This is a genomic window from Imperialibacter sp., from assembly GCF_048007035.1.
Lineage (GTDB): Bacteria > Bacteroidota > Bacteroidia > Cytophagales > Cyclobacteriaceae > Imperialibacter.
This window is the reverse complement of sequence record NZ_CP180355.1, coordinates 6189437-6304779: the sequence shown is the minus strand read 5'-3', so window position 1 is coordinate 6304779 and position 115343 is coordinate 6189437. Positions and strand designations below refer to the sequence as shown.

Genomic DNA, 115343 nt, shown 5'->3' with positions numbered 1-115343 from the left:
GGGATCGGCAAAGACGGCTTTCCCAAAATGAATAGACACACCGCTTAGGTTTTCGTAGCCAGGTTTGTTCTCAAAAAACTCCGAGATCGCCGAGGTTCTGATACTATTGTGTCCCGACAGGTAACCCTTCGGACTGGACAGTGGATTGTCTTTGTAAATCGTTGGCAGTGGCTGGATGGTTGGTGTTGATGTTCCAAAATTGTCGAGCGAACTGCAAACTCCCTCGCTGGAAACGACAATGTAGTTTTCTCTTGTCAAAGTGTCGGCAACGCCATATTCGTTGGACACCACTAGCTTCACAGAATAGCTACCCTCGGCGGTGTATTTGATAAATGGGTTTTTCTCGCTCGACAGGGTAGGAGTGCCGCCTTCAAAAATCCATGACCATTTTGTTGGGAAGTTGGAGGACAGGTCCGTAAACCGGATGCTGCCGTCACGGAGCGAAAGCTGCTTGTCTGCCGTGAAGTCAGGAACAGGGGCTTCCGCTACCAGCTCGCCACAGACCTGCGAGTTTATCAGCGACTTTCGCCGTGGGCTAAGTTCCATCACCGCAAGAATTCTAGACTTCTGCCCCTTGGTAAAGATATTCATACAGGCATCGTCGGAATAGTCCATATAGTTTTGCACCATATCCACAGAACCACAAGAAGTTTTGCCTGCCGGGCACCCTCTGGTAGGCTCGGCAGCTTCGGGAGTGTCTGTCACAAAATCGTCGGATCCGCATGGCCCGTCGCCCCAAATGTGGCGCAGACCAAGCCAGTGACCGACCTCGTGTGTTAATGTCCGGCCTTTGTTGTAGGGAGGTGACATCACTGAAAAACTCCCTTTTTCTGAAGACCCAAAGCTGGAATATCTCACCACCACACCATCAGTGGAAGCTGATCCGCCGCTTGTTGGAAGGCCTGTAAGTGCTGATTCACTAGGGAACTGCGCATATCCCAGCAGTAGCTCACTTTCCCCTTCAAAGTCAACCGTCCAAATATTGAGATAGTCGTTGGGATTCCAGATGGTATTCGGCTTGAGGAAACCCTCGATGTCGGTGCGAGTCCAGGCGGCTTTGTTGCCATTGTATCGGTGAATACCTGCATCAGACAGCTCAACACCGTTGGGGCCAAGCGACGCCAGGCAAAATTCAATTTCGATATCGGCACCTACCGGATTATTATTGAAACCATTGGTGCCGGTCGCCCTTCTGAAATCTTCGTTCAGAACCTCAAGTTGAGAGGCCACTTGCGCTGCACTAATATTCCGGCCCTGCCCAACTTGCTCTCCATTGTGGACAACATGTACCACAACGGGAAGCGTAATAATACCTGCAAAGCCCCTGCCACTGGCTTGTTGCAGCTCTATTTCTTTCGTCTTTTGCTGAATCCTTGTTTCAAAGTCAAGCCTGTTGCGCATGTCAGCATATTTGAGCTGATTCAGGCTGTCCTGCTCCATCGTTTCGCAGGTCCGCATGGGAGGGTTGGGCTCAGTTTCTTGCTGAACCTGGTACACATTGTCGGAAAACCCGGTTAGCAACAAGGCTATGCAAGCGACGATAGATATTGAAAACCTCATTTTGTCTTAGTCTTGGGTTTTTACTGCCTGAAGTACGAAACGATAGCTGCCGCCATCAAAGAAAATTTCCATTGAAAGCCGGTCGTCTTTGAGGCTTTTTACAATGAAGGGAAGCCGGGTGTCGATTGAAAGGATGGGTAATATCATTTCCAGGGTAGCGTTGGCATTGGAAAATGCCCAAATGTCAGTCACTACTATATCTCCCTCCGATTCATCACATTTGGTAGCACCATTCTGTACCTCGAATTTTTTTTCTTCATTGGCATAAAAGACATATCTGTCGTCAAAAGCGCAGTCATTATCTTGTACAGGAATATTTTGCGTGGGTGCACCATCCTCGAGAATGGAAATACCTGTCAATCTCCACGTTTTGGACACCTTGCCCGTCAGGAGCTGCGAGTAGGTGAAAGGTTCCGGCTCAAATTGCTCCCTGCACGAAGAGAAAGCAAGCAGAAACAAGCAGGTGATATATGCAGATAGTCGAATTCTTTTCATCGCCTATTGTCGTTTAAATGTTACCGTTTGAGGCTCAATGTCCTCTACATCCACAAATTCTATGGTGAGGGTGATCTCACCTGTCAACGGATTAACAATGCCTGACCCACGTATTGTTGCCTGGTCTTCTACCAGCGTTTGTTCTTCCTGTTCCGGTATAGTGAGGGTATTGTCGAAGTTGTCGTTGAAAATGAGGTCTCTTTCGGTGCTGGAATTGAAAATCGGGAGGTTGATGTCCCAGTTAGAAAGAAAATACTCGTTGCAATCGGCACTGGTAATGCGAATGTCTTCGATAGGAACAGTGTTCGATGGGCCATATCCTGTGTAGTAACCTCCGAGAATACAGTCATCAAAAATGGTAAATGTCAATGTTCTGCCAATTTCACTGTCACCTTGTCCGATGGCTAAATCGACCGGAGAAACACCCTCCAGGGTAAATATGATGTCCTGCGATTCCAGGATGTTGTTGGCGTTATTGATCAGACGAATGGTGATATAACCAAAACTTTCGTTGGCTGGAATTTCCACGATGCCCTTTTCGCTCAAGACCTCGTAGTCAATGCCCTCCCTGGCATCGCCGGCAATTGAATAGCTCATCTGTATTTTTTCGCTTCGTTGCGGGCCTACCAGGTGCACCGAGAGCGCTATTTCCTCGCTGTAGCTTTCCAGCTCTGAAGCAGTTTCCTCAGTGAACCGAACATGATACGGCCCCTTGAAAATTAACCTCTCCGGCTCACACCCTGCCAAACACCACATAAAAGCGGCCGCTATCACCCATCTGTATGTTTTCAATTTGCTCATAGGTATCAGTAGCCTGGGTTTTGTGCGCCCTGCAGCGCTGGGTTATACTGAATTTCTCTTAGTGGAATGGGCCACAATTCAAACTTGTCCTGCCAGTTGGTGTTGAATGCTGTCATTACCACTTTTGCCCTTCCTGTTCTTACAAGGTCGTACCAGCGGTGACCTTCGTAGGCCAACTCGTACAGTCTTTCTCTCTCAATTACCTGAAGTACCTGCTCTTTTGAATTGGCCACCGCCGGAGCGCCATTGGCCCGGCTTCTCAGTACATTAACATCTTCCAGCGCACTACCACTCCCGAAAAGCTTGTTTTGTTGCGCCCTTGCTTCAGCCCTTATCAGGTACATTTCACCCAGACGGAATATGATGATGTTGTTATTATCTTCATCGGCTGTGCCGTATTTGGCAACAGACCAGCCGTTGTCAACGCCGCCCAGTTCGGAAAGATCAAATGAAATATTACGAAACCGGTCACCGGCCTCGTCATTGTTCAGTGCAACCACCGTTTGATTGCTTGGTATGATTTCTCTCCTTCCTCTGAAGAGGTCGTTAAGCCCATAGTTGGCGTCTGTGCCTGGGTCGTCGTTCACCGTGTAGCCAACTTCAAGTATTGCCTCATCGGTAAAGTCGCTGAGCACAATGTCGCTGTAGTCGTCAGCAAGCGTGTAGGTCTCGCTGTCGATGATTTGAGAAGTCAGCGCTTCAGCTTCGGCCCAGTTTTGCTGATAAAGGGCAAGCCTGGCTCTCGCTGCCACCACGGCACTTTGGCTAACAAAGCCTGCATTTACCGGGCTTTCAGGAAGAGCTTCACCGGAGGCAGCTGCATAGTCTGCTTCGATGAACGCAAGCAAATCCTCAACGCTTGACCTGGGCACATTTCTGTTTGATTCCAGATCAGAAGTTGTCGTGATGGGCATTGCGCCAAAAGTATACACCCCAACGAAATAGGCGTAGCCTCTCAGGAAACGGGCGGTGGCTGTGACTTCGTTTCGCTCGGCTTCAGTAACTCCCGGCACTCCCGGCAGCTTTTCGAGAATGAAATTGGCGACATAGATGGTGCGGTAGATGCTTCCCCACAGCGCAGCGGCTGAAGCATTAGTTGACGTAATCTGCTTGTTGGAGAACTCCCGGTACTGATTGAATGTGCCAATATGAATCAGCATGTCGGCAGTCATATCGCCGGCAATAACTTTGGGCGCTGCAATGCCTCTGAAGGCGCCGTAAAGCCCAATTTCGACAGAAGGTACATCTTTGGCCTCATTGAGCGCCAGGTCGTCTATCAAAAGAGCGACGGGCTCAGGATCAAGAAAATTGGTACAGCCAAAGCCTGTAACCAGGAACAATATGATCAATGCTGCTTTTTTCATTTTCTTAGCTCCTAAAATTTCACGTTTATACCCAGCATCATAGTTTTTACCTGCGGCAAAGTAAAGAAGTCGATTCCCTGCGCTGTGGTAGAGCCGTCAAGTGTGCTCACCTCAGGATCGTTACCCGTATAATTTGTCCATGTAAACACGTTGGTGGCCGAGCCGTAGATCCTTACGCTCTGCGCCTTAATTTTTTCTACGTAGCGTGTAGGAAGATTATAACCAAGCGAAACGTTCTTCACCCTTAGAAAGGAACCATCTTCAAGAAACCTGTTGCTGTGCCAGTTGTTCTGAGTGTTTCCCAGTTCGTAGCGGGGAACGTCGGTGATGTCGCCGGGCTTTTGCCATCTGTCGAGGGCCTTTCGAACCTGGTTGTTATTGATGTCTTCACCGGAGTTCAGCAGGGTCGAGTTGCTGAAGTTGAGTAGCTCGTTTCCATAACTAAACTGAATGAAAACACTCAAATCGAATCCCCGGTAGGAGAGGTTGTTGGTGATTCCTCCAACGAAAGCGGGCTGTGCTGTGCCTATCACCTTGCCGTCATCCGGGCTGATTTGTCCATCTCCGTTGATGTCCTCATAAATGGCATCGCCGGTAGCCGGGTCAACGCCAAGAAAGTTGAGTCCCCAAAATGTACCAAGAGGATACCCTGGTTTTACAATATTGGTATTGCCAGCTCCATTGGCAGTGTAACCACGAAACAGGGGCAAGGTGTCGGCCAGAGATTTTACGAGGTTATCGTTTTTGGCAATATTGAGGTTGGTCGACCAGCGAAAGTCGCCATCAAAGTTGATGCTGTTAACCGATAGCTCCACTCCGAGGTTCGACACTTCTCCAATGTTTCCCTGAATGCTTCCAAAGCCTGTCGTCAGTGGTATTGGCTGGCTGAACAGTAGTTTGCTGGTCAGGTTGCTGTAGCCATCCACGCTTGTTTGCAGGCGGCCGCTAAAAAGGGAGAGGTCAATGCCAACGTTGGCTTCTCGGGTCACTTCCCACTGGAGGTCGGGGTTTTCCAGGTTGGCGGGAGCCGTTCCTGTCACCCCATTGTAAGTGGTGGAGGCGAAGGTGCCCAAGAAGGCAAAGTCGCCTATTCTTTCGTTGCCGGTAAAGCCATAGCTACCACGGATTTTCAGGTCATCAACAATGGTGTTTTTAGGAAAAAAGGCTTCGTTGGTGATCCGGTACCCAGCCGAAACCGAAGGGAAGAGACCAAAACGGTTGTTGGTGCCGAACCTTGAGGAACCATCATATCGAGTCGTGACGCTGGCGAAATATTTCTCTTTGTAGTCGTAGCGGGCTTCCGCAAAATAGGAGTTGAGTCCACTGTTCACCTTGTTTGAGCTTCCGGCGTCCACTATACCCGCTGAGGTGATGTACGTAAAGTCATCACTGGGAAAGAGGCGACCCTGCACAAAATTGGAGGTCTCGGTTCGCTGTAGAAACTCAGTTCCGGCCGTTGCGTTAACAACATGGTCGCCAAAGGTCTGGTTGTAGGAAACAGTGTTGGTGTTGATATAGGTAACGTAGGTGCCGGTAGAGTTAACACCATAGCCCAGCCCGCCCACTGATGCCAGAAAACCGCCGATAGCTGTGCTGGAGGGCTCAAATTGATCTTCGGCTACGTCATTGTAGTCTACACTGAATTTAGCCCTGGCCCTAAAATGCTCGTTGAGCTGATACTCACTGAATACACCAACAAGCACCTTGAGGGTATTCGTTTGAAATCGGGGTAGCACTGCCTGTCCTACGGGGTTGAAGTTGGGGAAGCCGGCATAGTTAGAGTTGCCGGGCCCAATAATATTGCCTTTTTCGTCAAACGGAAAGTAGTAGGGAAGGCTCTTTACTGCACCTGAATAAACACCATCAAGGAAATTATCACCCTTGATTCGATCGTTTCTGGTTTTTGATATGGTGAGGTTGTTGCCAAACTTGAGTTTGTCGGTCACCTTGTGGTCGATGTTAAGTGTCCGGCAAACCTTAGAAACTGGTTGTTCAAAATGACGCCTTCTTCTCCCCGGTAGTTGAAACTTGAATAGAAGCTAGTCTGCTCATCGCCACCACTGATACTCATTTGGTACTGCTCCATGATCGCCTGGCGAGTCACCTGGTCAATCCAGTCTGTGTTCACGGCATCCGTTACACCTTTAATAATCCCAGACTCGTCAGGGTTCTGCCCAGCATTGGTGATGGCTTCCCGCTGAAGGGTCACCAGCTCTTCTGATGAGAGTAAGTCGAGCTTGTTGGTGAGGTCGATAACACCTCTTTGCACATCAAAGGTCACGGAGGTCTTGGCACCTTTGCTACCTCTTTTTGTGGTAATTAGCACGACGCCGTTGGCTGCTCTGCTTCCATAGATGGCTTTGGCCGATGCATCCTTTAATACTTGAAATGACTCTATGTCGTTAGGGTTCAGCGTAGAGAGAGCATTGTCGTTCTGCCCTCCGAAACTTCTCAGGGCCAGGGCACCGTCTTCTACCGGCACGCCATCAATAATAAACAACGGCCTGTTCGAAGCGGAAATGGAGGTGTTTCCTCTCACCCGCACTGTGATGCCGCCGCCCGGCGTTCCCGATGACTGTGTCACCTGCACCCCGGCTGCTTTGCCCTGAAGGGCCTGATCTAAACTCACCACCGGTATGTTTTTGATGTCTTCGGCGGAAACAGACGCTATGGCTCCAATAATATCTCTTTTCTTTACATAGGAATAGCCTGTAACAATGACCTCGTTGAGCTGACGGGCGTCTTCCTCAAGCTTTACATCAATTGTGGCTGCGGCAGTCACGGGCATTTCCTTTGTCAGGTAGCCTATGTATGAAAACACAAGCACGTCATTAGTGCCACCCACTTCAAGCCTGTAATTTCCTTCAATGTCGGTGATGGTTCCCGTGGTGGTTCCTTTGATGTAGATGTTTACCCCCGGAAGTGAGAAATTGTCGATGTCAGTTACCTGGCCGGTAATGACTCTTGATTGGGCTTGTGAGCTGGTTGGGGCAACAAAAAGCAGTGTCAAACCAGAGAAAACCAAAAGTAGTAGATGCTTCATTCAATGCTTAACAGGTGTAAAACCAGGACCAAAGTACAAACCCCTCGAAATTAAATAAGTTTTAGAGTTTCCTCTATAATGGCATAAAACATTCTTGGATATTCAAACCCTCATTCAATAAACTCAATTTTACCTTTGATAATCAAGCAAAGCACTTGAAATAATGTGTATTTGATTTGATAGTAAACCCAATTACATTGCCTGCATCACCGTTGGCGCTCCGGCGGAATGGGAATTCGCACACTGTATATTGAAAAGGTTACTGGCCATATTTCTTCTTCTTTGTATTTCAGCTCCCTTTTGGCTGAACTATTCAATTTTTTATTGGAGCAGGATGAATATTCAGGCCGATGTGATCGGGAGAATTTTTGAGGGACTGGGCGAGTCAGAACAAACTGTGCTTAGGTTATCCAAACAAGAGGCTGAAAAGGAGCTTGTTTGGGAGCACAGCAAAGAGTTTCGCTACAAAGGGCAATTCTATGATATTATCTCCGTGCAGGAGTTGCCTGATTCGGTTTACTACACCTGCTATTGGGACAAAGAAGAAACTTTTATTACCGACGTCTTTGAGGGGATACTGTTTGAAGAATTGACACACGATTTTCAGGATGACAATGCTGCCAGTCACCTTGTTCAGGTGATTAAAACGCCCTACAGACTGGATCAATTTAGCTGGTCAGCACTTGGCCAGCTGCGCCAACCCCGAAAACACGAGCCAATCTATCTATTTTATAGCTCAAATTACGCCAGCCCTCCGAGCCCACCACCCAAATCAGTTTGATTTCTGCATTTTAATCAAGGCCTGGCCTCTTCTGAAGAATTGGTGCCAGCGCTTATTTGTATTTCGATTAAACTGACTGTCATAAGATGAGAAGATTGATACTGTCATGCCTGCTCACAAGCCTGGTGCTGGTGAGCTATGCGCAGATTTTAACAATAAAAGACAAAGAGAATAATGAACCTTTAGAGCTGGTGACACTCTACAGTGAAGCGCCAAGGGCTACTGCCATGACCAATTCGTCAGGAATGGTCGATATTTCTGAATTTGAAGGCGCTGATAGAATAGAAGTCAGGCTGGTGGGCTACAATCGTATTGTTAGCTCTTATGCTGAGCTGGCGGCTGGTGATCGGGTTTTGGTGATGGAGCCTTCCAATATTTCGTTGGATCAGGTTGTGGTTTCTGCCAGCAAATGGAGCCAGTCGACAAGGGATGTGCCTGTGCACATTGCTACCATTACGCCCAAGGATGCTGCCCTGCTCAATCCGCAAACTGCAGCTGATTTGCTTGGCGCTTCCGGCCAGGTTTTTATCCAAAAAAGCCAGCAGGGTGGAGGAAGCCCTATGATCCGGGGTTTTGCCACCAACCGACTTCTGCTCACTGTGGACGGCGTGCGCATGAATACCGCCATTTTCAGAGGTGGAAACTTGCAAAATGTCATTTCATTGGATCCCTTCGCTACTGAAAATACAGAAGTATTCTTTGGCCCAGGGTCAGTGATATATGGAAGTGACGCCATTGGTGGTGTGATGAGTTTCACAACGCTTACCCCGCACTTGAGCCTCACCGACGAAACGCTGACGAAAGGAAGTGCTGCCACCAGGTTTTCGTCTGCCAATAGTGAAAAAACCGCTCATTTGGATTTCAATGTGGGATGGAAGAAGTGGTCGTCGGTGACCAGCTTTTCTTACAATGACTACGGCGACTTGCGAATGGGCACCAAGGGGCCCGACGACTACCTAAGGCCTTTTTACGTGCAGCGGATTGACAGTGTCGATAGAGTTGTGACCAACGATAATCCACTCGTGCAGCGCCCCAGCGGCTACCAGCAAACCAACATGATGCAGAAGGTGCGTTTTGTGCCGAATAAGCGTTGGGATATCGTTTATGCATTTCACTATTCGGAAACTTCTGACTACGCCCGTTACGACAGGCATATTCGCTATAAAAATGGCTTGCCCAGGTACGGCGAATGGTCGTACGGCCCGCAGAAGTGGATGATGAACAACCTGACTACCTCCTATACCGCCAACACGGGGTTATTTGACCAGGTCACACTTCGGTTGGCGCATCAGTTTTTTGAGGAGAGTCGGATTGACCGGGACATTAATGGCTCAACCCGTGCCATCCGCATTGAAAAGGTAAATGCCTATTCTGCCAATCTTGACTTCTCCAAGTCGCTTGTAGCAGGGCAGAAGCTCTACTATGGGCTGGAGATGATCTACGATAAAGTGGACTCCGAAGGAATCAACGAGGATATTTCCACAGGAGAGAAAGTCGTTGGCCCTGCCAGGTATCCGCAGTCCGATTGGTCGTCGTATGCGGCTTATGCTACTTACCAGAACAGATTGAGTGACCTGCTGTTGGTGCAGGCTGGGGGCCGCTACAATAGCTTTGGACTGAATGCTACGTTCGATAATTCATTTTACCCATTCCCGTTTTCAACCGCTGACCTGAACAATGGCGCCTTGACTGGAAGTGCCGGTGTAGTGCTGACACCAGGGGAGAAGCTGTCAATCAGTGCCAACCTTTCCACAGGCTTTCGTTCACCCAATGTGGACGACGTGGGTAAGGTGTTTGATTCAGAGCCTGGGGCGGTGGTAGTGCCCAATCCTGACCTTGAAGCAGAGTATGCTTACAATGCTGAGGTGGGTATGGCAAAGGTATTTGGCGACTTCCTCAAGTTGGATGCCACGGCCTTCTACACAGTGCTTTCGAATGCCCTCGTGCGCCGGGACTTTACGCTAAATGGCCTCGACAGCATCGTATATGACGGCGAGCTGAGCCAGGTGCAAGCCATTCAAAATGCTGCCAGAGCCACCGTTTATGGTTTTCAGGCGGGCCTTGAAGTTAAATTGCCTGAGGGTTTCACTGTGTCGTCCCGCTACAATGTGCAAGTTGGAGAAGAGGAGTTGGATGATGGATCGAAAAGCCCCTCCAGGCATGCTGCGCCAGCTTTTGGCGTCAGCCATTTTATGTATGGTGTGAAAAACCTGAAACTGGACTTTTACGCTCAATACAGTGGGGGTGTAGGCTTTGCCGACATGCCTGAGGAGGAAAAAGGAAAGACGGAGATTTATGCGGCAGATAAGGAAGGAAACACTTATTCACCATCGTGGTATACACTTAACTTTAAAGTGAGCCAGAAAATATCCGATGATATTATCATTTCCGGTGGTATCGAAAACCTGACCGACCAACGCTATAAGCCCTATTCGTCAGGAATGGCTGGTGCAGGGAGGAATTTTATTATTTCACTCAGGACAAGTTTTTAAGTCCTCCAGTGGTTCGCCTGAAGCTGTCTTGTGCAGGCAGTCGCCAAACGGCTTCAGGCTTTTCTTTTTCTATAGCATCTTAGTCAGCGCAAATTACCTTGGTTGCAGAATATTGCTTTAATTTGCAGCTTTTAAAACACAGGTTGGGCTCATGGCTGAAAACACGGAAGAAAAGAAAGAATCGATCAACTTTATTCATCAAATCATTGAGGATGATAACAAAACGGGAAAGTTTGCCAGCAAGGTACACACTCGTTTTCCTCCGGAGCCCAATGGTTACCTGCATATTGGTCATGCCAAGTCTATTTGCCTCAATTTTGGAACTGCCAAAAAATACAATGGGCTTTGTAACCTAAGGTTTGATGATACCAACCCGACCAAGGAAAGCGACGAATATGTGAACTCCATCATGGAGGACGTAAAGTGGCTTGGGTTTGACTGGGAAGACAGGCGTTATCATGCTTCCGACTATTTCGATCAACTATACGAATACGCCCAACAGCTGATAAAAAAAGGCAAGGCTTATGTGGATAGCCTTTCTTCTGAAGATTTTGCTAAAAACTATAAAGGCACACCCACAAAAGCTGGCAAGAACAGTCCATTCAGAGACAGGTCGGTAGAAGAAAACCTGGACTTGTTCGACAGAATGCGCAAGGGGGAGTTTCCCGACGGTGCGCATGTAGTTAGGGCAAAAATAGACATGGCGCATCCGAACATGCACATGCGTGACCCGTCGATGTATCGCATCAAGCATGCTCACCACCACCGCACGGGCGACAAATGGCATATCTACCCCATGTACGACTTTGCACATGGCCTTTCGGATAGTATTGAGGGCATCACGCATTCCCTGTGTACACTTGAGTTTGAGGTGCACAGGCCATTGTACGACTGGTTCATTGACGAGCTGGGCGTTTACCACCCTCAGCAAATAGAATTTGCCAGGCTTAACCTCAATTATACGGTGATGAGCAAGCGTAAGCTGCTTGAACTGGTGGAGGAGGGGTACGTAGACGGGTGGAACGATCCACGGCTTCCAACGATATCGGGCTTGAGAAGAAGAGGATATACGCCTTCATCTATTCGCACCTTTGCTGACAGGATTGGCGTGGCCAAAAGGGATAATATCATTGACGTAGGCCTGCTAGAATGGAGCGTGCGGGAAGACCTTAACAAAATCGCTCCGAGGAAAATGGGCGTTCTTCGCCCTTTGAAAGTCATCATTACTAACTACCCGGAGGACAAAGAGGAGATGATGGATGCCACCAACAATCCCGAGGATTCGGATGGCGGAACGAGAAAGGTGCCGTTTTCAAGAGAGATATACATTGAACAGTCGGACTTTATGGAAGATCCTCCGAAGAAGTTTTTCAGGATGGGGCCAGGCCGGGAAGTGAGGCTGAAGTATGCGTATATCATCGAGTGTATAGATTTCAAGAAAGACCCTGCCACCGGAGAGATTCTCGAAGTTTATTGTACCTACGATCCACTAACCAAAAGTGGCGAAGACCAAACTGGTAAGAAGGTAAAAAGTACCCTCAGCTGGGTTTCTGCCAGGCATGCCTACAAAACAGAGGTGCGGCTTTACGACCGATTGTTCAATGTGGAAGACCCTTCGGACGTAGAAGAAGGGGAGGACTGGAAGAAGAACATTAACCCGAGCTCTCTTGAGATCATTGAGGCGGCTGCACTGGAGCCATCGCTCGCTGAGGCTGAAGCAGGTGTTGGTTACCAATTTGAGAGACAAGGATATTTTACCGTCGACACAAAATACTCAACTGCTGATAAATTGGTGTTCAATCGAACCGTGACGCTCAAAGACGATTGGGCCAAGATTCAGCAGGCAGGTAATTAGGAGTACAAACGAAACAATGGTAACAGAGCCCTTTTCGAAAGATGAGGGCTTTTTTGTTGAGTGCGTTTTTTTGATGTAACTAAAACGGATTTTTTTGAAGCCTGCAGCCTCGGATTGATATATCGAGGAAATTATTGTCATTGTCAATAAAGACATTTTGTCACTATCTCACTAAAAATCACCTAAAACCAAGACATTATGTCTTGATTTTATTCGTTTTCCCCCTTTTTCTGCGTTGGCATTTCTCTTGTATAGTTGGTGTCATAGATGTTCAACTAAAAACTTAAAACAGATATGAAACTAATTAGAAGAAACCCCAATTTGTTCCCAGAGTTTCCAAGCGTGTTTGACAGCTTCTTAGGAAGGGATTTGTTCGATTTTGAAAATGGACTGGTAAATTCTCCAGGTGCAAGTGTACCTGCCGTGAATGTGAAGGAAACCGAAGAAGGTTTTGATGTGGAAGTGGCTGCGCCGGGCTTCAACAAGAAAGATTTTCATGTTGAGGTTAACAACAACCTGTTGACGATTTCATCTGAAAAAGAGACAAAAAATGAGCAAAAGGACGAAAACGGTCGCTACACAAGAAGGGAATTCGGCTACAGCTCATTCAAAAGAAGCTTCACGCTTCCTGAAAATGTGGTAAATGCAGAAAAAATTGGAGCAACTTACGAAAATGGCATACTTCATGTTAGTATACCTAAGCGTGAGGAGGCTAAACCAAAGCCAGTAAGGCAAATTGCGATTGCTTAATATTGAATTGACATAATTGACTAAAAAGCGAACTGTCGGTGACGGTTCGCTTTTTTGTTGGTGTAGCCAGCAGCTATCCCGCTTTGGCACTATTCAATTTGCAACGGCCACTTTTCCACCATGCCTTTTCCGTTGGGTGTCACAACTTCCAACATTAGCCAATAGTCGCCAGGCACACTGGTTAACCGAATAGGCAACTGCACCACTCCCTTGTCGTCGGGGTTTATATTAGTAACCCAAAAACCCACGGGCGAAAGGTAAGGACTGTTGGCTTCTCCTGTTGGGCCAATGGCGATGGGGTTCGAAGCATTAACGCCCGTGTACTTGAATTTGTGAAGCCCTTTGATTTCTTTTTGGTTCAGGTAGTCGACATTGGTCACTATGTGAACAAGCCCCAGGTATACTTCGTGACCAAGAGTGAAGAGACCGTGATACAATTCATACTTGGTGACAAGGGCAGGATTGATACTTAATACTTCAGCTTGATTGAAAATGGGTACTCCGTCAACAATGACCAGCGCAGGAACGTCCATTAATCCGGTAACAACTGCATTTGAAGGTAGCTGAATAGTGTTGTGCACCATCCGTATCAGCGGTTTCCCTTTCTTGAACCGTAAATAGGCACTGGGCAAAATCTCTTTGAAAACATCCTTCATTTCGTTGAAGGGCACATACACTAGAGGATCGATTACTTCCGTTGGTTCGAGGAAGAAGCCGGCAATTTTGCTAATGAAATTATTCTCCTGGAAAACTTTAACGACATCGGATGTGCCCGTGTACACGCTGTCGATAATGCTTCTCTCCAGGGCTTCGTTTAGCAAAGCCGTTTTGTTACGTGAAGCGATCTTGGGGGGACTTGCAACTGACCTTTTAAACTGGGGAAACACGGGCTGGTCAATGACGATGTCCACGTCATGGTCGTAGTATCTCTGGAGAGCCAGAAAGAGCTCGTTTTCACCCTCGAACGTAAGGTTTTCAAACTTGAAGAACCCGTCTTTCGTCGTTTTGGCAAACCGGAATAGCGAAAAGTCGCTGGTGTTAGCCAGGGCCAGGGGACAGTATTGTAAAGGCTCTCCGGTTTCTTTAAAAGTTATTCTGCCCGTTATTCTAAAACCTTTCTGGAATGGGTCAGGAGCCAGCTGTATCGAATCTGCCACCAGAACCGGAGGTTTGATGGTGACCTTGCTGCGGTTGGTCTGAACCCAGGCCTCTTTTTGATTGGCAGCCAAGTGATCAAACGCCAGCGGAACGTCGTCCGAAAATATCCCAGCTCGCTTTAGCTGATAGCTGGCATAGGTTTGTCCGGCAGTTTTCAGGTTGTTGCCGTTTAGCGTAGGAAGCCTTTCATCCACCAGTTTGACTGAAAGATAGGCCTCCGAAAAATCGATACTATCCACATTGACCACAAACAGCAGGTTAGGGGTGCTTCCTGATGGCAGCTTACTCCGCTGGTTGATCCATTTTAGTTGCTGCTCAATTGGATCCTCAACAAAGACGAACCTTTCGAGTAGCAATTTCTTTGCCTCGTCCCGAACAATGATTGAATAAGCTGCCGTTCTCTCCGAAGCACTGGCAGGCACAAGCATTGTCATTATGGGCTGGTTAATACTCACTATTCTTTTGAAAGCGAGCAGGTCGCCCTGCCTGATTTCCAATTCAACTTTCTTGGATAGGTCGAAGGTGCTGTAGATTTTTAGCTCAAGATTTTTAGCACTGTCGGTTGCCACCTCAAGGGTGATACCAGGGGTTTCGTCTGGTTGTATAGTTGTGGAAGCAACCACCGTTGCATTGTCCCACAATTGCAAGGTAATGGGCTTGTTATTAGTTGGATGGACGATGAAATCCCCCATCAATTCGCCACCAGTAGAGACGGTGTCTTTGGAGCCGTTGTCCCTTTCAACAGTAAGCTTATACGCTATCCCTGGTTCTGGATTCGTCACTCTGAAAAAGACCTGGTTGGGGAGATGAGAGTATATTCTTCCGTTGTCAGGAGAAATAACCAAACCGGGCTCCTCTTTTGTAGCCAATTGGGCTATTGAGTTTTCTTCAATGGCCGACGAGGGTATTTGATAAGTGCTGATGGGGATAGAGGCTTCCACCCATTCGGTATTGTTAAGAAGGGAAGGAGTAAACACATGGAGGTAGTGTATCGCTTGTTCATCGAATAGGAGAGGCAGCCGAAATTCTCCGCTGGCAACGCCATTTACCCACAAGAACCTGGCCGATCCTATCGTTTCTCCCCTGGGGTTCAATAGTTCCGAATAAATGACGTCATTTCTTTTTACCACCTTGAACGTTTTGTTGCTCAATGCAACAGCCTGAAAAATCAGTCTTTCTTCTTCGAAATAGAAAGGCTTGTCCGTTGTCAGGTGAATGAATTCGGGAACAAGCTTTTCCGGTGAATCGTCTTGTGCACTGGCTTTAACCAGACCAAGAACGCATAACGGAAGTAGCAGTAGGTATTTCATAGTTATTCAAAGTAATAGGGCCTTGGACTCGCTCCCTCTTCGGCATAGCAGCTAAAGCAAAAGGATTCTATATTGTTGATCCTCGCTCCTGCATAGCAAATGTCGAGGTAGGTAAGGAACTCGTTTTTAATGTTGCTCTTATAAATAGTAATTGGAATCTCTGATAGCCGTCCTACCTCAAACAAGCCGTACACATTTATGTGTTCCTTCTCTTCCACGTACAGGTTGCCCTTGATAATTGCCGGTGGTGGATCGAAGATGCTGCCGTTCAGGTTTCTTTGCTGATCAATAGACTGATAGAAATGAAAAGCATTCCTTGTAATGGCAGTCTGACGAACCAGCATGGTAAGCCGGAAGCTGAATCTCTTATCAAGAGGTAGAAACGTAATGAGGTGATCTTTAATCGATTTACCTTCCGATTCCGTGGCACTGGTAATGTTCAGGAACTCGTCTGAACCTGAGATAATATAGCAGTTGAGGCAATCACACCTTGGGTCTCTAAAGGGTGCTTCATTGATATGGGCGGTTTCGAAGTCGTATCTCAGAAAGGTGTTTGGAGACTGAAAAGTACCCGTATTGACTTTGAAGTTAATTCCATTTCTTTTTATCGTCACACCATTGTCGTTCACAAACTCGAAGGTGTGCGATTCCCAGTAGCCTCCTTCAAGTGCTATAGCATCTGGTACCTCTTCCCAGTCTGACACAATTTTTGTCTCTTCATCAGTATCGATCACCAAACGATACTTGTCTCCTCTGGCAAGTGGCACAAACACTAATGGGGAGTATAGTCCTTCGCCTCTCGGTTCAAGTGCTATTTCCATATCGTCGTTGTCTGATTGCAGAACGACCCTTGCATCGTCGAATGGTTCCGACTTTCCGTCGAGGTTGATTTTTGAAAGCACCACCTTCTGAAACCTTGCATCGTCAAGTAGAATGGCCTCCACTACATAGTTCTGAGTAGACCTTGGTATGTCGAGCTCAAATTTCTCCACACACGAGGGAACAGCAAGCAGCAGCAGCGCCAGTATTCTTACGGTATATCGATATGAGGTTAGTCGTTTCATCTAGAACCAGTGGGGGCGTTCATTTGTAGCACCTTCTTTCACACGGCAGTCGGCGCACTGCGGATTGGTGTATAAGTTATAGGGGGTGCATATTTCATCAAATGTGCGCACTGCAAAAGGCGCACTATTGCCATTGGTACTTACCGAAGCTTCATCAACGCTGTTAACTTCAAAGAAGCCGTAGATGACTCTTTCAGGGTTCCTTACATCTTTTAGGTTGGTTTTCGCAATAGCCGGAGGTGGATCGAATATGGTGCCTTTCAGGTTTTTTTGCTGCTCAATGGTAGCGTAATACTCGTATGTGTCTTCGTTAATGGAGTGTTGAAATATCCGGAGGGTTTTTTTGATGGAATACTCGTAGGAGGAGTTGATGAATGCAATCTGAAAGTTTAAAAGTCGCTTTCTGCTACCGTTCTCCACAAATGCGGTTTTTATGAAGTCCTTTGCATTGCTGACAATGTAACAGCCAGTGCAATCCGAACAAAGGGAGCTCCGCAGTGGCGACTCCATAATGTAGGCCGACTGGTAGGAATAGCGGACAAAGGTGCTTGTCGGATTGGTATAATCAGAGGTGACGTAGTAGGAAAAGCCGTAATAGGGTGTTAAGTATCCATTGTCATTGACAGATTGCTCAATAGTTGGCGACACATATGCCGTCTCTATTTTGAGCGGCGGCGGAACACTTTGCCAGTTTGACACTATTTGCACGGAATCTCCCAGGTCAACGAGCAGCCGGTACTTCTCTCCATTGGTGATTTCAATGGGAGTGATGGGGTAATAGGTGCCTGCTGCGACTTCTGAAAAAGAAAATTTTATGCCGTTCGAATTTTCAACCTTTACTATCGCTCCTTCTAATTCAATAAAACCAAGAGGGTCGTTTGGTGTTTGACGAAGCTTTACCGATTGTAGCTCGGGATGGTTGGAGAGAATTCCTTCCACGATTATCTGGTTGGAAACACGCTCAATGTCAAGAGAAAACGGTTCAATACACCCGGCAAGCAACAAGAGCGTGAATAAAGGGCCATATGATAGTTTCCTGTTAATCATAAGATCAAAAGTAGCCGGGCCTGACTTTGGTGGCGCCTTCCCTTGCCCGGCAGTCGAAACAGTCAGCCCCAGGGTTTGGAACCAAACAATTTTCATAAAACGAGGGTATCAGAAAGTCGATGTCGGATTTCGTTATTCTGGCTGAAGCTTCGCTGTATTTTCCCACCTCAAAAAAGCCGTAAACTGTTTCGGTGGGCCTGAGGTTGTTGCTGACATTTCCTCTTAGCACTGCCGGTGGCGGATCAAAAATGCTGCCTCTTGCTTCATTGAGTTGATTGATGGATTTGTAGTATTCGTAGGCTGCTTTTGTAATGGTAAGTTGCTTGACCAATACGGCGAACCTGATCCCAAACCGTTCGTCGAATTCAATAAACTCAATTGACTTGCCGGAAAGAACTTTCCCCTTGCTACTCAACACTTCTGCCAGTTCGATAAAGTTCTCCACTTCCTCCTTTATGTAGCAGTATTGACACTCGCTGCAAAGGTCTGATGCCATGGGTGCATCATAGGCGTAGGTGTCTTCGTAAGTCCAGCGCAAGTAAGTGTTTTCTGAAGCAACTGGCTTTGTTGCTACAAAAATTTCGATTCCTTTCGAAGTTGTCTCAATCCCTCTGTTGTTAACGACGGACCGGTATTTCGCCTCCATGAAAGCGGTATCAATTGCCGATGGCTCAGGAACTTTTTCCCAGGTTGAAACGGCTCTAATCGAATCTCCGATAGCAATCTCCAGTTGGAATTCGTCCCCAGCCGCCACCTCAATGCTGCCAGAAAGGGGGACGTATGATCCGTCGTAGGTGACGACCAGCGGCCAGGAGTCTCCCGCTTTATTTGAAATGCTGACTATGGCATTGTAGATGAGCTCCCGAGGCCCGTCCTGATGTTGGAAATACAACCTGGTTTGTTGATAGTCAGGATGATCCAGCAACATACTTTCTACAATAAGGATATTGTCTTGTTTGGGTACGTCAACTTCATATGGTTCAATACAGCTAACACATGCCAATAGCAGCACGAATGCGCAGGACAGCTTCGATGCCATTCTTTTGCGAACTCCTTCCGGCGCTGTTTTCAATCGGTGCATTAGGTCTGTGAACCGCATCTGCTCTACAAAAATTTAAGATTGAAGGTGACTGAAGGGAACGGAATCCCAAGCACGGCAAGTTTGTAGGGAGTTACAGGCGGGTCAGAGTTTCGTTGGCTAAAAAAGACCGAATAGGCGTTTTTGCGACCGTAAACATTGTATAGCGAAAACGTCCACGAGGTTTCCACCTTGGCTTTTCGCTTGTTGGTGCCGTCAACTGAAAATGCGATATCGAGCCGGTGATAGTCTGGCACCCTGAACTGGTTACGCTCCGAAAACTGAGCCACCACAATTCCATTGAATACATATTTATCAATTGGGTAGGAGGTAGGGCGCCCCGTACTGTAGGTGAAATTGCCCGAAAACCTCCAGAGCCGTGATAGCTTATAGGTGGAGACAATGTTTAGCGTATGAGGTTTGTCAAAGTCGGCAGCGTATTCTTTGCCCCTGTTGATCTTTTGTTCTTCCAGCTCTCCGTTTATTGTTCTCAGGCTTCGGGAGTAGGTATAGCTGACCCATCCTGTAAGCAACCCGGCATCTTTTTGAACGAGAAATTCGGCGCCATAAGACCGGCCAAAACCCTGAAGTAACTCTGTTTCAATATTGTCTTTTAGGAAGAGGTCAGCATTATTCTTGTACTCGGTCACATTTTGCACTTCCTTATAAAACAGCTCAACCGATGTTTGCAGCTTATTTTTTGTGAAGTTCCGGAAATATCCGATGCCATACTGGTCTCCGATAACAGGCTTGAAATGAGTGCCGCTGGTTGTCCAGATATCGAAAGGGGTGACGGCCGCTGTGTTTGAAACAATATTAATGTACTGCCTCATCCGGTTGTATCCAATCTTAATCGACTGCTCTTCGGCTATTTTGATGCTTGCAGAGCCTCGTGGCTCAAAACCTGAGTAGGTATTGATTACATCACCTTTGGCATAGCTGGTAGAGTCTATGATGGCGTCGTCATCCCTGGCCAGCGCCGGATCATAGGAATAAATTTTCAATGGCCCTTTTTGATCGAAGGTTGTATACCTGCTGCCGGCCGACAACGTAAGCCATGAAGCAGGCTTCCACTCGAGAGATCCGTATACGGCCTTTTCGATTCCGTTCATGTCCTGAAGACTTCGGGCTGCCTCCAGTGAAGAGATGGTAGTTGGCTCCAATTCACCTCGCTCAATATTGTACTTACCGGCCAACACCCCCACTTCTGCCTGAAAGCCGTTTCCGGGGTCGTAAGTGAGGTCTGCTTTTACATCCTTGTAATGAATACCGCTTTGCATGATGTATTCACGCAATGTTTCGGTGTTCTCCACTTCAAAATCGTAATCGCTGGAGGCACCATTTACTTTGAGATAAATGTTCTGCGGAAAGGAGTGTGTCCATGAAACTGAGTAGATGTTGTTCTGATAGCTGTAAATAGCGTCCTGAGCAAATGAGAATCTATCGCCGCTCATATAGCCGGAGAGCCTTACCTTGTCTTTGTCGGTAACAAATGCGTCGATGGTGCCCTGAAAATCGATATACCTCGCTCCGCTTTCCCGAAGTTCAATACTTCTTGTTCGCTTCAAAATCCAGTCGGCGCTGGCCACCCGAACACCAAGGGCAAGCGACGCTTTGTTTTTTATCAGTGGCCCTTCTGCAAAGGCCTTGCTGGTGATAGGCCCTAGCCCCACATTGCCATTCCACCGTTTCTTGTCGCCTTCTTTGAGCCGGATGTCCAGCACCGAGCTTATCCGGCCACCGTATTTGGCTGGCACTCCGCCCCGGTAGAGCGTAAGGTTGTCCACCATTTCTGAATTGATGAGGGAGAAGAAACCAAGCATGTGCGACGGATAGAACACAGGGGCACCATCCATGAGGATGAGGTTTTGGTCAAAATTTCCTCCTCTCACATTAAAACCGGAAGAACCCTCGCCCACGGAACTCACCCCGGGTAGAAATGTCAGGCTTTTTATCACATCAGCCTCCCCGAGAAATGAAGGTAATCGCCTGATAGAGGCCACATCTATCGAATTGATACCCATTTTGGCATCTGTCACATTGTTTTCAAACGCTCTCTCCCGGATAGTAATCTCTTCAAGCTCGTAAGTGGTGTCAAATAGTTCGGTGCTTAGCTGCCCATCGCCGACAATTGCAACGGGCTTTCTTTCTTCAATGTAGCCTACAGTTGTAATGAGCAGGTCGTACAGGCCAACAGGTACCTGGAAGGAGTACTCGCCTTTTTCGTTGGTGCTGGTCGATCTATTGGTGCCTACAAGCATCACGTTCGCACCGACCAATGGGTCACCACTGTTTGCGTCGATGATACGCCCCCGAATAGTGGCATTCCTTTGAGTTCCGAACGATTTTAGGTCGCCTATGATGGTGACTCCCTCCGGAATTTTTAGTTGAGATCCATAATCTTCCGAGCTGGAAGCAAATTTTCTCGCAGTTGAATCGGGTAGTAACACAACCAGCTTTTTCCGGTAGGTGATATATGAAAGGCTGAGAGGTGCGAGAAAGGCCTGCAACGCCTGATCCCTCGGAAGAGAAGTGTCGGGGATAGTCACCTTGGAAGCGTCAACCCATTCATTCCGATAGTATATGTCTATACCAAATGCCTTTTCCAGCTGCTCTATCTTCGTTTTCCAATCGGGAGTACCTTGCGCATTTCCGTCAAATACAAACAATAGTAACAGAACAAAGCAGTAGTAGTTTTTTTTCATAGGCATTGTTTGGTATCATAAGCTACAACAGGCTTTCTATTCGAAACCACTATTGCATTTTGCTCGTCATTCGATTATTTCAACCGAATTACATATTCTTCTTCAGGAGAGAGGTAGCCAAATGGCTGTAACTGCATTCTTTCAATTTTCAGAAAATCCTCAAAAGCTGAAACCTCATTTTCATCAACGGCAATAAGCAATCCGCCGCTTGTTTGTGGATCTGCCAGAATGCACCGCTGATAGTCGGAAATATCACCGATTTTGTGACCATAACTTTCCCAGTTTCTAACGGTGCCTCCGGGAATACTTTTCTGATTCAGATAAAGGTCGAGGAAATCAAATTTTGGCACCTTGTCGAAGTCGATGGTGGCAGATACGCCACTGCTTTCGCACACCTCAGCCAAATGCCCCAGCAAGCCAAAGCCGGTTACGTCCGTCACTGCCGACACGTAGGGGAGGTTCCCCAACTTTGCTCCCAGCTTATTCAGCGTGAGCATGCTCTTTTTTGCAGCTGCCAGGTGCTCTTCGGTTACAATGCCTCTTTTTTGCGCCGTGGTGATGATACCAATGCCCAGGGGCTTGGTCAGGTACAGGTAAGACCCCGCCGTTGCCGTCGAGTTTTTCTTCACGTTGGTCACTGGTACGGTGCCTGTTACTGCCAATCCAAAAATAGGCTCGGGGGCGTCAATGCTGTGACCGCCAGCCAAAGGAATGCCCGCCTCTTCGCATGCCTTGCGGCTTCCGTTCAGTACCTGATTGGCTACCTCAGGCGCCAGTTTGTCGATAGGCCAGCCCAGTATGGCGATGGCCATGATAGGAGTGCCTCCCATAGCGTAAACATCACTGATAGCGTTTACCGAAGCGATGCCGCCAAAGTCGAATGGGTCATCCACGATGGGCATAAAAAAGTCGGTGGTGCTAATGATGGCGGTGCCATTTCCTAAATCATACACAGCGGCATCGTCGTTGGTATGATTGCCCACCAGCAGGGAAGGGAAGAAAGTCTTGTCGGTTGACTTGCTCAGGATGGTTTCCAATACCTTGGGCGAAATTTTGCAACCACACCCTGCGCCGTGACTGTATTGGGTAAGCTTTATTGGTTCAGACATATTGTGTTTTCGTTTTTTCTATAACTAATTCAGCCCATTTGGCAAAGTCTTCGTGATCGGCTTCTATTTCCAGCAACAAGTCATTTTTGTGTCTAATCAAGGCGTTTTTGTAGGCTCTGTCATAGTAGACCAGCAGCACGTCAGCCACACCTGCAAAGTCTCCCGATCTAAGCAGTTCCAGAGCGCTTTTTGCATGCTGTCCACCCAGTTTCTTTTCGAGCACGTTGATTTTTTCGTCCAAAACCTTCTCCGGGAAGCTGGCATATTCCGACACCAGGCGTTTGATTCTGATATTTCTATCCATTTTGAAATGCACACGGGGGCTTTTGCCCATTTGGCGCCAGAAGGCTTCAGGGATCATCACTTTGCCAATGCCTATCGACTCGTCTTCAAGCCAGATGGGTTGAGAAAAATCAAAGTCCTTGATGGCCCAGAAAAGTTCGTTTTGGAAATGCTCTGAGGAAGGCTGCACCTCCTGGCCCAACTCCCCGAAAACAGATCCCTTGTGATGGGCCAGGCCTTCCAAATCTACCACCTGCTGACCATTGGCTGCCAGGGCTTTGATTAAGTCGGTTTTGCCGGAACCCGTAGGGCCTGTAATGACCATAAGCTCCATCTTATCAGCAAATTTGTCCAACACATAATTCCTGAACCGTTTGTAACCGCCTTTGAGTGTAATCACTGGCAATCCATAGGTTTGCAGCAGCCAGGCTACGCTGCCCGACCTCATGCCGCCCCGCCAGCAATGCACTAAAATATGGTCTTTGGAGGTGAGCCGCTCGGCAAATTCAACCATCGGCCGCATTTTGGGGCCCACTATTTCCAGCCCACGTTTCACGGCCACCTCCTTTCCTTGCTGCTTGTAGAGCGTGCCAATTTCTGCTCTTTCGTCATCCTCAAAGAGTGGCAGGTTCACTGCCCCTGGAATTCTTCCGTAAGTGTACTCTGATGGTGACCTCACGTCTACCACCGGATTTTGCCTGCTAAGCTCCAGAAACTCTTCAATATCAACGCTTTTGACCATTTTTCCTTGGGCTCTCCTGTCGGCTGTTCCTATTCAATCCAAAAATTAGCGATTATTAACCTACTTTCATGAAACTTATCCGTTAAATAACAGTAGGTAAACAAAGGGGCATTCCATACGACGGTATTTGTCGGTTCGGGAGGCTGTTGATGCAACTTTTTTTTGGCTATATTGTCTATTGATTATTGATAACAAAAATTATAAGTAATGAGTATTACTAATCTTCTCTGGTTCCTCGTCCCCGTTCTTGTGTTGCAAATCGTGATGTTTGTTGTGATTCGGCAGAGGAAAAAGAAGATGAAGAAAAACGATGTCCTCGCCAAATATGGCATATCGAATCGCAGCGACCTGTTCCGCATGCTGCAAAATCCCCACTTAACGGATGAGGACAGAAACAAGCTGCAAAACATTTACGAAAGCAGGGTATTGGGCTAATGTCGGCTGCCTAACCAATCTCCGGGAATAGCTGGCGCTATGGAAACTATTGGGCTTGGTTTGTGTTATTTGGTAGCGCATGAGTGCAAGTAGCAAACCATTTCAAAAAGGAGATAACATTGGAAAAGGCAACGTTCGGTTCTGGGTGCTTTTGGTGCACCGAAGCAATCTTTCAAAATATCAAAGGAGTTATAAAAGTGGAGTCGGGCTACTCTGGCGGCAAGGAGAAGAATCCAAGCTACAGAGAGGTGTGTGGCGGAAGAACGGGCCATGCCGAGGTGGTGCAAATCACCTTTGACCCAAAACTGGTTTCATTCGACGAGCTATTGGAAATTTTTTGGAATACGCATGATCCCACCACTCTCAACCGGCAGGGTAACGACGTAGGGCCGCAATACAGGTCAGTCGTATTTTACCACAATCAGGAGCAAATGGAGCTCGCCGTCAGGTACAAAGAGCAACTAGACAAGAGCGGTGTTTTTGCCTCGCCAATAGTTACTGAAATAAGTCCGTACAGTGAATTTTACGTAGCGGAGGACTATCATCAGCACTATTTTGAGCTCAACGGGTCTCAACCGTATTGTTCATTTGTTATCCGCCCCAAGGTGGAGAAACTCAAAAAGAAATTCGGGGATAAACTTAAGCTGAGCCAGGTCTGAGCCATGGGCAGGGCCACTTGATTTTAGGGCTTAAAATTCATTAAACAAGTTGATTTTATTGCACGAGGTAATACCTTGCGGCTTCGTAGCTTTTGCTTAGGTGTTGGTGTGTGAAAAAGAGACTATCTATGAATTTTAAGCCCTTTCTTTTAATTGCAATGGTGTTTGGTATTTCTTGTAGCCCGGGAAAGGCGGGTGAGGATTATCAGAAAGCTTTTGAGGCCCATGAGGAATTGCTGGCCACCGAAGCCGAAACAAGATCTATTTTTGAATCGATGGAGCAAATTCTGGCCAGAGACACGACGCTGGTTATTTTTTCGGAGGAATTGAAAACGCTGAGCGCAAAACTGGAAGCCTGGGAGGAGAAGGTGGTGGCCGTTGGAGAAGAAACAGACCACAGAGACCATCATCACCCGCACAGCCACCAAACTTCTCAGTCTCTCACCGACACAGAGATGTCGCTGTTGCAGAACAAGCTGAAAACCGAACTGGATGAAATTACCAGCGAAGTGTCGGCACTGGTTGAAAAGATGATGGATCGATAAGCGTGCGGCCCAAATGCACAGGAGGACTAGTCAGGTAAATTGCTGATCTCTATCCAGTCGGAACCCCAGTAAACCGTACTGTCAGTGCCGATCCCTTTCAATCGTACATTGAACCGACCATTTCTGGGGTACTTAAGTGTCGGTGCTGGCGTGTTAGTGGTAGCCTCAATGCCGTTATCGTTGTTGTAGCCAAGGTACCACGTAAACTCAAGCATGCCACTTGAATAGTTGTTGAAACGCACACTGCCCGGGCTGATGGTGCTCACCCTCAGCCGGAATGCCAGGTTTGGTAAGCCGTCCGCAAAGGTCTGAGGTTGCCAATCGGGTGCCGGAGCCTCAAGCGGATCGAGGCAGGAGGAGAGGAGCAGCAGGCATATGACTACGGTAATTCGGCCCATGGCAGCTGTTTTATTCGAAATACAATATACATAATCGCCAAATCAAAGTGAACAATGCGCTTCCAATTATCAACTTCGTCGGTGGTAAGCAATAAAATAATGACTTGATACCGTATGGAAAACGCTAAGCAGTTTGTTGATGAATTGTCTGGTGTACGTTTTTATATAGTTTTTTCGACACCCCTGTCTTGCTGCCACGCTGATTGCTTTGATCTATATTTTTTTCGTAAGTGGGCTTTTTTAGACCAGGGCTGTAAGCTTGTGATCGGATCAAATTATTGAAGCCTGCGAAATATGCCGAATATTGGGAGATTTCTCCAAACGCTTTTTCATTTACAAGCGAATCATTTTCGTCATCTCATAAAATGATTTCGTCAAAATTATTTGAGGCAGGCGAAGACTTCTTATTCATTTGCCAAGAAAAAACTCATGGAACGACGACACGACATCGACTGGCTAAGGATCATTGCCATACTGCTGGTACTATATTTTCACACAGCCATGCTTTTTGCTGCCGAATCTGGCTGGCACATCAAAAATGCTGAGCAAAGCAACCTGTGGCTGGAGTTCAATTTTTGGCTTTCGAGGTTTCGTATGCCTTTACTGTTCTTTGTTTCCGGCTATGGCACATTTCTGGCTTTGAGGAAAAGGAGTCCATGGCAGTATGTGAAAGAGAGGAACAACAGGCTCATGGTTCCGCTACTGTTTGCCATGTTTGTGATAGTGCCGCCTCAGATTTATTTCGAAAGGCAGTTCAATGGTGCCAACTACTCGTCATTCTTCTCTTTCTACCCAAAAGTTTTGGAGCTGGTTCCATATCCGGAAGGTAATTTCTCCTGGCACCACATGTGGTTTGTGCTGTACCTGTTTGTTTACTCTGTGGTATGCCTGCCGCTGTTTCTTTACATCAGGTCGGAGAAGGGTAAAGCACTAGCCACCAGGATAGTTACCTCCATGGGCAATTTCAAGATTGCCGTTATAATGCTCCCAACAGTGATCATCGGTGGCTTTTGGGCCTTTTGGAATCCCGATACTCACGATTTAGTTAATGACCTACCCTGGCATTTCTACTGGTGTTCTTTCTTTGTGGCAGGCTACCTTGTGGGGGCCGTTCCCAGTTTGTGGGACACCGTGGAGCTTCATCGCCGAAAACTGCTCGGTTTGGCCATTTTGTGCATTGTCGTTATTAACTTCTTCAGGTGGAACAAGCTTGAACCCTGGGATATAGAGGGCATCAATCCGGCATGGGAATACGTGGCAACTTGTATCCTTGCGGTAGATGCCTGGTTGTGGCTGCTGGCGGCATCTGGCTACGCCAAACGATATTTGAACAAGCATCATCCCATCATAGACTACGCCAACCGGGCTATCTATCCGTTTTATATACTCCACCAAACAGTGATCATCGCCATTGGCTACTATGTGATCCAGGTGCAGGAGTCTATCCTGGCGAAGTACTTGTTTGTGAGCACGCTGTCGTTGATTGGCTCTTTGGTTATTTATGAATACCTGATCCGACCCTTTCGTATTGCCAGGTTTTTGTTTGGGGTAAAGGAATTGAAAGTGGAGAAAACAAAGCCTCAAACCTGACTTGAAAAGGGTAGTTGCTTATATTGATGCTTCGATGGAGAAGGAACCTTTGAACGACAAAAAGAGCAAAATGACACGCATACAGCCGCTCATTTTCGGGCTGGTTGTATATGTGTCCATCCGCCTGATCGATAACCCAAATCAGGGCGGATTCCCCAGCAGCAGGCCGCTAAGCATCTATTTACTGGAGTTGCTTATGGCTATTTCGGTAGGCTATATTTTCGAATGGTGCTTTGTTCTTTTGGAGAGAAGGTTTAACAAAAACTTTCAGCCATCATCAAAGGCAATTGTCAGAGAGATGGTGATCTCATACCTGGTTTTTGCGGCTGCCGTCAACTTGACCATCACCCTATTCGTCGCCTTTACTGACGACGGGCTCTCTCTGCGTGACTTTGTGCAAATCAATATCATCCCCATCCTGTATCTGCTGCTCATATTTACGATCAGGCGAGGCCGATACTACCTCAGAAGCCTGATGCAGCAGGCGCAGCGGCTCGAGCAGATAGAAAAGGACAGCGTGGAAACGGAGCTTGCCTTACTTAAGAGTCAGTACCATCCACACTTCCTTTTCAATAGCCTGAACACTATCTACTTTCAAATGGATGAAAGCGTAGGCGATGCGAAGAAAACGGTGGAAAAACTGGCGGAACTCCTGCGCTACCAGCTTTATGAAGAAAAGGATAAAAAAGCCACCCTGGCAAAGGAGCTGGATCATATCAATGCCTTTATCGACCTGCAGAAGGTAAGGCACGGGTCTAACCTACAGGTGGACATCAACCTCGATGCCGGCATCGTGAACAAAAAAGTGTATCCGTTGCTTTTCATCCCTTTGGTGGAGAATGCCTTTAAATACGTAGGCGGCAAGAAGTTGATCAGCCTGAAGATGTCGGATGCCGGCAACGATGGGATAGAATTTTGCATTACCAACACCACGGAGCCCATAGCCTCTCATAGTGCACTGATAGAGGAGCCGGGAAGGGGTGGGCTTGGGCTTGCCAATCTGAAAAGACGGCTTGAATTGCTTTATCCTGGCAAACATGCACTGACGACAGAGCAAGGTGAAGATGTTTTTACCGCAAAGCTTAAACTGACACTGGATGAAGATTAAGTGCATCATAACCGACGATGAGCCTTTCGCTGTAAAAGGAATAAAAAGCTATGTGGAAAAAGTTGACTACCTGGAGCTTATTGGCACCAGCGAAAATGCCTTGCAGCTCGATGCTATGCTGAAGTTGGAGACGCCAGACTTGCTGTTTCTGGACATAGAGATGCCCCACATCACAGGTCTCGACTACCTGGCGTCGCTCAAAAACCCACCGCTGGTGATTATTACTTCCGCCTATGAAAAGTATGCCTTGAAGGGCTATGAGCTCAGTGTGATCGACTACCTGCTGAAGCCCATCTCATTGGATCGGTTTCTAAAGGCGGTGCAAAAGGCCTTTGATTACCTGCAAGCCAATACACAAAACGAGGGCAAGGCCGATTACTTCTTTATAAAAACTGGTCAGAAAATTGAACGAATCAGGCTGGCGGAATTGGTGTATGTAGAAAGTATGCAGAACTATGTGAAGGTACAGACGCTGACAGAAACGCATATTGCACATTTGACCCTGAAAAAGGTAATGGAGCTGTTACCGTCGAATCAGTTTGTTCAAACGCACAAATCGTATGTATTGAACATTGATAAGGTGAAGTCTATCGAAGGAAATGAGATCGCCACTGAAAAGGGAACCGTGCCCATTAGCAAACTTTGGAGAGAGGCTGTGCTGGAGAAGATCTTGCAACACAAGCTTTGGAGCAGGGAGTAGGGTCGGCTATTGCTGAAGCTTTTTTAGGATTTTGCTTCCACGGCTCTTAAAGCCAGCTGAGCCGTAAGGCATCTGGTCTTCGATAATGATCCTCAGCTCATTTTTCAGCTCAGGCAGCTTTTCGCAAAGGTTGGCCAGCACGGTCATGCCAAATACTTTCACGGCTATAGGCTCTTTCTTCGACTGAAGCAGCTCGAAGCAGTACTGCACAGCTTTGTCCCAATGCTCTTCAGGAACGTCGATAAACTGCATGGTACGAAGGATATTCCTTTTCAACGAATCATGCACGTCCTCATCCAGCAGGTCAATCATTTTGCCCAAATAGGGGAGGATCAGGTGAGGATGGAGGTCGCAGCATTTCCCCAGCAGGTGGGCCGAGAAATGAGTGACCCGATATGGCCCGCTGAAGAAGATAGCCATCACTTCCGCAAATTTCTCCTCATCGGCACCGATTTCCTGTGCCAGCCTTTCTATGTTCCGCTTCGACCGGTCTGTCATCAGCCGGCTTTTCAAGTCACCTTCCATCGAGCTATTTGTTGCTGATGATAAAACTAATGAGTGAAGAATCAATTATCAACACAGTGTTGACTGAGTGGGCTGCTTACAACCTCCTGCGTGACAGGCAGGCATTCTAACCGTTGCTGTTTTTGTTTGTGTCTTCACAAGCTCCCAGCTCCCAGTTGTGTCCTCACACAAGAAACGGATCAATCTGTATTCCTGGGGGGTAATGTTGGGTGTGTGGTTAAATAAAAAAGCGAAACTGGTTCAATGCGTGCCGCCCGGCCGGGTTAGGCTTGGACCTTTTGCTTTTTTATGGCAGCTCAGGGGATTGCCGTTGAAGTTTAGTCCCCACAGGTTTTACGCTTGATCCCAAGAAACCCCTTGAAAACAAAAAAGCCTTAGATTTCTCTAAGGCTCCTTGCGGAATGGACGGGACTCGAACCCGCGACCTCCTGCGTGACAGGCAGGCATTCTAACCAGCTGAACTACCACTCCTTTCGTTGTGTCTCGACTACCGTTTGTAAATCGAGATGCAAAAGTATGTGTTTGTTCCGCTTTTGCAAAAGGGAAAACCAAAATTTTGATAATATTTTTTCAGGTGAACAGGTGGCATTCCTGGTAGGTGTGGCAATTACTTGTAATTCAAAATGTTACACTTAGTCAATTTTTTACCGGAGAGAGTAAACAAACTGCCAATAACTATGTTAATATTTGATGTATATACATTTAATGTAGCTATTTCATTAGCTTTGTACCTCAAACCAATTACAACTATGAACTTGACAAGCACAAAAACATTATTTGCCTCATTGATCGCAGCGGGCTTTCTTACAGCCTGTGGTGGTGGAAACGCTACAACTGAATCATCGGCAGAAACTGCCACTACTGAAGAAACAGCTGCTGTAACTTACACTGTAGACCCTACCAGCTCTGTAGTAGCCTGGAAAGGCGAAGTAGCTGGTGTGTATGGCCACAATGGCGTGATTGAAGTCGCCAACGGATCAGTAACAGCAGAAGGCACACAAGTCACTGGTGGTAACATCACCATCGACATGACGTCTATCGTTCCTTTGGATTCTGCGTCTTTCAAAGACGAAGAGGGTAGAAGAGCAAGCGACCTGGTGGGGCACCTATCAACCGGCGATTTCTTCCTTGTTGAAGAATTTCCAACGGCCACTTTCACTATCAAATCTCAGGAAGGCACTAAAGTCACTGGCGACCTCACTATCAGAGGCAAGACAAAAGAAGAAACCATCGAGCTTTCTTCAATGGAAGTAGCTAACGGAGCCTTGACTGCTGAAGGAGTATTGGTGTTTAACAGACAAGACTACGACGTGAAGTGGGTACATTTCATGAAAGACATGGTGCTGTCTGACAACATCGAAATCAAAGTAAGCATCAAAGCGGCAAAGTCTTAAGCAAGGCATTGCTTCAAAAAGTAGAAAGGCCAATCCGAAGGGGTTGGTCTTTTTTTGTGCTCATTGGTGTGCTTTTGTTCAAACCTGTTAATGGATTGAGGGTGAAGTAGAGATGTTTCGGTAAAGTGAAGGAAGTGAGCCGACCCGTTGCAGACGACAAAAGTTTGTAGCCCCACCTTCCAGCGAATTCGATACCAGGCTGCCGCCTCATAGGGCCAGCCATTATCTGCCGAAACTTTTGTAGTCTCTTTCGGTGAACGAACTTGTCGCCCCTCAGTATGTATCCCGATCCAGTCAGTGGCATTCACAAAACTTTTTAAAGGCTTCGTGAAGGATAACGGGTCACCGACAAAAGCAAGCCATTGATTGCCAGCATTTTTTCTTTCTTAGTGGTTTTTAAACTAATCCACTACCACTATGAAAACTTTAAGAGCCCTTCTTTTAAGTTTACTTTTTTTAGCCGTTGCCTGCCAGCAGCAAAGCGAAGCGCCGGAGCCTCTCGACTACGGATACCTTTCCCTCAACCTGTCACTCACCATCACCTCCGAATCAACCAGCGGCAGAACCCTGGCAGTGAGCACCGATGATTTTCGGGTGACCATTTTCGCTGCCGATGGCACTGAAGTAATGGTCTTCGATCCCTTTTCGTCGGCGCCTGCGGAAGTATCGCTGCCGACCGGTGAATACTACGTGGAAGCCCACAGCAACAACCTGGTGGACGCCGCTTTCGAAAATCCCTACTACTTCGGACGATCCGACAACTTCACCATCGACAAGGAAGAACTCAAATCCATCGATATCGACGCTGAGCTGGCCAATACCAAAGTGGCTATTAATTACTCTACCAATGTGGTCAATACCTTCCACAGCTACACCGGCACGGTAACAGTGTTAAGCAGCGGAGCCAGCCTTTTTTACGATCAAGGCGAAACGAGAGAAGGCTATTTTTTAACCTCTCCGCTTGGTGTGGAAGTGAACCTGAGCTACACCAAGCTGGACGGCACCACCATCGACCGCACGTTCACAGCGTCCATTGCCGATCCACAGCCTAAGACCCTGTACAATATCAACGTGGACGCAACGCTGGAAGATGGTAAGGTGGTCTTTAATATTACTGTTGACGAGGGGTTTGATACCGTAGAAGTTGAATTAGGGGAAAGTGCTGCTAGCGGCGCCGAACCATCATTTTTCGTTTCTTTTCCAAACATGGGTGCTACCAAAGTGATCGAAACAATCGATGGAGGTTATTTGTTGCTGCTCGCTGATAACTCTGCCCAGTCGTACGGAAGCTGGGATGCCCGCCTGGTAAAGACCGATGTCAACGGAAACATTTTGTGGCAACAGCATTATGGTGGCACAGGGCATGACGTCGGGTCAGACCTCATCGAGGATTCCAATGGGAATATTTACATCGTTGGAAATGCCAATTCTACAGACCTCGATTTGGCGGGAGATAATATAGATCAAAGTGATGGTTGGGTTATTAAAACTGATAATATGGGGAACCTGATTTGGGACTTAACGGTGGGTACCACATCGAACGATCGTTTAGCTGAGCTAGACCTGTTGTCAAATGGAAACATAGTCACGACCGGCTCAGTTGCCAGCTTCGGCGATATCTTTGTTGCTGAAATCACTCCGTCTGGAACCTTGGTCTCATCAAGGACTATTGCTATGTTGTCCGTAGACGAAGGTTATTCAATCTCCGCTACTGATGATGGAGGCTATATTCTGCTTGCTTTATCCCGATCAAATCCGGCAAGGTTGGGAAACTATGATGGCTACCTCGAGAAAGTATCTCCAAATGGAGTTGTTGCCTGGAACACCTTTCTTGGTGGTTCTGGCGTGGAGATACCATCAAAAGTTCTGGCTGCGAGCGACGGTTATTATGTGGCTGGAATTTCCGATTCCTCAGATGGCGATTTGACGGGGAATGTGCATGCTGGCAACAATGGCTGGATTTGTAAGGTAAACCTTAGTGGGGGTGTCGTCTTTTCTAATACCTACGGAGGTGATGAAATCGACGGATTTAGTGACGCTGTTTTTGACATTAACGGCGACCTATTGATCATTGGAGCAACCTATTCCGCAAATGGTGACCTGACTGCCGACCCCTCCGATGGAAACGCCGATCTTTGGGTTTTGAGAGTAGACCCGTCTTCATCGGGGAACATCATCCACTCCAACACCATCTGGGGGTTAAACGGGGACTTCTTCTCTCCTAGTTCGATAGCCGAAACATCAAGTAGCAATGTGCTTGCACTTGGGCAGAGAGGTGGCTACGCTTTCGCAGACCTTCTTAAGCTTCAACCCAACTTACAGCAATAGCTGAAATGAGCCTCACCAAAACTTACTGTTCAAACTTAAAATAGTCAATATGATCTTGTCAGAGAAAAATATTATTCCCGTACTGCTCGGACTTTTTATTCTTACATCTTGTCAAAAATTTGAGGGCACGATGCCGGAGCCTCTCGACTACGGCTACCTGTCGCTGAATCTTTCCCTCACCATCACCTCCGAACCAGCCAATGGCCGAATCCTGGCGGTGAATACCGACGACTTCCGTGTGACCATTTTCGCCGCTGACGGCACGGAAGTAATGGCCTTTGATCCATTTTCTACAGCACCAGCGGAAGTGCAGCTACCCACCGGCGAATATTATGTGGAAGCCCACAGCAACAACCTGGTAGACGCCGCCTTCGAAAATCCCTACTACTTCGGGCGGTCTGATAATTTCACCATAGACAAGGAAGAACTGAAATCTATCGACATCGAAGCTGAACTAGCCAATACTAAAGTTGCCATTAACTACTCCACCAACGTGGTGAACACCTTCCACAGCTACACCGGCACGGTAACAGTGGTAAGCAGCGGAGCCAGCCTTTTTTACGCCCAGGGCGAAACGAGAGAAGGCTATTTTTTAACCTCTCCGCTTGATGTGGAAGTAAACCTGAGCTACACCAAGCTGGACGGCACCACCATCGACCGCACGTTCACAGCGTCCATTGCCGATCCACAGCCTAGAACGCTGTACAATATCAACGTGGACGCCACGCTGGAAGACGGCAAGGTGGTGTTCAACATCACAGTTGATGAGGGTTTTGAAACGGTAGAGATAAACCTGGGTAGTGTGGCCAATTTTGATGGCTGTGCACTTAGCCAGTTTCGGGTGATAGAAGATGACGATATAGAAACATGGGATTTTACCCTGAACCCGGACGGGAAGGCAGACCAAATCGACTTTACCGGCAATAATGCATCAGAGACCTCAAGTTATGTCCTCACATTTGATGGCGATGGGAATTTGGTGACCGCTGAGAGTCCTGAGGCGTTCGGAAAGAGGGAAGTATTTACTTATGATGGCGATGGCTTCTTAGTGAAAAGAGAGGAGTACACCGAAAATGCGGGAAGTTTCCAGCTGTACCGTGTCAATGATTTTACCTACAATGTCAACGGGCAGCTTAGTGAACGTGAAGAATATTATATCAACACCGATGGATCAAGGGGTAGCCTGGAGTTTTTGAAGAAGTACTTTTATCCCGATGCCGGGACAAAAAATCCAACCAGAGTAGAAAAGCATGGGGATTCGGGGCTCGATAACGTGGAGCATTATACGTATGACACCCACCCAAACCCCATACTGGAAGCCGGCATCTGGGGTTGCGACGACTGCGTCGACAGCGAGCTTTTTGCTTTTGCCGACAACAACATAACCTCCGTGGCCAGATACAACGCCGATGAGTCTGTATTGATGTGGACCTTGCAGATAACCTACACCTACAATGCAGAGGACTATCCAACAAGGTCAGATTATTTATACGTAGGAGGGGAAGATGACGGCTATGGTTACTCTCAGACGTTTGACTACCAGTGTAATTGAACGGAGAATTACTTAAAGCAACCGATATGAAAACTATAAAGGCGATACTTTTAAGCCTGCTATTCCTTGCTGTCGCCTGCCAGCAGCAAAGCGAAACACCGGAGCCCCTCGATTACGGCTATCTGTTGCTGAACCTATCACTCACCATCACCTCCGAACCAGCCAATGGCCGAACCCTGGCAGTAAATACCGACGACTTCCGGGTCACGATCTTTGCTGCTGACGGCACCGAAGTGATGGTGTTCGATCCGTTTTCTACAGCGCCTGCAGAAGTATCGCTGCCTACCGGCGAATACTACGTGGAAGCCCACAGCAACAACCTGGTAGACGCCGCCTTCGAAAACCCCTACTATTTTGGCCGGTCCGACAATTTCACCATCGACAAAGAAGAACTGAAATCTATCGACATCGAAGCTGAACTAGCCAATACTAAAGTTGCCATTAACTACTCAGCCAATGTGGTGAACACCTTCCACAGCTACACCGGCACGGTAACAGTGGTAAGCAGCGGAGCCAGCCTTTTCTACGCTCAGGGCGAAACTAGAGAAGGCTATTTTGTCACCTCTCCGCTTGATATTGAAGTAAACCTGAGTTATACAAAGCTGGACGGCACCACCATCGACCGCACGTTCACAGCTTCCATTGCCGATCCACAACCTAAGACCCTGTACAATATCAACGTGGACGCTTCGCTGGAAGACGGCAAGGTAGTGTTCAATATCACTGTGGATGAGGGCTTTGATACGGTAGATATTGATTTGGGAGATGCGACAGGCAGCCCAAATGCAAATTGGTCACCGGGAGAGGAATGGATTGATGAGAGGGATAACGAAGTATACGGAACTGTGCAAATAGGTGATCAAGTTTGGATGAGTGAAAACCTGCGGGCAGTCGCCTATCCTGACGGTGAGCCCATACCAGAAGTGCAGGATGATGTTACCTGGTGGTCCAATAGTACGCCGGCATATAGCTGGCTATTTAATGATCAAGCGACTTACGAAAGGCCGTATGGTTCTTACTATAACTACTACGTGATTGAGCACAAGGAGCTTTGCCCGGCCGGATGGCACATGCCAACCATGCAGGATTGGGAAGAGTTGGAGAGTTTTGTCGTCAACGATGGTTACCCGGGCTCGGTGGGAGAAGCGCTGAAAACAACCTATAGCTGGGCCAACGATAACAACGGAACAAATGCCTACGGATTCTCGGCTGTTGCCGCCGGTGTCCGATCATCCGTTTTTGGCCACGTAGGAGAGCTCGCATATTGGTGGATAGCGCCGGACACTTACTATACCGGCCCTTTTTCGTCCGGCATTACCGCTAATTTCTTCCCCTGGGGCGACTATACATACAGGGTTGGCCTTAACGTTCGCTGTATCAAAGAGTAGGTGCTGCAAGGAACGCTGAGTCTTCAACAGACGTGGCTTCAAAGCGATTATTTGTGGTAGGACCGACGATCTCAGACTACAAAAGTTTGCAGCCCCACTTTCCTGCGAGTATCATACCAGGCTGCTGACCCGTCTGTGGTGTCGTATCAGCCGAAACTTTTGTAGTCTCTATTTACCCTCAGCGCCTCCTGAAGGGCACGCTGAGTTTTACACTTATGCCATATTGAGCACCCTTTCAACCACCAAAATGGCCTGATTTTCGTATATGTATAGATACAGGAACCGCTGCATCTTATTTTTCACTCCGTTTCCACTCAGCCCTTAGCGAACCTGTTTGCTGCGGACCGAAGAGACCAGGGCTTCCTGCTCAGCGTTTACCCGGCACCCGCTTATCTCGTATTGATACGCCCCGGACTTCGGGGCCTTGCCAGGACTGCCATAGGCCACTATTTCAAAATCCTCTGCAACTGCCTGGCCGACTTAAAGCCACACTGAGCGGCTATGTAGTCGACGGTATAGTCAGGGTTGTGCAGCAGCGTCTTGGCGTTCTCTCTTCTCAGTCGTGTAAGGTACTCCACAATGGTGGTTCCGGTGGCTTCCTTAAATACCCGGGTGAGGTTTCTCGGGCTCATGGCCACCATGGAGGCCAGCGTTTCTATGGCATTCTCTCCGGCGATGTGATCTACAAGATAATCCTGAACGGCATGGATTTTTGGGTTGATGTGATTTCTGAAATCGAGGTAAACACTTTGCTGGCTTTGGTTTTCACTTCGCCTGTGGTACACCACCAGTCCACGGGCCACTTGATGCACAAAACGAGGGCCTTTTAAGTCTTCCAGAATGCTCAGTGCCAGGTCGATGCCAGCGCTAATTCCTGCACTGGTATACACATTGCCGCTCTTTACAAACAGAATATCGGAAATGACCCGGGCCCTGGGAAAACGAGCCTGCAATGCCTCCATTCGCCTCCAGTGTGTGGTGCATTCCCGCCCGTCGAGCAGCCCCGCCTCGCCCAAAACAAAGGCTGCGTCGCAAACGGAGCAGACATTGACCATTTTGCCAACGCAGGCAGCCAACCACTCAAAAAATTCCTTTTCAGCTCTGAACGACTCACTCTCAATGTATTCGAACTTCATTCCTGGAATGATAACAAAATCACCTGGCAGCAGCCTGGCCTCTTTGAAGTACTTAATTTTGCCAAACTCAAGCCCCGCCGTGCTTGTTACTGCCGCCGTGTAAGAATAGAAGTCAATGCCTATGTCATAGCCAATGAATTTGGCCTCTGTGAAAACCTGCACCGGCCCCGCCAGGTCCAGCAACTCCACGTTGGGAGGAACAATAAATGCTATATTCATAGTACCCGGTCACCTGAATGGACATATTCAGGTGAATACAAGGTAGCGATAACGGCGAGTCGTTGATGATTCACCAGAAGTAATATTTAACGAGCCCGCCTTTTAAGCACCAGCAGCCAGCTCCAGGCGTAGCTGCGTCAGGTAGTTGACAAGGGTAATCCCAGTGGCAGCCTCAAAAGCATTCCTGAGGGTTCCCTGACTCATACCAGCCACGGCAGCCAGCTTGGCCATGGAAGTGTCTCCCACCATGTTGTCAATCAGGTAGTCTTGCAGGTCGTGAATGTTGGCATTGATATGGTTTCTAAACCGGAGATAGAAGCCTTCCTGCTGGTTGGCGTCACTTTTTCTGTGGTAAACTACCAACCCCCTGGCGACCTTTTGGGTAAACAGGGCTCCTGCCAGGTCCTCCAGTATCGACAGCGACAGGTCGATGCCGGCAGAAATGCCAGCGCTCGTGCAAACATGGCGATGCTTTACATATAGCCTGTCGGCGAGCACTTTTGCCTGTGGAAACTGTGCCTGCAGCGCCTCTACTCTGCGCCAGTGTGTGGTGCATTCAAGACCGTTCAGCAAGCCCGCATGCCCCAAAGCAAAGGCCCCGTTGCACACCGAGCAAACGGTAATTCCTTTGTTCACGCATTCTTTTAACCACCTGAAAAACGCAGTTTCCGAGCCAAACGAATCGCTCACCACATAATTTTGATCCATTCCGGGCATGAAGACGTAGTCACCTTCTGCTAGTTGGGCCTCCGAGTAGTGAGCCACTTTTCCAAACCCCAGCCCGGAAGTACACACCGGGTCATGCTGATAAATAAAGAACTCCAAGTCCAGAGCAAAGCCATAAAACTTAGCCTCGGTGAAAACCTGCACAGGGCCTGCCAAATCCAGTAGTTCGACGGTGGGTGGAATAATGAATGCTATTTTGTTCATGATTTAAAGCCTTAGTTTATTTCTTAATCTTGTTTCCCTCAGAGTCTCCTGCAAGGGACTGGGTCGTGCTCAACGCTAACGTCAAAGCGACCATTGGCACTTCGTTTCCCTCAGCGTTCCTTCCTTAGGTCAGGAGACACTGAGGGAAAGTCGACCTCTACCCGCTATGTTTATCCCTCAGTCGATACTGAACAGCCACCAGGTAAAATCCCATCACAAAGTCAATAGAGATACAAAAAGCATCGTACTGCGGGGGTAGTAAACTTGACGACAGAAAGTAGGGGTAAGCCATGTCCCACAGGCCGTGAAGGAAATACCCAATGCCAAGCACGTACAGGTTCGTTTTCAAACCATAGTAGGTAAACAAAACAAAGAATATCACCTGAAGCCCGCTTGTGACACCGGCTGTTAAGTCTGTCCAGGTGAACCCCACATACAGGAAAGCGATGCCAGACAGTATCAGCCCGTAAAAGGCCGACTTGTCCAGACTTTTGATAAATGCCGTTGATAAAATGATCAATAGCCCTAAGGAAATTCCAATTATTGCACCAGTCATAGAGTTTGTATTTAATGTAAAAAGTTAGTTGCGGATGTAAGCAGCGCCTGAGCGCCCTCACAAATTGTTAGCTGTCTGTCCGCCGGTCGCATTCGCCGGCAGTCCTTGATTATTGCAGCAGCACGGCCTCTGATTTTCGTAGCAATCGCAGGCTGCCTCTTTCTTCATGGCCTTACTGGCACACCGCCAGCACGGGCGCACTGCCGTAGCGCTGATGGGCACCTGAATCAGCTCGGCACCGGCCTGGGTTCTTTCATCCACGAACCCGGCCTGTAGCACCACTTCATTTTTGTAGTCGAACATGAGGTCGCCAACAGGCTGGAACCCGGCCTTCATGATGCCATTGTAGGAGCTTTGGTTCTCCGGTGCCGAAATAATCCACATCCGGTGGCTGATGGCTGCCTCGGCCTCCACCATCGTGCGCAGCAGCTGCACGTAGTAGCCCCTGCCACGGTAAGCCTCCAGCGTTCTGAAATTCCACAGGTAGGCATTGCCTTCGGGAACGTCAATCTCTTTCGACAGCTCCCCAATTCGCACCCTGCCACGCCCAAGCCAGCCAAACGAAACAGGCTCGCCTTCCAGCCTCACCACCCAGGCTACATTTCCCTCCTGAAACCTCCGGGCAATTGCCTGTGGCTCCAGCTTCATCAGAGGGGCCAGGGTGGCTGCATCCAGCTCCTTTTGTATCGAGAGGTTGTTCATTGTGACTGGAGCTGCCAGGGCGTCGCCACGCCAAAATGTGAATAGTGCCATGTCTGAAAATTTGATTTGACTGCCCGACTATTTGATTTTTATGCCAATCCCTGCCTCTAAAGCGATATTATTTGAGTTTCCATCGATATAGGTGATGTTGGAGCCCTTCGTGGGCCACGGAAACAACGGCACGTACATTCGACCCGTGAAAAAGTACTTCTTCCAGCCCCGCTTCAGGCTGTACATCAATCCGTAGTCGGGACTTAGCGACTTGATGGAAGCAGTAGCAGTAGCCAGGTCAGGGTTGCGCAGCGTTTCCTGATAGGTGGTGTATTTCACGCCAGCCATCAGCAGGAAGGTGTGGGAAGTTTTGCGGCCATTAACGGTAGTGCCTACCCCAAATTTCTGATTGATGGAGTAGTTGTAGTCAGTAGTGATGTAGTTGAAGCTCCTGGCTGTCACATTGTTGATGTTGAACGACGAGTGGGAGGCCAGGCTCAGGCGCTGGATTGGATTCCACTGCACCAGCGTGGTCATGAGAACGTCCGTGCCGAAATTGGTGTGGATGCCGATGCCAGGCTCAATGGTTAATAGTCTCAGGGCGACGATGCTGGAGGCTTTGGTGGACAAATCATCCTGAGCGGAGCCATAAGTGCTGGCAATCAGGAAGAAGAAGAGTAATAAATATTGATTTTTCATGATGGTGAATTTTAAGTGGAGGAGGTAGAGAATAGCCGTGAGGTGTGTCAGAGCTGCCTGTTTTGAAAGTAGTAGTTGAGCCCTTTCACGATGTTCGGCTGCCTGGAACCGACATGATCGAGGTGCTTCTCACGGTTCTTGGCCAGGCTGATGTCAGTATAGTTGTCACGCAGCACTTCATAAAACGCCTCAAAGGGAGCCTGCATTCTGCCGGCATTCTCCAACTCACCTATGCCCAGGAATACCAGCTGATGCTGGTCTTTGTTGGCGGCACGGTACGCCTTTTCAAGCTGTAGCGACGCTTCATTGTCGAACCAAATAGAGGGGCTCAGCAGCAGGTAGTTGCCAAACAGCTGGTTGTTTACAGCCAGCACGCAGGCACCGAACAGCCCGCCGTAGGAATGACCCAGCAGTACCCGGCCATTGCGGGTAGTATCCACACGGAAGCGCTCCTCCATTTGGGGAATCAGCTCGGTTTCGATGAAAGCCAGGAACTGCGTGCCACCGCCCGTCATCTCACTGGTTTTGGTAGGGGTGTAGTCGATGCTGCGGTCCTGGCCATAGCCAATGCTCACCACCACCACGTTTTGCGTTGCCAGGCGCTTCGAAATTTCCCGGCAACGATTGGCCACGAAACCGAAGTTCTCCTCGCCATCCAGCACATAAATGGTTGCATACCTTTCGCCGGAGGTATAGTAATCGGTGGGTAAGGCCACCCTGATGGGGTAAGTGGCACCATTGGCCGCCGATTGAACGTCGAACGTCTGGGTAAGGCTGGGGTTAAAGTCCTCGTCCTGGCACGACCCCAGCAGCGTCATCAGCAGGTAGGCGCCAATGATTACGCCAGGATACAGCATGCTTGCTTTGTGTCTTTTCATGATCTTTTGTCTAATGGCTGTTTTTTGATGCGACAAAGATCTGGCGCATTCACCTTCCGGCCTAGGCCATCAAAGCGTCATAAAAGGACAAGAATGGGAGGGGGGCTGGGCAACGACAGCGGTTAGGGGTCGGAACGGCGGGGAGGGCGATAACGATGGCAGCCGTCAGGTAGCAACCCGGCAGGATCCCGAAAAGCGACACACTCTCTCTCCAAAACTGGCTTGATTTTCGTATATTTATACACACAGGAGCCATATCACCTTATTTTTCGCTCCGTTTCCACTCAGCCCTTAGCGAACCCGTTTGCTGCGCACCACTCACTACCTCTGTTGCGCACCGCAGCCTCCTGTTAAGCCGTTATTAGACCTCCCATAAGCGCTTAACCGGAACGAAATAACGCCTTTACTACCTATGTCATAAGGGCTTAACAGGTACCGGGATAAGGGCTCAACACCTGCCCAGACAAGCGCTTCACTGGTAGTGAGACAAGGTTTCCTGCTCAGAGTAGTTGGCCAGGGCTGACAGACTACAAAAGTTTAGTAGCACAGCCAATGCAGGTTTTTTTGGCCCCGCTGCCAGCCAGTAGGTCTTTCGGTCAACAGACAAAACTTTTGTAGTCTTTGCTGCTGCCCTCCGCAGTCCCTAGCCTGACGGGCTTTTTAAAATCGAGCACACTTTTTCAGATCGGGGTACCTATGCCGTGCATTTGAGATGAGATGGCGATTACCTGTTTGCCAATGTGGAAGTGTGGAAGAAGGGGCCTGGATTAGACGATCAGAGATCGAAAGTTATTCCCGGTTTAACATCCACAGGCTGACATATCGAACAGTAGGAAGGTTTTGTACTCAAATTAGTTGGCCACAAATGGACAGATTTTTGTCCTTAAATGGACGATACTTTATTAACTTTGCGAATGCAGTCTATGGTTGAAACTCAAATTTTTTCTAAACCACTCTTACTCAGTTTGTTCTGCGGGATCGGCGGATTAGATATCGGATTTGAGAGAAGTAAATATGAGGTTGGTCTTGCATTCGATATTCGCCAATCAAGTATTGACTCATATAACAGGAACAGAACAGCCAAGAACGGACATGTTATTGATGTTAGGGATATCACAATAGAAAAACTTGATAATCTTTTTGGTAGTGAGTTTAGACCTATTGGGATTATTGGTGGACCACCTTGCCAGGGTTTTAGCGTGTCAAATGTTCATCAAGACATAAATGATGAACGTAATTCACTGTCTTTTTCTTATGCCAATTTACTTAAGAAGCTAAATGATCGAAGCCCAGTCCATTTTTTTGTGTTTGAAAATGTTAAAGGACTAATTGGATCGAAGCACTCATCAACTTTCGAAAAAATTAAAAGTGGTTTTCGAGAGGCCGGTTTCAATTTGTTTCCGTTCGTTCTTAATTCCAAAAACTTTGGGATTCCTCAGAGCCGTGAGAGATTAATCATGATAGGTCTTAACAGAAAGCTATATAGAAATGTCGATATCTCGCTGCCTCTAAAACTGGATGGCTATGAGAAGGAGCCAATAACTGTCAAAATGGCAATCGGTGGTTTACCAGAGCCTGTACACTTTGCTGATGTCAGTTCGAACAAAGCGGCTATCAGTTATCACCCAAATCATTGGTGCATGACTCCAAAATCGGCAAAATTTCGCAATGAGGGAACTTTGGTGCCGGGGGGAGGATTCGGAAGAAGCTTTCGTACTCTTATTTGGGACAAGCCAAGCCCAACAGTTGCATATGGGAATAGGGAAGTTCATGTACATCCTTCTGGTAAGAGAAGACTAAGCGTGTATGAGGCGATGGTTCTTCAAGGGTTTGGAAGGGACTACGTTCTGGAAGGGAATCTATCGCAGCAGTTTACCCAAGTTAGCGAGGCTGTGCCTCCTCCTTTATCTGAGGTAATAGCGAGATCCATAACAGCTAAGCTACACCTTGGATAGAAGTAAATTTTGAATTTGCCCATTTCAGATAATCTTCCTCGGAATATCCAAACTTTGTTAGAAACTTTCCTGCTCGGGTTATGATTTTATTTCTGGTTTCTGGGCTGGCACCTAGAAGGTCGTCAACATTGACTATCGACTTGGATTTTTCAAGCATTTTTTGAGCGAGGACACTCTCAGTAACCATATGGTTTTCTATTTCCTGTTGCTTAGTTATACCATAATCATCCTTGATTGGTTGCTTGACTTTAACAAACTTGAAAGCTAAGGATAACATATTATCCTTTTCTGAATCGCCGATTGAATAGCAGCAAATGTCTTCCAAAAACACATCCCAGTAAGGAGTTGTAGGTTTCATTAGGTGCAACAGCCACTTCCCAATCCCCACCCCAAAAACTTTGTTGAGGACATCTTGAGAGACTTCTTCTCCTTTTTGAATTTTGGCAAGCAATATCTCGGCTCTTTCCTTTATCATTTCTTCAAAGACTCCTCTAAATTCTCGGCTTCGGAGATTCGAACTGTATACGTCGGTGATTCGACTTAAAGCTTCCTTTTCAATATCCGATGGATGAGTTCTTGTAGCAATTAATAACAAGAAGGGCTGCGCCATGTGGTCTCTCTGAATTTCCAAAAGTTCCACAAGAGCCTGGAAGTAGCTGTTGCTCGATCCAGGTGCTGTATCGGCAATTGATCCGCACAAGTCTAGATTAATGACATTGTACGGGCCGTGATTTCTTACTAGTTGATAGGATTTTGATTTTTTGTTTGCAATCGCTTGAACAAGTTCATTTTCTATTCTGGAGCCGTTATGTATTCTGACACTGTCATTAACAATACTTTTGGCTAATTCAAGAGCAGCTCTTTTTTTTGGGTTGTTTCCAAAGCCATTAAAGCCAATATATTTCAATTTCAGATATTCATCGTTTGTAGAATTAAATATGCCCTCTACAGCGTGCACATCAAGAATTTCCTCTGATCCACCTGTAATAGTTCCTTCCAAAGATTGAATGTCAATAAGCTCTTCTCCTGGTAGGGTAAGGTAAGTAAATACGTTGTTAGGAAAGTGAGACTCTCTGACCAATGCTCTGGCTAGTTTACAAAGTTGGTTTATTCTAACCCAGTGTTTCCTTGGATGATGCCATGGCTTAAATTCTCGCACAGAATCTAGAGAGTGGGCCGGGACTTCACCATAGATCTCGTCAAGCAAGTCTTTACCTTCGTTTTCCTCGCTACTGCTATTCATCTTCTCCTAGAAATAAGTCAGCGATGGAGTGAATCAATTTTTCTTGTCGTTCGAACGGCATATCATCTAGCAAACCAAAGGCGTCAAGAACAGTAACAAGTGCTTGTATTTTTTGCTCTCTCAACTCTCTGTTTTGTCCCTTTGATTTAAGGACGTATTCAGGGATAACTTTTTCAATTACATAAGCTTTCTTCCCTTTTGCTCGTTGCTCATCTACTTCACTTTTTGCTACAAACTCAACCGCCGGTGTTTCTTCATCATTCTTTTTTTGTGTAAGCCATTGTGTTTCAGCTATTGACGCCACTCTAGACTTTTGAACTTCAATTTGGTCAGATCTCTTTTGGTTTCTAATTTCGCTACCTATCGCCTTGTGCTTATTGGTAAATTGCCTTAACGCTCTGTGTAACCATTTTGTAATAAATTGGTAATGAGGGTGTGCAAAATTGAATGATTCTCTATCAATGTTTAGGGCGGCATCCAGGCCCTCCTTAACGAATATTTCAGCGGTTATTTGTCGTAGGCGAGTTTGTTCCGAAACCTGATATTTTAAAAAAGTTTCATCAAAAAGCGCACCAGATGCGTTGTGAACTCTCAATAGAACTCCTCTATGTTCTACCGGCACAATCTTAGAATTCCAAAAAAGATATGCCTCAAAGGATAAATTGCCACCCCTTATATTCTCCGGGATACTGCTGAGATCTGGAGAGCACTTTCCGATGAAAATTAGAGGCCGCTTTATTGCGTGATCGCTTTGAGGTAAGTATTTAAATAGGATTGGCCTTTTTAGTTCAATATCATCAAATACCACCTTAAAATCATTGCCAGCAGGAGTCCCTGCTTCTAAAGCTATGGCCTCACGAATTGCCTTTCCATTTTTTAGGTCTATTTCTTTTACTTGGCCTTTTTGCGCATTTGAGAGTAGAAACGCTCTAATGTCATCACGTTTAGTGATATCGAACGGATGTATTTCAACATAAGGAAGAGGGGCTGACAAAGCTAGCGTCCATATGGTGTTAAAATAATTGTCGAAAATATCTTCAAGTTTTGGATTAGATGAGTTGAGCAAACCTTGACTGACAACGGATTTTACCAATTCTTCAAATCTTCTGCCAGAATTGTTATCAAGAAAATTCCAAGGTAATTTTGCATCCTTTTCAATGGTAGTACCATCTGATAGATTGATCTTTCCGATATGGAATGTCGGCTCATGGGCTGGCTCCTCTTCATTTTCGTTATCGGGCGATAATACTCGCTCCCATAGATCCCTGCTTCGCAGCAAATCCTTGGAATGGCTTTTTAGTTGTAAAAGAACAATATCAGTCCCGTGTGAATCTAAATTTGGGTCGATAACTGTTTTTACTAATGCCTTACCGGTCTCGAATTTTTGCGGTTCTTTACTTGACCTATTTTTTATATCCGTTAAGTTGTCCTCTGTATAAGTTTTGAGTATAATATCAGCAAAAAGCCTGTAGTCATCGCCTTTTCGCTTGGTGATTATCTGAAAGTGATGCGTGAGCTGGGACACAGCAAAAAGGCCGATTCCTATTTTCCCGATTAGTTTTCTTTTGAACCTTGGGCTTAAAGTTGGGTCGTCCTTGTCAACAACTCCAAACCCATTTTCGACTCCTGTTCTCTTTATGCTACCTCCAATATTGTGAATTAGGTTAGCGAGTGCCTCACGAGTCATACCATTACCGTTATCTCTAACAGTAATGGTCTCAAATTTAGGTGCGTCTGTTTGAATAACTACTTCAGTTGCATCTGCGTCATACGCATTTGAAATCAGCTCTCGAAGTGCAGAGGACGGCTGCCTATATATACCATCAGTGATTCTTGCCAGAACTCTATCGCTGGTTGCCAACGTTGCTTCTGATATCTCGCCAGTTTCCTTTTTTCGCTTTAATTGGTCTGCGAAATCTGCAGTGATATTTTGATTGTCCATTAAGTTTTATGGCATTGGAGTTGTAAGATATCAACTTTTGGAAATATTGGAGCAATATTATTACTACATATCAATTATTATATACGTAAGTCCGATTTGGATAAGTAGTGTTCAAAAGCAGTAAGCGTGCAATTTTCCGATGTTTTTGACGTAGGTGATAGGTATATGCCTTGATTATCTAGTTACCAGCTATACCCACAATAATTATATGGCTGAGTGTAGGACAAATCATCACTGCCACCCCACCCACAACAACATTTCACTTTCACTTCCACCTAAATAACGCTATCTTTAACATTATCCCTCTAACTAAACTACCGATGGCAATTTTCAAACTAACGATTAACGGACAACAAAAGCAGGTGGATGTAGACCCCGCTACGCCCATGCTGTGGGTGCTGCGGGACAATCTCGACCTGGTAGGCACCAAGTTCGGCTGCGGCATTGCCCAGTGCGGCGCTTGCACCATCCACGTGAATGGCGCCGCCACCCGCTCGTGCCAGCTGCCTGTGTCGGCCGTAGGCGACAACAAAATCACCACCATTGAAGGCCTTTCCGAAAACGGAGACCATCCGGTGCAGCAAGCATGGCTGCAGCACGACGTGCCCCAATGCGGCTACTGCCAGGCGGGCCAGATCATGACAGCCTCAGCGCTGCTGGCTTCCAACCCGAAGCCCACCGATGAAGAAATTGAATCGGCCATGAATGGCAACATCTGCCGCTGCGGCACCTATGTTCGGATCAAAGCCGCCGTGAAAACTGCCTCAACACTCTAAAACCATCAGCTTATGACTTTAATAAGGACGAAATTTGGCAGAAGATCATTTCTGAAGACCTCGGCAGCCGCCGGTGGTGGACTGATGATCGGTTTTAGTTGGCTCACCCGGTGCTCGCCGGTGTCGGAGCCCCTTGTGGCCGTGCCCAACGAGTGGTTCAAAATCAACGGCTACATCAAAATAGGCGATACAGGCCTGGTGACCATTTTCAACCCCAATCCGGAGATAGGCCAGAACGTGATGACCTCCATGCCCATGATAGTGGCGGAGGAGCTGGACGTAGCCTGGGACCATGTGGTGGTGGAGCAAGGCATGCTCGATGAGGATGCTTTTAAAAATCCACAGTTTGCGGGAGGAAGCCTTTCCATTATGCTGGGCTGGGATGCCCTGCGCATGGCCGGAGCCACTGGCCGCAGGATGCTGCTGGAAGCCGCCGCCAAAGAGTGGGGCGTAAAGGTGGAAGACCTGACCGCCAGCAATGGAATCATCAAAGAAATCAAGGGAACGAGAACGATAGGATACGGCGAAATCGCTTCAAAGGCGGTGGGCATTGAAGTGCCCGAAGAAATAGCGCTGAAGGAACCCAAGGACTACAAGCTGCTGGGCACCGCCCAGAAGAACGTGGAAGGCCCCAAGATAGTGACGGGCAAACCGCTGTTCGGCATCGACTTCAAAAAAGAAGGCATGCTGCTGGCCATGATCGAGCACCCTCCTGCATTTGGTATGAAGGTGAAAGACTTCAACATGGACGAAATCAAGGCGATGGATGGCGTGAGGGACGCTTTCATCATCGACACCACCATACCGGAGCCAGCCTGGTCGGATGTGAATGCCTTCAATAACCTGATTGCCATTGTGGGCGACTCCACCTGGCAGCTGATGAAGGCCAAGAAGGCGCTCAAAGCCAACTGGGAAACAGTGACGGAGCCAGAAAACACGGCCATGCATGTGCAGCGCCTGAAGGACACGCTGAAAGACGGCGAAGTAGGCGGCAACAGAAAAGACGGTGACACGGAGGCTGCCTTTGCCTCGGCTGCCAAAGTGATCGAGCGAACGTATACGTCGCCCTTCCTTGCTCATGCTACCATGGAGCCCATGAACTTCTACGCCAACGTGACGGCCGATGGAGCGGAGCTGGCAGGGCCTACCCAAACGCCGAAGGCGCTGGAAGACTCAGTGGCCAAGCTGCTGGGCATGCCTGCAGAGAAGATCTCAGTGCAAATGACCCGCATAGGCGGTGGCTTTGGCCGCAGGCTGTATGTGCACTTTGGGGTGGAAGCGGCAGCGATCTCCAAGAAAATGGGAGTGCCGATCAAGATGATTTATACCCGGGAAGACGACATGACCCAGGGCACGTATCGACCAGCCTACCGGTCGACGTATAAAGCAGGCCTCGACGAAAACAACAACCTGATTGCCTTTTCGGTGAGAGGGGCGGGGCTGCCAGAAGGCCCGGTTTTCCCCAACAGGTTCCCTGCGGGCTCAGTGCCGAATTACACCGCTGAAAGCATTGGCTCATCGACGAACATTTCTACGGGAGCCTGGCGGGCGCCGAGGTCGCATTTTACAGCAGGGGCGGAGCAGTCCTTCCTCGACGAGGTGGCTGAGCTGGCAGGTAAGGATCCGATTGACTTCCGGTTGGAACTGTTTGACAAGGCCATTGCCAATCCGGTAGGAGAAAAATACGAATACGATGCCGAGCGCTATGCTGGTGTGCTGAAGCTTGTGAAAGAAAAGGCCAACTGGGGTGTGGAAACGCCCGGCGTGTTCCGTGGAGTGGCTGCCTACTTCTGCCACAACTCCTACGTGGCCCAGGTCATGGACGTGGTGATGGAGAACAACCAGCCCAAGGTGAAAAAGGTGTGGTGCGCTGTGGATTGCGGTATTTTGATCAACAAAGAGGGCGCCGTCAATATCATTCAGGGAGGCGTGGTCGATGGCATTGGCCATGCGCTCTACAGCGAGCTGACGTTCGAGAACGGGGCGTCGGTGCACAAGAACTTCAATACCTACCAGCTGATCAGGCACAGCCAGGCGCCGGAGGAGATTGAGGTGTTCTTTGTGGAGAACGAGATCAAGCCGACGGGACTGGGCGAGCCAGGTTTGCCTCCAGCAATAGGGGCGTTGGCCAGCGCTCTTTACAAAGCGACAGGTAAGCGTTACTACCACACGCCTTTCAGCACGGCCGATCAAACGCCGGAGAAGATAGAGGTGATGTAGGGGTAAATGACGCTAACACTTCCTTGACCGTCATTGCGAGGAACTGCTGGCTTTCACATTATGTGCACCACATCCAAAGTGACGAAGCAATCTTGCTCATTTCGGAGCGCCATTTCTAACGACCAAGATTGCTTCGTCGCTACACAATTCTTGCACACAATCAATGAATTGACGAGCTTCTCGCAATGACGTAAAAATGATGTTTATTGCTCCGACATAATAAACGCTAACACTTACTTGACCGTCATTGCGAGGAACGAGTATTGGTTTACATTGTGCGCACCACATACAAAGTGACGAAGCAATCTTTGCTGAATCGGAGCGTGGTTCTAATGGCAAAGATTGCCGCATTCGCATAACGATTGTTCATATAGAGAGCCATTGTCCTGCTCTCTCCCGCCAGCAGTCGGACAGGCGCAATGACGTGCGGGGGGTGTTTGTTGTTTCGGACTACCAGCTGTTTAACTCATCGCTCAAATCTTTCCAACCGGGATTGAAGTTGTTAATCAATTCCTCTTTCTTCATTCTCGACCCGCCTTTGAGCTGCTTCTCTCTGGCAATTGCCTCTTCTATTGAATGAAAGAGCTCATAGTAAACGAGAAATTCCAGTTTATACCTTGCTGTGAAGCTATTGGGATGCTTCATCATTTTGTGCTCTGCTAGTCTTGAAATCAGGTCGGAGGTTACACCAACATAGAGAGTGGTTTTGTTTTTATTGGTCAAGATATAAATAGCTCCGCCTCTCTGCATTTGAGCAAAATAACAAAAAAGTGGCGTAATATGGCCAAGATTCCTTCGTCCCTAATAACCCGGGTTCCCAATTTGACCGTTGTTGAGGGAGCTAAGTAATTGTCAATTGTGATTAGCGGACTCCAACGACTGAAACAATCTGCCTGTTACGCAGCAGTAATTCTAACGAGCAGATTGCCACGTCACTGAAGGGGTCACACAATCAGGAGAGGAGTTCCTCCCGCCGAAAGTCGGGCAGGCAGCAATAACCGGCAGGGGACGTTGGTGCTCCGCAACTGTATTGGCTAACACCAAATTAATGAGGTCACCATCTGCTTTGTGGCAGAGTGACCTCATTAATCGTTTTGACTGACTGATGTGATGATCGGACTTACCTCATTCGAAATTCGATTTGAAAGCAAAAAATTGTTTATTTGTAAAAAGACATGGTTATGGCAACTGCAACAGTCAGGGAATCACTTCATCATCTAATTGACAGTATCGAGGATGAAGAATTGCTTCACGCTTACCTGAAAATCATTGAAAAGGCACTTCCAGTGGCTAGTGATCCCATCGTAGGGTATACAACAAAAGGGGAAGCAATTACTAAGTCAAAACTTGTTCAACGGGCACGGGAGGCTTCCAAACGGGTAAAGTCTGGAGAATACACTTCCCAGGAAGACTTGGAAAAAGAATCGGAAAATTGGTAAAGAAAAACCGTCTGCCTGTTAGGTGGGATAGTCAAGCAGTTGACTCGTTACGGGATATTTATGAATACATAAAAGAAGATTCTACGTCAGCCGCTCATAAGGTTAGAAAGGCATTGCTGTCACTTGCCAAAAGTTTAGGAACCTTTCCAGAAAAATATGCAAGAGAGCGAAACCTGATCAACGAACCTGAAAATTATAGATCGGCTAGCAAGTGGAGTTACAAGCTCATTTATGAGGTGACGGAAACGGAGGTGATCATTGTTATGGTGTTCCATACAAGCCAGCATCCTGGAAAAATAAAGAGGAAAATTAAGTAATCTTAATTTGCAGAGTTGCCTTGTTGTGACTGAAAGAGGTTAGCCTAATTTACCACCCCAACCCCCTCCAAAGTTTATTACCTTCACACCTTGCTATGAAAAGACGAGAGTGGGCGAATTTTCCATTTCATCCCGGGAAGTGGCCCTTTTTTTACGGATGGATGGTACTCATCTGGGGGTCGCTGGGCATCATCATGAGCATCCCTGGTCAAACCATGGGCGTGTCGGTATTTACCGACTCGCTGCTGGGCAGCCTCCATATCAGCCGGGATGAGCTGAGCTTCGCTTACATGCTGGGCACCATAGGCAGTTCCTTTATGCTGCCCTGGGCAGGTCGGCTGTACGACCGCCTCGGCGTGCGCCCTACAGCAGTGGCTGCCGCAGTTGGGTTGGGGTTAATTCTTATTTGGCTGAGTAATATCGACAGCCTGCTGTCGGGCTGGATAGCTGCACAGGCCACTACCGCCATCGTCATCACGTTGTTTGCCACCTTTCTGCTGCTCCGCTTTTTCGGGCAGGGAGTCCTCACCATCGTGTCCCGCAATATGATGATCCAGTGGTTCGATCAGCGCCGTGGATTTGCCACCGGGTTTAGTAGCGTCTTTGTGTCGCTGGCCTTTTCAATCTCTCCGCTGTTCCTCTTCACCCTTATCGAAGCCTACACCTGGGAAGGTGCCTGGATGGTGATGGCGTTGCTGGTCGGCTTGCTGTTCCCCGTCGTGATCATTGTGTTTTTCAGGAACCGTCCTGAAGACAGCGGCCTGCTACCTGACGGCCGCTCGCCGGGGGAGGAGGTTGCCACTTCTGCCAAAAAGAAAAAGATCCTTTTCCCGGTGATCAAAGAGTTTAACGCCGCTGAAGCCATCCGCAATTTTCCTTTCTGGGTCTTTGCCCTCATGATGGCCATGCAGGCTTTGTATTTTACGGGCTTCACTTTTCATGTCATGTCCGTTTTTGCCGAGGCCGGGCTGCCCGACACCATGGCCATCACCATCTTCCAGCCGGTGGCCATCATCGCCGTGGTCGTTACGCTGGTGGCGAGCAGCGTCAGCGACCATATTCCGCTCAAATACCTGCTGTACTTCAAAGGAGGGGGAGCCTGCCTGGGCATCCTTGGGGTGATCTTCCTGGGTACTACCAGCTGGGGCTACTACCTGATCATTATCGGCAATGGGTTCATGACTGGTCTCTACGCCGTATTGGCCACTGTCACCTGGCCACGGTATTATGGGCGAGCTCATCTGGGGGCTATCAGCGGGCAGGCCATGATGATGATTGTTTTCGGTAGTGCCCTGGGGCCAATGCTGTTCAGCCGGTCGTTGTCGTACTTCGGTACATACAATGTGAGCGGCTGGCTGTGCTTTGCGGTGTACTTCACCCTGACCATCATGGCCTTTTGGGCGGATAATCCGCAGAAGGTGCTGGCGGAGAGGCGGGGTTGAGAAGGGGAGTGGTTCACGCTCCGAGTTTATATACGCTAACCCAAACTCACCGGTAATTGAGGAAGCCAGGTTATATCGAATGTTAATAACTCATTCCAGCGACTGAAGCAATCTGCCTGTTCCGAAGCCAAATCGTGGATTTGCGTACTATGGGTGCCTTGCTCCAGAACGGGCTAGAACGGCGACTAGGATAGATTTTCTCTCAAGGTTTCTGCACATTTCTTAATATCTGTTCCACTAAAGGTTGGCTTTTGCCCTCAAGCCGGGCTGGCTGTTACCGCATCGGCGGACCGTTTTTCTTGCCGTTCCCGGATGGGACAAAAAGTAAACCGCTTCGGCGGCGGTTCGCCGAGCGACCGAAAAGTCAACGAAAAATTAACGCACAAGCCAAGAGCCCGCACCCAGCCACCATTTTTCGCCCACCCGCCTGGTAGGGCGTTGCTTCTTATTAAGATTTCGTAAGAGATGGAGTTTAGTGTAGGAAAACAGGCAATAATGTGCGGGCTCCCCAATAATCGGCAGAGGGTGTTTATTGCTCCGAATTAATAGACGCCAACCCAAACTGACCGGTCATTGCCACTCTTCCAGTTTTCAATCCCATTACTCACCTTTTCGATAGTGCTATACCAAAGTATAGTATTGTAAATAATCCGGCCAACCTGCGTTAATGATTGTAGTACACCAGGGAGACAATAATTAACTAAAAATTCAAATGATGAGCTTACATAGAAAACTAGGAAAAACCTACACACCTGCCGACCAGCAGGGATTTCTCGGGCCAGGTCACATTGCAAGGGCTGTGATACAAGTTCCTTATCCGGATAGCGATCCATTTATCATGCTAATGGACGATATGCTTGACAAAAAGGACAATATTCCCGTTGGCGGGCCACATCCACATGCCGGTTTTGAAACGGTGACACTTATGCTGGAAGGAGAAATGGGTGATGAGAAGCACTTCATGAAAGCTGGTGACCTGCAAATTATGACGGCAGGAAGTGGCATTGTGCATACCGAAACCATTGACAAGGAAGCCAAAATGAGGATCCTGCAATTGTGGCTTAACCTTCCTAAGAAAGACAGGCAGGCCTTGCCGAGGGTACAAGATATTGCCCTGGAGCATGTGCCGACCAAAAGCGAAGAGGGGCTGGTACTTAGGCTTTACAGCGGATCGTTGGCCGGTTTAACATCTCCGATCAAAAATTATACGCCATTCATTTTGGCAGGCATCACCCTGCAACCAGGTGCTACCACCGTGCAAGACATTCCAGCCTCTTACACGGCCTTTCTGTATGTTATTGATGGAAATGTGCTTGTAGGAAATGAAGCCAGGCAGCTTAAAACGAATCAAGTAGGGTGGTTAGACAGGCTTTCAGAAGAGGGAACCAGCCAGCTTCGGTTGGAGGCAGGTGAAACGGGTGCCCGTGCAATTTTGTATGCCGGGCAGCCGCAAAACGATGAAATTGTTTCTCATGGCCCATTCATTGCCGACACTGAGGAAGACATCAGGCGGCTGTACAGGGAATACCGAAACGGTGAAATGAATCACATTTCCATGGTGGAGGAAGAGCAAAAAATGGCATGGTGATCAACTACCATCGTGTAGCTGGGAAACACATAGAAGAGCGGCAGGTCATGCCGCTTTTTTTATGGCTGTTGCGCCTTTTGTGTGGCTGGTTTAGCGTTGGTTTTTGGTGTTTATCGAACATTTCATCTATTTAATAGAACAAATTAAAATAGCTCCCGTATATTTGTTCTATTAAATAGATAAAATATGTCAAAAGAGCATTTGGGCGAATTGGAGGAGTTGATACTACTGGTCATTCTTAAGCTTGAGAAAGACGCCTATGGTTTGGCTATCCGGCAGGAGATCATCAAACAGGCGCAGCGCTCAGTCACTATCGGCGCTGTGCATGGCACTGTTAACCGGCTGGAGGACAAGGGCCTGATAGAGTCGGAGTATGGAGGTGCTACTGAGGAGAGGGGCGGACGGCGCAAGCGGATACTGACCGTGACAGCGGCTGGACTGAAGGCCCTGGAGAGGAGCAAGGATGTGAAAATGAACTTATGGCAGCAGATTCCTGTGCTGGCCGTCAACAAATCATAAAAGGCATGAAACGAAGACAACCACCCAGATTGCCCGAATGGTTGCTTAGCACGTTGTGTCGGGAAGAGCTTGTGGAAGAGATCATGGGCGACATGTACGAATACTATGAGCTGCTCAGCCATCAACCAGCCTGGAAGCGCCACCTGCTTTACTGGTTCCACAGCTTTCAATTTCTCAGGCCCAGAATGATCAAAAAACTACCCATGGGACAAAACAGCAGTTTCTTCGGACTTTTCAGAGCAAATCTTCGAATGGCCTTTCGCAGTTATTCAAAAAATAAGCTGGTGTCGGGCTTGAGTCTGGCCACGCTGGTATTTGGGGTCGTCTGCTTCCAACTGGTGTATGCCTGGATAAGGAATGAGCAATCCATGGACGATTTTCATTCGAAAGGAGATCGGATTCATCTGGTGGTGGGCAAACTGAACCCTGATACTGATTGGAATGCCTTCGATGTGCAGCGTATGTTTAATATCAACTACGCCGAAATTGCTCATGTGGAGAAAAGCATGGTAGTACACAGCTACCGGCCCGATGAAATCAAACTTGTGAGCAAGGGTATGGATCATCGGGGCAAAGCACTGATTGTAGACAGCACGTTCTTCGACTTTTTCGATTTTGAGCTCACCAGGGGTGAACGTGACGTGCTGAATGATCCGCAGAGTATCGTGATCACCAAAGCCTTCGCCAGCAGGGTATTTGGCAAAGAAGACCCGATGGGGCAGGTCGTCGATATTAAATGCGACCAAACAGGCACCTATAAAGTCGCAGGCCTGGTGGAAAAGATTCCATCCAATAGTTCCATTTCCTTCGACTTTCTGGTGCCCCGCCAATCGAGCCGGTTTTGGAGGCGCATGCCGCAAAACCTTATCCTCAGCGATGCCTTTTTTGACCAGGCCACTTTCGACGACGATATGGCCGTGGCGAAAGCCGAAAGCACCCGGTTTCCCGAGAGTGTGTTGTCGTCTTTTCCGCTGAAATCCATTTACCTCGACCGGTCGGTGGAAATTCCGCCGTTCGCCAAATATGGCAACCGAACCAATAACCAAACCATGGAAGGTGTAGCGCTTGTGCTGCTGCTGATTACCCTGGTTAGTTTTGTCAACCTGCAAACAAGCCTTCAGCTTACTTTGGTACAAAAAATAGGGGTCAAGTACATCATTGGTGCCTCCCGTTTCGATGTCGGGCTGGAAATTGCAGTCAGCCGGTTCATCTACCTCATTGCTGGTGGCGGGTTTGCCTTTTTGCTGTATCAGTGGCTGTTTCCTTACTATGTGGGCTTGCTGGAGCTCGATCTTGACAGCACCCCATCATTTGATATGGTGAGCATGTTCACAGTAATGGGCGGTATTGTGTTGGTATCGTGGCTGGTGTCGTTTGTGCAGGTGTATCGGCTTAAAACGTCGCAGGCCATCGCCGGCAAACTCAGCCTGAAGATTCCTCGCCTGCAGCGGATACTTACTACACTACAATATGCCATCACTATCTTGCTGCTGGTAGCCACTACCGTAGTGTTTTTACAATTGGGCTACATGCTCAACAAAGACACCGGGCTGTATCAGCACAATATTGTTCAAACAGATTTCTTCGAAATGATGCCCAATCAGGCACAGGACAGCGTGGCGATGGAACGAATGATGCGGCAGCATGACTATGTGCTCCATCAGTTGAATAACCACCCCGGCATTCGTACCGTGTCGCAGGGTACGATTCCTATCGACATGGCGTTTGAAAGCTCGTGGAAAATTGCCAGCGATGGCAATGAATATACGCCTGTGTATACCATGCCCGCCGATCCACACTACGACGACGTGTTTGGGATGGAGCTGGTAGAGGGCCGGTTTTTTTCTGATACGCTCGACAACAACAATGACAACAAGCTGGTCATTAATGAAGCCGCCAAAGCGTACTGGGGTATTGACGATATCAGTCACGTAAAGCTGACCACCAACACCAGGTCGTCCAATCAAGTGGATTACACCATCATAGGTGTGGTGAAGGACTACCACTACCAGCACCTTTCTCACAAGATCAGGCCGTTGATTCTTTCTTATTCCATTTACCAGGACATGGATGTGCTTGTAAGGGTAGAGGAGGGGCACATGGACGAAGTCGTTACTTTTTTAGGTGATCTTTACAGGGAAGTGAACCCAGGTGGCATCTTCACCTTCGAAACGATGGAAAATAAAATAGATGCTCAGTATGCTGCCGAAAAGCGCCTGAGCAGCATTTACCTGACCTTCAGTGTGGTGGCTTTGGTGCTGTCGTCCATTGGCTTGTTTACTTTTGCTTTTCACGAGACCAGGCGAAGAACCAAAGAAGTAGGCATACGAAAAGTAAGCGGTGCGGGCTTCGAGCAGGTGTTTTGGCTGCTGAACCTTTCCTTTTTGAAATCGGTGGCTGTGGCCTTTGTGCTGGCGACTCCTTTTGTGTGGTACCTGATGAGCATGTGGCTGGACAACTTTGCGTACAGAGTGGAGCTAAGCTGGTGGATATTTGCCGGTGTGGCGGTGGTGGTTTTAACGGTTGCTATGGCCACCGTGCTTTGGCAAACCATCAGGCTATCGAAAGCCAGTCCGGTGGAGAGCCTGCGGTATGAATAGGTGACCGCTGGTGTTTCGCTTTGCCTGGAAGGGCTTTTTTTGTACCTTTTCTATACAAACCTCCTGAGAAACCAGGTGAAGCATGTGGTGTAACAACAGTGTAAAATTGCAAACTCATGAAAAAGCATAGCCGACTTTCTACAGGGATAGCCCTGGGTATAGCCATTGGCACTGCAATAGGTGTGGTTACTGACAAAGTGGGTTTATGGCTTGCGTTGGGTATTGCCATGGGTGCCGCACTTGGTCAGGCAAGCGCCAAAAAGGAAAACGAAGAAAATTCCGACAGCTAGCACCGGCGTTGGCAATCGCCCCACTCGGGAGTGCCTGGCCAGGTTTGTCCCGGTTCCTTTGCTCAGCACCCCTGCAAATGAGGCGTCAAACTAACAGACCACCACTCATCAAAACAGGCTTCTTCCAGGTTGAAAATCCGATACTTTAGCACCTCATTAATCCTGGTTTCAACCGATTACCATTCAACTTATGAAGAAGATATTCCAGCTGGCATTTCTGCTATCCATTTTAGTGGCCCGGGTGGCCGTTGCACAAGATGATGCCATCGTAGATAAAATCGTGGCTGAGGGCACCGACAATTCTCAACTCGAAGTGTTGGGCCATCAGTTGATGGACGTAATAGGGCCACGCCTGGTGGGCACACCACAAATGAAAGCCGCTAACGACTGGGCTGTAAAAACCTATGCTGGCTGGGGCATTAGTGCCGAAAATGAGGAGTGGGGCAAATGGAAAGGCTGGGAGAGAGGCATTACACATATCGATATGGTATCGCCAAGGGTGGCGACGCTGCACGGCACGCAGCTGGCCTGGAGTCCGGCCACACCCAAGAAAGGGACTACTGCAGGGCTCGTGACCTTGCCAGAAGTGGCAGATGCCGAGGCTTTCACGAAATGGCTGCCCGGTGTGAAAGGCAAATTTGTCATGGTGTCGATGCTCGAACCCACAGGTCGCCCCGATTATAACTGGGAAGAGTTTGCTACTGAAGAGTCATTCGAGAAAATGAAGAAGGAGCGGGAAGCGCAGACAGACAAGTGGAATCAAAACATGAAAAATACTGGCTACACTACCCGCAACATCAATGAAGCCTTAGAGGCTGCTGGCGCTGTGGGCATTGTGCAGTCGAGGTGGTCGAAAGGCTTTGGCGCCAACAAAATTTTTGGCGCCAACACCAAGGCCATTCCGGTAGTGGATTTGTCGCTCGAAGACTACGGCATGCTCTACCGCATGGTTGAAAATGGCGATTCGCCTGTAATCAAAGTGGTGGCCGAATCTAAAGACCTGGGCACCGTACCTACATTCAATACCATCGCCACCATACCCGGCACTGAGCTTCCCAACGAATATGTGATGCTTTCTGCCCACTTCGACTCGTGGGACGGCGGCACAGGTGCCACCGACAATGGCACGGGCACCCTCACCATGATGGAAGCTGCCCGCATCCTTAAAAAAGTGTATCCTAATCCTAAGCGTACCATCATTATCGGTCACTGGGGCAGCGAAGAGCAGGGATTGAACGGCTCAAGGGCATTTGTAGAAGATCATCCCGATATCGTTGAAAACCTGCAGGCCCTTTTCAACCAGGACAATGGTACTGGCAGAGTTGTAAATATTTCCGGACAAGGCTTCCTCCATTCGTATGACTACGTCACCCGCTGGTTAGAGGCTGTGCCTAAGCAGTTTAAGAGTGAGATTGAAACTACCTTTCCGGGCACTCCCGGCGGTGGCGGTTCCGATTACGCTTCTTTTGTAGCAGCAGGTGCTCCGGGCTTTTCGCTCAGCTCCCTGAGCTGGAGCTATGGCAACTATACATGGCACACGAATCTGGACACCTACGACAAGATCGTGTTTGACGATGTGCGCAATAACGCCATCCTGACGGCAATTCTGGCCTATAAAGCCAGTGAAGATCCAGAAAGAACATCCAGGGAGAAGGCAGTGCTTCACCTCAGTCCCCGGTCAGGCGAGCCGATGACATGGCCTGAGCCACGGTCGCCTAACAGAGACGGGGGGAATTGAAACATATTGAATCTACATCTTTTATGGGGATTGCTTTCCGAAACATTATTAGGGTAAGTCGATCAGTTTAAGTGCAATTAAATAATGTTTATGTAAAAGCACCGTTGAATTGTTTTATATGCTTAGCATGTTTTTAATTGCTGTAAAATTGCTGCTAACACATATTTTGGTCATTGAATGTTGTTTTTCTCTTCAAAAGAAAGAATTGATACAGGAATAGGAAGTATATATCACGCTTTGTATCTTGACGGACGATGAAGAAAGTGGGAGAGTTATGCAATGACCGGTGACAATATCCAGTTTGGCCTCTACCGAAGCAGCATTACTTTTTAGTCAGGTTATGAATGAAGCCAGAATATTGATTTGCGAAGACAATGAGGCAGTCTCAACGCTGACAAAGTTCAAGCTAGCCAGGGCGGGATACACATCATGTGATATTGCTGCGGATGGGAAGGTGGCACGGAAAATGATTATTGAAACGCCCTACGACCTTATTATTACGGACATTCAGATGCCCTTTTTTTCGGGGCTGGAGCTCATCACCTACATTCGAAATGACCTGGGCCGACGCACACCCGTCATTATCTTGTCGTCGAATACTGACGAGAATACTGTACTGGAAGGGTTTGATCGTGAAATTACTGAGTTTTTGGCCAAGCCAATTGTCCCCAAGGAGTTGGTGCGAAGGGTTAAGAAATTACTGAGACGCAAGTAGAGTCACATCCTTCATAGCTAATTGCCTCGCTATCATTCAGTTCCAAACAACGCACTTGTTTCGATATATTGTCGTTAATTAGGTTTATCATACAGTTGCGAGTAGTTAAGAATTTAATCCTAAATTTGTAGCATAAAACCACTAGGCGATGCATTTAGAATTTGAAAAACCCATAGTAGATTTAGAGGCGAAGCTGAACGAAATGAAGAGGTTGGCTTCTGACAATGGGGTTGATGTGACGGACGCAGTTCACAAGCTCGAAGACAAGATCATTAAATTGAAAGAAGAGACGTTTACCAATTTGACCAGGTGGCAAAGAGTTCAGCTGTCGAGACATCCTGACCGTCCCTACACACTTGACTATATCTACGAAATAACGAATGAATTTATAGAATTGCACGGAGACAGAGCCGTGAGCGATGACAAAGCCATGATAGGTGGTCTGGGCGAAATGGATGGGCAATCGGTCATGTTCATAGGTCAGCAAAAAGGCCGCAATACCAAGCAGCGCCAGATGAGAAACTTCGGTATGGCCAATCCTGATGGCTACCGCAAGGCACTCAGGCTGATGAAGACGGCGGAAAAATTCAACGTACCCATCATTACCTTTATCGATACCCCCGGTGCCTTTCCTGGCCTGGAAGCTGAAGAGAGAGGACAGGGAGAAGCCATTGCCAGGAACCTGAAAGAAATGATGACGCTAAAAGTGCCTGTTATCTGCATTGTGATTGGTGAGGGAGCCTCTGGCGGAGCGCTGGGCATTGGTATCGGGGACAAAGTACTGATGCTGGAAAACTCGTGGTATTCCGTGATTTCGCCGGAAAACTGCTCTGCTATTCTCTGGCGCACATGGGACTATAAAGAGCAAGCCGCTGATGCATTGAAACTAACGGCAAAAGACATGATGTCGGTAAAACTAGTGGATGGCATTATCAAAGAGCCCCTTGGCGGTGCGCATACCGACATGAAGGCGACGGCAGCTGAAATCAAGAAAGTGATTTTTGCGGAGCTGAAAAAGCTTCAAAAGATGTCTGCTGAAGAAAGAATTAGCTCCCGCATCGACAAATTCTGTGCAATGGGTGTGGTATCGGAGTAGGGATCAGCAATCTCGTTAAAACTATACCGGCCTAGTGCCGGTTTTTTGTTAAAGGAGGTGTCATGAAATAGCCATGAGGAGTACCAAGCCCGACGAAACCGGCGTGGAACGATGACTATGCCTTTGACACGAGAAATATTCAATTCCAAACGGGTTCAGCTATTCCATCGCACCGGCGAACCGGTGGCCGCTGAAAAACAAATTTTATACACATGAAAACAGGTTTGGCTTTATCGGGGGGTGGCGCAAGGGGTATTGCCCATCTTGGGGTAGTGAAAGCGATGTTGGAAAAAGGCATTCATTTTGACGTGATTTCGGGCACTTCGGCAGGTGCCGTGGCTGGTGTGTTCCTGGCCAAAGGCTATTCTCCAGACGAGGCCCTGGAAATCTTCACCAAAACCAGTGTGTACAAGTTCCTCATGCCTGCCATCAATGTCAGGGGGTTGTTTAAAATTGGCAGCGTGGAATCGATCATCAAACCCTATTTTGGAGACGCAGCTTTTGCTGACCTGGAAACACCTTTTTACGTGTCCGCTACTAACGTGCGGACAGGTAAAATACGGGTGTTTTCAGCAGGGGAGTTGATGCGTCCCGTGCTGGCCTCATGCTGCATTCCAGTGGTGTACGAGCCCATGGCCATTGACAATGAGCTGTACATGGATGGGGGCGTGGTAAACAACCTGCCCGTGGAGCCATTATTAGGCAATGTCGACAGAATCGTCGGCGTTCATTGCAATCCTATTTCTGATCAATACCAGGGGCGCAATATGCGGCGCCTGATGGAACGTAGCCTGCTGCTTGCCATCAACGAGAATGTGGCGGCAAGAAAGCCCAAATGCGATTTGTTCATTGAGCCGACAGAGCTAAAAAACTTTCACGTGTTCGACTTTAGAAAAGCCAAACAAATTTTTCAGGTGGGTTACGATTATGCCTCCGATCTTCTTTCCAACAAATCTGTGTTGTCGAAATTGAAACAGGATGTATCTTGAGAATATAAACAACAGCTGACCTGATGAGAGCGGTTTTTAGATTTCTGTTTTGGCTTTTGGGCTGGGAAGCAGTGGGTACGAAGCCCACGGATAAAAAATTCATCATTATAGTGGCACCTCATACCAGCTTCTGGGACTTTTTTGTAGGTGTAGCTGCCCGCTCTATTTTTCGGCTGGACACAAAATATTTAGGTAAAAAAGAGCTTTTCTGGTTTCCCCTGAGCATAATCCTTCGCTTGCTGGGCGGTTATCCTGTCGATAGAACCAATGCCGCCGGCCTTGTCGAGTCGGTGGTTGATCTGTTTAACTCAAAGGATGCATTCTCTATTGCGCTGGCTCCAGAAGGCACAAGGAAGAAGGTGGACAAGCTTAAAACAGGGTTTTGGAGGATTGCCAAAGCCGCCAATATCCCGATTGTAGTGGTAAGCTTTGACTTTAAGCGAAGAAGGGTGGAAATGCTTCAGCCTTTCATGCCCGGCGACATGGAGGAGGATATGGAACGGATCATGACCTATTACAAAGGCATTACAGGGAAACGACCCGGGCAGGACCTGAGGTGATGTGGTCGGCACGCAACGAGCTGAAATGTTTCATTTTGTCCGCTAACATAAGGGCATAATTAGCCAGGGATGTTAATCCTACGTTCTATTTTATCATGCTGACATTGGGTGGAGAAATAGGACGAACCCCACAACCGTAGCTTACGTTATTGATTTGTGTTCCTCTTCTCTAGAAGGGATTCAGTTTTGGTGACCGACCGTCAAAAAGCTTTTTTTTACAACAAACAAACATTCTATGAACAACTCTACAAGAAAGTTGGGCTTGTCTATCGCCCTTGTATTTTTATGTGTCGCCGGTCTCTTTGCACAGGGAATCACATTGCCTCCCAGCGGCGACAACCAAAAATCAATTGTTACGCAGTACATAGGCTCCATTGCCTCTGTGACCATCAACTACAATAGCCCTGACGTTACTGCTCCTAACGGAGCCGACAGGAGAGGTAAAATATGGGGCCAGCTTGAGCCTTATGGAATGAATTACCTTGGCTTTGGCACAGCTACGGCCTCACCATGGAGGGCCGGAGCCAACCAGAATACAACAATTACGTTTTCTCACGACATGGAAGTAGAGGGAAAAGCGATAAAGGCAGGTACCTACGGGCTTCATATGATTATCGAGAAAGACAAGCCATGGACACTTATCCTTTCCAACAACTCTACAGCCTGGGGAAGCTATTTCTACGATGCCAAAGACGACGCCCTGAGGGTGGAAGTGCAGCCAAAGGAGGCTCCTTACCATGAGTGGTTAAGCTACGAGTTCATCGACAGGCAGCCCGAGTTTACTGTGGCAGCGCTGTACTGGGAAGAGCTGATGGTGCCTTTCAAAATATCGGTGCCAAATATGAATGACTTATATCTGGCCAAAATAAGAAACGAGATGGAGGACGCTCAAGGTTTCAACTGGCAAAACAGGGTAGCTGCAGTGCAGTTTTGCTTATCGAAAAACATCAATTTGCAGGAGGCCCTTACCTGGGCGGAAGCGGCTTCAACCAACTCCTTTATTGGCGAAGAGAACTTCACCACGTTGTCCACCAAGGCAGGTGTGTTAACGGCGCTGGGCAAAAAGGAAGAGGCTGCCAAGATCATGGACAAGGCCATCAATCACCCAACGGCAAGTGTTTTCCAGGTGCATGCCTACGGTCGTCAGCTGATCGCTCAGGGAGAAAAGCAAAAGGCCCTGGAGGTGTTCCAGTTCAATGCTAAAAAGAACCCAAAAACCTGGCCGGTAAACTTCGGATTGGCTCGTGGATATTCCGCTGTGGGCAACTACAAATCGGCGCTTAAATACGCTAAGCTGGCATTAGCCAATGCTCCTGACCAGCCCAACAAAGATGCGCTTACTGCGGGCATTGCCAAGCTGGAAAAGGGAGAAGATATTAACTAGGGTTGGCTTTTTAAGGCTGTACAAGTGCACTAAAACAAGAAAGGCCCGAACCCGGGCCTTTCTTTATTTTATATGAGTAGCGGCTATTTCATATTATGAAAATAGTTCTGCACATCGTCGTCTTCATCGAACTTTTCAAAAATCTTTTGAACTTCGGCTTCTTGCTCTTCAGTAAGCTCTTTGGTGTCGACCGGAATGCGCTCAAACTCGGAGTTCACTATTTCATATCCCTTTTCTTCCAGGTAGTGCTGAATAGCGCCATATGATTCGAAAGTGCCATACAGCACCACGTTTTCCTCTTCGGCTTCCACTTCTTCCACGCCCAGGTCTATCATTTCCAGTTCCAGCTCTTCCAGGTCAACGTTTTCAGGCGTCACAATTTTGAAAACGCTTTTTCTGTCAAAAAGGAAATCGAGGCAGCCACTGGTGCCCAGCGAGCCACCGTATTTAGTGAAAGCATGCCTTACGTTAGCCACGGTTCTGGTGGGGTTGTCGGTGGCAGTTTCCACCACTATCGCCACACCGTAGGGGCCATAGCCCTCGTAAACCACCTCTTTGTAATCTTTTTCCTCTTTGGAAATCGCCCTTTTAATCGCCCTGTCGATGTTGTCTTTGGGCATGTTGGCGGCCTTGGCATTTTGTATCAGGGCACGAAGCCTGGAGTTTGTGCTGGGATCGGGGCCGCTCGCTTTTACAGCAATAACGATGTCTTTGCCTATTCTGGTGAATGTTTTAGCCATTTGGCCCCACCTTTTGAATTTTCTGGCTTTCCTGAATTCAAATGCTCTTCCCATATATGTCTATTTCAAAAATCAGATGCGAACCGCAAAACTAGTGTTTTTCCAAATTTTTGCATTTTCTATTTCAATATTCTTATAACGAACTGATGTTAAATAGTATACCCGCCGTCGGCCACAAACACGCCACCAGTGGTATAGCTGGAAGCTTCCGATGCGAGGTACAATGCCAGCCCAGCCATTTCATCTGTTTGACCTATCCTGGCAATCGGCAGCTCTTTTACTATCTTGTTGAGAATGGTCTCGTTGGCCCAAAGGCCCTGACTGAACTTGGTTTGGATCAGCCCCGGACAAATGACATTGGCCCTGATGCCAGCTGTGCCCCATTCCCGGGCAAACACCTTTGTGAGCGAAATCAGTGCGGCCTTGCTTACAGCATACATGCCCATGAATGGCTCGGGGCTGAGGCCTTCAATACTACTGATGTTGATAATAGAGCCGCCGCCACGTTGTTTCATGATCGGAAAAGCCAGCTTGCTTAGCATAAAAGGCCCTTTCACGTTCACCTGCATGATTTTGTCAAAGGCGGCTTCATCTGTTTGCACTACAGGGCCAAACACCGGATTTGTGGCTGCGTTGTTAATGACAATGTCGACGCCACCAAATGCCTTTTCCGTCGCCTTCAGCAAGTTCTCCAGGTCACCCTTTTCTCCGGCATTGGCAGCTACGCCTATCGCTTCAATGCCTTCAGCCGCTAGTTTTTCGGCCACCTCTTTCACTGCGTCTTGCTTGCGGCTGCTTACCACCACTTTGGCTCCGGCCTGCCCCAGCGCTACAGCCATGGCCTCCCCGATACCTTTGCTGGCCCCGGTAATCACAGCTACTTTTCCATCGAGCCTGAATTTTTCCTGAATAGTCATTAGATATCTTTTTAGGGGAAGATAACTAAATAATACAGCCGTGGCATGAATTCGCTCCATTTAAAGTCGAATCATGCCTTTGATTGGGCAGTGTACAATTTGTTGCTGCGAAATACCTATTTTCGGCAGCGATGAAAGATAAGATCAACGACATAGAGCCGAAACTCGGTTTGTTCGACACCACCATGATAGTGGTTAGCCTGGTGATAGGAATAGGTATTTTCCGTACACCCTCTCTGGTAGCCAATGCGGCAGGCTCAGAGTCTGCTTTCTTTCTCGCATGGGTAATAGGCGGTGTTATTGCTCTTTTCGGGGGCCTGACCTATGCGGAAATTGGTTGTCGGAAGCCCATGGCTGGTGGATACTACAAGATCGTGTCTGAGAGCTTTCATCCGGCGTTGGCTTTTATGCTCAACTGGATTGGGATCATATTGGTGCAGGGAGCGGGCATGGCTGCGGTGGCTATACTTGGCTCAGAATACATCCAACCTTTTATTCCTCTCGGCTTCTTTCAGGGCGAAACTGGCCTTCAGTGGCTTGCCGGAATGATCATCCTGCTCTTGTTTCTCATCAATTTTGCTGGACTTAAGATGGGGGCCAGGGTATTGAACGCAATCACCGTGATCAAGATTGTGATGATCTTGCTTTTTAGCCTTTTGGGGCTTCTTGCACCGGAAGTGGCACAGGTTGCTGTTAAAGCAGAGCCTTCTGCATTCAATTTCGCAGGCATAGGCATCGCCCTGATCTCCGTGTTCTATACCTGTGGCGGCTATCAGTCGATCATGAATATGGGGGGCGACGTGATCAACCCCAGAAAGAATTTTCCGAGGGCAGTGATAGGGGGAGTGGCCATTATCTTCTTTCTATATTTGTCCATTAACGTAGGGTACGTGGCCGTGTTGGGCTTTGAAGGCGTTAAATCTGCCAACCTTATCGCTGCCGACATGGCTGAGGTGGTGTTCGGCGAAGCGGGAAGAAGGATCGTGTCTGTCACCATCTTTATTTCGGTGCTGGGTTTCATCAATGCCACCCTGATGCAGCTACCCAGGGCCTACCACGCCATGGCACAGGACGATGCCGTACCCCGGCTGTTTATGAAAGTCAACCCTAAAACACAGGTACAGGAGTTTGCTCTGTCGATATTTACAGGGTTGGTGCTGTTCTTTATTATTACGCAGGGCAAGTTCGATCAGATCATTAACCTGGTGATGTTCAACGACACGCTGATACTCGCCACGGCGGCGGCTGCCATTTTTGTGCTCCGGAAAAAGATGAAAGACGAGTCGTACAATGGATTCAAGGTGCCACTATATCCGGTCATTCCGGCAGTGTTCATACTTTTTCTCCTCATCGTTTCTTTTAATGCTCTTTTGGAAAACCCGATAGCGGCTCTGGTGAGTACTTTGTTTTTGTTAGCCGGATTCCCCATTTTTCTGCTGTTAAGAAAAATCAATTCAAAGAAGAACTAATGATCGAGATTACCAGTATGGAGCAAATGGAGGCCCTGGTGGGGCAGGGGATAGGAACTTCTGAGTGGCTGAAAATAGACCAGGGTATGATCAATGCATTTGCCGATGCTACCGGTGACCACCAGTGGATTCATGTGGATACTGCCAGGGCCGCTGCCTCAGGCTTCGGCACCACTATCGTTCATGGTTTCTTCCTGCTATCCCTTCTTCCAAGGCTCAAAGCAGAGCTTGTTAGTTTCAAACTGGCAACTATGGCGATTAACTATGGCAGTGAGAAGATCAGGTTTCTTGCTCCGGTGCCTGTAAATGCCAGGGTAAGGCTGAGGACAAAACTGTTGAAAATAGAGGCAGGATCCTCTGGTGTCAAACTATTCACCAAGAATAATCTGGAGTTAGAAGGAAGCGAAAAAGATGCGCTGGTGGCCGAAACTATTATGCTGCTGAAGGCATAAAAAAAGGCTCACCAGGTGAGCCTCCTATTTAACGTTTTCCATTCCGTTATACTTTCTTAAACGCAAGAACTTTCTGTCTTAAATGCGCTTTGTCAGAGGTTATGGCTGGATCAGAATATATTTTCGAAGAGAGCTCAGCGATTACCGCTTTGTCAAAACCAAGCCTTGTAGCAATTTCCTGGCAATAGTTAATCTCACTGTAATATACCTCTCTGTCAACTTTCATCAACAACACCAAATCATAAAGCAGCTCAAATTTCTGGTCGTCATTTAACGAGTCCATATCTACCTTTTCCGGACGCAGAATCAACTCCTCTATCTCTCTCTCACTTATTTTGTGTGCCTTCCCAATAGACAGTATTAAATGCTTCTCATTATCAGAAAAGTCATGGTCAACAAGTGCAAGTCCTATCAGGGCACTCAGGTGTTTTCTAACATTCATTAGTCTGTCGTTTTAGAGTGAACTTGTTCAGATGAACAATTTACTGCGTAATAATCGCAAATTGTAATCTTTGTCTGCAAAATTTAATGCTACTTTTTTTCAAACTATAAATTTTGCCACAAGCCATATGACTATTCATATAGCCAAATGGTCCTCACTCTTAAATATCTTCAATTTCTAGGTTTAACTCAAAAAACTCCAAGTTATCATACACTACAGCATCAAGCAACTTGTCGGCTTCGGTTACTTTTGTTATGATCTGTATCTGCACGACGTCCCGTAGGTGAGTTTTCGAGAAGGTTCTCTTTTAAAAGTACAAAATATTTCTGTTTGTACTTTTAGAGAATTATTATTTGGAGACCGTCTTCTTCTTTCCTTTGAAGATTTCTACGATCACCATACCCAAATGATTTAAGTCTTTGATTGCTGATTTTACTCTCATGATTTCTTTTTTTTTGCAAAAGTAAGATTTACTAAACTGTTGATGGATGAAATACGACCAATTGGTGTTTCGTCTGGACGGAGCAGCCGGAATAGTCGCCGAAACATTTTTTTAGATGGAGTGATTCCTCTTTCTTTTTCCTCTGAACATTTCAACGATCATTAATCCCAGGTGATTGAAGTCGGCAAATCTGTGTTGAATTCTCATAGCTGTAAAGTTTTTGTTTTTTTGATAATTCAAATGTACGCAGCGCCGGGCCAGGGTATTTGTTCATTTAAAGTGAACCATTATCGGTGTAAGGTTTTACGTGATTCTTGCCAAATAGAAATCGGCTGGCGCTGAAATAGAGCAAGTATTGGCTGTTGAGTACCATTAAATGCTTTTTCCATGAGTGTAATTTTTCGCATCTCTCATACATTTTTAGAGATAAAATGGAAGTTCGAAGCAAATCTTACCTTTTATGGTCGAAATGGAGATAATCCTGAAAGGGCAGTCTTCACTTTTGTTCGAAGTAACTATCTTAGCAGCCGAATAAATCAATCCGCTTTTCATGCCTAAAGGCTATCACGAAATTCTCAAAGACGTAAAATCCAATACTTATGCTCCCATCTATTGGCTCCAGGGAGAAGAACCCTTCTTTATTGATTCTATAGCCGACTATATTGAGCAGCACGCCCTTGATGAGGGGCTGAAGGGTTTTAACCAAACAGTTCTCTACGGCAAGGAAAATAAGATCATAGATATTCTAAACCACGCCAGGCAGTTTCCAATGATGGCCGAGCGCCGGGTGGTGCTTGTGAAAGAAGCCCAGGATATTGCCGATTTGAATAGGGAGGAAGGCGAAAAAGCCCTCACAGCTTATCTGGAGAAGCCCAACATAAGCACAGTGCTTGTGTTCTGTTACAAATACAAAACAATTGATGCCCGGAAAAAGCTGGCCAAGGAACTGGAGAAAGCCTGCGTGGTGCTGGCTGAGAAAAGGATTTACGACAACAAAGTGCCAGAGTGGATCAAGGTATTTGCCGCCGACCTTCAGCTAAAGTTGAGTGAAAAGGCCGTGTATATGCTTTCTGAGCATATTGGTAACAACCTGGAAAGGATACATAACGAGCTGAAGAAAGTGAAGGTAAACCTGCCAGGCGATACGGTGGTCGACGAGCATCATATACAGCGGTTTGTCGGCATCAGCAAGGATTTTAACGAATTTGAGCTCCAGAAGGCCATTGGCATGAAAGACCATAAAAAGGCCTTTCAAATAGTACAGTATTTTGGAGCCAACACGAAGAGCCATCCTGTTATCCCTCTTCTGGTGATTCTGTTTACTTATTTCACCAAGTTGCTGTTGCTGCACAAAAATAACCAGGCGTCGGACGACGAACTTGCACGAAAAATAGGAGTTTCTCCGTTCTTTGTGAAAGAGTACAAGGTGGCAGCCAGGAATTACAGCGCTATGATGGTTATTCGCAACATCCATTTGCTGAAAAATGCTGACCTTCAGGTAAAGGGCGTTACCAGCAATTCTATAAGTGAAGAGGATTTAATGAAAGAATTGGTATACAAGTTGATGCATTAAATCGTTCAAGGGGTTAAACCTACTTTCAAGTGATCAAACAGATAAGGAAAGGTATTCTAATATTGATGGCAATGATGTTAGCAGGTAGCTTCGAGCTCCTGTTGGCCCAAACATCTATCAGCGACTCCCGTGAAGGCAATTTTTACCAGCAAGGGGTGGGCTTGTTCAATCAAAACAAGTTTGCGGCAGCCCGAAAATCATTTGAGGCCTATTTAAAGGCAGACCCGAATGGTTCGAATGTGGCCGATGCGCTCTATTTCCAGGCCTTTTGCGGCCTTTCACTACAGCATGCCGATGCAGAGGGGCTTTTCGAGAGGTTTCTGACAGAATATCCGAACCATCCAAGGGCGCTTACCGGTTACTACGAGGTTGGTAACTTCTATTACCGACAGGAAAACTATAGCAAGGCAGCAGAGTTTTATGCCAAAGCCAAACCTGAGCGCCTCCCCGCAGTCGAAAGACCTGAGTTTTACTTCCATTGGGGTTTTTCGCTCTTCACCCTGAAGAAGTTTGAAGAAGCCTTGCCGCATTTTAATTTGGTGAAGAAGTCAGATGGAGAATATAAAGCGCCAGCCCATTACTACGCAGGCTATATCTACTTCCAGCTTAAGCAATACGACAATGCCCTGGCCGACCTTAGGGTGGCAGGCGAAAGCGACGGCTATGAAACGATTGTTCCTGAGTTGGTAGCCGCCACACTGTACCGCAAAAATGATTTTAAAGAGCTGATTAGCTATACGAGGCCTTACCTGACGGGCACGAAGGAAGCAAAGAATGTTGATCAGATTGCCTTGTATGCTGCCGAAGCTTACTACGAGCAAAAAGACTACGCAAAAGCTTTGCCTTATTACGAGCAGTACATGAAGCCGATGCGCAAGAAGCCTGTAGCGCCGGTGCTTTTTCGGATATCCTACAGCTATATGCAGGCAAAACAGCCTGCCAAAGCAATAGAGAACTTTAAATACGTGGCTCTTGAGAAAGATGAAATTGGGCAGGCTGCGTCTTATTACCTGGGTGATCTCTATATAATGGAGGGCAATAAGTCGTTTGCAGTAAGTGCCTACCAGCAAGCTGCCGACACTGAATACGACGAGAAGGTAAAGGAAAGAGCCATGTTTAAGCTGGCGCAGGTACACATGGATCTGGGCAACTACGAGCAGGCCATTCCGGTACTGGAAAAATACATGCGGGAATATCCTCAGTCGTCTGACAAGGGCGATGCACAAGACATGATAGCCGAGGCCTACGTCAACTCCAGCAACTACGATAGGGCGCTGGCCTATTTCGAGAAAGTGGGCCTGGGAAGTCAGCGGATAAAAAAGGCCTATCAAAAAGCAGCCTTTCTCAATGCCACTCAGTTGTTCAACAGTGGTAAATTCTATGAGTCGGTGCAGATGTTCGACAACTCGCTGCGCTACCCCTTAGACCCGGAATTGGAAATTGATGCATGGTTCTGGAAAGGAGAGGCCTTCTCGACAGGAAAAAAATATGAAGACGCCATTGGCAGCTACACGATGGCACTGCAAAAGGGGCGGAGGAGCAATTCCTTAACCGTCCACAAAGCCAACTATGGCATGGGCTATGCCCTTTTTAACCTGAACAGATACCCTGAGGCCGCCACCTATTTCAAGGCTTATGTGAACAACCGCCGGCCCGACAATAACCGTGATGCTGAGGTGAGGCTGGCAGACTGCCTTTACGCTCAAAAGAAATACGATGAAGCCCTGACCTTCTACCAGCAGGCAGGCTCCAATGGATTTAAGGAAAGGGACTACTTGCTCTATCAGCGGGGGGTGATTCTTGGTTTTCAGAATAGGCGAGAAGATGCAAAGAGAGAGCTTGATCAGGTGACAAAGGCTTTCCCTAATTCCCGCTATGCCGACGACGCCACGTTCCAGTCGGCGCAGCTCGACTTTGAAGCAGGAGACTACGCCAGGGCCAAAGCGGGCTTCACCAGTGTGATTAGCAAATATCCTAACAGTGGGTTTATTCCCTATGCGTTGGTGCGCCGGGCATCAAGCAGCTACAACCTGAAGGAGTACCCTGCCTCAGCTAACGACTATAAGAAAGTGCTGGAAGAATACCCGCAGCATACTTTGGCCAATAGTGCTTTACTAGGGCTACAGGAGGTATTGGCACTGATGGGCAAATCAAATGAAGTTGATCAATACATCGCCCTTTATAAGAAAGCCAATCCCGATGACAAAGCATTAGAAAGTGTTGAATACGAAAGGGGCAGAAACCTCTACTTTGAACAGAGGTATACTGAAGCGATCAGTGCTTTAAGAGCCTACAGGGTGTCGTACCCTCAAAGTATCAATGCTGCGGAGGCACTTTATTACGTGGGAGAGAGCTATTACAGGCTCAATCAAACAGCACCGGCATTGGAGGCGTATTATCAGCTGATCGGCGACATGCAAACAGTGTCGCCGGCCAAGGTATACCAGCGGATTGGTGCCTTGGAGTACAGCAATAAAAACTATCCCGTGGCCATCAAATACTGGCACAAGCTTCGGGCGTCGTCGGATAGCAAGCGGGATTTATACACTGCCAGGGAAGGCCTGATGGAGTCTCATTTTGCCGCCAATTCCCTCGACTCATCTCAGGTGTATGCGGAGAGAATCCTGGGCGACGACAAGGTGGCGTTCAATGCACAGAACAAAGCCGGCACTTATATGGGCAAAATCGCTTTCGAGCGTAATCAATATGGCGCTGCCCTAGATGAGTTTTTGGCCGTCGTAAATGCCGCCAAGGACATAAATGCGGCTGAGTCGCAATATTACATAGGATTGATTCAGTACAGGCAAAAAGAGTACAAGCGTTCGCTTGAAACGTTATTCGGCCTCAATAAGTCATATGCAGTGTATGACTATTGGTTAGGAAAGTCATTTCTGCTCATTGCCGACAACTACCTGGCGCTGAATGAGCTGTTTCAGGCCAAAGCGACATTAGAATCGGTAATTACCAACAGTCCGCTGCCTGAAATGAAAGCCGCTGCAAGAGCGAAGTTGCAGGAAGTAGACAAAAGAGAGGCCGAAGCGGTAACGCAAAAAGACACCGATCAGTCGCCGATAAAAAAGGATAGCACAAGTCAAAAGAGAAACTAATTATGCCGAAAATGTATAAAAGCTTACTGTTCTGCATTTGTCTTTTGATGAGCCTGCCGGCCTGGTCGCAGGAGCAATGGGAAGAAGCGGGGGAAATACAGGAAGCAGAGGTAGTGATAGAAAAGGACAGGGAGATAGTATTGCCTTTTCAGCCAAGAAGCTTTGAAAAGATACCTCCTACAGCTATTGAAACAGGCGGCATCAAGCAGGAATACGTTTTTCCTGCCCTCGACGTAACGGTTCCACCTACTACGGTCGACATCAAGGCTTTGAAGCTTCAGGCAGAGCCGCTGGAAAAGTATTATGGGAACCTGGTGAAACTTGGTTATGGCAACTACAACTCTCCGCTGGGCGAGCTTTATCTTTACAACAAGAGAAATAAGCAGTACCTGGCCGGGTTTCAGGCGAAGCATCTTTCATTTGGCAAGGGCCCTGTTGATGGAAAGAACAGTGCATCAGGAGAGACGCTTTTAAAAGGAGAGGCGAGCTACTTTGGCGACGGGTTTACAGCCTCAGGAGATGCCTACTACAAGCTTTCACGCTTTAATTTTTATGGGTACGATCCGTCAGTTTCGGTTACGGAAGGGGAGGACAGCCTGAAGAGGAACTTCAATAAGTATGGAGTGTCGGTAAATATCGATAATTCATCGTCGGAGTCTGACATAAGTATTACCGGAGGCCTTGCCTACAATGGACAAAGTGATAACCTGGACATCTCGGAAAACTGGGTAAAAGTGAATGCAGATCTCTCCATGGAGCTGCAAAGTGCGCTAACCGGGCATGTGGGTGTTTTCGCTGACTTGATCGGCTACAAAGATTCTTTGAGCACTGGCAGGCAAAGAATTGGACTTGAGCCATCTGTGGTGTACACTGGCGACAACTACCAGGTATCTGCTGGCATTCGCTATGTGTATCAGTCCGACTCATTGGTGCCAGCATCGCAGGTATACCCCGTTTTGAAAGGGAAATACCAGTTCGGCAAACTCTTTGGCATTTTTGGCGAATTGTCGGGAAACAGCCAGTTGAATACATGGCAAAGCATGACTGCCCGTAACCCTTATTTAGCCGCTGGGGTCGACATTCACAACTCCAACAATATATTGAACCTGGGGCTGGGAGCACAGGGAAATCTGGCTTTCATGAGCTACAAGGTGGGCCTTTCACAAAAGGTCTTCAAGCAATTTGGCGTCTTTCTCAATTCCCCCGACGATCCATCGAAGTTTATTCTGGCCTACGACACGGCCAATTTCAAAGTATTGGATTTGTACCTGGCCAGCGACTTTTACATAGGAAGCTCGCTCAATTTGGGCCTGCAAGTCAATTATTACAATTATCAGTCCGACACATTTGAGGAAGCATGGCATATGCCAGGTTATAGAATAGCATTTAACGGCAGCTTTCTTGCTTTTAACAAAATGAGAACAAAGGCTGGCTTGGCCTACCTTGGAGGGATAAAAGCCTATGACTGGAATTTAGGACAATCCGAAGAATTGAAAGCAGCGACTGATGTTTACATTGATCTTGATTATTTGCTATCTGAAAGAGCAACCATATTTCTTCAGTTTCACAATTTAGCCAACCAGCAATACCAATTACTTTCAAATTATCCGGTAAGGGGGCTTACTTTCAAAGCAGGTTTTTCTTATTCATTCTAAGGTGTTCTTAAATTATTCCAAAAAAGTTTCTTTATTTGCGGCTAGGAATTTTTTCATTAAAACATAAGAAATTTCTATTTTACGGAATTGTTACTTCAACTGAGCTGAGTTTAGCTTATAACGAATCTAAAGTACTCTCAACCTCTTAATAAATGGCTAAAAGCAAAGCAAACAAAGACAAGGAAGAACAGAGTGGTTCAAACGCACCTCAGGATGATGAGGACTTCGGCCTTCCGGAACTTGAATATGAAGCACTGGATGACGATGAAGACGAAGCCGAGGACGAATCTTCCAGCGAAACTCCAACTGAAGAACCCAGCCCGGTTTTTGATGAGCCAGAAACTCCTTCTTTTCAGGAAGATGATAGCCAGGTAAGTTCAATTTTTGACGTTGAGGAGCCAAGCCACGAGGAGATTTCCAATGTATTTGGCGGAACTCCACCACCATCGTTCAAACAACAGGCATATCAGGAAGCGAATGAAGGCGGCGACTCGGCCAAGAGCTTCACCAGAATTATTATAATAGGGGCGGTGGCCTTTGTTCTTATTGGTTTTGCCTTTTTGTACTGGCATCATAAAGATGACGACAAGAAAGTAGTTGCCAAAGCAACACCAAAAGTGGAGAAAGCCGAGCCGAAGCCTGTTGAGCCAAAACCAGAGCCTGTTAAGAAAGAAGAGCCCGTAGTGAAGAAGTCAGTTAACACAACCGGCGAAGTAGTTACACTAACTGAGAGAACTGGTCGTTCTTATGTAATAGTAGGTAGCTTTTTCGATGGAGACCTGGCCGATGACTATGGTAAGAAGCTGGCAAAAGAGGGGTTGAACTCAACCGTTATTAAGCCGTTCGGGAAATCAAGGTTTTACAGGGTAAGTATTTCCGATTTCGACACTTATCAGGAAGCAGTGGATGAAGCCGAAAAAGCTAAGTCAACCTATGGAGGTGAAGTTTGGGCTTTAAGGTATTGATATAACATATGATGTTACTGCAAATTGACACCGCTGATCTTGCTGTTGAAGATCAGTCGGTCACTCTTATAGATTTGATGTTAAAAGGGGGATTCTGGATGATCCCCATTTTATTATTGTCCGTCGTAGCCGTTATCATTTTCGTGGAGCGATTTCTTACGTTGAGGAAGGCAGGCGAAACCCCCGATCACTTTACAGACGACATCAGAGCCAAGGTATTGGCTGGCGATGTAAATGGTGCCAAAATGATTTGCGCCCAAACCGGCACGCCTGTTGCCAGAATGATAGAGAAGGGCCTCTCCAGACTTGGAAGTCCCTTGAAAAACATAGAGGTGTCTATCGAGAACGTGGGCAAAATAGAGATTTACAAGCTGGAGAAAAACCTGGGTGTTTTGGCCACAATATCGGGTGCAGCCCCAATGATTGGTTTCCTTGGTACGGTAACGGGTATGATACAGGCCTTCATCGCCATTGCGCAGGAAGAAGGTTCGGTTAGTCCAAAGTTGCTATCGTCAGGCATCTACGAAGCCATGGTGACCACAGCGGCAGGCCTCACTGTCGGTATCATTGCCTACCTGGGCTACAACTACCTGGTGACCAGAATGCAGAAGGTCATTCATAGAATGGAATACAGTGCTATCGAGTTCATCGACCTGCTACAGGAGCCTAAATAACCACTGAAGCATGGATCTACGTCCAAAAAATAAGATTGATGCATCATTCAGCATGAGTTCGATGACCGACATCGTGTTCCTTTTGCTGATATTCTTTATGCTCACAGCCACGTTCGTTACGCCTTCCGGCTTGCCGGTCAATTTGCCTTCGAGCAAAAGCTCAACCATTGTGCTTCAAAAAGTGAGTGTCACCATTAGCAGCGATTTACGTTACTATGTAAACGACAAGCTGGTGAACCGGAATAACCTGGAAATGGTTTTAAGGAATGAGTTGGCTGGCAAAGAGGGAGTGGTGGTATTGCATGTAGACAAATCTGTTCCTACGGAGCACCTGGTTTATGTGGCAGGCATAGCAACCGCTTTGGAAGCCAAAGTATCGATAGCGACAAAACCGAATTAGGTAATGGAGTTTCAGAGCAAAGAAGAAAAGAAAAATGAAAGAATAGGCACGGCGGTCTCTCTGGGCGTCCATGCACTTCTTTTGTTAATTTTTGCCTTCCTTTTGGCCTGGAAAGAACCCAATCCGCCCATTCCTGAATATGGCATAGAATTAAATTTTGGCCTTGATAGCCAGGGATCTGGCGCTGTTCAACCAGAATCTACCGTAGAGCAAAGCGAAAGTACATCGGATGCCGAAGAGGTCAATGAAGACGTTCCTGAAGAGACACAAACAGAAGAGACGGAGCCGGTAGAGGATACGGCCGAGCCAGAAGTAGTGGAGGAATCAACCAATGCACCAGAGGAGGCTGTAGTGACACAGAATGTGGCCAGCCCTGATCTGCGCAAAGAGGAGCCGGTCAAAACGCCGGTGACCACGCCTAAGAAAGAGGAAGAGAAGCCGAAGGAGGTGAAAAAGGAAACCAAGCCCGTAGTGGCAGAAACAAAACCAACTCCAGTAGAAACCAGGAAAGAACCCACAGAAAAGCCTGCTGAGAAACCATCAGGAGGTGTCGCCTCCGACAAAGTAGTAAGCTCCAATAGTCAGGGAGATAACACAGCTGCTACAGGTGATAAAGGAAACAAGGAAGGAACTGTCGATGCCCGTGCTCTGTATGGAACCCCGGGTGGTGGAGGTGGCGCTGCTCTGGATATGGCAGGTTGGGCGTGGGAGGAGATCCCCAAACCAAATGACACTTCCAACGAGAGTGGCCGTATAGTTTTTGAAATCACTGTCGATGACAATGGTGAGGTGATAGGTATTAAAACCCTGGAGAGAGGGGTAAGCGCCGCTGTTGAGGCGGTGTATAGGAGAGAGGTCGAAGGGCTGTATTTCAAAAGGAACCCACCGAACAGTCCTGCTCCGCCGAGGTCAACCGGTCGAATCACTTTTATCATCAAATCCCGCTAATTAGCCAATGACGTACCAGGCAACGCTGGACTACCTCTACGGTAGTCTTCCGATGTTTCAGCGGGTGGGGAAAGTGGCCATCAAAAAGGATCTCACCAATACTTTGGCGCTGTGTAATGCGCTTGACAATCCCCACAACAAATTCAAATCAGTTCACATTGCCGGCACAAACGGAAAGGGCACGAGTGCTCATTCTATTGCAGCCATTTTGCAGGCTGCTGGTTACAAAACTGGCTTGTATACCTCACCTCACCTGAAGAACTTCACCGAACGCATTAGGGTCAATGGAGAAGAGATGCCTGAGGATAAAGTGGTGGCTTTTGTAGAAAGAATGAAATCGGTGCTGGAGCAGGTAAAGCCAAGCTTTTTTGAAACCACTGTGGCCATGGCTTTCGACTACTTTGCATCTGAACAAGTTGATATTGCCGTTGTGGAAGTGGGCCTGGGAGGGCGGCTCGATTCTACGAATGTAATCAATCCGCTGGTGTCGCTCATTACCTCTATTAGCTATGACCACATGGATCTTCTGGGTAACACCCTGGAAGAAATAGCGGGAGAAAAGGCCGGAATTATTAAGAAAAATACGCCTGTGGTGGTCGGAGGTTATTACGGGTCATTGGATGCAGTGTTTATTGAGAAGGCAAAAAAGGAAAACAGCCCGATCGTCATTGCCAGGAACGGATATAAGGTTGAAAATAAGGGGTATAACTTGTTTTCAAGAGTGGTTTCGGTAGCTAAAACTGGCGGCTCTGACCTAAAGACATTGAAGCTTGACTTAACTGGTCAGTATTACCTCAAAAACCTGCCGGGAATTCTCAGTGTCGTCGATGTGCTGCGCACGAGAGGATTTGACATTTCCGATGAAGCCGTAGCAAAAGGGCTCAGCAATGTGAAGGGCCTGACTGGCCTGAAAGGCCGCTGGCAGGTGCTACAACAGCAGCCGCTGATGATATGCGATGTAGGCCACAATGAAGAGGGCATGAGGGAGCTGTTCGAACAGCTCGCCGAGAACATCCATGGGCAACTGTACATTGTTATCGGGGTCGTGAGCGATAAAGACAGGTCTAAGCTGTGGAGTGTTTTGCCGAGGGATGCCTACTACTATTTCACTGCGGCCAGCATTCCCAGAGCACTGCCCGCTGAACAGCTTTATGAGGAAGGAAAAGCGGAGGGGTATGTTGGAGAGTTGGTTAGAGATGTAAACGAAGGAATCGCCCTGGCAAACAAAAAAGCGGGGGCGAACGATGTCATTTTTGTCGGGGGGAGTACTTTTGTCGTAGCAGAAATAGATCAGTTGTAGTAGTGAGAAACAAAACGGACAGGTACAAGCAGAACCGTGAAAGCAGGAATGTGCTGGAAGAAGGGAAGCCGCTTTTTGAGACAATAAAGGGAAGGTGGAACGACGAATTTTTTGATAACGACTTGCCGCTCGTGGTAGAGCTTGGCTGTGGCAGGGGGGAATACGCCGTCGGGTTGGCAGAGCGCTTCGGTGATAAAAATTTTATCGGTGTCGATATAAAAGGAGACAGGATTTGGAAGGGGAGTCAGCTGGCACAGGCACTTGGGCTTACCAATGTAGGTTTTCTGCGCACTCAAATTCAAATGCTTGAGAAATTTTTTGAAGCAGGGGAGGTGTCGGCAATTTGGATTACTTTTCCCGATCCCAGACCGAAAGACAGAGATGAAAAGCGAAGGCTTACGTCGCCCAGGTTTCTGGATATGTACAAAGCCATGTTGAAGAAAGACGGTTGGGTATATTTTAAAACCGACAGCACGCCGCTCTTTCAGTACACACTAGACTTGTTGAGGGAAAAATATGCCATCAAAGAAATGGAGTACACCTTTGACCTTTACCAGTCTGATCTTTGGGAAGAGCACTACGGCATCAAAACTAAGTATGAACTGATTTTTACCGAAAAGGGGGAAACCATCAAGTACATGAAGTTTCGCTTTGCCTGAGCCTCTTGCCGGGGCTTTTCAGTCGTCTGTTTCCAGGGCTTCCAACATATCGGCCAACTCATCATAGTCTTTGAAGCCCGGCTTAACTTCCTGGCTTCCTTTTAGTGCAAATCCGTTCACCTTATTGGAAGCTAAAAGGCCTTCCACCTGTTCGGGATTGACATCGTAGCCTACCAGCAAAGGCACCTCTGAATTTGCGCTAACCACTTGCTTGACGGTTAATTGATCATTAAGCTCAGCAAAAATATACGCTACTGCCGGGGTGTTTTTGGCCAAAGTCATGGCCATATTAAGGCTTGCTTCTGTGGTGGCTTTTATGATAAAAGTTAAGTCTGTGTGCTTCAGTGATTCCAATAGGGATAAATCACTTATTTCCAGACAATCAAGCTCATATTGAACCAGTTGTGCCCTGATGTTTTCTTCTGAAAGCCCATGTGCTTCGCCCACCAGCTTTACGCCAGCCACCCAGCCGGTTATTTCCTGAAACTTAAGTGGATTGATGTATTCTGGGCTTGCCGGGTTGATATCAAAGCCGAGCATATCCACACCCATGCCAGCACAATACCTTGCATCACTCAGGTTGGTAACACTTCCTACTTTTACTATTGCTTTTAATGCCATTAAGATGCTTCCTTTTTTACTTCGTGTCGTTTCTGGTTTCGTTAATAAGACCCTCTAGGCTATCGATTAGCACCTGTAGATGTTGCTCAATGATCGACCAAACAATTTCATAGTCTACCCCAAAGTATTCATGAACAATACGATTGCGGAAACCTCTTAACCTATCCCATTCGATATGTGGGTTGTTTATCTTAAAGTCTTTGTCAATTCGACTCGACGCCTCGCCAATGATCTCAAAATTACGAATCACAGCGTCGATCGTTTTGTCATCATCAATGAAGGTTTCATATGACAAGCCCTCGGTATACTTTTTGATTTTTAAAGCCGATTCCAGAATATCTTCCAGAAGAAAGAGAAGATCACGGCTAGACATAGATCAAGTCAGGTTTGATTTTTTCGAAGTACTTTTCCTTTATTCCGTTTCTTGACACCACATCAACTGTAAAGCCTACCAATTCCTCGATTTCATTGGCCAGGTCAATAAATCTTATGCCAATCTTATCGTTGAATTCGACTAATACATCAAGGTCACTGTCAGCTACCTGTTCATTTCTTGAATAAGAACCAAAGACCGCCATCGATTGTATGGGGTACTTGTTGAACAAGTATTGCCTATTTTTCCCAAGAGTAAGTTTGATGTCTTCAAGCGATTTCATTGCGCCGGATAGTATTGATTCTCTGCTATCCCAAAATTAGCAATTCACTACCAATAGGAACAAAATAACTGCTGCTATTGTCACAAACCTACCAAAATAAACGGGGCCCAGTAGTACGGATCCTTGTAATTTTCAGAGTTGAGCAGGCTTAATTTTGCCTTTCGAAGGTCGTCGGCAAACAGGTTATTGTCAGAATGATAGAGGTGTTGCTTATAAAACTCAATCATCAGCGATGCTGTCGAAGCATCGGCTACCTGCCATAAAGAAACGATAAGGTTTTTGGCTCCGGCGTACATCAGTGCCCGACTCAGGCCAATAATCCCTTCGCCACGGGTTACTTTGCCGAGGCCTGTTTCGCAAGCCGAAAGATTGACCAAATCGGCATTGATGCCAAGGCTGTAGATCTCTCCGGAATAAAGGCTGCCGTCTTCATCATTTCCCGGCGATAGAAATATCCTCGATAGCTCCGGCTTTGCTTCATTCACCATGCCATGGGTAGCAAAATGCAAAAATTTGTACTGCCCCAGTTCATCCGACTTAATGAAGCTCTCCGAAGCAGCGGCACTCAACATAAGGTTTGCCTCCTGGTCGGATCCGGTAAATAGAAACTTGATCTCCTTCACTTCTTTTTCCGTGTCTGGCAGTGTCTGCATGACCACTTCATTCTTTTCGAAGGAAAGCGGCGCTGATAGTAAAATACCATTCCCGGTGCTGGATGACTTACTGGCGATTCGTTCAGCAAGAAGTGTGGCTGAGTAGTCATAGGAAATGACTTTTTCACTAATGAGGTAGTTGATGGTGCCGTCCTTGTCACGACCGATTATCAACGACTCGAATGGTACAGCGCTAATCGGGCCATCGGGGAGTACCAAAAGTGAGCTGATAGAGGCAGGTAGTTTGGGCATGAGTTGTTCGTGCAGTGCTTCGGAAGCTTTTTGGAACACCTCCTGCTGCCTGTACTTAATGGCGTTCCTCAACCCAACAATGTTCCTGGCGAAATCAGGGTCTTTCTTGATGGTGGTGGCGTTAAGCCGGTGTCGGCCAACCAGAAAGACATATACATTCTCTTCACCTATGAAATAGGAGAGGATGCCTTGATTCTCACTCAAAAGTGGTTGCAATGTTTCAACTGAGGCCAGGGTATTGCTGTATTTGAGCTTGAAGTATTCCGGGTACTGATCTTCCAGCTTTTCAATAAAGCTTCTCAGGGCAGATTCAAAGCCGAAAAGCTCAGCCTCAAGCTCTTCTTCTTTTTCAGGCGAAAGTTTGCCTCCTGCCAGCTTTTGCTCGATAAAGATAATTTGATCCTTTAAGCTGTCTTCCAGCGCCAGCTCCTCATCTGGGATACCGGCAAAGTGCTTGGCTTTGGCGTCGTTGATGGCGTCGAGAAGCACAGCCGACTTGCTTCTTTCGCAGAAATTAAAAGCCAGCTTTTGGTAGTATTGCTTCTTAAAAGTTCGTTCGCTCAGGTAGAGAGCAGTACTGATGCCATTTTCATACACTTCATAGGCAACAGCACCAAGTCGGAGCTTGTCAGCTTCATTTAGCCGAATCTGGCGAATGCTTGTGATCAATTCATCACAGGCAACGTAGGCAGCAAGTGCCCCGTCAATGTCCCGTAGCTTCAGTGTTTTTTCAAAATGCAGCGCCTCCATGTTCTTGGCCTTTGATTGCAGTGAGGAAAGAAGAATGTCGGCGTTATAGTAGTCTCTCAGCTCAGGCAGGTCGTAAATGGTCTGATAATTCTGGGAGTAGAGATTCGCATAAATAGACTTTTGAAAGCTCTCTACTGCCAGCTCAAACTTATTCTGTTTCTGGTAAATGGATCCTATGAGAAAATAGGTGTTGGCTATTTCCGGATGCTTTTCTCCATAGAGGTTTTGGTACATTTGCAGCGCTACCCGCTGGAATGCCAGTGCTTCTTCAAGCGATCCCTTCATTTCGGTCAATCGTCCCTTGTTGCTGGTGGTAAAGGCCTTGTTGGGGTGGTCGCCTGTGTAGGTGGCATTCCAAATATTCATGACCTGGTCGAGGTAAGTGATCGCCTTGTCGTAGCTCCCCTGGTTAGCTGTGGCGAAGGCCAGGTTGCTATATCCGCTGGCTACTTTGGGGTGGTTTTCACCAAGATTATCCTTGTAAATAGCCAGCGCCTTGTTAAAATAGTCGACAGCGAAGGCGGGGAGGTCTTGCAAATAGATAAGCCCGATGTTGTTGTAGGAATCGGCAAGCAACACAGCCTTGCCTGCGCCCGCCGATTGGCGAATGCTTAGTGCCTTTTCGTGGTATTGCAGGGCCAGCTCCCGGTTGCCGTTGTTCCAGTACACCACGCCCAGGTCGTTGTAGCATTTTGCTTGTTCAAGGCTATTGGCAGGCAGTAACTTTTCCGCCTTAAGAAGCTCTTCCAGCGCCAGGTCATTTCTGCCTGATCTGAGGTAAATATCGCCGAGGATATTCAGGGAGATGGCGCTGAGGTTGCCAGACCCTTTAATAATCTCCGCCAGCTCGTTGCTCTGAACAATGGCCTGAGCCCACTGCGGATCGCCCAGGGCCAGCTGGCATTCGGCCATCCGGAGCTGGCAAAGTGCAGCCTTTTCATTTTGGTTGGCTTTAAAAAAACCAGCAGCGGCTTGTTCGAAATGATCGTAAGCCGCTGAGTAGTTAGCGTTGATTTGCTCGTTTTCTGCCTGCTCCATTAAAGCGTCTTGCGCTTGAGCAGCAATGTTAATAAACAGAAAAAACCAGAATAATTGGTTGCTTAGTTTCATTTAGAATCTATAAGTCAATGAAACATTGTTTACATACTCTCTCGACAGTCCATCAGGATTGGTGTGTCGCTTTACCAACCGGAAACCATTGATCATTTTGAGGCCGAGCCTTGTGTTGAACTGATAGCCGCCGCTTATCAGTAGCGTTAGCGCCAGGCCCTCCGAGCCATCAATGATTCTGTCTTTATAGCCAACTACCTGGTCGCCTTCCAGCACAGGAATGTTAATTACATCTTTATTAAGTCTGTAAATAGGCAGAAGACCGGTGCTGAAGTTGAAGTTCGTGAACCTGAAGTTGCGCTCTACCCTGAACATGATGTCAGTGCCTCTCACAAGCGACCTTGCTTGTGTGTACTCTAACGCCTTTTTTTCCAACGGATCGCCTATCCAGTCGCTCCATAGAAAGGTGCTGTTGATTTGTCCGAAAGGGCGTTGAATACCTGTGGCAAGCAGCCATTTTGAAGTAATGAAAGAGATGCCCGCCACAGCGTCGTAGGTGCCAAGTCCAGTTTGGTTGTACATAGGCAGCGATTGTCCCTCCGTGTTTTTAATATTGGCGTCTCCCGTCGGAATCTTTGATCCAATCGTGGCATTTACCTGAAATGCTTCTCTGGTAATGATGTTGCGGGTAAGGGCAAGACTAAGATCGCCGATGCCTTTTGTGTTCGCCAGGGCGCCGTCGACGAAAACGTAAGGCACTTTCAACTGAACCGTGGTTTTGCTATTGAGGCCTACATTCACATCAGCCACATAGTTGTACACCACGTCCTTGAACCGTGTCAGTCCCACGTAGTGAGTGAACTCAATCGACCTGAGTTTTACCTGGATGCGTCGATTATAGCCCTGGTCTGGTTTCATGGCACCCATGGTGCAAAACCCGGCATCGCTGCAGCCCTGGGAGTAGGAAAAGCTGGTGATGATCAGCGCAAAAAATAGAAGAATGTATCTCATAGATTGAGAAGTTATGTCTACGAATTGGTTGAGTAAACTAAGTGAAAAAAAATGCCCGTGCTAATGGAATGACCAAAATTCAAAGATAACGCTTTTGCCTGTATCTTCTAAAAGAAAAATTGCCGGAGGTAATGCTCGGAAGATTGAATTCCGTGGTTTCACGGATTGAATATTTGGTGCAGAACGAGGCCAGCCGGTTGTAAGGCCGTCGGGATAGTTTTGTTAGAATTACCCAACTACTGCCTTAAATAAGCGTTGGGTACATTTTCCGCTTTATAGTCGATCCCGTAAGCCCTCTGGAGCAGCTGGGTCACGGTAGCCGTTGTGGTGGTTTCGTCTCTGTGCATTTGAGGAAGGAGGCCCATCATCGCATAGCTGATCGGATTGACGGAAGGGATGAGCGTTTCCCAAGTGTAGCCTTTTCCCCAAATGATGCCAGGCACGGAGATCTTTAGATCAGCGCCGTTGTCGAGGCAAAACTCGAGCATCTCAGCGGACTGGTTATTGTTCTGATTCACCGTGTGGAATATGGGCGTGTGTCCGCCAAAGCCATGCTCATCAACTCCGGCTTTTGCATTGATGTCAGCACCATTCCCAACCAGCACACGAGCGCATGCCACGTGATTGAACTCAGCGCAGACATGAAGAAGCGTTACTTCATCGAGGGGAGTATAGGCACACCTCAGACTATACTTTTTAGAAATTAATGCAGGATGGGTCGCTATCTCATTGGCAAGTGTCCCGGCATCATTGAGCAGAACAGCCAGTAGTGCCTTGCCTTCGAAGACCAGTCCAGCATCAACAAAAGTCTGCACACAGGCTTTGAACCGGGGACTTCGGGTATATTCGCTGGTGAGCTCGTAGATGAGGGGCTCATCCCGGAAAAGGTCGTTAGGGCTGACTCCATCTTCAAAGCACTTTTTGATGCCTTCAACCGAGTGGAGTTCAATTTGGGTGATGATGTCTTTTAAGAGGTTCATTCTGAATGGCTTCAGGTTCTTTGAGCAATTACGTATACATGCTTCTGAGGATACTGATCCAACTCCAGGTGCATGCACCGGCAACTGTTTTCTGAGATCACCCGAAGGTTTTCAGTGATGCCGATTGTGCTGTAGTAGAAGGTGTCATCTCTCCATTTGTTTTCGTGCTCGCCGTAGTCGTTGCCAAATGAATAGATGAGTATGCCATCGTTATTCAGCATTCCACAAAGTTTGGAAACTACAGGCACCTGTGATTTGAACGGCAGGTGAAATATGCTGTCCCAGGCCACAATAAAGTCGAATTTTGCTGGTGGCTGCCATGTACAAATGTCTTCGTTAAGGAAATTGACCTCCGGGTGATTGGCCCTGGCAATTTCAATCATTTGGCTCGACACATCTAATCCGGTTATACTAAAGCCACTGGCGAGCAGCTCTTTCGTAATTCTTCCGCCACTGCCGCAGCCGACGTCCAGAGCGTTTCCTTTGTTGGCACAATAGCTGATCGCCCTTTTGATTTGATCCAAGCCATAGTTGGAGGCAAGGTGTCCTTCGTGCCACCATTGGGCGATTTTATCATATTTTGTGCCTAAAACCTTTGGATCCATATAAGCTGCTGTTTTAAAAAATCTGCCTGGTGAAGGGAGAAATGTGAAGTAACTAATTTATTAAAAACGATGCAGAGCGTAGAACATAAAGTTTTTCCCAAAAACTTATCGTAATTTTGCACCACAAGCGAACCATTTCTGTTCGCTTCGTCTTTTTGAGGGGCGTCCTCAGAGACTTAATCGATGTAAAAGTCAGGCTTTGAACCTGGCGAAAGACACACTTAATGAGTAAACACGGAAGAGTACTGGTGGCCATGAGCGGTGGTATTGACAGCTCCCTGGCAGCCGTGATGCTTCATGAGCAAGGCTATGAAGTCATCGGAATGACAATGAAAACCTGGGACTATGCGTCCGCAGGCAGTTCTAAAAAAGAAACGGGCTGTTGCAGCCTCGACTCTATCAACGACGCAAGGAATATTGCCGTCAATCTGGGTTTCCCACACTATATTCTGGACATTCGAAGTGAGTTTGGCGACTATGTGATCGACAATTTCACCACCGAATACCTGGCGGGCCGCACGCCCAATCCATGTGTGTTGTGCAACACCCACATCAAATGGGAGGCATTGCTGCGACGTGCAGACAAGCTGGACTGCCAGTTTATCGCCACGGGACATTATGCAAAGGTGAGGCAGGAGAATGATCGCTATATTATTTCCAAAGGAAAGGACGAAAACAAAGACCAGTCATATGCTTTGTGGGGAGTGGGGCAGGAAAGTTTGAGCCGCACTATGTTTCCACTTGGCCATCTGCGCAAGCCTGAAATAAGGGAAATGGCTAGTGAAAGAGGTTTTATAGACCTTGTGAACAAATCTGAGTCATACGAAATCTGCTTTATCCCCGACAATGACTACCGTGGCTTTCTAAAAAGGAGGGTAGAAGGCCTTGAAGAGCAAGTCGACGGTGGTGAGTTTGTATTGGAGGACGGCACTGTGCTGGGTAAGCACAAGGGCTATCCTTTCTACACCATCGGGCAAAGGAAAGGCCTGGGCATTACTTTGGGGTACCCGGTGTACGTGACCGAAATTCAAAAAGAGAAGAACAGAGTTGTGCTGGGCACCTTTGATGAACTGTCCAGAGATGGCATGTACGTGAAAGGCCTCAACATGATGAAATACACTGACCTTACCGGCCAGCGTTTGGATACCATTACCAAAGTGCGCTACAATGACGACGGTGCGCCGGCCGTCATCGAGCAGGTAGGCGACACCATGAAGGTGTTCTTCGGCAACGGAGTCAATGCAATTGCCCCGGGGCAGGCAGCGGTGTTCTACGAAGGCGACGACGTAATAGGCGGCGGCTGGATCCAGTCAAGTTTCAGACAACATGCTAAGGCTGTTTAAAATACCGACACTATGGGTTCTCCTGATCGCTTCAATGGGCTGTCAGGAGGAAACCATTGTGCCCGACACCTCCCGGCTGGGTGCCGACTTTTTCCCAATGGAAAAGGGCCTTTACTGGGAATACGAGGTCGACCTTACCACCTACAACCTGCTCGACTCCATGCCGTCGCACTATTTTCTCAGGGAAGTGGTGGCCGATACCTTCACTGATCTGTCGGGCAGCCTGAGCTACAGGCTGGAGCGGTTTAGCCGGGAAACAGCCAACGTTGACTGGCAACTTGACTCCGTTTGGACGGCAAGGCTTTCTACTACCCAGGCGGTTCGCATTGAAAATAATGTACCGTTTATCAAGCTTACTTTTCCATTAGCGGAAGGCAAAGAGTGGAATGGTAATGCACTGAACAACAGGGGAGAAGAGACCTATCAGGTGAGTGGGCTTGGGCTGGCCCTTGAGGTGGGTGATACCACGTTTGAAAACACGCTAACAATCCTTCAGAGAGAAGTGCTTGACACTATTGTTTTCCAGGATGTGCGCAGAGAGTACTTTGCGAAGGAGATTGGATTGGTGAAAAAAGAATTTATTCAGCTAAATTACTGCAGTACAGAGGAGTGCTTTGGTCAGAAGATCATAGATTCTGGCCGAAAATTATATATGGAACTTGTTGCACATGGTAAAGAGTAGAGGAGCTCTGACTATTTTGATTTTACTACTGTCCGGACTTTCACTGAAAGCTCAGGTCAACCGGTATATTGTTCAATTTACGGACAAATCAGGTGGCACCTATTCCGTTGACAGGCCTGAAGACTTTCTTTCGGAAAAAGCGATTTTGAGAAGGGAAAAAGAGGGGGTTCCAGTTGATGAGACCGATTTGCCGGTTAGCCAGGCTTACCTCGATCAACTGGCAGCAACCGGCGTTGAAGTGTATCATACCTCCAAATGGATGAACCTGGCGTTGATTCAATGCAACGTCAACAAGGTGCTGACTGTCGATGCGCTCCCATTCGTTTCACGAGTGGAGCTGGTGGCACCGGGAGCACGGCTTACCAAAGGTGAAACAGCCAACGGTCGTTTCAAAAGCAAAAGCGCTACAGGCAGGGTACTCGCCACCACCGAATTTCAAAACAGCCTTCTTTCGATCCAGCACATGCACCGCCAGGGTTTCTATGGGGAGGGCGTGCTGATTGCCATATTCGACGGTGGCTTTGGTGGCGTTGACGCTGTGCCGTTTTTTGAAGAGGTTCGCAGCAGCAACCGAATACTGCAGACTTACGACTTCGTCACCAACGGACATCAGGTGTATACCTTCGATGACCATGGCACGAGGGTGTTTTCTACCATTGGAGCTAAAATGATCCAGGTGGAGGGCAAGGACACGACATTGATTTTGGGTACCGCACCTGCAGCTGATTTTGCGCTTTTTGTTACGGAAGACGTAAAAAGCGAATACCGGATCGAGGAATACAACTGGCTTTTTGGCGCTGAAAAGGCCGATAGCCTCGGCGCTGATATCATTCATACTTCAGTGGGCTATAATGTGTTCAGTGATTCGCAAATGAACTACACAAAGGCGCAAATGGATGGCAAAACGGCCATCATTACGCAGGCCGCCAACCTGGCCGCCGACAAGGGTATTTTCGTAGTGGCCAGCGTAGGCAATGAGGGCAGCAACAGCTGGAAAAAGGCCACGGCCCCAGCCGACAGTCCCAAGGTGCTGTCAGTAGGTGCAGTGGATAACAGCGGTAAATTGGCAAGCTTCAGCTCGATTGGTCCTACGGCCGATGGACGCATCAAGCCTGATGTAGTGGCGCTGGGGGTTTTCGCCACAGTGGGAGCGGAGAGCGGCTCGCTGATCACTGCGAATGGCACCAGTTATTCGGCACCCATGGTGGCCGGCTTTGTGGCTGGGCTGATACAGGCAGAGCCAGAAAAAACAAGAGAAGAGCTTTTTAACGACATTCTGAACTCAGGCAGCAGGTCAACTAAACCTGATACATTGTTTGGCTATGGCATCCCTGATTTTATCAAAGCAACGGGTGGGAAAATCCTCTCAGTAGATGATGTGATCAATGACAAGGTGAAGGTCTATCCCAATCCGTTCACGGAGAACAGGCTGAGCATAAAAATCAATAATGAACTGGCAGTTAACGGGCTCTCTGTACAGATGTTCGATGCCAATGGGAAGATGATTGCCCAAAAAGAATACAATAGCTACGATATCAACGACGTTGTTATATTTGAATTTTCGGGCACAACCCCCGGGGTTTATTTTTTACGGTTGTCGTCAAGCACATTTGAGAAGCAGGTAAAACTGCTCAGATACTAAGAAAACCTATCCATGAACTTTCCACTTATTGCCCCTTCCATACTTGCCGCCGACTTCGGTAACCTTCATCGAGACGTGGAAATGCTCAATAGCAGCAAGGCCGACTGGCTGCATATCGATATAATGGATGGCACTTTTGTTCCCAATATTTCCTTTGGTTTTCCGGTAACGGCGGCCATCAATAAGCACACGAAAAAGCCCCTCGATTTCCATTTAATGATTGAGCAGCCCTCTCGTTATTTCAAACAGTGCGTTGAAACTGGTGCCGAGGTGATTTCTGTGCATCATGAAGCCTGCCCAAACCTTCACAGGGTGCTACAGGAAATTCGTGAGCTGGGCTGCAAGGCAGGGGTGGCGCTCAACCCACATACTCCCGTAAATGTGCTGAAAGACATCATGGAGCTGACCGATATTATCTTACTGATGTCGGTGAACCCCGGCTTTGGAGGACAGAAGTTCATCGAACGAACTTTCCAAAAGGTGAGAGATGCCAAAGAGATGGTTCTCAACGCCGGCACGCATACCATGATCGAGATAGACGGTGGTGTAAACATGAACAATGCCAGAGAGCTTTGTCAGGCGGGAGCAGACATTCTGGTGGCTGGCAACTTCGTTTTCAGTGCATCTGATCCGTTGGAAACAATCGCTCAACTCAAAACTGTGAACAGCGAGGAAAAATTCGTTTGATGCGCAGGGGCTTACTTACCATTACTTTTTTAGCTTTTTCTTTTGCCACCTGGGCGCAACAAGCCTGCATCCAGGGTATAGTGCTCGACGCTCAGAATGCGCCATTGCAGGGGGCTACCATTTCCGTTCCGTCGCTTACCAAAGGCACCAACGCCGATACGGACGGCACCTTTTTACTATGCCTTGAGCCGGGCAGTTATCAACTTGAAATAAGCTTTGTAGGCTATAAGGCAGTTCAAAAACCTGTGTCCCTTGCCGCAGGCGATAGTTTGGTTATTCAGGCCACATTGAATGAAGATAAAACGCTTCTGGCTCAGGTAACAGTGGTAGGCAAAAGAGAGCTGGGCCCTCCAAGAGCTGGGGAATTTCGTGTGACAAGCAAAGAGCTGGCAAATTTCCCTGCGGCCACGGCAGATATTTCCAGGATACTAGCCACGCTTCCGGGGGTTGTGGCTAGCAATGAGTTATCTTCTGCTTACTCTGTACGAGGTGGTAATTTCGATGAAAACCTTGTATACGTGAATGATATTCCGGTGTACAGGCCCTTTTTGGTGAGGGCAGGTCAGCAGGAGGGGCTGGGTTTTGTCAACCTCGACATGGTGTCGGGAATTACATTCTCATCCGGTGGCTGGCAGTCGAAGTATGGAGATAAGCTTTCATCCGTGCTTAATGTTGGCTACAAAAACCCCGTTGAACAGGCTGGATCTGTCAATCTGGGGCTATTAGGTGGCTCAGCACATGTGGAAGGTGTTAGCAAAAACGACAGGGTAAACTATACAGCGGGGGTTCGTTACAAAAACTCCAGGTATTTGCTCAATACGATTTCTGTGAAAGGCCAATATTTACCTCGGTTCGCCGACTTCCAGTCTCTTGTTTCTGTTAAGTTAGGCCAGCAGACCGAGGCACACAGGCAGAAAATCTCGATTCTTGCCTCCTATGCCCAAAACAGGTACTTCACAAAGCCGGAATCACAGGAAGTGGAATTCGGTACGTTCGGCAGGTCGTTCCGCATGGTGGCGGCTTTCGATGGCAAAGAGGTGCTTGACTATGATATTTATCAAAGCGGAGTGAAGTGGACCAACACCTGGGACGATAAGTTCAACCTGGACGTGATTGCTTCAGGTGTTTATACTGTAGAAAGAGAATATTTTGAAGTAGAGGGAGCCTACAGGTTGTGTGATGTGAACAACAACCCGGCCAGCGACCAGTTCAAGGATTGCGTGGTAGTTCGTGGCGTAGGCAGCAACTATCACTACGGCCGCAATAAGCTACAGGCTACATTGCTAAATACAGAAAGCCGGTTTTCCGCCCGTTGGAGCGATCACCAGCTAACAGAAGCTGGCCTTGGAGCCAGAAAGGAAAGAATAGAAGATGTGCTGAACGAATACATTTTTCAAGACTCTTCCGGCTATGCCAGCACCACCGACAGGATTTGGGCTGAAAACCTGGTTGATGGTTATCACCTCACTGGCTATTTGCAGCACACAGTTTTTTCAAGTGATTCTATTCACATTCTGAATGCTGGTGTTCGCACGGCCTACTGGACGGTCAATGGCCAACTACTGGTGAGCCCGAGAATGCAATATGTGTTTACGCCGGCCTGGTCACGAAAGACCGCCTTTAAAGTTGCAGGAGGCGTTTATCAGCAGCCGCCTTTTTACCGAGAAATGCGCAACAGGCAAGGGGTCATTAACCGGGACCTGAAAGCCCAGGTGTCGTACCATGCCCTGGCAGGAATGGACTATGCATTTCAAATGAATGGAAGAAACTTTGTTTTCTTTTCAGAGGCCTACGTCAAATACCTGGATCGCCTGGTTCCTTACGACATCGACAATGTGCGTCTTCGTTACTTTGGCGACAACCTGGCCAGAGGGTGGGCTTACGGTGTTGATTTCAGAGTAAACGGCGAGTTTATTCCGGGCACCGAGTCATGGTTCAGCCTCGGTTTGCTTCGAACCATTGAGGACATAGAAGGAGACACCCTCGGCTTTATCCGCAGGCCATCCGATCAAAGGGTCACATTGGGTATTTTCTTTCAGGATTATTTGCCCAACGATCCAAGTGCTAGAATTTACGTCAGTGCACTCTATGGAAGTGGGTTGCCCTTTAGTGCGCCAAATAATCCAACTTATCGCAACTTTTTCAAGGGAGATGAGTATTACAGGGTTGATGTTGGTTTCACCAAGGTGTTTTCGAAAAAGAACGAAGGAAAAATATTTGGAGGTCTGAAGTCTATCTGGCTGACCGCTGAGATCCTTAATTTGCTTGGTGCTGAGAACACCATTTCTTACACCTGGGTAAAAGACGTCTTCAATCAACAATTTGCCGTGCCCAATTCATTATCGGCAAGGTTTTTGAATGTGAAGCTTTCAGGTAGATTCTGAGGTATTCTGCCTATTTTTATAAGAGATACAAGACAAACAAACAATTATGAGAATGCAATCAATAGTTAAAGCTTCTGTTTTTTCTTTGGCCGTTTTATTCATCGCCGCCGGTTGTTCGCAACGCACGGTTACCAGGGTAAGTCCCGATCAGCAAATTGACCTTAGTGGCCGCTGGAACGACACCGATTCCAAACTTGTGGCAGAGGAAATGATCCGTGATGTGCTCAATCGTCCATGGAGAGAGGACTTTAGCAGAGCAAAAAATGCCAAACCAGTGGTGATCGTTGGCCTTGTTACCAACAAAAGCCACGAGCATATTGAATCTGAGACTTTTATCAAAGACATCGAAAGAGAGTTCATCAACTCAGGCATGGTGAGAGTAGTGCAAAATTCTGTTTTCCGTGAGAAAATGCGTGAAGAAAGGGCTGACCAGCAGGAATTTGCTTCACCGGAAACTCAAAAGAAATGGGGTGCTGAGCTGGGAGCTGACTTCATGCTGTTTGGTACGATCAATTCTATCGTAGACTCGTACAACAAAGAAAAAGTGGTGCTGTACAAAGTTGATCTTGAGCTTGCCAACCTGCAAACCAACGAGAAGGTCTGGATAGGAGACAAGGAGATCAAGAAGTTCATAAGGAACTAAGCTGACGCTATTCAAGTACCAAAATAGAATAAGGTAACGAGCATCCGGTAACTGGCGAGCAATATCTCAACACTATCGGCTGCTTGCTGCTTAGTCTCAAAAAAGCTCTACAAAAACAATATCTGTGCGTTTTCCGATCAAAATCTTATTGCTTAGCGGTCTGCTGCTGGCATCTTGTGCCACCTTTTACCAAATGAACTATGAATTCAATCAGAGTTTCGAGTCTGGTGACCTGGAGCAGGCGGCAAGGGTGTTGGAAAAGAACAAAAAGGCCGCCGAAGGAAAGGCCAGGTTCCTGTATTTTTTGAACCAGGGTATCGTACAGTCACTGCTCGGTAACTATGAAATCAGCAACGAAGCCTTTGAGCAAGCCTATATATTTGGTGAAGACTATCGGGTAAACTACCTCAATGAAGCAGCCTCGCTGCTGACCAATCCGACAATGACAGAGTACAAAGGGGAAGATCACGAACATTTGTTGCTGCTGTATTACAAGGCCATCAACTATTTGAAGCTGGGCGACTACGAATCCGCATTAGTGGAGTGCCGCAGACTGAACATTAGGTTGGGGACTCTTTCAGACAAGTATAAGAACCCCGATAAATACAAGAAGGATGCGTTTGTGAACAACCTGATGGGCATTATTTACGAGGCATCCGGCGATGTTAACAACGCCTTTGTCGCTTATAGGAACGCCTACGAAACTTACGAAGGCGACTACAAGAAATTGTTTGGTATGAGCGCTCCCGATCAACTGAAGGAAGACCTGCTCAGAACGGCTTACCTAAACGGGTTTAGTGATGAGGTGCGCCGCTACGAGGAGGCTTTTGGAAGGAAGTTTACGCCATCGCCAAAAAATGGGGGAGAGCTTGTTTTCTTTTGGAACAACGGACTGGGGCCGGTGAAAGCGGAGTGGTCGATCAACTTTTCCGTTATTCATGGTCAGGGCGGTCTGGTTACATTTGCCAACAGCGACTACGGTTTTAATTTCCCTTTTTTCTTCGATAGCAACGAAGACGATAAGAAGCAGGGCCTCGCAGCACTCGAATTCTTCAGGGTTGCTTTTCCCAAATACGTAGAACGCCCGGCACTTTTTAACAGTGCCACGTTGTCAGCCAATGGGAAGAAGTATGACCTGGAAGCCGCTGAGGACGTTAATGCAATTGCGTTTAAATGCTTGCAGGAACGCATGCTGGCCGAGTTTGGCAAGTCGCTTTTGCGGGTAGCATTAAAAAAGGCTGCGGAATATCAGGTGAGAGGCGAGAACCAGGATCTTGGCGCTGCCATAGGGCTTTTTAATGCACTGACTGAAAAGGCCGATACTCGCAACTGGCAAACGATTCCACATACCATCTATTATTCGAGAGTGCCCTTGCCGGAAGGGGAGCAAAAAGTGCAACTGAACCTGGCTTCTGCAACGGGTAGGAAGCAGCAGCAGGAGTTTACTTTCGACATTCGCAAAGGGAAGACCGCCTTTCATGTTTTTCAGTCGTTGGAAGACATACCTACCGCCAATCCTTACCGCACCTGGTAGTTTAGCGCCATCCATTCACCATTCATAGTCCTATAAGGGTATAAATACCTTTAGGAGTTGGTATTTAAGTGAGATTTTCCTTTTTTGGAGGTTGGAGAAAATTATAGTTTTAACAAAAACCAATAAATACAATGTTCAAAGCGATGACGAAGAAAGCGAAGTTTATGTTGACGTTAGCTTTTGCAGCTGGCCTTTCCCTTCAAAGCTCTTTTGCGCAAGATGCCGATGCTGTAACCGATGAAGAACTGACACAGTACGCTACTGTGATGAATAAAATTGACTCGATGAAGGAAGACCTGCAGGTTAGATACAATGAGGTCATCAAGAACAATGAGCTGATGGATGAGGGGCGAAGGTTTCTGGAATTGAAGAAGGCCTGGGGTGACGACGCAAAGCTAGCCGAAATTAGTGCCACAGACGAGGAGAAAACGGCTTATCAGGGAATTCTTGATGAGTATGACAATATGGTGGCGGAGTTTAAGGAAGTATATCCGAACCTGATAAAAGATGATTTGGGTGCTGCGTTGTATAACAAGGTCAGGAACGCAATGAAAAGCGATGCTGAGCTTAAAACAAAATACGACGAGCTACTCGCCAGCATGCAAAGTACTGACGAAGGCGATAGCGAAACCGACGACGGCGGGAGTAACTAACCAAACATAAGGAATTTAAGGGCTGTTATCAGCTCTTTTTTTTATGCTTACTAAAAATCAACTGGTAAATTATAATTAGTAAGTGCTATATTTAAAGGATCACTTAATATCCGCCTAACCTCATGTTGACAGAATTCGAAATTGAAACAATGATGGAGATTCCGGCCATCCTTGAAGCCACCCAAAAGCTAAAAAAGGACTTTATAAGAACCGATGCGCCTTACCTTGAGATCGGTGATCATGACTTCTTCGGGCTTATCATGCTGGCCCCGACGGTAGGGGTGGCCCTGGCCAATGGGAGTGTGAGTCTTTTTGAAGAGCTGGCATTGAATAAAAAGGCGAGAAAAGCGTCAAAAGGCGGCTATTTTCTCAAAAAGGACCCCACTGTGTATGCCATGAAATTTTTGCTCGACAACTATACTAAGTGGGAGGAGAAGTTCTTTGACGTGCTCAAGATAGCGATGAACAGTTCCTTCGATATCGACAAGCTAAAGACAAAAGAGGCTGCTGTTGTCGACAATAATTACGACGAATACAAAAGGACTGTGCTGAACACACCGTATATACTCATTCGGTTTATCTCCTCCTTCTTCCTTCAGGACGACGAACACATTATTCAGCGAAGGTCGATGAATAAGACCGATTACGAGCGGCTTCTGGATATTGGTCAGAAGCTTGACCTGCATCGGATTCCTGTTTTTCAGCAGTTTTGTCAGACATTCAAGGTAAAGGGTTAACGGTCTGTGAATTGTTGGTACTATTTCTGATAGTAATTCGTTAGCATAAGAAAGATTTCCATGAATAAACTTTGTATGTTGGCGGCAGGAGTATGGCTGTTAATCGGACTAACAGGCTGCAAGGACAAGGATGAGCCGCCACCACTTCCTGAAGAGCAGGACTTGGCCATTCAGAACTATTTAGCGGAAAATGAGATAGACAGCGCCACAAAGTCGGATCAGGATTTCTATTATTTTCCTGTGGTAGAAGGAAACTCACTTCCCAATTCCTCTAATATTATTTCGTTTTACTATACGGTAAAAAATATGGATGGTGTTGTCGTAGCCTCCTACACGGCTGGCAATGGTGAGCCCATCAAGGCGCAGAGGAATACCAAAACAATTTATCCGCCAGGGCTGGACGAAGCACTACAGATACTTGCCACTGGTGATAGCTACGTTTTTATATTTCCTTCTCATAAAGCTTACGGTGCCCTGGAGGTGTCGGGCGACCTGCCCGCCAATTCTATTGCCATCATCGAAATAGAAGTAGTGGCTGAGGAAAGCATCAATCAAATCAGACAAAAAGAGCTGCAGTTGATCAACAACTACATCAGCGATTTTGAAATCAGTAATAGTCCTGATACGGTTATCAATCTCATTTCAGGGCTTTCTATCATCAAGACAAAAAGAGATAAACAGGCTGCCGAGGTGCCTTCTAGTGGCACTATAGCAATTAATTGGACCGGTAAATTCTTTAGCGGCGACTCTTTCGGCAGCGAATCGGGTTTTGAAGTGAATATGGGGGCTGATGAAGTGATTACAGGTTTGGAAGCAGGGCTGAACAATATGCGGCTTGGCGAGGAAGCACAACTGCTCATTCCGTCTGAAATGGCATATGGAGCGAGTGTGCAGACAGTGCCGCATAGCGCTGGTTTTCAGGACATACTGATCGAAAAGCAGATTATTCCCGACTACGGGGCAGTTATCCCACCCTACACGCCATTAATCTTTGCTGTGACTGTAGTTGAATATCAATAATTGGGGCTTTTTCCTAAAAATTGATTAATTTCAAGGCTGGAAAATTAAACAGGTTGAAGTTATTTAAGCTTATTTTTATTCTTTTTGGTGTATGGATACTTTGCGCCGAGACTGCGCTTGGGCAAAAACCTGGATTTGTACCTCCACCACGCCGAAAATCGAGCGACCTTTACAGGAACCCTGTGAGGGTGATGCTCAATCAGTTTTCCATCACAGGAACGACTGGTTATGGCCTGGCCATGTACAGCCATGAGCTCAATAACGTTTATTTCTACCAATCGCAGAGCAATCAAATCATCGTTCCTATCGTTGATGGAGTTCCTGCTCCAACGGGAGTAGTAGCTGGCAACAGTAACTGGTTCAACAGAAGCACCTACGGAGACACGCTCGACCTCACAAATTATTTTGAAGTGCCTTACAGGCCTTTGGACGAGCCTGTGTTTAACCCAGAGCTAAGAAGAGAGTTCAGTATGGCCACCGACACCATGCCGCTGAAGTTTAGGTCATTGTCGCATAGTATCCCTATAGGGGTGGTTGTACATTTCAACTATCTGAACTTTAGAGCAGGGGCGGGGGCAACATTTGAAAGGCAATATTTCACTTCATTTAAGCCAACTACTTTCAAAGAAACCATCCGGCCTTTCGAACCGGAGGTGTCTCCGGTGTTCTTCCAAAGGTATTTTGCCACTGTGGGTTATAAATTTTACGACTTCTGGAGCTATTCTTTTGCCGGTGAAGCGCAAATAGGCGTTTTGCGTGGAGGAGGAAAAATAAAAGGTGAGCAGCCCATTTATGACTATGCTGTGATACAGCGGGGTGCTTTCTTTAATTTGGGGATTTCAATTGAAAAGAACCTTTCCGAGTATTTCAGGGTCATTGTGAAGCCTTCTTTCGACTACCACACATTCAACACCAACCTGACAGAAGCGGGTATCTCCATTCCACATAAGCAGCAAACCTTCTTTATCCAAGCTGGTGTTTCTATCAATATTCCAGATATCCGTCGTTGTCCATTGCCCTCCTGTGCCATACAGTTGAAGCATGCACACAATGGCAACAATGAAATTGTAAGGGGCCAACCTATTCACAAACATCAGAACCCGGTAATGGGCCAAAACCATAGGAAACTCTTCCGGTACAAGTGGAAAAACCGCAATAAAATTGAGCCCTATTAGGTCATGAAATTGATCGCTTATCCATTGCATTTTTTTTAGTCGTCAACAATAATTTTAACTAACTTGCGCTCTGTTTTTTTGGAGCGTTTGAACATAATTTATGGCAGAAGAAGACAAGTCAAATATCATCCCAATTAATATTGAAGATGAAATGCGGGGTGCCTACATCGACTACTCCATGTCGGTGATTATTTCCAGGGCACTTCCCGACGTTAGGGATGGTCTTAAACCGGTTCACAGAAGGGTGCTTTTCGGCATGCTTGATCTCGGTGTGAACTATAACAAGGCATATAAGAAGTCGGCGAGAATAGTAGGTGAGGTACTGGGTAAGTATCACCCCCATGGTGACTCCTCGGTGTACGATACCATGGTGCGTATGGCTCAGGATTGGTCATTGCGTTATCCGCTGGTCGATGGTCAGGGTAACTTTGGTAGTGTCGATGGTGATTCACCGGCAGCCATGCGTTACACGGAAGCACGTCTGAAAAGAATTGCAGAAGAGCTGCTTGCCGATATCAACAAGAATACGGTTGATTTTCAGCCCAATTTTGACGACTCACTGGAAGAGCCTACAGTGCTCCCAGGCAAGTTTCCTAACCTGCTGGTGAATGGAAGCAGCGGTATTGCCGTAGGTATGGCTACTAACATGGCCCCTCACAACCTGAGTGAGGTAGTAGAAGGTACGATTGCCTATATCGACAACAAAGAAATTACTGTTGAGGAGCTGATCAAATATGTAAAGGCGCCTGATTTCCCGACCGGGGGCATCATATATGGCTATTCTGGAGTAAGGGCTGCGCTTGAAACCGGCCGGGGCAGGGTGGTGATGCGAGCCAAAGCTGAAATCGAAGCAATGCCGTCAGGCCGGGAGCAGATCATCGTTACGGAAATTCCTTATCAGGTGAACAAGGCCTCGATGATCGAAAAAACTGCCGCATTGGTAAACGAAAAGAAGATAGAAGGGATATCTGACATTCGTGACGAATCGGACAGGGACGGCTTCAGGATCGTTTATGAATTAAAAAGAGATGCGGTTGCCAATATAGTACTCAACAAGCTCTATAAATATACGCAGCTTCAGACTTCATTTGGCGTAAACAATGTGGCCCTTGTTAAAGGACGTCCGCAAACGCTCAACCTGAAGGATCTCATTCAATATTTTGTGGAGCACAGACATGAAGTGGTGATCCGCAGAACCCAGTTTGAGCTGGATGAAGCCGAGAAGCGTGCCCATATCTTGCTGGGATACCTGATCGCTTTGGATAATCTGGATGAAGTGATCAACCTGATTCGCTCATCAAGGGATCCTGATACAGCGAAAACGGGGCTGATGGAGAAGTTTGGCCTGAGCGAGATACAAGCCAAGGCTATTCTGGAAATGAGACTTCAGCGCCTTACAGGCATGGAGCGTGAGAAAATCCAGAAAGAGTATGATGAAGTAATGGCGCTGATCGACAGGTTGAAGGAAATCCTGGAGAAAGAAGAGCTTCGTATGGGCATTATCAAAGACGAGCTTCTTGAAATGAAGGACAGATATGGTGATGAGCGTCGCACGGCTATTGAAATGGTTGGAGATGAGTTCACCATGGAGGATATGATTGCCGACGATGAAATGGTCATTACTATTTCGCATCAGGGTTATATCAAGCGCACACCACTGGTTGAGTACCGAACTCAGGGCAGGGGTGGAGTTGGCTCGAGAGGAGTGACCATGAAGGACGATGATTTTCCTGAGCACCTTTTTGTAGCTACTGCCCACAACTACCTGCTGATTTTTACAGCGCTGGGACGTGTGTTCTGGTTGAAAGTATATGAAATTCCTGAAGGTGGTAAGGTAACCAAGGGAAGAGCGATACAGAACCTTATCAATATTGAGCCGAGTGATTCCGTCAGAACCGTTATTAATGTGAAGAACCTTTCTGATGCGGACTATATCAACAATAACTACATCATGATGTGTACCAAGTTGGGTACCATCAAGAAAACTTCTCTTGAGGCTTATTCAAGGCCCAGAACGAACGGTATCAACGCCATTAATGTGGTGGAGGGAGACCAGTTACTTAGCGTCAGCCTTACCAACGGCGATAACCACATAGTGATTGCCAAGAGCAAGGGAAAGGCCATTCATTTCCACGAATCCGATGTGAGACCGATGGGACGGAATGCGACTGGAGTGAAAGGCGTTACCAGAGAAGGGGCCGACGATGTAGTAGTTGGCATGGTTGCTGTATCAAGAGAGGATGCCAACCTGTTGGTGGTTTCTGAAAAGGGCTATGGTAAGCGTTCTTCAATAGAAGATTATCGTATCACCAAGCGTGGAGGAAAAGGTGTTAAAACGATCAACATCACAGAAAAGACCGGTTCGCTGGTGGCTATCAAGGAGGTTGTTGATAGCGATGACCTGATGATTGTGAACCGTTCGGGCATCACCATCAGGATTTCGGTAGAGGTATTGAGAGTAATGGGCCGGAATACGCAGGGAGTGAGGCTTATTAAGCTCAACGATACTGATGCGATTGCTTCTGTAGAGAAAATTGAGGCAATTGAGGAAGACGAAATAATGGAAGAGGGTGGTGAGGTTGACGGCGAGAATACGGGTTCTGAAGCGTCAGATACTGAAAACGCTAATAACGACGAGCCACAAGACGAATAATTCTAAATGATTTGTAAATTTGTTCAATCGAACCAACCAAAGGAAATAAACTAAAACTGCAAAAGAAGATTATCACTATGAAAAACATGCTGTTACTTCTCGCTGGTGTGCTTTTGTTCACGGCGAGTTATGCTCAAAAAGGCAATGTGACGAAGGCTGAAAGTCTCCTTAATAAAGGAGATGTGGCCGCTGCCAAAGCCGAGATAGATGTTGCTGTTACTATTGAAAAGAATGCCAGTAAGAGTAAGACCTTTCTTACAAAAGGAAAAATTTATAAGGCCATAGCGACAAGTGAAGACCCAGCCGTTAGCGGACTTATGGACACGGACAAGGCTATTGCTGAGGCTTCTGAAGCGCTCAAAAAGGCGATGACTATGGAGTCTGAAGGTTCGGTAAACTACAACTTTGCTGAATACGAAGTGGAAGACTTTTGGAGCAAGTTCCTGAACACAGGTGGAGAAGTTTATGGAGAAGAGGACTACAATGGTGCCTATGAGAACTTCTACAAGGCCTCTCTTATCAAGCCAACAGACTCGTTGACACTGTTTTACGCAGGTGTGGCTGCGCAGCAGGCTGAGATGACAGATGAAGCGATGAAGATGTACTACAAACTGATCGATCAGGATGATGCCAACGAAGACATCTACTCCACAATGGTTTATCTTGAGAGAAGTGAAAAGAAAAACGATGCGAAGGCACTTGCTTTGTTGGAAAAGGCGAAAGTAGCTTTCCCTGACAACGCAGACTTTATGCGTGAGGAAATCAATATTCTGATTGCTATGAAAAAAGGCCCGGAGGCCATCGAGAAATTGAAAGGCGCTATTGAAAAGGAGCCGGATAATGCTTCGCTTTACCTTAACCTGGCTGTCCTTTATGATAATTTGAGTGTCCAGACTGAAGCTGACGGTAATGTGGCTGAAACGCAAGACCTAATCGCTAAAGCTCAGACGAATTACGAGAAGGCATTGGCTATTGAGCCAGGTAACTATGTTGGAAACTTCAACCTTGGTGTAATCTGGGTGAACAGAGCCAAAGTATACTACGACAAGGCGAGAGCCATGGATTTGAAAACCTATCAGAAAGAAGGCGGTAAGCTGGTGGAAGAAGGTGACAAAGTGTTAACTAAGTCGTTGCCTTATCTTGAAGCCGCTCATGTTGCTGAACCGGAAGATTGTTCAGTAATGGGGCCTTTGATGTCAGTATACACGCAATTGAAGAAGAATGCAAAGGCAGAAGAAATTGCTGATGCGCAAGACGCTGCTGGCTGTAATTAATAATATTTGACTTCGGTCGAAGAGCCCTGCTGGAAATACCGGCGGGGCTTTTTTTATGCGTTTTGCATTTTGATACTGGAGAGCAAAGCTTCCTTTTCCATTTCACTCACTTCCAGACTATAGAAGCCAAATTCGTCCACCACTTTTCCTGTTAACCTATAGAACCCTTTGCCACGAAAGGGGTGCTTTCTGGCAACCTGTGGGAAGTGCGTGGTGTCAATGAAATTGCCTTCCTGGTCAATGAATGAACCAAAGTGCATGGCATCGCCTTTGAGGGTGCTGGTGTTTTTTGTGGCAATGAGGTAACCCAGCATTGTGACAGTTTTGCCAAGATAGGCTGGAAACTGAGATGCCATTACGGGCTCAAACGGAATGTCTCGCAATAACAAGAACGGATCACAAAGTGGATAACCAAGTAAATCCAACTCATCAAAGGCATTGTCCAGAGGATCAACTGTTAATGCAGGCAGCTCAAAGTCCTTGATGGAGGGAAGTCCGAACAACTGCTGTTCTTGCATCTTGCTTTTGGCTCCACCCATTTTACCAAACATATAGTGCGACTCCCATAGCAGCCGCTGTTTGGTCTTACCGGTATAGCGAAGAGCACCAACCCGGAGCAGAAGCGTAAGTTGATCCAGCGAAATGCCTGTTCTGCTGACAAGATCTTCCAGGCTCAGGAAGACTCCTTTTTCGGCCCGACTTCCCAGCACCCTTTCGATGGTGTTCGCTTCCAGGTCTTTCACTGACCCAAGCCCAATGGTGATGGTCTTTCCATCAATAGTGCTTTGGTTCTCGCTTTTATTAACACAAGGGGCTTCAATAACAGCTCCATGCATTTTGGCTTCGTGCGCATAGAGCTCAGGCCTGTAGAATCCACCACCATTATTGAGCGTGGCCACCATATACTCAAGAGGGTAGTAGGCCTTCAGAAATAGACTTTGATAGCTCTCCACGGCATAGGAGGCTGAATGCCCTTTCGAGAATGCATACCCAGCAAAGCTTTCGATCTGATGCCACACTTCCTCAGTCAGTTTCTTATCGTAGCCCTTTGAAAAACAATTGTTAAAGAATCGTTCTCTCACTTCCTGAAACTCCTCTCTGGACCTGAACTTGCCTGACATTCCTCTGCGCAGAACGTCTGCTTCGGCTAGCGACAGCCCTGCGAACATATGTGCAACTTTTATCACGTCTTCCTGATAGACCATAATGCCGTAGGTTTCTGGCATAATATCCATCATCACCGGGTGGGCATCTTTCCTTCGCTCAGGAAAACGGAAGCGAAGAATATACTCCCTCATCATGCCAGACCTTGCCACGCCCGGCCTTATGATGGAACTGGCGGCCACCAGGCCGAGGTAGTCTTCCACCTTCAGTTTTTTGAGCAGCATGCGCATGGCAGGCGACTCAACATAAAAACAGCCGATCGCCTTACCCTCTCTAAGAAGCTCCTTCACCCTTTCATCCTTTTTGAATCTCTTGATATCGTGGATGTCGATTTTTGGATCAGCCGGGTGGTTGTTGCTGATGATGTCAATAGCTTCTTTTATTTTCCCCAGGCCACGCTGACTGAGAATGTCGAACTTGTAAAGACCAACATCTTCGGCAAGCACCATGTCGAACATGGTGGTGGGAAATCCTTTAGGAGGCAGGTGAGTGGCGGTGAAATAGGTCATCGGTTTTTCACCGATTAGAATGCCACCTGCGTGGATACTGAGGTGGCTGGGGAAATCGTGAATAAGCTGACTATAGCTCATGATTTTTTGCACCAATTGATCGGGTACCTTCCCGCTTTTTGTGCTGGTGTTCATCTCTTCGATTTCGATAGACGGAAGACCAAACACTTTCCCTAACTCCCTGGCCACCGATTTGTACTGGAATGTGCTGTAGGTAGCCAGCAATGCAGCGTTCGGGAAGCGGTTGAATATATATTGAGTGATATCCTCTCTGTCTCTCCACGAAAAGTCGATATCAAAATCCGGCGGATTTGTTCGGTAAAGGTTAATGAAGCGCTCAAAGTAGAGATCAAGCTCAATCGGATCCACATCGGTTATGTGCAGCAAGTAGGCCACAATGCTGTTGGCACCGCTGCCCCGCCCGACGTAGAAGTAGTCTTTGCTGCGGGCGTACCGGAGAATGTCCCAGTTGATAAGAAAGTAGGCTACAAATCCTTTTGCACGGATAGTTTCCAGCTCTTTGTCGATGCGCTCCTGAATTTGCCGGGTAGGTTTTCCGTAGCGATAAGAGACGCCGTCCTGGCAAAGTTTGGAAATGAGCTGGAAGTCGTTTGTCTCTGAACCGGTGTAGGTTTTTAGGTTTTGGTGGGGCCGGTCATCGCTGAAATCAAAAAATATCCCGGACTCGCCAGCTATTCGCTCAGCATTGAGTAGTAATTGTGGAGTTTCTTTATAGATGTTTGCCAGCTCTGCGGGCGAGTAAAAGCGGTCGACATCTCCAGCCAGCTGCCAGGGTTCGAGCTTGGTCAGCAGGGCATTTTCAGCAATTGCCCTTAACAGCCGGTGTGTGTTGTAGTCTCTTTTGTGCCTGAATGTGGAAGTAGCCAAGCCAACGAGCTTGTCCTTCGGAAGTGGCTCTTTCTGCAAGTGCAGATAGGTAACTTCATGCGGTTTAATGCCGACCCATTCGTGAGGAAGCAGGCTGTGAAGGCTTTTTCTGTAAATCTCCCACGGATAAATGACGGTTACATTTTGCCACTTTTGAGGCGCACCCGGCGGAATGGGCGGTGAGCCTTCTCTGAGGTGCTTTGAAAGATGTTCGTTTATTTCCTGAAAGCCCTCATTGTTCCTGGCTATGGCAATGTAGAGCTGCTGAAGGTGATTCCGGAAATCAACCCCCAGCATGGGCCTGATACCATATTTGGAGGCCTCCCTCACAAACTCAAGACACCCAGCCGTTGAATTGATGTCGGTCAGGCACAGTGTGAACACACCCTTCGTTCTGGCTTCTTCAAGGAGCTCGTTGGGGCTCATAGTGCCGTATTTGAAGCTGTAGTATGAGTGGGTGTTGAGGTACAAGGGGACAGGTTTTATGCTTACCCCGCTAAATTACTAAATAAATTAGCTTAATCACTCGTTAAAATACTATATAAATTAGCTTTTATAGCAATTATAATTCGCAAGTTGTTGACGGTTGGCTGTTTCCTTCCACTCCCTCACGGCGCAGCTCTCAGAATATTATTTGTTATGGGTATCCGCCAATAGCACAACTCCAAATAATTTGCTGTACCTTTGCAGCTTAATCTATATTAAGTTTTAATGAGTATATTTTCTGAGCTTGGGTTATCAGAGCCCTTGCTAAGGGTTCTTCCCGAATTGGGGTTTGAATCTCCTTCTCCCATCCAACAGCAGTCCATTCCGTTATTAATAAGTGAGCCCATCGATTTTATCGGCCTTGCTCAAACGGGAACGGGAAAAACTGCGGCCTTTGGATTGCCGCTGCTGGACCATGTGGATAGTAGTGATCTTACCACACAGGCGCTGATTATAGCGCCCACACGTGAGTTGTGCCAGCAGATTGCGGCGCAGCTTGTAGCATTTGCCAAGTATTATCCCAATTTACGTATTCAGACAGTTTATGGTGGAGCGCCAATAGGCCCTCAGATAAAAGCCATAAAAGCCGGAGTGCAGATCATTGTGGCAACTCCCGGCAGACTCATCGACCTGATTGACAGGAAGGTCGTGAAAATTGAGACCATTGACATTGTCGTTCTTGATGAAGCGGACGAAATGCTCAACATGGGCTTTAAAGAAGACATTGACGCCATTTTGTCCCATACACCGGAGGAGAAAGCCACCTGGCTTTTTTCGGCTACCATGCCCCGTGAAATCAGATCGCTGATCAAGAAGTTCATGAAGGATCCTGTGGAGGTTTCGGTGCAGTCGGGCAATGTGGTGAATACTAATATCGAACACCAGTATACGGTGATCAGGGCGTCTGACAAAGCTGAAGTACTGCGCCGATTTATCGATTTTCAGCCGGATATGCTGGGTATCGTTTTTTGCCGTACTAAAATTGATACTCAGAACCTGGCAGTTGAGCTTACACAAAGTGGATACCACGCCGAAGCAATTCACGGTGACCTATCACAACAACAGCGTGATCAGGTAATGAAGAAATTCAAAGCCCATGCCGTACGCTTGTTGATAGCTACTGATGTGGCAGCGAGGGGCATCGATGTCAGCGATTTGAGCCATGTGATTCATTATTCGCTTCCCGATGATTCGGAATATTATACTCACCGGAGTGGTAGAACGGCAAGGGCGGGTAAAACCGGTATTTCTCTGGCATTGATCACCCATCACGATATCCGTAAGATCCGCTTCATTGAAAAAAAGCTGGGAATTGGGATGAAGAAGGTGCAGGTGCCGGCAGTGAGTCAGATACTGAACAGCAGGCTTGAGCACTGGGCTGACAAAGTGATGGAAACTGAGGTAAATGAAAGCCTCGATATCAAGATACATGATAAGGTGGTAGCCATGTTTGCTGAGATGAACCAGGAAACCTTGCTTGCCAAACTATTGTCGAGACAAATGGAGCTGATCGGCTACAAAGAAGTATCGGACAAGAACCTGAACGACGATCGTACCGGAGACCGGGGCAATGACAGGGGCATGGAACGCCGGGGTGACCGCCGTGAAAGAGATGGCAGGAGAGATCGTAACGATTTCGGCAGCGAAAGAAGGGGCGACCGTAGAGACGAGCGTCCGGACAGGAGAAGTGACCGCCCTGATCGTGGCTTTGACAAACCAGCCAGGCCCGAAAGGCCTTCGAGACCTGAAAGAAGTGACAGACCTGTTAGATCTGAAAGCAATGACCGACCAGTGAGGTCTGAGAGGCGTGAAAGAACAAACAGTGAAACTGGTTCCGGGCCAGCAGGCAAGGGCATGGATCGCTTTTTTATCAACATCGGTAGTATGGACCAAGTGAACAAGGGCGAATTGCTCAAATTCATTTGTGATCAGACGAAGCTGAGAAAAGACGATATAGGACAGATTCAGCTCAACAAGAGCCATTCGTTTTTCGAGGTGGACGCAAAGAGCGCCGGCAAAGTGGCAAGCAGCTTCAAAGGGCTGGTGATTGACGGCCGGGAGCTGAGAGTGAACAAAGACGAACCGAAAGGATAAAGCATAAAAAGCCTGGCATCGACCAGGCTTTTTTGTGTCTATTTCTCTGTAATTATTCTGGGTACGTTTTCTTTTTCCAGCAGCTGATTGAAAGCAGGGAAGTCAGTCGTCAATACTTCATCATAAGGCTTTCTAAGATCAATAAACTGTTTTTTGAGATCGTCGTAGCGCTCCAGCATGCCTGCTGTTGGTTTATTGTGATCGTCAATCACCACACCGTAAAGCCTGGCTATGTGGTTAGTGAACTTCCTCTCAAAATTAATTTCGTCCTGGCTGGTTTCAATCTGATTTTGGAAGATAGCATCTTCTGCCTCAGTCAGCTTCTTGTTCAGTGCCGTTGCCTTGTCTTTGATTGCGGACGAATAGCCAGCTTTTTCTGACCTTTCTGCAATGGCCTTTGCCTGCTCCCTGATAGCCCTCATGTTTCTGATCAAATCCTGGCTTTTGGTGATGTAGTCGGTCATTTCGGAAGCGAGATCAAATTGGGCCTGGTAGTCGGCGGTTGTAATGTGAGGCCAGCGAGGGTCTGCATTTAACTCAAATGTTTCGGTTTGGGAATAGTCTCCCGCCGTTAGTTTCACTGAGTAGGTACCTGGTACCGCCTTTGGGCCTGGCGTTCTGTTGGCGCTGAACACCATAGCCATGAAGTTGTCAGCCATTTTTGGGCCGGGGTACATCAGGTTCCACGACAGGCTGTTCATGCCTTCTTTTATTTCCAACTCTTTTTCTCCCTTTGCCTTGTCGGGCTTGCTTGAATAAACCACTGGAGTGACACCCCTGGCATCCATTATTTCTAAAGTCACTTTGTCGTCGGTCTTACTCACAAAGAAGTTGATATCTGCTGACCGCCCGTTCCAGCCGCCTACATTGGTTCTGTAGGTGTCTCTCGGCTTGTAAAGAAAGGTATTCTTTGCCATCAAGGCGTCGTTGAGCTGATGCAGGGGCGTAAGGTCGTCCAGTATCCAGAAAGCCCTGCCCTGGGTGCTGATGACAAGGTCTTTCTCATGCACCTCCATGTCGGTAATGGGTGTCACCGGCAAGTTAAGCTGAAAGGGTTGCCAGTTTTTACCCTCATCGAAGGACAGGTACATACCGAATTCTGTGCCAGCGTAGAGGAGCCCTTTTCTATCGGGGTCTTCAGCAATGGCTCGTACAAAGTGATTAGCAGGAATGCCGTTTTTTCCATTGGTGAGCGTCGACCAGGTAGCGCCAAAGTCGTTGGTCATGAATATGTAAGGACTGAAATCCTTCCTGCGGTATTTGTACACAGCCACGAACGCTCTTCCGGCCTGATGAGAGGACAACTCAATCTTATTCACAGTGCCCATAGCCGGCATGCCCGGCGGGGTGATGTTTTTCCACGACTTGCCGCCGTCTCTCGTGATGTGCACCAGCCCATCGTCAGACCCGGCCCACAGCTCACCTTCATTGAAGAGTGACTCCTCCAGCGCAAAAATGCTAGAGTACACTTCCACACCTGTGCCGTCGTGCTGGATGGGCCCACCGGGGATTCCCAGTGTTTCAGCGAACTTGGTGGTAAGGTCGGGGCTTATTACTTCCCACGACTGCCCTTTGTTAGTTGACTTGTGCACATAGTTGGAGCCGTCGTAAATAACGTTTGTGTTGAATTTTGAAATGAGTACAGGGAAATTCCACTGCCAGCGGTACTTGAGCTTTCTTTGCTCGGTACCTTCTGTATAGTGAGGGTAGGCCGTTACCTGGCGCATTTCGCCGGTTTTCTTGTTGTAGAAAGTTATCTCGCCGCTGTAGCTTGTTGCATAAATGATGTCAGGGTTGGTTGGGTCAACAGCCACGTCAGCTGATTCACCACCGCCAACGCCGAACCACTCTTCGGTGTCGGTGAGAGAGCCGGACGAATAGGAGGGAACCGAGATGGTGGTGTTGTCCTGCTGACCGGCATAGAGACGGTAAGGAAACTGGTTGTCGACAGTGACTCTGTAGAACTCCGACGTGGGCTGGTTCTGCTGGTGCGACCAGCTTTTGCCTCCGTTGATAGATACAGTAGCGCCACCATCGTTGCAATGGATCATAATGTCCGTGTTGTCGGGGTTGATCCAAAGACCGTGGTTATCGCCATGGGGCACTCTTATGCGGGTATCGAAGGTTTTGCCGCCGTCGATTGATTTGTAGAAGCCTACGTTGTTGACGTAAACCGTGTTGGGATCTTTAGGGTCGGCGGTGATATGGGTATAGTACCATCCTCGTTGGCGAAGTTCATGATCCCGATTGATTTTCTTCCATGAATTACCGGCATCATCGGTTCGGTACACCCCGCCTTTGCTTTCGTCGGCGGTTTGTATCAGTGCCCAAACCCGATCGGGTTGAGCGGGAGAAATGGCCAGTCCAATGCGGCCAAGAAGCCCGGTCGGCAGTCCGCCTTCCAGCTTTTCCCAGGTCTCACCCATGTCTTTCGACTTCCAGATGCCGCCTTCCATGCCTCCGTCTGTCATGGCCCAGGGTTTGCGATCCGCCCGCCACATCGCAGCATACATAATGCGAGGGTTGGCAGGATTCATTTCAATGTCAATAGCGCCTGTACTGTCGCTCACGAACAGCGTTTTCTTCCAGCTTTTGCCTCCATCAATGGTTTTGTATACTCCTCTGTCCGGGTTGGGGCCAAAGGCATTGCCAAGAGCGGCTACCATGGCAATGTCGGGGTTGGAGGGATGAACGACAATTTTGCCAATCTGTCCGGCATTCGGTAGGCCGATAAAATTCCAGGTTTTCCCTTCGTCTGTTGTCTTGTACACACCAATTCCGGGAGAAACATTGCCTCTAAGGCATGCAGAGCCTGTTCCGACATATACTACGTTTGGGTCGGAGGGAGCTACAGAAATAGCGCCAATGGAGCCTACCTGAAACTGGCCATCGGTGATGTTCTCCCAGTTCCAGCCTGCGTCGTCCGTTTTCCAAACTCCGCCGCCCTGCGATCCCATGTAGAAGGTGTAGGGCTTTTGAGGTATGCCGGCAACGGCAGTAGCTCTTCCGCCTCGGGAGGGGCCAACTGACCGATATTTCATTTGCGAGAAATACTTTTGGTCAATGGTTTTGGGAGGTTGGGTTGTCTGGGCTTTTCGTTGTGCCAGGGCGGTTACAGCAAAAGTCACTAGCAGCAGGGGGAGCGCAAGTCTTTTCATGGTTAAGTTGTTTGATCTTCAATTGTTAGCCTCAAAGTATGAAGAAATAGACTTTGTGTTTAATCAATTTCGTAGCGCTGGCCGATAATAAGGATAATAGGGGGAGATTAGAGACGACTAAGGTGCGTACTTCACCTCCGTTGTTGCGCCCGTCACCAACGTTTATATAAGATTCAAGTAAACTGTATCGATATTGATTTACATTTATAAAAACAAGTTAGATGAGCTTTATGAGGGAAATTCTAAGATTCTCGATGTTTTTAGTGTTGTTGCTAACTGCCCTATCATGTTCTCCTCCACAGTCAGGGACGAAAGCGGTTGGTGAACAAATCACCTGGCCCGAATCAATTGCCTGGTGGAAAGCGAATAACCTTCGCACTATGCAGACCAATCTCCCTGCTTACGAAGCTGATCTTAATGTGGACTCCCTGATCAATGACCTCAAAGGGTTCTCAGTGAATACGTTGATCATCAATGCCGGTGGCATTATGGCATTTTACCCCACCAAACTGGAAGACCAGTACACGAACCCTTTTATGAAGGATAATATGCTGGGTGACGTAATCCGTAAATGCCATGATAACAACATCCGAGTGATTGTCAGGTTTGACTTCAGCCGGGCGCACGAAAGCATATTCGACAGGCATCCTGATTGGTTTTATTTGTCGCCAAAAGGAGAGCGGATCAGGAACGATGATATGTATGTGATTTCCATCAATGCACCCTATGAGCAAAAGGTGCTTTTTGACATTGTTGGTGAGGTCATTGACTTGTATCCTATTGATGGTATTTTCATCAACATGCCGGGCTATCAAACACGAAATGCCTATGAAGGCGTTTATCACGGCATTGACCAAAACCCCTATGATAAAGAGCGGTTTATGGCATACAGCGGTATGAAACTGCCGTTGGTGGAGGGCGACGCTGATCCGGTATTTCAAAAGTACCAGGAGTTCAAGAAGTTCACTGTGGATGACCTGATGAAGCGACTACACGTCATGGTGAAGGCAAAGAATGAGCAGATCGCCATTTGCACGTATATGGGCAACTACGTCGACATCATCAGACATGAGTCGCACCCAAGTGGCCTGCCTTACTGGCCCTATTCGGCCTCTGACAATGTCAACAATGTAGAAAACAGCTACCCCGACCACATCATAAGTAACGCAAGTATCCAACAGATTTCTTTTCAGTCGAGGTACAACGCCGTGGAACCTGAGGAGTCGGCCATCAGGCTGTATCAAAACATTGCCAACGGCTCAGGGCTCGACATGAGCATCATGGGCGATTTTCAAGGGAATGAAGACGAGAGGAGTTATGAGGTTTTCAGAGAAGTATATGCTCACCACAAAGCCAACGAAAAGTACTACGGTCACTATATGTCTCCGGCTGAAATCGCCGTGGTATCGCCAGGCTACTGGCCGGGAGGCGAGCGTGCACAGGAATACAGGGGCATTCAGCTGATGCTGAAGGAGGCTCACCTTCAATTTGATCTGATAGAAGATGCCCAGCTGTCGAAGCTCGGAAGTAAGATGAAAGGCTACAAGGTGATCATCCTTTCGGAAATTGTGAGTCTGGACAGTGGTTCACTGGCAGTGATTGAGGCGGCAGTTGCTGGCGGCACGCACCTGATTGCGACCAACAAGTCGTTGAGTGGGCACCCGGATGCGCTGCTCGAGCTGTTCGGTGCAAAGGCTGTCCAGCCAGATCAGGATGGAGCTGGGTATTACCTGGCGCCTGAAAACAAGTCAGTATTTAAAAGCTTTGATTTACAGAGTCTTATTATGTTTAAATTTAACCTTGGCTTTTATAATTTTGACCAGGCTGACGAAACCTATTTGCCCATTTATACACCTGGCCGACCCGGCCCTCCGGAGAAAATAGGTGGCCATGAACCGACAGGCTATAAGGCCGTGGCCGTGAAACACCATCCTGCAAGCAAAGCTGTTTTGATGCCCATCAACCTTGGCAGATTGTACTACATACATGGCTACGAAGAGCACAAGCAAATACTGCTTGATATGATCAATTACCTGGAGCCCGACATCAGCGATTTGCTAACGACTAATGCACACCCGAGAGTAGAGGCGGTGTTGCAAAAATATGTAGAGAACACACCTGAGAACTTTGGCAGCCAGGAGGAAGATGGCATCATTTTGCATCTGCTGAATATTACAGGATTTAGTGGCAATACGTTTTTTGAGCCACTAAAAGTTAATGACCTGGAATTCAGGGTGCGCTGCGAAGTTAAACCGTCCAACGTGTTTACGATGGTGGGCAGTGATCCTGTTGACTATCGTTGGAGCGACGGATACCTTCAACTCAAGGTAGAGGAGCTGGGTCAATATGAAGCCGTGGTTATTGAAAAGTAGGAAAAAATCATTAGGGCGATGGTGGATATATTTTCTTTTAGGCCACCTGAGAAATTATGGGGCTTTTGCGTAGCTTTCATAAACCATTGATTTTTAAAACTATGAAAACATTTTTTTCTATTATTTTATTGTCTCTAACCGCCAACCTCGCTGTAGGACAAGATGATGGTACGAAAGCCGAAAAGTTCGGCAATGCTACTATCGACAAATACATTGCCTCGGTTACTGAGTTTGCTAACAAGCAAAAGGGGCTGTCTTCGATGCTTGCAAAGCTGGACGGAGATATTGACAAAGCGTCAAAGGAAGAGGATGAAAGTGCTATCGATGGTCTGCTCGCCAGGTTCAAAGACCTGGAAGGCTCTTACAAATCCCTGGATGCGGATTCAAAGCAACTTTCCACAGAGGGAACCAGCGCATCAAAGGCCAGCTCGCAATGTGGCACCAAGGCACCGAAATGTGCTGAAGGAGTGAAGAAGGCCACTGCATTGCTTGATAGTTCGACGAAGGCGATTGTTACCGACAAAACCAAAATGACCGAGCTAAAAGCTAAAGCCGAGGCTGCCAAAAAGAAGATTGGCGGTTCCGGGGAATGACATTCCTATCATTAAGCAATTACAAAACGCTATGATGCTTTAATCATGGCGTTTTTTGTTAGTTTCAAGTATGCTCAGAAATTATACCCTGATATTCTGTTTCCAGCTATTGACGTTTTGCGCAGCTGCTCAAACCATCAATTACCCGGCGGAGATCCCCGGAATGGAGCGCCTGGTGGTGAAAACCAAAGAAGCGCTAGTGACCAATGGAATAACCGATTATGATATTGCCGTCAAGCTTGGAGGTGATGCCACTGTAAAAAAGGAGGGCTACCGGATAGACTGGAGTGGGAACCAAACAGTCATTTCAGCTAATGACTTCTCGGGTGCCCGGTACGGCCTCCTGGCTTTTACAGAGGAAATTGCCAACGGCAGGAAACCAGAGCAAATAAATGGAAGGCAAGTCAATCCTTCGATGGAAGTCCGGGCTATCAAGTTCAACCTGCCCTGGGACGCCTACAGGGAGAGTCTCAGCATGGACTACCACCTGAGCACCTGCCGGGATTTGAAGTTTTGGGAAGCCTTTCTGGATATGATGATGGCCAACCGTTTCAACCAGCTGGCTTTGTACAACATGCACCCTTTCCAGTACATGGTGAGGTTACCCAGCTATCCGGAAGCCAGTCCCTTTACTGACCAGGAAATGGCCGACTGGCAGGTGTTCTGGAAGGGGCTGTTCCGTATGGCCAAAGAAAGAGGGGTGGAGGTTTTTATTGTCAACTGGAATATTGTGGTGCCTGAGTCTTTTGCCAAACACCACGGCGTGAAAACCCTCAATGATACTTCGCAAGTGGTGAAGGACTATACAAGGGAGGCCGTGACGGCTGTCATTGATACCTACGAAGACCTGTCAGGGCTTGGTGTAACGCTGGCCGACTGGATGACAAAAATGACAGCAGCAGAGCGGGAGGACTGGATTGCAGAGACGTTTGTAGCAGGCATGAAAGCGGCAAACAGGCCGGTGAAGTTTCTGCACAGGGCCGTGTTGTCGGGCTCAAGCAATGAAATGAGAAGGATACTGGATGCTGCTGATTTTCAGGATCCTGTGCAGGTAGAAGTGAAGTTCAACTGGAGCCACGGGCATTCAACACCAAAGCTTTTGATCACTCACGCCAGCGAGTCCGGTGCTGTAAATACTGGCTATTGGAA

93 protein-coding genes, 1 tRNA gene and 1 pseudogene (2 of these 95 running past the window's edge) are annotated in these 115343 nt (G+C 47.5%); 58 read left to right on the top strand and 37 right to left on the bottom strand.

Features of this window, described 5'->3' with window-relative positions; all coding sequences use genetic code 11:
• From ACMVP2_RS26680 to ACMVP2_RS26660, 5 genes and pseudogenes are all read right to left on the bottom strand, one after another.
• On the bottom strand, positions 1 to 1560 hold the 5' portion of the coding sequence (locus ACMVP2_RS26680) for a M43 family zinc metalloprotease (RefSeq protein WP_416865873.1). The gene continues 858 nt to the left of window position 1, outside the view; 1560 of the gene's 2418 nt are visible here — the first part of the coding sequence; its start codon is at positions 1558 to 1560; the stop codon falls past the left edge of the window.
• A gap of 6 nt (positions 1561 to 1566) precedes the next feature.
• The gene (locus ACMVP2_RS26675; protein ID WP_416865872.1) at positions 1567 to 2055 is read right to left on the bottom strand and encodes a hypothetical protein; all 489 of its coding nucleotides are present in this window, start codon (positions 2053 to 2055) and stop codon (positions 1567 to 1569) included.
• Between the two features lie 3 nt (positions 2056 to 2058).
• Complete coding sequence (locus ACMVP2_RS26670) at positions 2059 to 2856, bottom strand: hypothetical protein (RefSeq protein ID WP_416865871.1); 798 nt, start codon at positions 2854 to 2856, stop codon at positions 2059 to 2061.
• A gap of 5 nt (positions 2857 to 2861) precedes the next feature.
• On the bottom strand, positions 2862 to 4220 hold the full coding sequence (locus tag ACMVP2_RS26665; protein ID WP_416865870.1) for a RagB/SusD family nutrient uptake outer membrane protein: 1359 nt from the start codon (positions 4218 to 4220) through the stop codon (positions 2862 to 2864).
• A gap of 11 nt (positions 4221 to 4231) precedes the next feature.
• Positions 4232 to 7263: pseudogene (locus ACMVP2_RS26660) on the bottom strand (SusC/RagA family TonB-linked outer membrane protein).
• A gap of 334 nt (positions 7264 to 7597) precedes the next feature.
• Here ACMVP2_RS26660 and ACMVP2_RS26655 point away from each other — a divergent pair.
• The 4 genes from ACMVP2_RS26655 to ACMVP2_RS26640 all read left to right on the top strand — a co-directional run bounded on the left by ACMVP2_RS26655 (position 7598) and on the right by ACMVP2_RS26640 (position 13141).
• Entirely contained in the window at positions 7598 to 8044 is a 447-nt protein-coding gene (locus ACMVP2_RS26655; RefSeq protein WP_416865869.1) for a hypothetical protein, read from the top strand.
• Between the two features lie 86 nt (positions 8045 to 8130).
• Complete coding sequence (locus ACMVP2_RS26650; RefSeq protein ID WP_416865868.1) at positions 8131 to 10536, top strand: TonB-dependent receptor; 2406 nt, start codon at positions 8131 to 8133, stop codon at positions 10534 to 10536.
• 151 nt (positions 10537 to 10687) lie between these two features.
• Positions 10688 to 12391: a glutamine--tRNA ligase/YqeY domain fusion protein gene (locus ACMVP2_RS26645; RefSeq protein ID WP_416865867.1), complete on the top strand. Its 1704-nt coding sequence runs from the start codon at positions 10688 to 10690 to the stop codon at positions 12389 to 12391.
• Between the two features lie 294 nt (positions 12392 to 12685).
• Entirely contained in the window at positions 12686 to 13141 is a 456-nt protein-coding gene (locus ACMVP2_RS26640; protein WP_416865866.1) for an Hsp20/alpha crystallin family protein, read from the top strand.
• A gap of 89 nt (positions 13142 to 13230) precedes the next feature.
• Here ACMVP2_RS26640 and ACMVP2_RS26635 read toward each other — a convergent pair whose 3' ends face one another.
• The 7 genes from ACMVP2_RS26635 to mnmH all read right to left on the bottom strand — a co-directional run bounded on the left by ACMVP2_RS26635 (position 13231) and on the right by mnmH (position 23636).
• Complete coding sequence (locus ACMVP2_RS26635; RefSeq protein WP_416865865.1) at positions 13231 to 15609, bottom strand: hypothetical protein; 2379 nt, start codon at positions 15607 to 15609, stop codon at positions 13231 to 13233.
• A 2-nt stretch (positions 15610 to 15611) separates the two neighbouring features.
• Complete coding sequence (locus ACMVP2_RS26630) at positions 15612 to 16673, bottom strand: DUF4249 domain-containing protein (RefSeq protein WP_416865864.1); 1062 nt, start codon at positions 16671 to 16673, stop codon at positions 15612 to 15614.
• Positions 16674 to 17816 (bottom strand): DUF4249 domain-containing protein, encoded by a 1143-nt coding sequence (locus tag ACMVP2_RS26625; RefSeq protein WP_339789164.1) that lies wholly within the window; start codon positions 17814 to 17816, stop codon positions 16674 to 16676.
• Entirely contained in the window at positions 17725 to 18819 is a 1095-nt protein-coding gene (locus tag ACMVP2_RS26620) for a DUF4249 domain-containing protein (protein WP_416865863.1), read from the bottom strand. Before ACMVP2_RS26620 ends, ACMVP2_RS26625 begins: the two co-directional genes overlap by 92 nt.
• Before the next feature lie 5 nt (positions 18820 to 18824).
• The gene (locus ACMVP2_RS26615) at positions 18825 to 21503 is read right to left on the bottom strand and encodes a TonB-dependent receptor (protein ID WP_416865862.1); all 2679 of its coding nucleotides are present in this window, start codon (positions 21501 to 21503) and stop codon (positions 18825 to 18827) included.
• Between the two features lie 74 nt (positions 21504 to 21577).
• The gene (gene selD / locus ACMVP2_RS26610) at positions 21578 to 22612 is read right to left on the bottom strand and encodes a selenide, water dikinase SelD (RefSeq protein WP_416865861.1); all 1035 of its coding nucleotides are present in this window, start codon (positions 22610 to 22612) and stop codon (positions 21578 to 21580) included.
• Positions 22605 to 23636, bottom strand: a complete 1032-nt coding sequence (gene mnmH / locus ACMVP2_RS26605; RefSeq protein WP_416865860.1) for a tRNA 2-selenouridine(34) synthase MnmH — start codon at positions 23634 to 23636, stop codon at positions 22605 to 22607. The genes selD and mnmH overlap by 8 nt, the downstream gene beginning before the upstream one ends.
• A gap of 207 nt (positions 23637 to 23843) precedes the next feature.
• On the opposite strand from mnmH, the gene ACMVP2_RS26600 reads away from it, so the two are divergent.
• The 3 genes from ACMVP2_RS26600 to ACMVP2_RS26590 all read left to right on the top strand — a co-directional run bounded on the left by ACMVP2_RS26600 (position 23844) and on the right by ACMVP2_RS26590 (position 25275).
• Positions 23844 to 24071, top strand: a complete 228-nt coding sequence (locus ACMVP2_RS26600; RefSeq protein ID WP_416865859.1) for a hypothetical protein — start codon at positions 23844 to 23846, stop codon at positions 24069 to 24071.
• Positions 24072 to 24190: 119 nt separating this feature from the next.
• Positions 24191 to 24730, top strand: coding sequence for a peptide-methionine (S)-S-oxide reductase MsrA (gene msrA, locus ACMVP2_RS26595; RefSeq protein WP_339789182.1), 540 nt, complete (start codon positions 24191 to 24193; stop codon positions 24728 to 24730).
• A 128-nt stretch (positions 24731 to 24858) separates the two neighbouring features.
• On the top strand, positions 24859 to 25275 hold the full coding sequence (locus ACMVP2_RS26590; RefSeq protein WP_416865858.1) for a hypothetical protein: 417 nt from the start codon (positions 24859 to 24861) through the stop codon (positions 25273 to 25275).
• A gap of 26 nt (positions 25276 to 25301) precedes the next feature.
• On the opposite strand, the gene ACMVP2_RS26585 is transcribed toward ACMVP2_RS26590, so the two are convergent.
• Positions 25302 to 25673 carry a hypothetical protein gene (locus tag ACMVP2_RS26585; RefSeq protein ID WP_339789188.1) on the bottom strand — a complete coding sequence of 124 codons (372 nt, stop codon included), beginning with the start codon at positions 25671 to 25673 and terminating at the stop codon, positions 25302 to 25304.
• A 429-nt stretch (positions 25674 to 26102) separates the two neighbouring features.
• On the opposite strand from ACMVP2_RS26585, the gene ACMVP2_RS26580 reads away from it, so the two are divergent.
• Genes ACMVP2_RS26580 through ACMVP2_RS26570 form a run of 3 tightly spaced genes read left to right on the top strand, consistent with a single transcriptional unit; the run spans position 26103 to position 29071 of the window.
• Complete coding sequence (locus ACMVP2_RS26580) at positions 26103 to 27263, top strand: acyltransferase family protein (protein WP_416865857.1); 1161 nt, start codon at positions 26103 to 26105, stop codon at positions 27261 to 27263.
• A 1-nt stretch (position 27264) separates the two neighbouring features.
• Positions 27265 to 28371 carry a sensor histidine kinase gene (locus tag ACMVP2_RS26575; RefSeq protein WP_416865856.1) on the top strand — a complete coding sequence of 369 codons (1107 nt, stop codon included), beginning with the start codon at positions 27265 to 27267 and terminating at the stop codon, positions 28369 to 28371.
• Complete coding sequence (locus ACMVP2_RS26570; protein ID WP_416865855.1) at positions 28361 to 29071, top strand: LytR/AlgR family response regulator transcription factor; 711 nt, start codon at positions 28361 to 28363, stop codon at positions 29069 to 29071. Before ACMVP2_RS26575 ends, ACMVP2_RS26570 begins: the two co-directional genes overlap by 11 nt.
• Positions 29072 to 29077: 6 nt before the next feature.
• Here the strand turns inward: ACMVP2_RS26570 and ACMVP2_RS26565 are convergent, their stop codons facing one another.
• On the bottom strand, positions 29078 to 29596 hold the full coding sequence (locus ACMVP2_RS26565) for a hypothetical protein (RefSeq protein WP_416865854.1): 519 nt from the start codon (positions 29594 to 29596) through the stop codon (positions 29078 to 29080).
• A gap of 397 nt (positions 29597 to 29993) precedes the next feature.
• Positions 29994 to 30067 (bottom strand) — tRNA-Asp (locus ACMVP2_RS26560).
• Positions 30068 to 30345: 278 nt separating this feature from the next.
• Between ACMVP2_RS26560 and ACMVP2_RS26555 the strand changes: the two genes are divergently transcribed.
• Positions 30346 to 30990 (top strand): YceI family protein, encoded by a 645-nt coding sequence (locus ACMVP2_RS26555; RefSeq protein WP_416865853.1) that lies wholly within the window; start codon positions 30346 to 30348, stop codon positions 30988 to 30990.
• Between the two features lie 13 nt (positions 30991 to 31003).
• Here ACMVP2_RS26555 and ACMVP2_RS26550 read toward each other — a convergent pair whose 3' ends face one another.
• Positions 31004 to 31294 (bottom strand): hypothetical protein, encoded by a 291-nt coding sequence (locus ACMVP2_RS26550; RefSeq protein WP_416865852.1) that lies wholly within the window; start codon positions 31292 to 31294, stop codon positions 31004 to 31006.
• Between the two features lie 113 nt (positions 31295 to 31407).
• Between ACMVP2_RS26550 and ACMVP2_RS26545 the strand changes: the two genes are divergently transcribed.
• Genes ACMVP2_RS26545 through ACMVP2_RS26535 form a run of 3 tightly spaced genes read left to right on the top strand, consistent with a single transcriptional unit; the run spans position 31408 to position 36258 of the window.
• On the top strand, positions 31408 to 33318 hold the full coding sequence (locus ACMVP2_RS26545; protein ID WP_416865851.1) for a DUF4493 domain-containing protein: 1911 nt from the start codon (positions 31408 to 31410) through the stop codon (positions 33316 to 33318).
• A 49-nt stretch (positions 33319 to 33367) separates the two neighbouring features.
• Positions 33368 to 34870 carry a DUF4493 domain-containing protein gene (locus ACMVP2_RS26540; RefSeq protein ID WP_416865850.1) on the top strand — a complete coding sequence of 501 codons (1503 nt, stop codon included), beginning with the start codon at positions 33368 to 33370 and terminating at the stop codon, positions 34868 to 34870.
• Between the two features lie 26 nt (positions 34871 to 34896).
• The gene (locus tag ACMVP2_RS26535; RefSeq protein WP_416865849.1) at positions 34897 to 36258 is read left to right on the top strand and encodes a DUF4493 domain-containing protein; all 1362 of its coding nucleotides are present in this window, start codon (positions 34897 to 34899) and stop codon (positions 36256 to 36258) included.
• Between the two features lie 446 nt (positions 36259 to 36704).
• On the opposite strand, the gene ACMVP2_RS26530 is transcribed toward ACMVP2_RS26535, so the two are convergent.
• From ACMVP2_RS26530 to ACMVP2_RS26505, 6 genes are all read right to left on the bottom strand, one after another.
• Positions 36705 to 37613 carry a GlxA family transcriptional regulator gene (locus tag ACMVP2_RS26530; RefSeq protein WP_416865848.1) on the bottom strand — a complete coding sequence of 303 codons (909 nt, stop codon included), beginning with the start codon at positions 37611 to 37613 and terminating at the stop codon, positions 36705 to 36707.
• A 102-nt stretch (positions 37614 to 37715) separates the two neighbouring features.
• Positions 37716 to 38543 carry a GlxA family transcriptional regulator gene (locus tag ACMVP2_RS26525; protein WP_416865847.1) on the bottom strand — a complete coding sequence of 276 codons (828 nt, stop codon included), beginning with the start codon at positions 38541 to 38543 and terminating at the stop codon, positions 37716 to 37718.
• Between the two features lie 157 nt (positions 38544 to 38700).
• Positions 38701 to 39099 carry a DUF6010 family protein gene (locus ACMVP2_RS26520; RefSeq protein ID WP_416865846.1) on the bottom strand — a complete coding sequence of 133 codons (399 nt, stop codon included), beginning with the start codon at positions 39097 to 39099 and terminating at the stop codon, positions 38701 to 38703.
• A 57-nt stretch (positions 39100 to 39156) separates the two neighbouring features.
• Entirely contained in the window at positions 39157 to 39852 is a 696-nt protein-coding gene (locus ACMVP2_RS26515) for a GNAT family N-acetyltransferase (protein WP_416865845.1), read from the bottom strand.
• Positions 39853 to 39879: 27 nt separating this feature from the next.
• Positions 39880 to 40491 carry a hypothetical protein gene (locus ACMVP2_RS26510; protein ID WP_416865844.1) on the bottom strand — a complete coding sequence of 204 codons (612 nt, stop codon included), beginning with the start codon at positions 40489 to 40491 and terminating at the stop codon, positions 39880 to 39882.
• A gap of 47 nt (positions 40492 to 40538) precedes the next feature.
• Entirely contained in the window at positions 40539 to 41369 is an 831-nt protein-coding gene (locus tag ACMVP2_RS26505) for an alpha/beta hydrolase (protein WP_416865843.1), read from the bottom strand.
• A gap of 887 nt (positions 41370 to 42256) precedes the next feature.
• Here ACMVP2_RS26505 and ACMVP2_RS26500 point away from each other — a divergent pair.
• Positions 42257 to 43324, top strand: a complete 1068-nt coding sequence (locus ACMVP2_RS26500; protein ID WP_416865842.1) for a DNA cytosine methyltransferase — start codon at positions 42257 to 42259, stop codon at positions 43322 to 43324.
• On the opposite strand, the gene ACMVP2_RS26495 is transcribed toward ACMVP2_RS26500, so the two are convergent.
• Positions 43305 to 44567: a PP_RS20740 family protein gene (locus ACMVP2_RS26495; protein ID WP_416865841.1), complete on the bottom strand. Its 1263-nt coding sequence runs from the start codon at positions 44565 to 44567 to the stop codon at positions 43305 to 43307. The two genes, ACMVP2_RS26500 and ACMVP2_RS26495, sit on opposite strands and share 20 nt — an antisense overlap.
• Entirely contained in the window at positions 44560 to 46509 is a 1950-nt protein-coding gene (locus ACMVP2_RS26490) for an ATP-binding protein (protein WP_416865840.1), read from the bottom strand. The genes ACMVP2_RS26495 and ACMVP2_RS26490 overlap by 8 nt, the downstream gene beginning before the upstream one ends.
• Before the next feature lie 320 nt (positions 46510 to 46829).
• On the opposite strand from ACMVP2_RS26490, the gene ACMVP2_RS26485 reads away from it, so the two are divergent.
• Together ACMVP2_RS26485 and ACMVP2_RS26480 are read left to right on the top strand one after the other, a co-directional pair.
• Complete coding sequence (locus tag ACMVP2_RS26485) at positions 46830 to 47285, top strand: (2Fe-2S)-binding protein (protein ID WP_416865839.1); 456 nt, start codon at positions 46830 to 46832, stop codon at positions 47283 to 47285.
• 12 nt (positions 47286 to 47297) lie between these two features.
• Complete coding sequence (locus tag ACMVP2_RS26480; protein WP_416865838.1) at positions 47298 to 49505, top strand: molybdopterin cofactor-binding domain-containing protein; 2208 nt, start codon at positions 47298 to 47300, stop codon at positions 49503 to 49505.
• 450 nt (positions 49506 to 49955) lie between these two features.
• Here ACMVP2_RS26480 and ACMVP2_RS26475 read toward each other — a convergent pair whose 3' ends face one another.
• A complete protein-coding gene (locus tag ACMVP2_RS26475) occupies positions 49956 to 50255 on the bottom strand; it encodes a GIY-YIG nuclease family protein (protein ID WP_416865837.1) in 300 nt (99 codons plus the stop codon).
• A 431-nt stretch (positions 50256 to 50686) separates the two neighbouring features.
• Between ACMVP2_RS26475 and ACMVP2_RS26470 the strand changes: the two genes are divergently transcribed.
• From ACMVP2_RS26470 to ACMVP2_RS26410, 13 genes are all read left to right on the top strand, one after another.
• The gene (locus tag ACMVP2_RS26470) at positions 50687 to 50944 is read left to right on the top strand and encodes a hypothetical protein (RefSeq protein ID WP_350078100.1); all 258 of its coding nucleotides are present in this window, start codon (positions 50687 to 50689) and stop codon (positions 50942 to 50944) included.
• Positions 50938 to 51261, top strand: coding sequence for a type II toxin-antitoxin system RelE/ParE family toxin (locus ACMVP2_RS26465; protein ID WP_416865836.1), 324 nt, complete (start codon positions 50938 to 50940; stop codon positions 51259 to 51261). The genes ACMVP2_RS26470 and ACMVP2_RS26465 overlap by 7 nt, the downstream gene beginning before the upstream one ends.
• A gap of 95 nt (positions 51262 to 51356) precedes the next feature.
• Positions 51357 to 52703 carry an MFS transporter gene (locus ACMVP2_RS26460; protein ID WP_416865835.1) on the top strand — a complete coding sequence of 449 codons (1347 nt, stop codon included), beginning with the start codon at positions 51357 to 51359 and terminating at the stop codon, positions 52701 to 52703.
• Between the two features lie 712 nt (positions 52704 to 53415).
• Positions 53416 to 54291, top strand: a complete 876-nt coding sequence (locus tag ACMVP2_RS26455; protein WP_416865834.1) for a pirin family protein — start codon at positions 53416 to 53418, stop codon at positions 54289 to 54291.
• Between the two features lie 186 nt (positions 54292 to 54477).
• On the top strand, positions 54478 to 54810 hold the full coding sequence (locus tag ACMVP2_RS26450; RefSeq protein WP_317491894.1) for a PadR family transcriptional regulator: 333 nt from the start codon (positions 54478 to 54480) through the stop codon (positions 54808 to 54810).
• Positions 54811 to 54815: 5 nt separating this feature from the next.
• Positions 54816 to 57410: an ABC transporter permease gene (locus tag ACMVP2_RS26445; RefSeq protein ID WP_416865833.1), complete on the top strand. Its 2595-nt coding sequence runs from the start codon at positions 54816 to 54818 to the stop codon at positions 57408 to 57410.
• A 116-nt stretch (positions 57411 to 57526) separates the two neighbouring features.
• Entirely contained in the window at positions 57527 to 57700 is a 174-nt protein-coding gene (locus ACMVP2_RS26440) for a hypothetical protein (protein WP_339790498.1), read from the top strand.
• Between the two features lie 190 nt (positions 57701 to 57890).
• A complete protein-coding gene (locus ACMVP2_RS26435; protein WP_416865832.1) occupies positions 57891 to 59438 on the top strand; it encodes a M20/M25/M40 family metallo-hydrolase in 1548 nt (515 codons plus the stop codon).
• A gap of 340 nt (positions 59439 to 59778) precedes the next feature.
• Positions 59779 to 60153 carry a response regulator transcription factor gene (locus ACMVP2_RS26430; RefSeq protein WP_339790502.1) on the top strand — a complete coding sequence of 125 codons (375 nt, stop codon included), beginning with the start codon at positions 59779 to 59781 and terminating at the stop codon, positions 60151 to 60153.
• A gap of 148 nt (positions 60154 to 60301) precedes the next feature.
• Positions 60302 to 61249, top strand: coding sequence for an acetyl-CoA carboxylase carboxyltransferase subunit alpha (locus ACMVP2_RS26425; protein ID WP_317491890.1), 948 nt, complete (start codon positions 60302 to 60304; stop codon positions 61247 to 61249).
• A 212-nt stretch (positions 61250 to 61461) separates the two neighbouring features.
• Complete coding sequence (locus ACMVP2_RS26420; protein ID WP_339790507.1) at positions 61462 to 62238, top strand: patatin-like phospholipase family protein; 777 nt, start codon at positions 61462 to 61464, stop codon at positions 62236 to 62238.
• 23 nt (positions 62239 to 62261) lie between these two features.
• Positions 62262 to 62798 carry a 1-acyl-sn-glycerol-3-phosphate acyltransferase gene (locus tag ACMVP2_RS26415; RefSeq protein WP_416865831.1) on the top strand — a complete coding sequence of 179 codons (537 nt, stop codon included), beginning with the start codon at positions 62262 to 62264 and terminating at the stop codon, positions 62796 to 62798.
• A gap of 235 nt (positions 62799 to 63033) precedes the next feature.
• The gene (locus ACMVP2_RS26410; RefSeq protein ID WP_416865830.1) at positions 63034 to 64182 is read left to right on the top strand and encodes a DUF2911 domain-containing protein; all 1149 of its coding nucleotides are present in this window, start codon (positions 63034 to 63036) and stop codon (positions 64180 to 64182) included.
• Between the two features lie 83 nt (positions 64183 to 64265).
• Here ACMVP2_RS26410 and ACMVP2_RS26405 read toward each other — a convergent pair whose 3' ends face one another.
• Positions 64266 to 64976 (bottom strand): YebC/PmpR family DNA-binding transcriptional regulator, encoded by a 711-nt coding sequence (locus tag ACMVP2_RS26405; RefSeq protein WP_317491886.1) that lies wholly within the window; start codon positions 64974 to 64976, stop codon positions 64266 to 64268.
• Positions 64977 to 65071: 95 nt separating this feature from the next.
• Entirely contained in the window at positions 65072 to 65839 is a 768-nt protein-coding gene (locus ACMVP2_RS26400; RefSeq protein WP_416865829.1) for a glucose 1-dehydrogenase, read from the bottom strand.
• 131 nt (positions 65840 to 65970) lie between these two features.
• On the opposite strand from ACMVP2_RS26400, the gene ACMVP2_RS26395 reads away from it, so the two are divergent.
• Positions 65971 to 67308, top strand: a complete 1338-nt coding sequence (locus ACMVP2_RS26395; RefSeq protein ID WP_416865828.1) for an APC family permease — start codon at positions 65971 to 65973, stop codon at positions 67306 to 67308.
• A complete protein-coding gene (locus ACMVP2_RS26390; protein WP_416865827.1) occupies positions 67308 to 67760 on the top strand; it encodes a MaoC family dehydratase in 453 nt (150 codons plus the stop codon). The genes ACMVP2_RS26395 and ACMVP2_RS26390 overlap by 1 nt, the downstream gene beginning before the upstream one ends.
• A 46-nt stretch (positions 67761 to 67806) precedes the next feature.
• Here the strand turns inward: ACMVP2_RS26390 and ACMVP2_RS26385 are convergent, their stop codons facing one another.
• The gene (locus ACMVP2_RS26385; protein ID WP_317491882.1) at positions 67807 to 68202 is read right to left on the bottom strand and encodes a TerB family tellurite resistance protein; all 396 of its coding nucleotides are present in this window, start codon (positions 68200 to 68202) and stop codon (positions 67807 to 67809) included.
• A gap of 992 nt (positions 68203 to 69194) precedes the next feature.
• Here ACMVP2_RS26385 and holA point away from each other — a divergent pair.
• The 9 genes from holA to trmB all read left to right on the top strand — a co-directional run bounded on the left by holA (position 69195) and on the right by trmB (position 79925).
• Positions 69195 to 70217, top strand: a complete 1023-nt coding sequence (gene holA, locus ACMVP2_RS26380) for a DNA polymerase III subunit delta (protein WP_416865826.1) — start codon at positions 69195 to 69197, stop codon at positions 70215 to 70217.
• Between the two features lie 71 nt (positions 70218 to 70288).
• Positions 70289 to 73324, top strand: coding sequence for a tetratricopeptide repeat protein (locus ACMVP2_RS26375; protein ID WP_416865825.1), 3036 nt, complete (start codon positions 70289 to 70291; stop codon positions 73322 to 73324).
• 11 nt (positions 73325 to 73335) lie between these two features.
• Positions 73336 to 74979: a hypothetical protein gene (locus ACMVP2_RS26370; protein ID WP_416865824.1), complete on the top strand. Its 1644-nt coding sequence runs from the start codon at positions 73336 to 73338 to the stop codon at positions 74977 to 74979.
• Positions 74980 to 75131: 152 nt separating this feature from the next.
• Positions 75132 to 75944, top strand: a complete 813-nt coding sequence (locus ACMVP2_RS26365) for an SPOR domain-containing protein (protein WP_416865823.1) — start codon at positions 75132 to 75134, stop codon at positions 75942 to 75944.
• 8 nt (positions 75945 to 75952) lie between these two features.
• Positions 75953 to 76618 (top strand): MotA/TolQ/ExbB proton channel family protein, encoded by a 666-nt coding sequence (locus tag ACMVP2_RS26360; protein WP_151996504.1) that lies wholly within the window; start codon positions 75953 to 75955, stop codon positions 76616 to 76618.
• Positions 76619 to 76628: 10 nt separating this feature from the next.
• The gene (locus tag ACMVP2_RS26355) at positions 76629 to 77018 is read left to right on the top strand and encodes a biopolymer transporter ExbD (protein ID WP_317491876.1); all 390 of its coding nucleotides are present in this window, start codon (positions 76629 to 76631) and stop codon (positions 77016 to 77018) included.
• 3 nt (positions 77019 to 77021) lie between these two features.
• Positions 77022 to 77966 carry a hypothetical protein gene (locus ACMVP2_RS26350; protein WP_416865822.1) on the top strand — a complete coding sequence of 315 codons (945 nt, stop codon included), beginning with the start codon at positions 77022 to 77024 and terminating at the stop codon, positions 77964 to 77966.
• Between the two features lie 7 nt (positions 77967 to 77973).
• The gene (locus ACMVP2_RS26345; protein ID WP_416865821.1) at positions 77974 to 79266 is read left to right on the top strand and encodes a bifunctional folylpolyglutamate synthase/dihydrofolate synthase; all 1293 of its coding nucleotides are present in this window, start codon (positions 77974 to 77976) and stop codon (positions 79264 to 79266) included.
• 2 nt (positions 79267 to 79268) lie between these two features.
• Entirely contained in the window at positions 79269 to 79925 is a 657-nt protein-coding gene (gene trmB / locus ACMVP2_RS26340; RefSeq protein ID WP_416865820.1) for a tRNA (guanosine(46)-N7)-methyltransferase TrmB, read from the top strand.
• An 18-nt stretch (positions 79926 to 79943) separates the two neighbouring features.
• Here the strand turns inward: trmB and ACMVP2_RS26335 are convergent, their stop codons facing one another.
• The 7 genes from ACMVP2_RS26335 to ACMVP2_RS26305 all read right to left on the bottom strand — a co-directional run bounded on the left by ACMVP2_RS26335 (position 79944) and on the right by ACMVP2_RS26305 (position 86503).
• A complete protein-coding gene (locus ACMVP2_RS26335) occupies positions 79944 to 80546 on the bottom strand; it encodes an N-(5'-phosphoribosyl)anthranilate isomerase (protein ID WP_416865819.1) in 603 nt (200 codons plus the stop codon).
• A gap of 16 nt (positions 80547 to 80562) precedes the next feature.
• Positions 80563 to 80919, bottom strand: a complete 357-nt coding sequence (locus ACMVP2_RS26330) for a DUF86 domain-containing protein (RefSeq protein WP_416865818.1) — start codon at positions 80917 to 80919, stop codon at positions 80563 to 80565.
• Positions 80912 to 81202, bottom strand: a complete 291-nt coding sequence (locus ACMVP2_RS26325; protein ID WP_416865817.1) for a nucleotidyltransferase family protein — start codon at positions 81200 to 81202, stop codon at positions 80912 to 80914. Before ACMVP2_RS26325 ends, ACMVP2_RS26330 begins: the two co-directional genes overlap by 8 nt.
• 80 nt (positions 81203 to 81282) lie before the next feature.
• Positions 81283 to 83967 carry a CHAT domain-containing protein gene (locus ACMVP2_RS26320; protein WP_416865816.1) on the bottom strand — a complete coding sequence of 895 codons (2685 nt, stop codon included), beginning with the start codon at positions 83965 to 83967 and terminating at the stop codon, positions 81283 to 81285.
• Positions 83968 to 84918, bottom strand: coding sequence for a hypothetical protein (locus ACMVP2_RS26315; protein WP_416865815.1), 951 nt, complete (start codon positions 84916 to 84918; stop codon positions 83968 to 83970). It lies immediately after the preceding gene.
• Between the two features lie 236 nt (positions 84919 to 85154).
• The gene (locus ACMVP2_RS26310; protein WP_416865814.1) at positions 85155 to 85898 is read right to left on the bottom strand and encodes a hypothetical protein; all 744 of its coding nucleotides are present in this window, start codon (positions 85896 to 85898) and stop codon (positions 85155 to 85157) included.
• Positions 85899 to 85909: 11 nt separating this feature from the next.
• Complete coding sequence (locus tag ACMVP2_RS26305; RefSeq protein ID WP_416865813.1) at positions 85910 to 86503, bottom strand: class I SAM-dependent methyltransferase; 594 nt, start codon at positions 86501 to 86503, stop codon at positions 85910 to 85912.
• A 224-nt stretch (positions 86504 to 86727) separates the two neighbouring features.
• Between ACMVP2_RS26305 and mnmA the strand changes: the two genes are divergently transcribed.
• From mnmA to ACMVP2_RS26240, 13 genes are all read left to right on the top strand, one after another.
• Positions 86728 to 87846, top strand: coding sequence for a tRNA 2-thiouridine(34) synthase MnmA (mnmA, locus tag ACMVP2_RS26300; RefSeq protein WP_151996516.1), 1119 nt, complete (start codon positions 86728 to 86730; stop codon positions 87844 to 87846).
• A complete protein-coding gene (locus tag ACMVP2_RS26295) occupies positions 87830 to 88528 on the top strand; it encodes a hypothetical protein (RefSeq protein WP_416865812.1) in 699 nt (232 codons plus the stop codon). The genes mnmA and ACMVP2_RS26295 overlap by 17 nt, the downstream gene beginning before the upstream one ends.
• Complete coding sequence (locus tag ACMVP2_RS26290; RefSeq protein WP_416865811.1) at positions 88515 to 90170, top strand: S8 family serine peptidase; 1656 nt, start codon at positions 88515 to 88517, stop codon at positions 90168 to 90170. Before ACMVP2_RS26295 ends, ACMVP2_RS26290 begins: the two co-directional genes overlap by 14 nt.
• Positions 90171 to 90182: 12 nt before the next feature.
• The gene (rpe, locus tag ACMVP2_RS26285) at positions 90183 to 90857 is read left to right on the top strand and encodes a ribulose-phosphate 3-epimerase (RefSeq protein ID WP_339790575.1); all 675 of its coding nucleotides are present in this window, start codon (positions 90183 to 90185) and stop codon (positions 90855 to 90857) included.
• A complete protein-coding gene (locus tag ACMVP2_RS26280) occupies positions 90857 to 93241 on the top strand; it encodes a TonB-dependent receptor (RefSeq protein ID WP_416865810.1) in 2385 nt (794 codons plus the stop codon). The genes rpe and ACMVP2_RS26280 overlap by 1 nt, the downstream gene beginning before the upstream one ends.
• Positions 93242 to 93293: 52 nt before the next feature.
• Entirely contained in the window at positions 93294 to 93884 is a 591-nt protein-coding gene (locus ACMVP2_RS26275) for a penicillin-binding protein activator LpoB (protein ID WP_151996521.1), read from the top strand.
• Positions 93885 to 94008: 124 nt separating this feature from the next.
• Positions 94009 to 95418 (top strand): COG3014 family protein, encoded by a 1410-nt coding sequence (locus ACMVP2_RS26270; protein ID WP_416865809.1) that lies wholly within the window; start codon positions 94009 to 94011, stop codon positions 95416 to 95418.
• Between the two features lie 131 nt (positions 95419 to 95549).
• Positions 95550 to 96071, top strand: a complete 522-nt coding sequence (locus ACMVP2_RS26265; RefSeq protein ID WP_416865808.1) for a hypothetical protein — start codon at positions 95550 to 95552, stop codon at positions 96069 to 96071.
• A gap of 122 nt (positions 96072 to 96193) precedes the next feature.
• Positions 96194 to 96808: a hypothetical protein gene (locus ACMVP2_RS26260; RefSeq protein WP_416865807.1), complete on the top strand. Its 615-nt coding sequence runs from the start codon at positions 96194 to 96196 to the stop codon at positions 96806 to 96808.
• Between the two features lie 60 nt (positions 96809 to 96868).
• Positions 96869 to 97828: an FKBP-type peptidyl-prolyl cis-trans isomerase gene (locus ACMVP2_RS26255; RefSeq protein WP_416865806.1), complete on the top strand. Its 960-nt coding sequence runs from the start codon at positions 96869 to 96871 to the stop codon at positions 97826 to 97828.
• Between the two features lie 53 nt (positions 97829 to 97881).
• The gene (locus tag ACMVP2_RS26250) at positions 97882 to 99003 is read left to right on the top strand and encodes a hypothetical protein (protein WP_416865805.1); all 1122 of its coding nucleotides are present in this window, start codon (positions 97882 to 97884) and stop codon (positions 99001 to 99003) included.
• A 100-nt stretch (positions 99004 to 99103) separates the two neighbouring features.
• Entirely contained in the window at positions 99104 to 101656 is a 2553-nt protein-coding gene (gyrA, locus tag ACMVP2_RS26245; protein WP_416865804.1) for a DNA gyrase subunit A, read from the top strand.
• A gap of 86 nt (positions 101657 to 101742) precedes the next feature.
• On the top strand, positions 101743 to 102930 hold the full coding sequence (locus ACMVP2_RS26240) for a hypothetical protein (RefSeq protein ID WP_339790594.1): 1188 nt from the start codon (positions 101743 to 101745) through the stop codon (positions 102928 to 102930).
• A 53-nt stretch (positions 102931 to 102983) separates the two neighbouring features.
• Here ACMVP2_RS26240 and ACMVP2_RS26235 read toward each other — a convergent pair whose 3' ends face one another.
• Positions 102984 to 105962, bottom strand: a complete 2979-nt coding sequence (locus ACMVP2_RS26235; RefSeq protein WP_416865803.1) for a DNA polymerase III subunit alpha — start codon at positions 105960 to 105962, stop codon at positions 102984 to 102986.
• 240 nt (positions 105963 to 106202) lie between these two features.
• Here ACMVP2_RS26235 and ACMVP2_RS26230 point away from each other — a divergent pair, with 240 nt between their 5' ends.
• Positions 106203 to 108071 carry a DEAD/DEAH box helicase gene (locus tag ACMVP2_RS26230; RefSeq protein ID WP_339790599.1) on the top strand — a complete coding sequence of 623 codons (1869 nt, stop codon included), beginning with the start codon at positions 106203 to 106205 and terminating at the stop codon, positions 108069 to 108071.
• A gap of 38 nt (positions 108072 to 108109) precedes the next feature.
• On the opposite strand, the gene ACMVP2_RS26225 is transcribed toward ACMVP2_RS26230, so the two are convergent.
• On the bottom strand, positions 108110 to 111229 hold the full coding sequence (locus ACMVP2_RS26225; protein ID WP_416865802.1) for a WD40/YVTN/BNR-like repeat-containing protein: 3120 nt from the start codon (positions 111227 to 111229) through the stop codon (positions 108110 to 108112).
• A 380-nt stretch (positions 111230 to 111609) separates the two neighbouring features.
• On the opposite strand from ACMVP2_RS26225, the gene ACMVP2_RS26220 reads away from it, so the two are divergent.
• From ACMVP2_RS26220 to ACMVP2_RS26210, 3 genes are all read left to right on the top strand, one after another.
• Entirely contained in the window at positions 111610 to 113601 is a 1992-nt protein-coding gene (locus tag ACMVP2_RS26220; protein ID WP_416865801.1) for an alpha-amylase family protein, read from the top strand.
• A gap of 101 nt (positions 113602 to 113702) precedes the next feature.
• Positions 113703 to 114194 carry a hypothetical protein gene (locus ACMVP2_RS26215; protein WP_416865800.1) on the top strand — a complete coding sequence of 164 codons (492 nt, stop codon included), beginning with the start codon at positions 113703 to 113705 and terminating at the stop codon, positions 114192 to 114194.
• 70 nt (positions 114195 to 114264) lie between these two features.
• Positions 114265 to 115343, top strand: the 5' portion of a protein-coding gene (locus tag ACMVP2_RS26210; protein WP_416865799.1) for a hypothetical protein. It continues 1018 nt past the right edge of the window; 1079 of the gene's 2097 nt are visible here — the first part of the coding sequence; its start codon is at positions 114265 to 114267; its stop codon lies beyond the right edge, outside the window.

Bases quoted from the DNA above. Each gene is read 5' to 3' on its own strand.
- ACMVP2_RS26325 (WP_416865817.1), bottom strand. From the start codon at position 81,202: ATGAAATCGCTTGAAGACATCAAACTTACTCTTGGGAAAAATAGGCAA.
- ACMVP2_RS26280 (WP_416865810.1), top strand. From the start codon at position 90,857: ATGCGCAGGGGCTTACTTACCATTACTTTTTTAGCTTTTTCTTTTGCC.
- ACMVP2_RS26630 (WP_416865864.1), bottom strand. From the start codon at position 16,673: ATGAAACGACTAACCTCATATCGATATACCGTAAGAATACTGGCGCTG.
- ACMVP2_RS26355 (WP_317491876.1), top strand. From the start codon at position 76,629: ATGGATCTACGTCCAAAAAATAAGATTGATGCATCATTCAGCATGAGT.
- ACMVP2_RS26360 (WP_151996504.1), top strand. From the start codon at position 75,953: ATGATGTTACTGCAAATTGACACCGCTGATCTTGCTGTTGAAGATCAG.
- ACMVP2_RS26650 (WP_416865868.1), top strand. From the start codon at position 8,131: ATGAGAAGATTGATACTGTCATGCCTGCTCACAAGCCTGGTGCTGGTG.
- ACMVP2_RS26545 (WP_416865851.1), top strand. From the start codon at position 31,408: ATGAAAACTTTAAGAGCCCTTCTTTTAAGTTTACTTTTTTTAGCCGTT.
- ACMVP2_RS26505 (WP_416865843.1), bottom strand. From the start codon at position 41,369: ATGAAAAGACACAAAGCAAGCATGCTGTATCCTGGCGTAATCATTGGC.
- ACMVP2_RS26460 (WP_416865835.1), top strand. From the start codon at position 51,357: ATGAAAAGACGAGAGTGGGCGAATTTTCCATTTCATCCCGGGAAGTGG.
- ACMVP2_RS26530 (WP_416865848.1), bottom strand. From the start codon at position 37,613: ATGAATATAGCATTTATTGTTCCTCCCAACGTGGAGTTGCTGGACCTG.
- ACMVP2_RS26510 (WP_416865844.1), bottom strand. From the start codon at position 40,491: ATGAAAAATCAATATTTATTACTCTTCTTCTTCCTGATTGCCAGCACT.
- ACMVP2_RS26295 (WP_416865812.1), top strand. From the start codon at position 87,830: ATGCTAAGGCTGTTTAAAATACCGACACTATGGGTTCTCCTGATCGCT.
- mnmA (WP_151996516.1), top strand. From the start codon at position 86,728: ATGAGTAAACACGGAAGAGTACTGGTGGCCATGAGCGGTGGTATTGAC.
- ACMVP2_RS26310 (WP_416865814.1), bottom strand. From the start codon at position 85,898: ATGAACCTCTTAAAAGACATCATCACCCAAATTGAACTCCACTCGGTT.
- gyrA (WP_416865804.1), top strand. From the start codon at position 99,104: ATGGCAGAAGAAGACAAGTCAAATATCATCCCAATTAATATTGAAGAT.
- ACMVP2_RS26330 (WP_416865818.1), bottom strand. From the start codon at position 80,919: ATGTCTAGCCGTGATCTTCTCTTTCTTCTGGAAGATATTCTGGAATCG.
- ACMVP2_RS26230 (WP_339790599.1), top strand. From the start codon at position 106,203: ATGAGTATATTTTCTGAGCTTGGGTTATCAGAGCCCTTGCTAAGGGTT.
- ACMVP2_RS26580 (WP_416865857.1), top strand. From the start codon at position 26,103: ATGGAACGACGACACGACATCGACTGGCTAAGGATCATTGCCATACTG.
- ACMVP2_RS26675 (WP_416865872.1), bottom strand. From the start codon at position 2,055: ATGAAAAGAATTCGACTATCTGCATATATCACCTGCTTGTTTCTGCTT.
- ACMVP2_RS26600 (WP_416865859.1), top strand. From the start codon at position 23,844: ATGAGTATTACTAATCTTCTCTGGTTCCTCGTCCCCGTTCTTGTGTTG.
- ACMVP2_RS26385 (WP_317491882.1), bottom strand. From the start codon at position 68,202: ATGAATGTTAGAAAACACCTGAGTGCCCTGATAGGACTTGCACTTGTT.
- ACMVP2_RS26430 (WP_339790502.1), top strand. From the start codon at position 59,779: ATGAATGAAGCCAGAATATTGATTTGCGAAGACAATGAGGCAGTCTCA.
- ACMVP2_RS26615 (WP_416865862.1), bottom strand. From the start codon at position 21,503: ATGAAAAAAAACTACTACTGCTTTGTTCTGTTACTATTGTTTGTATTT.
- ACMVP2_RS26585 (WP_339789188.1), bottom strand. From the start codon at position 25,673: ATGGGCCGAATTACCGTAGTCATATGCCTGCTGCTCCTCTCCTCCTGC.
- ACMVP2_RS26570 (WP_416865855.1), top strand. From the start codon at position 28,361: ATGAAGATTAAGTGCATCATAACCGACGATGAGCCTTTCGCTGTAAAA.
- ACMVP2_RS26305 (WP_416865813.1), bottom strand. From the start codon at position 86,503: ATGGATCCAAAGGTTTTAGGCACAAAATATGATAAAATCGCCCAATGG.
- ACMVP2_RS26590 (WP_416865858.1), top strand. From the start codon at position 24,859: ATGAATTTTAAGCCCTTTCTTTTAATTGCAATGGTGTTTGGTATTTCT.
- ACMVP2_RS26555 (WP_416865853.1), top strand. From the start codon at position 30,346: ATGAACTTGACAAGCACAAAAACATTATTTGCCTCATTGATCGCAGCG.
- ACMVP2_RS26220 (WP_416865801.1), top strand. From the start codon at position 111,610: ATGCAGACCAATCTCCCTGCTTACGAAGCTGATCTTAATGTGGACTCC.
- ACMVP2_RS26275 (WP_151996521.1), top strand. From the start codon at position 93,294: ATGCAATCAATAGTTAAAGCTTCTGTTTTTTCTTTGGCCGTTTTATTC.
- ACMVP2_RS26225 (WP_416865802.1), bottom strand. From the start codon at position 111,229: ATGAAAAGACTTGCGCTCCCCCTGCTGCTAGTGACTTTTGCTGTAACC.
- ACMVP2_RS26395 (WP_416865828.1), top strand. From the start codon at position 65,971: ATGAAAGATAAGATCAACGACATAGAGCCGAAACTCGGTTTGTTCGAC.
- ACMVP2_RS26445 (WP_416865833.1), top strand. From the start codon at position 54,816: ATGAAACGAAGACAACCACCCAGATTGCCCGAATGGTTGCTTAGCACG.
- ACMVP2_RS26625 (WP_339789164.1), bottom strand. From the start codon at position 17,816: ATGAAAATTGTTTGGTTCCAAACCCTGGGGCTGACTGTTTCGACTGCC.
- ACMVP2_RS26415 (WP_416865831.1), top strand. From the start codon at position 62,262: ATGAGAGCGGTTTTTAGATTTCTGTTTTGGCTTTTGGGCTGGGAAGCA.
- selD (WP_416865861.1), bottom strand. From the start codon at position 22,612: ATGTCTGAACCAATAAAGCTTACCCAATACAGTCACGGCGCAGGGTGT.
- ACMVP2_RS26405 (WP_317491886.1), bottom strand. From the start codon at position 64,976: ATGGGAAGAGCATTTGAATTCAGGAAAGCCAGAAAATTCAAAAGGTGG.
- ACMVP2_RS26470 (WP_350078100.1), top strand. From the start codon at position 50,687: ATGGCAACTGCAACAGTCAGGGAATCACTTCATCATCTAATTGACAGT.
- ACMVP2_RS26485 (WP_416865839.1), top strand. From the start codon at position 46,830: ATGGCAATTTTCAAACTAACGATTAACGGACAACAAAAGCAGGTGGAT.
- ACMVP2_RS26635 (WP_416865865.1), bottom strand. From the start codon at position 15,609: ATGAAATACCTACTGCTACTTCCGTTATGCGTTCTTGGTCTGGTTAAA.
- ACMVP2_RS26620 (WP_416865863.1), bottom strand. From the start codon at position 18,819: ATGCGGTTCACAGACCTAATGCACCGATTGAAAACAGCGCCGGAAGGA.
- ACMVP2_RS26520 (WP_416865846.1), bottom strand. From the start codon at position 39,099: ATGACTGGTGCAATAATTGGAATTTCCTTAGGGCTATTGATCATTTTA.
- ACMVP2_RS26265 (WP_416865808.1), top strand. From the start codon at position 95,550: ATGTTCAAAGCGATGACGAAGAAAGCGAAGTTTATGTTGACGTTAGCT.
- ACMVP2_RS26350 (WP_416865822.1), top strand. From the start codon at position 77,022: ATGGAGTTTCAGAGCAAAGAAGAAAAGAAAAATGAAAGAATAGGCACG.
- ACMVP2_RS26535 (WP_416865849.1), top strand. From the start codon at position 34,897: ATGAAAACTATAAAGGCGATACTTTTAAGCCTGCTATTCCTTGCTGTC.
- ACMVP2_RS26315 (WP_416865815.1), bottom strand. From the start codon at position 84,918: ATGAGATACATTCTTCTATTTTTTGCGCTGATCATCACCAGCTTTTCC.
- ACMVP2_RS26215 (WP_416865800.1), top strand. From the start codon at position 113,703: ATGAAAACATTTTTTTCTATTATTTTATTGTCTCTAACCGCCAACCTC.
- ACMVP2_RS26455 (WP_416865834.1), top strand. From the start codon at position 53,416: ATGATGAGCTTACATAGAAAACTAGGAAAAACCTACACACCTGCCGAC.
- ACMVP2_RS26425 (WP_317491890.1), top strand. From the start codon at position 60,302: ATGCATTTAGAATTTGAAAAACCCATAGTAGATTTAGAGGCGAAGCTG.
- ACMVP2_RS26260 (WP_416865807.1), top strand. From the start codon at position 96,194: ATGTTGACAGAATTCGAAATTGAAACAATGATGGAGATTCCGGCCATC.
- ACMVP2_RS26390 (WP_416865827.1), top strand. From the start codon at position 67,308: ATGATCGAGATTACCAGTATGGAGCAAATGGAGGCCCTGGTGGGGCAG.
- ACMVP2_RS26345 (WP_416865821.1), top strand. From the start codon at position 77,974: ATGACGTACCAGGCAACGCTGGACTACCTCTACGGTAGTCTTCCGATG.
- ACMVP2_RS26550 (WP_416865852.1), bottom strand. From the start codon at position 31,294: ATGCCACTGACTGGATCGGGATACATACTGAGGGGCGACAAGTTCGTT.
- ACMVP2_RS26410 (WP_416865830.1), top strand. From the start codon at position 63,034: ATGAACAACTCTACAAGAAAGTTGGGCTTGTCTATCGCCCTTGTATTT.
- ACMVP2_RS26370 (WP_416865824.1), top strand. From the start codon at position 73,336: ATGTATAAAAGCTTACTGTTCTGCATTTGTCTTTTGATGAGCCTGCCG.
- ACMVP2_RS26475 (WP_416865837.1), bottom strand. From the start codon at position 50,255: ATGCAGAGAGGCGGAGCTATTTATATCTTGACCAATAAAAACAAAACC.
- ACMVP2_RS26420 (WP_339790507.1), top strand. From the start codon at position 61,462: ATGAAAACAGGTTTGGCTTTATCGGGGGGTGGCGCAAGGGGTATTGCC.
- ACMVP2_RS26320 (WP_416865816.1), bottom strand. From the start codon at position 83,967: ATGAAACTAAGCAACCAATTATTCTGGTTTTTTCTGTTTATTAACATT.
- ACMVP2_RS26565 (WP_416865854.1), bottom strand. From the start codon at position 29,596: ATGGAAGGTGACTTGAAAAGCCGGCTGATGACAGACCGGTCGAAGCGG.
- ACMVP2_RS26655 (WP_416865869.1), top strand. From the start codon at position 7,598: ATGAATATTCAGGCCGATGTGATCGGGAGAATTTTTGAGGGACTGGGC.
- ACMVP2_RS26640 (WP_416865866.1), top strand. From the start codon at position 12,686: ATGAAACTAATTAGAAGAAACCCCAATTTGTTCCCAGAGTTTCCAAGC.
- ACMVP2_RS26435 (WP_416865832.1), top strand. From the start codon at position 57,891: ATGAAGAAGATATTCCAGCTGGCATTTCTGCTATCCATTTTAGTGGCC.
- rpe (WP_339790575.1), top strand. From the start codon at position 90,183: ATGAACTTTCCACTTATTGCCCCTTCCATACTTGCCGCCGACTTCGGT.
- ACMVP2_RS26290 (WP_416865811.1), top strand. From the start codon at position 88,515: ATGGTAAAGAGTAGAGGAGCTCTGACTATTTTGATTTTACTACTGTCC.
- ACMVP2_RS26400 (WP_416865829.1), bottom strand. From the start codon at position 65,839: ATGACTATTCAGGAAAAATTCAGGCTCGATGGAAAAGTAGCTGTGATT.
- ACMVP2_RS26540 (WP_416865850.1), top strand. From the start codon at position 33,368: ATGATCTTGTCAGAGAAAAATATTATTCCCGTACTGCTCGGACTTTTT.
- ACMVP2_RS26670 (WP_416865871.1), bottom strand. From the start codon at position 2,856: ATGAGCAAATTGAAAACATACAGATGGGTGATAGCGGCCGCTTTTATG.
- ACMVP2_RS26335 (WP_416865819.1), bottom strand. From the start codon at position 80,546: ATGGCATTAAAAGCAATAGTAAAAGTAGGAAGTGTTACCAACCTGAGT.
- ACMVP2_RS26480 (WP_416865838.1), top strand. From the start codon at position 47,298: ATGACTTTAATAAGGACGAAATTTGGCAGAAGATCATTTCTGAAGACC.
- ACMVP2_RS26645 (WP_416865867.1), top strand. From the start codon at position 10,688: ATGGCTGAAAACACGGAAGAAAAGAAAGAATCGATCAACTTTATTCAT.
- ACMVP2_RS26365 (WP_416865823.1), top strand. From the start codon at position 75,132: ATGGCTAAAAGCAAAGCAAACAAAGACAAGGAAGAACAGAGTGGTTCA.
- ACMVP2_RS26515 (WP_416865845.1), bottom strand. From the start codon at position 39,852: ATGGCACTATTCACATTTTGGCGTGGCGACGCCCTGGCAGCTCCAGTC.
- ACMVP2_RS26255 (WP_416865806.1), top strand. From the start codon at position 96,869: ATGAATAAACTTTGTATGTTGGCGGCAGGAGTATGGCTGTTAATCGGA.
- ACMVP2_RS26440 (WP_339790498.1), top strand. From the start codon at position 57,527: ATGAAAAAGCATAGCCGACTTTCTACAGGGATAGCCCTGGGTATAGCC.
- ACMVP2_RS26500 (WP_416865842.1), top strand. From the start codon at position 42,257: ATGGACGATACTTTATTAACTTTGCGAATGCAGTCTATGGTTGAAACT.
- ACMVP2_RS26375 (WP_416865825.1), top strand. From the start codon at position 70,289: ATGATGTTAGCAGGTAGCTTCGAGCTCCTGTTGGCCCAAACATCTATC.
- ACMVP2_RS26450 (WP_317491894.1), top strand. From the start codon at position 54,478: ATGTCAAAAGAGCATTTGGGCGAATTGGAGGAGTTGATACTACTGGTC.
- ACMVP2_RS26495 (WP_416865841.1), bottom strand. From the start codon at position 44,567: ATGAATAGCAGTAGCGAGGAAAACGAAGGTAAAGACTTGCTTGACGAG.
- ACMVP2_RS26490 (WP_416865840.1), bottom strand. From the start codon at position 46,509: ATGGACAATCAAAATATCACTGCAGATTTCGCAGACCAATTAAAGCGA.
- ACMVP2_RS26525 (WP_416865847.1), bottom strand. From the start codon at position 38,543: ATGAACAAAATAGCATTCATTATTCCACCCACCGTCGAACTACTGGAT.
- ACMVP2_RS26665 (WP_416865870.1), bottom strand. From the start codon at position 4,220: ATGAAAAAAGCAGCATTGATCATATTGTTCCTGGTTACAGGCTTTGGC.
- ACMVP2_RS26240 (WP_339790594.1), top strand. From the start codon at position 101,743: ATGCTGTTACTTCTCGCTGGTGTGCTTTTGTTCACGGCGAGTTATGCT.
- holA (WP_416865826.1), top strand. From the start codon at position 69,195: ATGCCTAAAGGCTATCACGAAATTCTCAAAGACGTAAAATCCAATACT.
- mnmH (WP_416865860.1), bottom strand. From the start codon at position 23,636: ATGGTCAAAAGCGTTGATATTGAAGAGTTTCTGGAGCTTAGCAGGCAA.